This window comes from Edaphobacter dinghuensis (genome assembly GCF_014640335.1).
Taxonomy (GTDB): Bacteria; Acidobacteriota; Terriglobia; order Terriglobales; family Acidobacteriaceae; genus Edaphobacter; species Edaphobacter dinghuensis.
Genome location: NZ_BMGT01000002.1, coordinates 1,152,343 through 1,267,685 on the forward strand (window position 1 = coordinate 1,152,343; position 115,343 = coordinate 1,267,685).

General features: G+C 58.0%; 93 protein-coding genes and 1 pseudogene (2 of these 94 only partly in view). 37 read left to right on the plus strand and 57 right to left on the minus strand.

The genetic code is table 11. The features are described 5' to 3' along the window. The 6 genes from IEW09_RS10475 to IEW09_RS10500 all read right to left on the minus strand — a co-directional run. Positions 1–1,771: the 5' portion of a GH92 family glycosyl hydrolase gene (locus tag IEW09_RS10475; RefSeq protein WP_188554076.1), read on the minus strand. The gene continues 449 nt to the left of window position 1, outside the view; only the first 1,771 of its 2,220 coding nucleotides appear in the window; its start codon is at positions 1,769–1,771; the stop codon falls past the left edge of the window. A 59-nt stretch (positions 1,772–1,830) separates the two neighbouring features. After that, entirely contained in the window at positions 1,831–2,496 is a 666-nt protein-coding gene (locus IEW09_RS10480; protein ID WP_188554077.1) for an HAD-IA family hydrolase, read from the minus strand. Then, on the minus strand, positions 2,493–3,929 hold the full coding sequence (locus tag IEW09_RS10485; protein ID WP_188554078.1) for a phosphoglucomutase/phosphomannomutase family protein: 1,437 nt from the start codon (positions 3,927–3,929) through the stop codon (positions 2,493–2,495). Before IEW09_RS10485 ends, IEW09_RS10480 begins: the two co-directional genes overlap by 4 nt. 17 nt (positions 3,930–3,946) lie before the next feature. Next, complete coding sequence (locus IEW09_RS10490; RefSeq protein ID WP_188554079.1) at positions 3,947–5,107, minus strand: mannose-1-phosphate guanylyltransferase; 1,161 nt, start codon at positions 5,105–5,107, stop codon at positions 3,947–3,949. A gap of 62 nt (positions 5,108–5,169) precedes the next feature. Next, positions 5,170–6,363 carry a pyridoxal phosphate-dependent aminotransferase gene (locus tag IEW09_RS10495; RefSeq protein WP_188554080.1) on the minus strand — a complete coding sequence of 398 codons (1,194 nt, stop codon included), beginning with the start codon at positions 6,361–6,363 and terminating at the stop codon, positions 5,170–5,172. A gap of 76 nt (positions 6,364–6,439) precedes the next feature. Next, positions 6,440–7,891 carry a sensor histidine kinase gene (locus IEW09_RS10500; RefSeq protein ID WP_188554081.1) on the minus strand — a complete coding sequence of 484 codons (1,452 nt, stop codon included), beginning with the start codon at positions 7,889–7,891 and terminating at the stop codon, positions 6,440–6,442. 68 nt (positions 7,892–7,959) lie between these two features. On the opposite strand from IEW09_RS10500, the gene IEW09_RS10505 reads away from it, so the two are divergent. The 6 genes from IEW09_RS10505 to kdpC all read left to right on the plus strand — a co-directional run bounded on the left by IEW09_RS10505 (position 7,960) and on the right by kdpC (position 14,773). Next, a complete protein-coding gene (locus tag IEW09_RS10505) occupies positions 7,960–9,057 on the plus strand; it encodes a histidine kinase (protein WP_229739234.1) in 1,098 nt (365 codons plus the stop codon). After that, on the plus strand, positions 9,054–9,770 hold the full coding sequence (locus IEW09_RS10510) for a response regulator transcription factor (protein ID WP_188554083.1): 717 nt from the start codon (positions 9,054–9,056) through the stop codon (positions 9,768–9,770). The genes IEW09_RS10505 and IEW09_RS10510 overlap by 4 nt, the downstream gene beginning before the upstream one ends. 462 nt (positions 9,771–10,232) lie before the next feature. Further along, complete coding sequence (kdpF, locus tag IEW09_RS18875) at positions 10,233–10,319, plus strand: K(+)-transporting ATPase subunit F (RefSeq protein ID WP_188554420.1); 87 nt, start codon at positions 10,233–10,235, stop codon at positions 10,317–10,319. A gap of 15 nt (positions 10,320–10,334) precedes the next feature. Further along, the gene (gene kdpA, locus IEW09_RS10520) at positions 10,335–12,122 is read left to right on the plus strand and encodes a potassium-transporting ATPase subunit KdpA (protein ID WP_188554084.1); all 1,788 of its coding nucleotides are present in this window, start codon (positions 10,335–10,337) and stop codon (positions 12,120–12,122) included. Between the two features lie 21 nt (positions 12,123–12,143). After that, entirely contained in the window at positions 12,144–14,183 is a 2,040-nt protein-coding gene (gene kdpB, locus IEW09_RS10525) for a potassium-transporting ATPase subunit KdpB (RefSeq protein ID WP_188554085.1), read from the plus strand. 11 nt (positions 14,184–14,194) lie between these two features. Next, positions 14,195–14,773, plus strand: a complete 579-nt coding sequence (gene kdpC / locus IEW09_RS10530; protein WP_188554086.1) for a potassium-transporting ATPase subunit KdpC — start codon at positions 14,195–14,197, stop codon at positions 14,771–14,773. Positions 14,774–14,819: 46 nt separating this feature from the next. Here kdpC and IEW09_RS10535 read toward each other — a convergent pair whose 3' ends face one another. The 5 genes from IEW09_RS10535 to IEW09_RS10555 form a co-directional block, all read right to left on the minus strand. Beyond that, on the minus strand, positions 14,820–15,434 hold the full coding sequence (locus IEW09_RS10535) for a class I SAM-dependent methyltransferase (protein WP_188554087.1): 615 nt from the start codon (positions 15,432–15,434) through the stop codon (positions 14,820–14,822). Positions 15,435–15,451: 17 nt separating this feature from the next. Then, the gene (coaD, locus tag IEW09_RS10540; RefSeq protein ID WP_188554421.1) at positions 15,452–15,946 is read right to left on the minus strand and encodes a pantetheine-phosphate adenylyltransferase; all 495 of its coding nucleotides are present in this window, start codon (positions 15,944–15,946) and stop codon (positions 15,452–15,454) included. A 251-nt stretch (positions 15,947–16,197) separates the two neighbouring features. Beyond that, positions 16,198–17,268, minus strand: a complete 1,071-nt coding sequence (gene recA / locus IEW09_RS10545; RefSeq protein WP_188554088.1) for a recombinase RecA — start codon at positions 17,266–17,268, stop codon at positions 16,198–16,200. 111 nt (positions 17,269–17,379) lie between these two features. Then, entirely contained in the window at positions 17,380–18,198 is an 819-nt protein-coding gene (locus IEW09_RS10550) for a TIGR03435 family protein (protein WP_188554089.1), read from the minus strand. A 19-nt stretch (positions 18,199–18,217) separates the two neighbouring features. Beyond that, positions 18,218–19,774, minus strand: a complete 1,557-nt coding sequence (locus IEW09_RS10555; protein ID WP_188554090.1) for an FAD-dependent thymidylate synthase — start codon at positions 19,772–19,774, stop codon at positions 18,218–18,220. Positions 19,775–19,859: 85 nt separating this feature from the next. On the opposite strand from IEW09_RS10555, the gene fabG reads away from it, so the two are divergent. Further along, on the plus strand, positions 19,860–20,606 hold the full coding sequence (fabG, locus tag IEW09_RS10560; protein WP_188554091.1) for a 3-oxoacyl-[acyl-carrier-protein] reductase: 747 nt from the start codon (positions 19,860–19,862) through the stop codon (positions 20,604–20,606). A 354-nt stretch (positions 20,607–20,960) separates the two neighbouring features. Here fabG and IEW09_RS18880 read toward each other — a convergent pair whose 3' ends face one another. Both IEW09_RS18880 and IEW09_RS10570 read right to left on the minus strand, forming a co-directional pair. Continuing rightward, positions 20,961–21,329 carry a LacI family DNA-binding transcriptional regulator gene (locus IEW09_RS18880; RefSeq protein ID WP_373282807.1) on the minus strand — a complete coding sequence of 123 codons (369 nt, stop codon included), beginning with the start codon at positions 21,327–21,329 and terminating at the stop codon, positions 20,961–20,963. A 107-nt stretch (positions 21,330–21,436) separates the two neighbouring features. Further along, the gene (locus tag IEW09_RS10570; protein ID WP_229739235.1) at positions 21,437–23,869 is read right to left on the minus strand and encodes an ABC transporter permease; all 2,433 of its coding nucleotides are present in this window, start codon (positions 23,867–23,869) and stop codon (positions 21,437–21,439) included. Between the two features lie 391 nt (positions 23,870–24,260). Between IEW09_RS10570 and IEW09_RS10575 the strand changes: the two genes are divergently transcribed. Next, a complete protein-coding gene (locus IEW09_RS10575; protein ID WP_373282815.1) occupies positions 24,261–24,665 on the plus strand; it encodes a helix-turn-helix domain-containing protein in 405 nt (134 codons plus the stop codon). Positions 24,666–24,798: 133 nt separating this feature from the next. Continuing rightward, positions 24,799–25,995, plus strand: coding sequence for an amidohydrolase family protein (locus tag IEW09_RS10580; RefSeq protein ID WP_188554092.1), 1,197 nt, complete (start codon positions 24,799–24,801; stop codon positions 25,993–25,995). A gap of 9 nt (positions 25,996–26,004) precedes the next feature. On the opposite strand, the gene IEW09_RS10585 is transcribed toward IEW09_RS10580, so the two are convergent. From IEW09_RS10585 to IEW09_RS10615, 7 genes are all read right to left on the minus strand, one after another. Further along, positions 26,005–26,838, minus strand: coding sequence for a rhomboid family intramembrane serine protease (locus tag IEW09_RS10585; protein WP_188554093.1), 834 nt, complete (start codon positions 26,836–26,838; stop codon positions 26,005–26,007). Between the two features lie 173 nt (positions 26,839–27,011). After that, the gene (locus tag IEW09_RS10590; protein WP_188554094.1) at positions 27,012–27,503 is read right to left on the minus strand and encodes a hypothetical protein; all 492 of its coding nucleotides are present in this window, start codon (positions 27,501–27,503) and stop codon (positions 27,012–27,014) included. Positions 27,504–27,662: 159 nt separating this feature from the next. Continuing rightward, positions 27,663–28,673, minus strand: a complete 1,011-nt coding sequence (locus IEW09_RS10595; protein ID WP_188554095.1) for an MBL fold metallo-hydrolase — start codon at positions 28,671–28,673, stop codon at positions 27,663–27,665. Between the two features lie 118 nt (positions 28,674–28,791). Further along, positions 28,792–29,244 carry a MaoC family dehydratase gene (locus IEW09_RS10600; RefSeq protein ID WP_188554096.1) on the minus strand — a complete coding sequence of 151 codons (453 nt, stop codon included), beginning with the start codon at positions 29,242–29,244 and terminating at the stop codon, positions 28,792–28,794. A 197-nt stretch (positions 29,245–29,441) separates the two neighbouring features. Further along, the gene (locus IEW09_RS10605; protein WP_188554097.1) at positions 29,442–29,963 is read right to left on the minus strand and encodes a HEAT repeat domain-containing protein; all 522 of its coding nucleotides are present in this window, start codon (positions 29,961–29,963) and stop codon (positions 29,442–29,444) included. A gap of 54 nt (positions 29,964–30,017) precedes the next feature. After that, positions 30,018–30,869 (minus strand): 3-hydroxybutyryl-CoA dehydrogenase, encoded by an 852-nt coding sequence (locus IEW09_RS10610; RefSeq protein ID WP_188554098.1) that lies wholly within the window; start codon positions 30,867–30,869, stop codon positions 30,018–30,020. A 96-nt stretch (positions 30,870–30,965) separates the two neighbouring features. Further along, positions 30,966–31,778, minus strand: coding sequence for a protein phosphatase 2C domain-containing protein (locus IEW09_RS10615; RefSeq protein WP_188554099.1), 813 nt, complete (start codon positions 31,776–31,778; stop codon positions 30,966–30,968). A 104-nt stretch (positions 31,779–31,882) separates the two neighbouring features. Here IEW09_RS10615 and IEW09_RS10620 point away from each other — a divergent pair, with 104 nt between their 5' ends. From IEW09_RS10620 to IEW09_RS10635, 4 genes are read left to right on the plus strand one after another with little or no spacing between them, the layout of a single operon-like run. Then, positions 31,883–32,707, plus strand: coding sequence for a DNA-methyltransferase (locus IEW09_RS10620; RefSeq protein WP_188554100.1), 825 nt, complete (start codon positions 31,883–31,885; stop codon positions 32,705–32,707). Between the two features lie 17 nt (positions 32,708–32,724). After that, a complete protein-coding gene (locus tag IEW09_RS10625) occupies positions 32,725–33,180 on the plus strand; it encodes a vitamin K epoxide reductase family protein (RefSeq protein WP_188554101.1) in 456 nt (151 codons plus the stop codon). 9 nt (positions 33,181–33,189) lie between these two features. Continuing rightward, entirely contained in the window at positions 33,190–33,567 is a 378-nt protein-coding gene (locus tag IEW09_RS10630; protein WP_188554102.1) for a hypothetical protein, read from the plus strand. Between the two features lie 46 nt (positions 33,568–33,613). Continuing rightward, a complete protein-coding gene (locus tag IEW09_RS10635; protein ID WP_188554103.1) occupies positions 33,614–34,555 on the plus strand; it encodes a radical SAM protein in 942 nt (313 codons plus the stop codon). Between the two features lie 21 nt (positions 34,556–34,576). On the opposite strand, the gene IEW09_RS10640 is transcribed toward IEW09_RS10635, so the two are convergent. Continuing rightward, entirely contained in the window at positions 34,577–34,960 is a 384-nt protein-coding gene (locus IEW09_RS10640) for a tautomerase family protein (RefSeq protein WP_188554104.1), read from the minus strand. Between the two features lie 279 nt (positions 34,961–35,239). On the opposite strand from IEW09_RS10640, the gene IEW09_RS10645 reads away from it, so the two are divergent. Further along, the gene (locus tag IEW09_RS10645; RefSeq protein ID WP_229739266.1) at positions 35,240–36,742 is read left to right on the plus strand and encodes a cellulose synthase family protein; all 1,503 of its coding nucleotides are present in this window, start codon (positions 35,240–35,242) and stop codon (positions 36,740–36,742) included. A 318-nt stretch (positions 36,743–37,060) separates the two neighbouring features. Here the strand turns inward: IEW09_RS10645 and IEW09_RS10650 are convergent, their stop codons facing one another. The 8 genes from IEW09_RS10650 to IEW09_RS10685 all read right to left on the minus strand — a co-directional run bounded on the left by IEW09_RS10650 (position 37,061) and on the right by IEW09_RS10685 (position 51,380). Further along, positions 37,061–38,050, minus strand: a complete 990-nt coding sequence (locus IEW09_RS10650; protein ID WP_188554105.1) for a hypothetical protein — start codon at positions 38,048–38,050, stop codon at positions 37,061–37,063. A 181-nt stretch (positions 38,051–38,231) separates the two neighbouring features. Continuing rightward, complete coding sequence (locus IEW09_RS10655) at positions 38,232–41,648, minus strand: Rne/Rng family ribonuclease (protein ID WP_188554106.1); 3,417 nt, start codon at positions 41,646–41,648, stop codon at positions 38,232–38,234. A 594-nt stretch (positions 41,649–42,242) separates the two neighbouring features. Further along, a complete protein-coding gene (rodA, locus tag IEW09_RS10660) occupies positions 42,243–43,343 on the minus strand; it encodes a rod shape-determining protein RodA (RefSeq protein ID WP_188554107.1) in 1,101 nt (366 codons plus the stop codon). A gap of 66 nt (positions 43,344–43,409) precedes the next feature. Then, complete coding sequence (locus IEW09_RS10665; protein WP_188554108.1) at positions 43,410–45,476, minus strand: glutaminase family protein; 2,067 nt, start codon at positions 45,474–45,476, stop codon at positions 43,410–43,412. Between the two features lie 83 nt (positions 45,477–45,559). Further along, complete coding sequence (mrdA, locus tag IEW09_RS10670; RefSeq protein ID WP_188554109.1) at positions 45,560–47,503, minus strand: penicillin-binding protein 2; 1,944 nt, start codon at positions 47,501–47,503, stop codon at positions 45,560–45,562. Positions 47,504–47,572: 69 nt separating this feature from the next. Continuing rightward, positions 47,573–48,097 (minus strand): rod shape-determining protein MreD, encoded by a 525-nt coding sequence (mreD, locus tag IEW09_RS10675; protein ID WP_188554110.1) that lies wholly within the window; start codon positions 48,095–48,097, stop codon positions 47,573–47,575. A gap of 4 nt (positions 48,098–48,101) precedes the next feature. After that, on the minus strand, positions 48,102–49,430 hold the full coding sequence (gene mreC / locus IEW09_RS10680; RefSeq protein WP_188554111.1) for a rod shape-determining protein MreC: 1,329 nt from the start codon (positions 49,428–49,430) through the stop codon (positions 48,102–48,104). A gap of 240 nt (positions 49,431–49,670) precedes the next feature. After that, complete coding sequence (locus IEW09_RS10685; RefSeq protein WP_188554112.1) at positions 49,671–51,380, minus strand: alpha/beta hydrolase-fold protein; 1,710 nt, start codon at positions 51,378–51,380, stop codon at positions 49,671–49,673. A 233-nt stretch (positions 51,381–51,613) separates the two neighbouring features. Here IEW09_RS10685 and era point away from each other — a divergent pair, with 233 nt between their 5' ends. Further along, a complete protein-coding gene (gene era / locus IEW09_RS10690) occupies positions 51,614–52,651 on the plus strand; it encodes a GTPase Era (RefSeq protein WP_188554113.1) in 1,038 nt (345 codons plus the stop codon). A 10-nt stretch (positions 52,652–52,661) separates the two neighbouring features. Here the strand turns inward: era and IEW09_RS10695 are convergent, their stop codons facing one another. Genes IEW09_RS10695 through ald form a run of 3 tightly spaced genes read right to left on the minus strand, consistent with a single transcriptional unit; the run spans position 52,662 to position 57,712 of the window. After that, positions 52,662–54,050: a sigma-54-dependent transcriptional regulator gene (locus IEW09_RS10695; protein ID WP_188554114.1), complete on the minus strand. Its 1,389-nt coding sequence runs from the start codon at positions 54,048–54,050 to the stop codon at positions 52,662–52,664. Continuing rightward, entirely contained in the window at positions 54,047–56,536 is a 2,490-nt protein-coding gene (locus tag IEW09_RS10700) for a sensor histidine kinase (protein WP_188554115.1), read from the minus strand. The genes IEW09_RS10695 and IEW09_RS10700 overlap by 4 nt, the downstream gene beginning before the upstream one ends. A gap of 60 nt (positions 56,537–56,596) precedes the next feature. Then, a complete protein-coding gene (ald, locus tag IEW09_RS10705) occupies positions 56,597–57,712 on the minus strand; it encodes an alanine dehydrogenase (RefSeq protein WP_188554426.1) in 1,116 nt (371 codons plus the stop codon). Between the two features lie 137 nt (positions 57,713–57,849). Between ald and IEW09_RS10710 the strand changes: the two genes are divergently transcribed. After that, entirely contained in the window at positions 57,850–59,031 is a 1,182-nt protein-coding gene (locus IEW09_RS10710) for an acyltransferase family protein (protein WP_188554116.1), read from the plus strand. Positions 59,032–59,117: 86 nt separating this feature from the next. Next, positions 59,118–60,182: a rod shape-determining protein gene (locus IEW09_RS10715; RefSeq protein WP_308420546.1), complete on the plus strand. Its 1,065-nt coding sequence runs from the start codon at positions 59,118–59,120 to the stop codon at positions 60,180–60,182. Positions 60,183–60,245: 63 nt separating this feature from the next. Here the strand turns inward: IEW09_RS10715 and IEW09_RS10720 are convergent, their stop codons facing one another. The 5 genes and pseudogenes from IEW09_RS10720 to IEW09_RS10740 form a co-directional block, all read right to left on the minus strand. Continuing rightward, on the minus strand, positions 60,246–61,619 hold the full coding sequence (locus IEW09_RS10720; protein ID WP_188554118.1) for a hemolysin family protein: 1,374 nt from the start codon (positions 61,617–61,619) through the stop codon (positions 60,246–60,248). Next, positions 61,616–62,083 carry an rRNA maturation RNase YbeY gene (gene ybeY, locus IEW09_RS10725; RefSeq protein WP_188554119.1) on the minus strand — a complete coding sequence of 156 codons (468 nt, stop codon included), beginning with the start codon at positions 62,081–62,083 and terminating at the stop codon, positions 61,616–61,618. The genes IEW09_RS10720 and ybeY overlap by 4 nt, the downstream gene beginning before the upstream one ends. Beyond that, complete coding sequence (locus IEW09_RS10730) at positions 62,080–63,054, minus strand: glycoside hydrolase family 16 protein (protein WP_229739236.1); 975 nt, start codon at positions 63,052–63,054, stop codon at positions 62,080–62,082. The genes ybeY and IEW09_RS10730 overlap by 4 nt, the downstream gene beginning before the upstream one ends. 38 nt (positions 63,055–63,092) lie before the next feature. Beyond that, positions 63,093–63,827: pseudogene (locus IEW09_RS10735) on the minus strand (YoaK family protein); the annotation flags it as partial. A 53-nt stretch (positions 63,828–63,880) separates the two neighbouring features. Beyond that, the gene (locus tag IEW09_RS10740; RefSeq protein WP_229739237.1) at positions 63,881–64,924 is read right to left on the minus strand and encodes a PhoH family protein; all 1,044 of its coding nucleotides are present in this window, start codon (positions 64,922–64,924) and stop codon (positions 63,881–63,883) included. A gap of 464 nt (positions 64,925–65,388) precedes the next feature. On the opposite strand from IEW09_RS10740, the gene rpsT reads away from it, so the two are divergent. Continuing rightward, a complete protein-coding gene (rpsT, locus tag IEW09_RS10745) occupies positions 65,389–65,667 on the plus strand; it encodes a 30S ribosomal protein S20 (protein WP_188554121.1) in 279 nt (92 codons plus the stop codon). 65 nt (positions 65,668–65,732) lie between these two features. Here the strand turns inward: rpsT and IEW09_RS10750 are convergent, their stop codons facing one another. Then, a complete protein-coding gene (locus IEW09_RS10750; RefSeq protein ID WP_188554122.1) occupies positions 65,733–67,352 on the minus strand; it encodes a hypothetical protein in 1,620 nt (539 codons plus the stop codon). A 171-nt stretch (positions 67,353–67,523) separates the two neighbouring features. On the opposite strand from IEW09_RS10750, the gene IEW09_RS10755 reads away from it, so the two are divergent. After that, on the plus strand, positions 67,524–69,623 hold the full coding sequence (locus tag IEW09_RS10755; protein ID WP_188554123.1) for a M13 family metallopeptidase: 2,100 nt from the start codon (positions 67,524–67,526) through the stop codon (positions 69,621–69,623). A 70-nt stretch (positions 69,624–69,693) separates the two neighbouring features. Here the strand turns inward: IEW09_RS10755 and IEW09_RS10760 are convergent, their stop codons facing one another. Next, the gene (locus tag IEW09_RS10760) at positions 69,694–70,581 is read right to left on the minus strand and encodes an aldo/keto reductase (protein ID WP_229739238.1); all 888 of its coding nucleotides are present in this window, start codon (positions 70,579–70,581) and stop codon (positions 69,694–69,696) included. Positions 70,582–70,650: 69 nt separating this feature from the next. On the opposite strand from IEW09_RS10760, the gene IEW09_RS10765 reads away from it, so the two are divergent. From IEW09_RS10765 to IEW09_RS10780, 4 genes are all read left to right on the plus strand, one after another. Next, positions 70,651–71,928: a hypothetical protein gene (locus IEW09_RS10765; protein WP_188554125.1), complete on the plus strand. Its 1,278-nt coding sequence runs from the start codon at positions 70,651–70,653 to the stop codon at positions 71,926–71,928. 305 nt (positions 71,929–72,233) lie between these two features. Then, a complete protein-coding gene (locus tag IEW09_RS10770; protein WP_188554126.1) occupies positions 72,234–75,596 on the plus strand; it encodes a TonB-dependent receptor in 3,363 nt (1,120 codons plus the stop codon). A gap of 102 nt (positions 75,597–75,698) precedes the next feature. Next, the gene (locus IEW09_RS10775; RefSeq protein WP_188554127.1) at positions 75,699–76,958 is read left to right on the plus strand and encodes an endo-1,4-beta-xylanase; all 1,260 of its coding nucleotides are present in this window, start codon (positions 75,699–75,701) and stop codon (positions 76,956–76,958) included. A 62-nt stretch (positions 76,959–77,020) separates the two neighbouring features. Continuing rightward, positions 77,021–79,672, plus strand: coding sequence for a glycoside hydrolase family 3 C-terminal domain-containing protein (locus tag IEW09_RS10780; RefSeq protein WP_188554128.1), 2,652 nt, complete (start codon positions 77,021–77,023; stop codon positions 79,670–79,672). Between the two features lie 171 nt (positions 79,673–79,843). On the opposite strand, the gene IEW09_RS10785 is transcribed toward IEW09_RS10780, so the two are convergent. The 4 genes from IEW09_RS10785 to IEW09_RS10800 form a co-directional block, all read right to left on the minus strand. Then, a complete protein-coding gene (locus IEW09_RS10785) occupies positions 79,844–80,257 on the minus strand; it encodes an ester cyclase (protein ID WP_188554129.1) in 414 nt (137 codons plus the stop codon). Between the two features lie 142 nt (positions 80,258–80,399). Beyond that, positions 80,400–80,864 (minus strand): REP-associated tyrosine transposase, encoded by a 465-nt coding sequence (locus tag IEW09_RS10790; RefSeq protein ID WP_188554130.1) that lies wholly within the window; start codon positions 80,862–80,864, stop codon positions 80,400–80,402. A 126-nt stretch (positions 80,865–80,990) separates the two neighbouring features. Continuing rightward, positions 80,991–82,310 carry a hypothetical protein gene (locus tag IEW09_RS10795; protein WP_188554131.1) on the minus strand — a complete coding sequence of 440 codons (1,320 nt, stop codon included), beginning with the start codon at positions 82,308–82,310 and terminating at the stop codon, positions 80,991–80,993. Positions 82,311–82,710: 400 nt separating this feature from the next. Next, positions 82,711–86,019 carry a vitamin B12-dependent ribonucleotide reductase gene (locus tag IEW09_RS10800; RefSeq protein ID WP_188554132.1) on the minus strand — a complete coding sequence of 1,103 codons (3,309 nt, stop codon included), beginning with the start codon at positions 86,017–86,019 and terminating at the stop codon, positions 82,711–82,713. A gap of 27 nt (positions 86,020–86,046) precedes the next feature. Between IEW09_RS10800 and IEW09_RS10805 the strand changes: the two genes are divergently transcribed. The 3 genes from IEW09_RS10805 to IEW09_RS10815 all read left to right on the plus strand — a co-directional run bounded on the left by IEW09_RS10805 (position 86,047) and on the right by IEW09_RS10815 (position 87,837). Further along, positions 86,047–86,376, plus strand: a complete 330-nt coding sequence (locus tag IEW09_RS10805; protein WP_188554133.1) for a hypothetical protein — start codon at positions 86,047–86,049, stop codon at positions 86,374–86,376. A 244-nt stretch (positions 86,377–86,620) separates the two neighbouring features. Next, the gene (locus IEW09_RS10810; RefSeq protein ID WP_188554134.1) at positions 86,621–87,190 is read left to right on the plus strand and encodes a thioredoxin family protein; all 570 of its coding nucleotides are present in this window, start codon (positions 86,621–86,623) and stop codon (positions 87,188–87,190) included. A gap of 17 nt (positions 87,191–87,207) precedes the next feature. Next, positions 87,208–87,837 carry a carbonic anhydrase gene (locus tag IEW09_RS10815; protein ID WP_188554135.1) on the plus strand — a complete coding sequence of 210 codons (630 nt, stop codon included), beginning with the start codon at positions 87,208–87,210 and terminating at the stop codon, positions 87,835–87,837. Between the two features lie 96 nt (positions 87,838–87,933). Here IEW09_RS10815 and IEW09_RS10820 read toward each other — a convergent pair whose 3' ends face one another. Both IEW09_RS10820 and IEW09_RS10825 read right to left on the minus strand, forming a co-directional pair. Further along, positions 87,934–88,803, minus strand: coding sequence for a magnesium transporter CorA family protein (locus IEW09_RS10820; protein WP_188554136.1), 870 nt, complete (start codon positions 88,801–88,803; stop codon positions 87,934–87,936). Between the two features lie 67 nt (positions 88,804–88,870). Beyond that, positions 88,871–89,572: an ABC transporter ATP-binding protein gene (locus tag IEW09_RS10825; RefSeq protein WP_188554137.1), complete on the minus strand. Its 702-nt coding sequence runs from the start codon at positions 89,570–89,572 to the stop codon at positions 88,871–88,873. 38 nt (positions 89,573–89,610) lie between these two features. On the opposite strand from IEW09_RS10825, the gene IEW09_RS10830 reads away from it, so the two are divergent. After that, positions 89,611–90,207, plus strand: coding sequence for a hypothetical protein (locus IEW09_RS10830; RefSeq protein ID WP_188554138.1), 597 nt, complete (start codon positions 89,611–89,613; stop codon positions 90,205–90,207). Positions 90,208–90,272: 65 nt separating this feature from the next. Here the strand turns inward: IEW09_RS10830 and IEW09_RS10835 are convergent, their stop codons facing one another. After that, positions 90,273–90,638, minus strand: coding sequence for a hypothetical protein (locus IEW09_RS10835; protein WP_188554139.1), 366 nt, complete (start codon positions 90,636–90,638; stop codon positions 90,273–90,275). A 211-nt stretch (positions 90,639–90,849) separates the two neighbouring features. Here IEW09_RS10835 and IEW09_RS10840 point away from each other — a divergent pair, with 211 nt between their 5' ends. From IEW09_RS10840 to IEW09_RS10860, 5 genes are all read left to right on the plus strand, one after another. After that, positions 90,850–91,227, plus strand: coding sequence for a holo-ACP synthase (locus tag IEW09_RS10840; protein ID WP_188554140.1), 378 nt, complete (start codon positions 90,850–90,852; stop codon positions 91,225–91,227). 162 nt (positions 91,228–91,389) lie between these two features. Continuing rightward, on the plus strand, positions 91,390–92,475 hold the full coding sequence (locus IEW09_RS10845) for an MlaD family protein (protein WP_188554141.1): 1,086 nt from the start codon (positions 91,390–91,392) through the stop codon (positions 92,473–92,475). A gap of 181 nt (positions 92,476–92,656) precedes the next feature. Further along, positions 92,657–94,741 (plus strand): M13 family metallopeptidase, encoded by a 2,085-nt coding sequence (locus IEW09_RS10850; protein ID WP_188554142.1) that lies wholly within the window; start codon positions 92,657–92,659, stop codon positions 94,739–94,741. Positions 94,742–95,004: 263 nt separating this feature from the next. Continuing rightward, entirely contained in the window at positions 95,005–96,258 is a 1,254-nt protein-coding gene (locus tag IEW09_RS10855; protein ID WP_188554143.1) for a lactonase family protein, read from the plus strand. Positions 96,259–96,367: 109 nt separating this feature from the next. After that, a complete protein-coding gene (locus IEW09_RS10860) occupies positions 96,368–97,630 on the plus strand; it encodes a lactonase family protein (RefSeq protein WP_188554144.1) in 1,263 nt (420 codons plus the stop codon). A gap of 547 nt (positions 97,631–98,177) precedes the next feature. Here the strand turns inward: IEW09_RS10860 and IEW09_RS10865 are convergent. From IEW09_RS10865 to IEW09_RS10910, 10 genes are all read right to left on the minus strand, one after another. Next, on the minus strand, positions 98,178–99,326 hold the full coding sequence (locus tag IEW09_RS10865) for an acyltransferase family protein (RefSeq protein ID WP_188554145.1): 1,149 nt from the start codon (positions 99,324–99,326) through the stop codon (positions 98,178–98,180). A 130-nt stretch (positions 99,327–99,456) separates the two neighbouring features. Beyond that, positions 99,457–100,161: a UMP kinase gene (gene pyrH, locus IEW09_RS10870; RefSeq protein ID WP_188554146.1), complete on the minus strand. Its 705-nt coding sequence runs from the start codon at positions 100,159–100,161 to the stop codon at positions 99,457–99,459. Positions 100,162–100,213: 52 nt separating this feature from the next. Further along, positions 100,214–100,855: an NAD(P)-dependent oxidoreductase gene (locus IEW09_RS10875; RefSeq protein WP_188554147.1), complete on the minus strand. Its 642-nt coding sequence runs from the start codon at positions 100,853–100,855 to the stop codon at positions 100,214–100,216. 204 nt (positions 100,856–101,059) lie between these two features. Beyond that, a complete protein-coding gene (gene tsf, locus IEW09_RS10880; RefSeq protein WP_188554148.1) occupies positions 101,060–101,722 on the minus strand; it encodes a translation elongation factor Ts in 663 nt (220 codons plus the stop codon). 120 nt (positions 101,723–101,842) lie between these two features. Then, positions 101,843–102,754 (minus strand): 30S ribosomal protein S2, encoded by a 912-nt coding sequence (gene rpsB, locus IEW09_RS10885; protein ID WP_188554149.1) that lies wholly within the window; start codon positions 102,752–102,754, stop codon positions 101,843–101,845. Between the two features lie 313 nt (positions 102,755–103,067). Then, the gene (gene rpsI, locus IEW09_RS10890; protein ID WP_188554150.1) at positions 103,068–103,463 is read right to left on the minus strand and encodes a 30S ribosomal protein S9; all 396 of its coding nucleotides are present in this window, start codon (positions 103,461–103,463) and stop codon (positions 103,068–103,070) included. A 99-nt stretch (positions 103,464–103,562) separates the two neighbouring features. Beyond that, positions 103,563–103,997 (minus strand): 50S ribosomal protein L13, encoded by a 435-nt coding sequence (gene rplM / locus IEW09_RS10895; protein ID WP_188554151.1) that lies wholly within the window; start codon positions 103,995–103,997, stop codon positions 103,563–103,565. Positions 103,998–104,458: 461 nt separating this feature from the next. Further along, the gene (locus IEW09_RS10900; RefSeq protein ID WP_188554152.1) at positions 104,459–106,000 is read right to left on the minus strand and encodes a hypothetical protein; all 1,542 of its coding nucleotides are present in this window, start codon (positions 105,998–106,000) and stop codon (positions 104,459–104,461) included. Positions 106,001–106,069: 69 nt separating this feature from the next. Then, the gene (locus IEW09_RS10905; RefSeq protein WP_188554153.1) at positions 106,070–107,176 is read right to left on the minus strand and encodes an ABC transporter permease; all 1,107 of its coding nucleotides are present in this window, start codon (positions 107,174–107,176) and stop codon (positions 106,070–106,072) included. A gap of 38 nt (positions 107,177–107,214) precedes the next feature. Continuing rightward, positions 107,215–108,780, minus strand: coding sequence for a hypothetical protein (locus tag IEW09_RS10910; protein WP_188554154.1), 1,566 nt, complete (start codon positions 108,778–108,780; stop codon positions 107,215–107,217). A gap of 259 nt (positions 108,781–109,039) precedes the next feature. Here IEW09_RS10910 and IEW09_RS10915 point away from each other — a divergent pair, with 259 nt between their 5' ends. Further along, the gene (locus IEW09_RS10915) at positions 109,040–110,182 is read left to right on the plus strand and encodes an acyltransferase family protein (protein ID WP_188554155.1); all 1,143 of its coding nucleotides are present in this window, start codon (positions 109,040–109,042) and stop codon (positions 110,180–110,182) included. A gap of 56 nt (positions 110,183–110,238) precedes the next feature. Here the strand turns inward: IEW09_RS10915 and IEW09_RS10920 are convergent, their stop codons facing one another. Further along, positions 110,239–111,351, minus strand: a complete 1,113-nt coding sequence (locus tag IEW09_RS10920) for an acyltransferase family protein (RefSeq protein WP_188554156.1) — start codon at positions 111,349–111,351, stop codon at positions 110,239–110,241. A 185-nt stretch (positions 111,352–111,536) separates the two neighbouring features. Between IEW09_RS10920 and IEW09_RS10925 the strand changes: the two genes are divergently transcribed. The 4 genes from IEW09_RS10925 to ahcY form a co-directional block, all read left to right on the plus strand. Then, positions 111,537–111,953 (plus strand): helix-turn-helix domain-containing protein, encoded by a 417-nt coding sequence (locus tag IEW09_RS10925; RefSeq protein ID WP_188554157.1) that lies wholly within the window; start codon positions 111,537–111,539, stop codon positions 111,951–111,953. 177 nt (positions 111,954–112,130) lie between these two features. Then, complete coding sequence (gene metK / locus IEW09_RS10930; protein WP_229739239.1) at positions 112,131–113,297, plus strand: methionine adenosyltransferase; 1,167 nt, start codon at positions 112,131–112,133, stop codon at positions 113,295–113,297. Positions 113,298–113,427: 130 nt separating this feature from the next. Then, entirely contained in the window at positions 113,428–114,525 is a 1,098-nt protein-coding gene (locus tag IEW09_RS18830; RefSeq protein ID WP_188554159.1) for a bifunctional transcriptional activator/DNA repair enzyme AdaA, read from the plus strand. Between the two features lie 94 nt (positions 114,526–114,619). Next, positions 114,620–115,343 carry the 5' portion of an adenosylhomocysteinase gene (ahcY, locus tag IEW09_RS10940; RefSeq protein WP_188554160.1) on the plus strand. 713 nt of this gene lie beyond the right edge of the window, so 724 of the gene's 1,437 nt are visible here — the first part of the coding sequence; the start codon lies at positions 114,620–114,622; its stop codon lies beyond the right edge, outside the window.

Genomic DNA, 115,343 nt, shown 5'->3' on the forward strand with positions numbered 1-115,343 from the left:
CGTTGTTATGAACATTATGGCCTCCGGCAAAGTGCTGATCGAGCTTGGCGTTATAGGCACTCGCTCCGCCCATCAGATTCAGAATGCCGGCCTCGTCATGCAGAGGAGCCCACGTGTATACCCAGGCATTGCCTTCGGTCCACCCAGCGTCCTCACTGGCCCACTTCCCGTCCGAAGTCTTGCCTCGCATAAGGCCGTCGGCTGGATTGTACAAATTGCGGTAGTTCAGCGAGCGATGCAGGAAGAATTCATAGTCCTTCTCCTTGCCCAGCGCCTTGGCAACCTGCGCTACGCACCAGTCATCGTAGCTGTCTTCCAGCGTGCTCGATGCGGCTTCCGCAGTTTTATCGGTGGGAATATAGCCGAGCTCCTTATAGTAGGTGAGACCAGCGCGTGCTTCATAAGGAGTATGCGGCTCGCGGTCGGCCCATCGACGCGTCGTGTCGCCATCGGGCGGCGTCATGGCATCCTTGTAGACAGCCTTCCATGCCAACTCACGATCGAAGCCGTGAAAGCCTTTGCGAAAGGCCTCGGCTACCAACGAATCGGCGTGCGTGGCGATCATGATGTTCGTGTAGCCGGGATTCGGCCACTTCGGCATCCAGCCGCCCTCGCGATAGTCCTGCAGCAACGCAGTGATCATGCCGTCGACTCGCTCCGGAGCAAGCAGCGTCAGCATGCTGTTCTCCGCGCGGAACGTATCCCATATCGAGTAAGACGTATACGATTCGCCGTTATGGATGGTGTCATCGAATGCACTGTAGTAGCGTCCATATTCGGAGAAGACTCGCGGATACAGCAGCGCATGATAGGCAGCGGTATAGACCGTTCGGCGCGCTTCGTCCGAGGCTCCCTGCACTTCAATCCGGTCAAGCTTTGCGTTCCACGTCTGCCGTAGCGCTAACCGAACCTTCTCGAAGTTCCACTCCGGAATTTCTTCCTTCAGATTTGCCCTGGCCTGATCCACGCTGATGAAGGAGGTGCCAACTCGAACTTCAACTGTGAGCTTTCCTTTAGACGGGGCAAACGACGCATACGCTCCGCGAGCATGACCAGCCTGTGCATCATCCATCCCATAAGTGTCGGCCTTTTGAAAGGCCTGACGGAACTGCACCACAAAATATCCCTTGAAGTTCTTAAGCGCAGCCGGCCCAAGATGCGCGTCCATTCGGTCAGGGTTATAGCCTGTAATCTCGTGGCTGGCTTCATCCACGCTCACATACCCTGCATGCCCAGGCCTTGAGGCCTCAATCAGGATTCGCCCGGCCGTATCCGCCGGAAAGGTGAAGCGCATATAGCCGCAACGCTCGGTCGCCGTCATCTCTGAGAAAATCTGTTTGCCATCTCCGGCATCGAGCACTACTGAATAGAAATCCGGATGCGAAACTTCATGCGCATGATTGAAGGGCAGCTTCCGTTCTTCGGGCGTGGTCTTTACATCGCCGATCTCCGGCATCAACGTGACGTAGCCGTAATCGCCCATCCAGATCGCAGGCTGGTGAGTTCCCATAAATCCAGAAACAGTCTTGTCGTCGTAGTTGTATGAGACCACGCTGATCTTGTTCTGACGCGTCTGCGGCGTCCAGTCCGTCATGCCAAAGGGCGGAGTGACAAAGGGCATCGTCCCGCCATAGCCGATCTTGCCTTTGGCAGTACCGATCAGCGGATTGACCCAGTCAATCGACTCCGCAGGTGACGCAGCCAGCATGGATGCGGTTGAGCCAAGGATTACAAGCGACGCCAGAACACGAAGAATAGATGGACGATGCATAGAACCAAATTTATATCGAAATCGATCTGCTTCGCTTGTTCGAAGAATTTATTTCGGCTTCAGTTTGCAGGTCTGAAGCAAAAATCCATACTGTCGGCGTGCACTGTCACAGCTACACCCTCAAGAGACTCCGCAACCCACTCAGCCCGCCGCAACTCCTTCAGCGAGTGCGTTCCAAGCACTCCAAGAACGCGGCATCCTGCGGCGATACCAGCCCCCACTCCCGACGGCGCATCTTCCACCACAACGCAATCCTCCGGACGAAATCCCAGCAGTTCGGCACCACGCCGATACGGCTCGGGATCGGGCTTGCCCCGCTCCACCATATCTCCGCTGATAATTCGTGTCGGAATCGGCAATCCTGCCGCCTGCAATCGCCCCAGCATCAATCGCCGTGTAGCCGAGGTGACAATCGCCCACCTCTCGGTCGGAAGGCTCTCCAGCAGCTTCTTCACGCCGGGAAGCACCTTAAGATCGGCCATGTCATCGATCTCCATGTCCTCGATCACGCGCAATCCTTCTTGCGGATCGATGTCCGGACGCAGCGACTTCACGATGTCGATAGCGCGTACACCATGCGGCACAGTGTAGGTCTCTGCATTCGGCACGTTATAAATCTCTGCCCACCGCCGCCAGCAACGCACCACCGAACCAATGGAGCTGATCAAAACTCCATCCATATCGAACAACAGGCCTTTTGCCTCAACACAAATCTGCTCGCTCAAACAGCGCTCCCCTGCAACACAAACTTCTGCGCCGCCTCAAGTACCTTGTTGACCAATTCAACCGAACAGCTCTCGCAATACACGCGCAGTAGCGGCTCCGTACCCGATGCACGCAACAACAACCACGTCTCTGCGGCATTCGGCTTACCTGCACAATCCTTGTTATCGAGAAAGAACTTAATGCCGTCCATCGTCTCGACGCGAAGCACCTTCATGCCTGCGATCTCCGTCACTCCAGCCTTCGCGCGTGCAATTGCCGACTGCTTGATGGACTCATCGATATGCATATCCACGCGGCCATACTGGTGTTCTCCGAACTCTTCCTGCAAAGCAGCGACGAGTTCTCCAAGCGTCTTCTTCTCGTCGGCCATTACATTGGCCAGCAGCAGAGAGTTCAGCATTCCGTCCCGCTCCGGCAGGTGCCGGCTAATGCCTACGCCTCCTGATTCCTCGCCGCCGATCAGGATTTCCTTGTCGAGCATCAATTCACAGACATATTTAAAGCCGATGCCATGCTCGTGCAACCGCCGTCCGTACTTCGCAGCGATGCGATCGATCATCTTGGTCGTGTTGAAAGCGCGTGTTACATCGCCCGGCCATTTCTTCCGCTCCAGCAGCCACTTCAACAATACCGAAAAGATCTTGTGGGCATCGACGACATTTCCATGCTCATCCACAGCACCGATACGGTCCGCATCACCATCCGTAATCAAGCCGGCATCACAGTGTTCCGCTACCACCGCCGCCTGCGTCTCTCGGATATTCGGAAGGATAGGCTCGGGGTTGATCCCCGGAAACGCCGGATTCACTTCACTGCGAATCTCCACAAACGGAATCTGCGCCTGCGTAAAGATGCCCGCAAGCACACCGCGCCCAGCACCATACATTACATCGATCAGGAACCGATAGCCCGACGCGCGAATTGCATCGAGGTTCACGAATCGCGCAATGGCCGCGATGTAGTCCGTGTTGAAGTCCACCTCTTCAATAGCTGCTTCAGTCTCGACCTTTACCAGCGGCTTATCCAGATAACTTTCAATCGATGTCATGATGGACGGCAAGCCCGATCCGCCATAGCTCGCCTTATACTTCACGCCATTCCACTCGGCAGGATTATGGCTCGACGTAATCATCACGCCACCCGCCGCCTTACGCTCGCGCACGGCATAAGAGAGCGCAGGCGTCGGCGTAATCTCCGCCGCCAGAGCCATGGGAATTCCAGCACCTGCCAGAACCTCCGCAACCACCTTTGCGAAGGAACGAGAGCCGAACCGCGTGTCATAAGCAATGCAAACCCCGGCCGCACTCTCTTCATGGGCCAGTACATAGTTCGCAATCGCCGCCGCTGCCACACGCACATTGGCATAGGTAAAGTCATCGGCAATAATGCCGCGCCAGCCATCCGTTCCAAACTTCACCACTGTCTCTGCCATCACTCTCGCCGTCTCTGCTAAATTAGGTCTTCCCGTCCAGCTTTTTTCAACTCTGCAACCACTTTGCCAACATCCTGCGATCGGTCGCGTGTCGTAATCAGCAACGCATCTTTCGTCTGTACCACGACAAGATTATTCACTCCAACCAGTGCAATCACCTTGCCCGGCGCATAGACATAGTTGCCGTTCGAATCGATGGAGACATTCAGCGGATCAGTCTCGTCGAACACATTCGCAAAGGCCAGCTTCTCGGGCGAGCAATCCGCCATATTTTCATGCAGCGTCGCCCAGCATCCAAGATCGTTCCATTCAAAATCGCCCGGCAAGCAGTAAATCTCCGCTCCCGCTTCGCCCTTCCGCGATCTCGGCTCCAGCACGGCATAGTCGATGCTGATGTTCTCGCACTGAGGATAGAGCTCGGCAAACACACTCTCAAATTTGTCCGTGCCATATGCTGTCGCGATCTTTTCAAGGAGCGGCACCATCGCAGGGCAATACTCTCGAATTGCTCCGGCCAGCGTCCGTGCACTCCACAGAAATATTCCGCTGTTCCAGGCATAATTGCCCGTCGCCACAAACTGTTCAGCGTGTGCTTTGTCCGGCTTCTCGGTAAACCGCTTTACCCTGCGAGCTTCGATCCCACCAGCAAGCTTGGTTGCATCATCGGCAACGGCACCTTGCTCGATATAACCATAGCCCGTCTCAGCACGCGTCGGCGGCACACCGAGAACTACAATCTTGTCACCGCTTGCCGCCAGCGCCGCACCTGCACGAATCACCTGCGCGAAACGCGGACTGTCTTTCACCACCTGATCCGATGGAAACACGCCGATGACCGTGTCAGGCTCGGTCTTCTCCAGCAAAAATGCAGCCAGAGCACATGCAGGAGCCGTATTTCTCGCAGCAGGTTCGCTCAGAATGTGCTCTCGTGGAACCTCGGGCAACTGCTCCGCAATCACATCGTGAAGAAGCTCGTTGGTAATGACCCAGACCTTGGCAGCATCGGCCACAGGGCTCAAACGCTGCACCGTCTGTTGAATCATGGTCTCGTCGCCATCGAGAGCCAGCACCTGCTTCGCCCTCGATTTTCGGCTCCGCGGCCAAAAGCGGGTTCCACTGCCGCCTGCAAGAATCACTGGAGCGAACTGCAACTCCGATTGACTAACTTCTTTAGACATACAGCTCCGTCTCAAAGGAAAGACCGCACATTATCAGTGCGGCCTTTCCTTCTATTCAATATTTAGCTCAACGATGCAAAATACTCTCGCATCCGTTTCACGCCTTCATCAATGACATCGTGCGAAACCGCATAAGACAAACGAATGTGCGCGTCGGTGCCAAACGCCTCACCAGGAACCACAACAACGTGCGCTTCGCTGAGAAGCTTTGCGGCAAGATCAGAAGCCGATTGAATACCGCCCTTGCCGATAAAGTTCTTCACGTTGGGATAAACATAAAACGCTCCCTGAGGCACCGTACACGTCAATCCGGGAATCGTCTTAAAGCCTTCGAGCACCTGATCGCGCAGCTTGATGTAGTCCGCACGCATCTCCTGTACGCATTGCTGCGAGCCGCTAACGGCCGCAATGGAAGCACGCTGCACCATGCTCGCAGTATTGGATGTGCTCTGCGACTGCAGCTTGCTCATCGCTGCAATGACAGGCTTCGGGCCAAGTGCAAAGCCAGCGCGCCAACCGGTCATCGCATAGGTCTTCGAGAGCGATCCTAAAACCACAACATGCTCTTTGCAATCGGTGAACGATCCGCCGCTCACAATCTCGCCGGTAAAGTTCAGGTAGACATAGCACTCGTCCAACAAAACATAGATGTCATTCTTATGCGCCAGCCGAACAATCGCTTCGAGATCTTCCGGCGATACCACCGCACCTGAAGGGTTCGAAGGCGTATTCAAAATAATCGCCTTCGTCTTCGGTGTAATCGCATCCTCGATCATCTTGGCCGTGACGCGAAAGTTCTCCGCCTCATCGGTCTCAACAAAGACGACCTTGCCGCCCGCATATTGAATGATGTCTTTAAAGGAGACCCAGTAAGGCACAGGCAGAATGACTTCATCCCCATGATCGACGAGCGCCTGAACCGCATTGAACAGGGCCAGCTTGCCGCCGGTCGTGAACACGCACTCGTCAGGCGCATAATTCGAGCCAAAATCAGCGGCGTGACGATCTACGATCGCCTTTCGAACCTCAGGAATGCCGGCAACATTCGTATAGCGGGTAAAGTTTTTCTCGATCGCATCAATAGCCGCGTCCTTGATGTGCCGCGGCGTCGCAAAGTGCGGTTCTCCCGCGCCAAAATCCGCTAGATTGACACCCTCGGACTTCAATTTGAGCGCCGCTGCCGTAATCGCCATTGTCGCAGAGACTTCGATGCGGTCAATCCGATCCGCGAATATCTTCGTTGCCGTTAAGCTCATACCTCTAGTTTGTCAGATTTACCTTGCAAGATAAAGTATTCCCCGCATTTTGCCGCATTTCGGCCTCAGCACCGGTCTAAAAATCGTCGACGCTGATCGGTAAATAGAACGAAAAAACCGATCCCTGCGACGGCTGACTTGTAACTTCAATCGAGCCCCCATGAGCCTCCACAATCGCCTTTGCGATGGCCAGCCCCATCCCCGTCCCCTGCACACGATAGCGTTGCCCCTGTCCCCGGTAAAACTTGTCGAAGACCATCATGCGCTCAAAATCATCAATCCCTGCACCGCGATCCGCAATGCTGGTCATAAGCTGATTCTTCGATATCTCAGCACTGATAAAGATAGGACTGCCCTCCGCAGAATACTTCGCTGCATTTTCAAGCAGGTGCTGAATGACCTTGGCAATCCGCTCCAGGTCCATCTCTACCTTGGGAAGCGAATCCGGCAACCGAATATCGACGGCGTGCGTTCGAAGCTGGGGTTGTATCGCCTGTAACGCGAGATCCACGGCCTCTCGTATCGAATGCATCTGCATATCCAGCTTGATGTCGTGTGCATCCAGCGCAGCCATCTCCATCGCCTGACCGACCAACCGGTTCAGCCGCTCGGCCTCCTCTTCAATGACCTGCATCATCTCTCCGCGCTGCTCCTGGTCAAGCAGCGCATTGGAACGCAGCGTCGTAATCGCAGCTGTAATCGAGGTCAGCGGCGTCCGCAACTCGTGCGCCACGGCGTCCAGCAGCGCATTTCGCAGCCGCTCGCTCTCGCGCGAAGCTTCAACTCGAGTAAGCGTCTCCATAGCCCCGGCACGTTCAATCGCAATAGCAGCAAGGCCGCAAACTGCGTCTAAAGCCTGCGGCGATGGCCCAGCGCCAGTGATCCCCACCGATCCGATCGGCTGCGTCCCCAGTAAAATCGGCGCCAGGGTCACTCCACGCGCATCATCCACCCGATGATCGCGTGTGAAGGCCGTATCCCGAAGTTCCGCCGCGGTTACGTCCATGTAATTCGGATGCGACCTGTAGACTCGGTCCTTCTCGCGAAGATATACCGCAGCGCCCGCAAGGTTGAAGGTCGCTGCAATCATCTGCGGCAGCATGTTCAGCAGGTCGATCACGTTGCCGGTCACCAGCATCTGCTGACTGAACTCATAGAGCCTCTCCGCCTCCAATTGACGAAAGCGCGACATCTTCGCCTCGCGTCGCGCACGCTCCGCCAATTGGCTGGCGACGATCCCGGTCAGCAGAAACGCGAAGAGCGCAACCCAATTACGCGAGTCGCCAATCGTAAATGCACCGATTGGTGGCAAGAAGAAGAAATTCAGCACAGCCGATGACAGGATCGAAAGATAGACCGCATGGCGAAGTCCCCAATTTGCGGCTACGAGTAAGATGACCATGAGAAAGGTCAACGCCACGGTCATCTCGTTTGCGTGCACCCATCGGAAGTACACGGCTACAATGGCAGCAATCACTGCGGTTGAGATGCTGTAACGCAGCGCTCTAGTGATAATCGATCGTCGCACTCCCATATGTTAGACCTATGACCACTCGCGAGCCATCAAGCAGTAACACAAAGAGCCCGGAAGAATGGTTGGAAAAGATTGCGCCCGAAAAGACCCGCGGCACCTTCAAACTCTTTCTCGGTTACGCACCCGGCGTTGGCAAAACTTATAACATGCTCAGCGAAGCGATTCGCCGCCGCCAGCGTGGTGAAGATATCGTCGTCGGCGTCGTGGAAACTCACGGACGCCCCCGCACCGCCGAGCTTGCGGCTCAACTTGAGCAGGTTCCTCGAAAAAAGATCGAGTATCGTGGGGTTGTCTTCGAGGAGATGGATCTCGATGGAGTTCTCGCTCGCAAGCCGCAGATTGCCCTCATCGACGAGTTAGCCCACACCAATATCGAAGGCAGCAAACACCGCAAGCGTTACGAAGATGTCCTCGATATTCTGGCAGCAAATATCGATGTGCTCGCCACAATGAACGTCCAACACATCGAGAGCGTTGCACCCACAGTACAGAGCGTCACCGGCATCCAGATTCGCGAGACCGTCCCCGACTGGCTTGTTCAGCGCGCCGATGAGATCGTCATGGCCGATCTCACCCCCGAGGCCCTGCAAACCAGGATGCGACGCGGCGATATTTACGGAGTCGACCGCGCCGAAAAGGCCCTCGCCAACTTCTTCCGCCGTGGCAACCTCATCGCCCTTCGCGAACTGGCGCTGCAACATGTCACCAAAGCCGTAGACCGCACCCTCACAGCCTATATGGATGCAAAACGCATCCAGGAACACTGGGCCGTTCGAGAGCGAGTGGCCGTCTGCATCAGCTCCAACAGCGCCTCTCAGATACTGATTACCCGCGGCGCAAGGATCGCCGAAGGCGTCGGCGGCGAACTCTTCGTCCTTCACATCGACACGGGCAGCAGCGACGAAGAACAGAGCACGCTCGCCACCAACATGCAGTTCGCTCGCAACCTCGGTGCACAGGTAACCACCATCAAGGGCACAAGCGTCGCACATGCAGCGGCAGAGTTCGTCCGCGAAAAACGCATTACCCATATCATTTTCGGCAGAACCGCAGTCAGCGGCTTTCGCAAGTATCTTTACTACTGGGCAATTCAGCACTTCCTCTCAGAGGCACCAAACGTGGACGTCCACATCGTTACACAGCATCGGGAGCGTGAATGAAGTCGATCGAACCAGGCCAGCAGGCAAAGATACTCATCGTAGACGATGAGCCGCAAATTATCAGAGTGCTCCGCACGGCACTCTCCACGCAGGGTTACGCTGTGCGTATCGCAGGCAATGGCGTTGAGGGCGCGGACATCGCTCTTGAGTGGAAGCCGGACCTTGTCATCACCGATGTTTCTATGCCGGAGATGAATGGGATAGAGCTCTGCCGCGAGCTTCGCGCCAGATCCGATGTAGCGATCATCGTCCTCTCGGTCCGCAATAACGAGCGCATGAAGATCGAAGCCCTCGATGCAGGTGCCGACGATTATGTGACCAAGCCCTTCAGCATTCAAGAGCTGCAGGCTCGTGTTCGCGCCCAGCTCAGGCGTAACCTAAACGAAACCCGTGAAGTGCAGACCATCATCAGCCTTGGTGATTTTCGCATCGACATCCCGCAACATCGCGTCGCCGTCCGCGATAGCGACATTCATCTCACACCAAAGCAGTTCGATCTTCTTGTCTACTTTGCACAACATGCGGGAAAGGTGCTGACGCATCGCGCTCTCCTGCAGGCCGTATGGGGCGCCAACGCCGACCAGCCGGAGTATCTGCGCGTTAGTATTGGCCAATTGCGAAAGAAAATCGAGACAACCGAGGAACCACGGTACATCCTTACCGAACCCTGGGTTGGCTATCGCTTTCGCCCAACCGGTAGCGACGACCTCTAGTCGCCTTTACGAATTCTTTATAAGTTCGCTACGGACTCTTTACGACAAACTCGATGAAATAGCTCTGGGGCATCAGTCATAGGCCCCAGGAGCTTTTATGCTGAGCGTCTTGTGTGGCGTGGCTGTTTACATCGTGACATTTGCTCTCTTGACGTTCTGCTACCGCCGCCTGAAAGCGCGTCTGGACGCTAAAAGAGGTTACTCCTCAGAGCGCGAGCAAAAGGAAAAGTCCAGGTTCAATTCAAAGGAATTCTGCTTCCTCCTGTTATGTGTCGCACTTGCATTCGGGCGGGCGGCAGCACGTTTGTAGAAGTGTCATAGGTCGCTCAATGCGGCATGCAGTACAGAAAGGAATTACCCATGTGGGATCTCGGATGCATTGCAATTAGCGTAGCTTTCTTTGCCATCGCCATACTCTACATCTTCGGTTGCGGACGTCTCGACTTCACGGAGCGTAAATAAATGCTTGAAACGATCACACTCTCTCTCGTCACTCTCGCTCTCTTCGTCTATCTCGTCTATGCGCTTCTGCGCCCCGAAAAATTTTAAAAGGGAAGTGCTTCAATGACCGCTAACGGCTGGCTACAAATATTTTTCTTCTTTGCTATCGTCCTCGTCTGTGCGAAGCCTCTCGGCGTCTATATGGCCCGGGTCTTTGGACGCGAACGCACCTTTGCAGATCCGATCTTCCGCCCCATCGAGCGTCTCATCTATCGTCTTACAGGCGTCGACGAAACGCACGAGATGGGCTGGAAAGAGTACGGCATCGTCATGCTTCTTTTCAGCCTGGTGACGCTGCTGGTCACCTACGCAGTTGAGCGCCTGCAGCATATGCTTCCGCTGAACCCTCAACACTTCTCCGCAGTAGCACCCGATCTCGCTTTCAATACCGCGGTCTCTTTCACAACGAATACCAACTGGCAGTCCTACGTCCCTGAAGTAACGATGAGTTACCTCACCCAGATGGCGACCTTGGCTTACCATAACTTTTTCTCAGGGGCTGTCGGCATTGCACTGGCGATTGCCTTTATTCGTGGCATCTCACGTCGCGAGTCGAAGTCGCTTGGAAACTTCTGGGTCGACATGACGCGCGCATCGCTATGGGTGCTTCTGCCTGCTAGCTTCATCTTGGCAATCCTTCTGGTCTCTCAAGGCGTCGTCCAGAACTTTCGACCTTACGATCAGGCAAAGCTAGTCCAGACGCAGACTGTAACCGCCACAGGCACAGATGGAAAGCCGACCACGACAACAGTGACAACGCAGAATATCGCACAAGGTCCAGTCGCATCGCAGGAAGCCATCAAGATGCTTGGCACCAATGGCGGCGGTTTCTTCAACACCAACAGCGCTCATCCGTTTGAGAACCCCACGCCCTTCTCAAACTTGCTCGAGATGCTCGCGATCTTTCTCATCCCTGCCGGACTGACCGTCACTCTGGGCAGAATGGTCCGGTCTCCCGCGCACGGATGGGCCGTATTCGCAGCGATGTCTGTGCTGTTTTTTGCTGGCGTTGCCGTTGCCTACCATGCTGAGGCAGCGCCGAATCCGTTGCTGCACACCGCAACTATGCATATTGACCAGCACACAACAGCAATGCAGCCCGGCGGCAATATGGAAGGCAAGGAGGTCCGGTTCGGCATTGCAAACTCCGCTCTCTTCGCCACGGTCACTACCGATGCCAGTTGCGGAGCTGTCAATGCCATGCACGACTCCTTCATGCCTCTCGGCGGTCTCGTCCCTCTGGTGAACATCATGCTTGGCGAGATCATCTTCGGAGGTGTTGGATCGGGCATGTATGGCATGTTGATCTTCGTCATCCTCGCCGTCTTTATTGCAGGTCTCATGGTAGGACGCACTCCGGAGTACCTCGGCAAAAAGATCGAATCCTTCGACGTCAAGATGGCCATGCTGTATGTACTTATCTTCCCGCTCTCTATTCTCGGATTTACAGCCGTGGCTCTGATGATGCCGAACCTCGGACTCTCCGCGCTCGCCAACACTGGCCCGCACGGTCTCTCCGAGATCTTGTATGCCTATACCTCTGCCACCGGAAACAACGGCTCTGCATTCGCTGGCCTTAGCGCGAACACGCACTGGTACAACTTTTCTCTGGGCATGGCCATGCTGATCGGCCGGTTCCTGATGATCGTCCCAATGCTGGCTGTCGCAGGAAATCTCGCGAAGAAGAAACTGGTGCCACCATCTGCCGGAACGTTTCCGGTGCATACACCTCTCTTCACCGTCCTTCTGGTGGGAGTCATCCTGATTGTCGGCGCCCTTACCTTCTTCCCGGCACTCTCACTCGGACCTCTCCTCGAGCACTTGCTCCTGCAAGTCGGAAAAACCTTCTAAGCGAGAAAGAAAGAGATCACCATGGCAAATACACGTAAACGCTCTCTATGGGATATAAAAATCGTTCGTCGCGCTTTGATTGATGCAATCGTCAAGCTCAATCCGCGAACCATGATGAAGAATCCCGTCATGTTCGTGGTCGAGATCGGCAGCGTTATTACATCGATCTATCTCTTCCGCGACATTGCCGCTCACCATCACACCCTGAGCTTCGATCTGCAGATCACTCTCTGGCTGTGGTTCACAGTGCTCTTCGCCAACTTTGCCGAAGCAATGGCGGAAGGCCGCGGCAAAGCCCAGGCCGATGCTCTGCGCCGCGCCAAATCAGAGACCACGGCGATGCGCCTTCTGCCAAACGGTAAGAGCGAAGAGATTGCCAGTTCGCAGCTTCGCGCGGGTGACCTCGTCTTCATCGTCGCTGGCGGTATGATCCCCGGCGATGGTGAAGTCATCGAAGGCGTTGCCTCCGTTGACGAGTCCGCCATCACCGGAGAATCTGCTCCCGTCATCCGCGAGGCTGGTGGCGACCGCTCTGCCGTCACCGGCGGCACGCGCGTCCTCTCCGATCAGATCAAAGTCCGCATCACCTCCAACCCTGGAGAAACTTTCCTCGATCGCATGATCGCTCTCGTCGAAGGCGCCGAGCGTCAGAAGACACCCAACGAGATCGCGCTCAACATTCTTCTTGCCGGTCTTACGATCATCTTCCTGCTCGCAGTCTTCACACTACAACCCATCGCGATCTACTCCAGCGCGCCACAGACTGTCTTTGTCCTCATCTCGCTGCTTGTCTGCCTTATTCCAACGACAATCGGCGGCCTGCTCTCTGCCATCGGCATCGCAGGCATGGACCGCCTCGTTCAACACAACGTTCTTGCCATGTCCGGCCGCGCCGTAGAGGCAGCAGGCGACGTCAACACCTTGCTGCTCGACAAGACCGGAACCATCACGCTGGGTAACCGCCAGGCCGCAGAATTCATTCCCGCACCCGGCGTCAGCAAAGATCAGCTCGCAGACGCAGCACAGCTCTCCTCGCTTCCAGATGAAACCCCGGAAGGCCGTTCCATCGTCGTCCTCGCCAAAGAGCTCTATGGCCTGCGCGGCCGCGAGTTCAGCGATTTGCAGGCAGAGTTTGTTCCCTTCTCTGCGGTCACCCGCATGTCAGGCATCAACCTCGATGGACGCATCATTCGCAAGGGTTCCACCGACGCGATTGCAGCCTTCGTCAAGGAAAACGGCGGCACACTGCCGGACGAAGTCCGGGCAACCGTCGAAGTGGTCGCTCGCAGCGGAGGCACACCGCTCGTCGTCGCGGAAAACCGTCAAGCCCTCGGCGTTATCCACCTGAAGGACATCGTCAAAGGCGGCATGAAGGAGCGCTTCACCCAGCTTCGCTCCATGGGTATCCGCACCGTCATGATCACCGGCGACAACCCTCTCACGGCAGCTGCCATCGCGCGAGAGGCAGGCGTCGACGACTTTCTCGCCGAAGCGAAGCCGAAAGACAAGATGGACCTCATTCGCCGCGAACAGGCAGAAGGCAAGCTCGTCGCCATGACCGGAGACGGCACCAACGACGCGCCCGCACTGGCTCAAGCAGACGTGGGCGTCGCCATGAACACCGGAACACAAGCCGCCAAAGAAGCAGGCAACATGGTCGATCTCGACTCCAACCCGACCAAGCTCATCGAGATCGTAGAGATCGGCAAGCAGCTACTCATGACGCGTGGAGCACTTACAACCTTCTCCATCGCCAACGACGTCGCCAAGTACTTCGCCATTATTCCGGCGATGTTCGCCGCGACCTTCCCTGTGCTCAGCGCGCTCAACATCATGCACCTCAAGACGCCGCAGTCGGCCATCCTCTCAGCTGTCATCTTCAACGCGATCATCATCATCGGCCTCATTCCGCTCGCACTGCGCGGCGTAGGCTACAAAGCCATGTCGGCTGAGGCACTTCTCCGCCGCAACCTGATCATCTATGGAATCGGCGGCATCATCGCTCCGTTCCTTGGCATCAAGCTCATCGACATCATCATCACCGCCATTCACCTGGCTTAGAAGAGGTTTCTATGCGTCGCAATCTAATTATCGCGATTCTCTATACCGTCGTAACTACCATCATCTTTGGCGTGATCTATCCATACGCCGTAACCGGTGTCTCGCAGCTCTTCTTCAAAGACAAGGCAAACGGTCAACTCATCTACCGCGACGGTCAGCTTGTCGGCTCTCGCATCATCGGGCAGCCCTTCTCCGCTCCCGGCTACTTCCACTCTCGCCCCTCGGCCGCCGGCAACGGTTACGATGCAGCTAACTCCAGCGGCTCAAACTATGCTCCCACCAACAAAAAGCTGATCGATCGCATCACCGGTGATGCCGCGACGGCGCAAACGGATCATCCCGGGGCCGAGATTCCCGTCGATCTCGTCACCGCATCCGGTTCAGGCCTAGATTCTGACATCACCCCCGCTGCCGCCGAGTTTCAGGTAGACCGCGTCGCCCGCGAACGTCGCCTCGACGCGAGCACCGTGCGGCAGCTCGTCGCAAAGCATACTCTCGGACGGCAGTTCGGCTTTCTCGGCGAGCCACGCGTCAACGTTCTCGAGCTCAACCTCGATCTCGACACAATGGCGCCTATCGCAACGAAATAACAACATGAAATATTAAGCATGCGTAATTCGCACACATCACAGCGAATTACGCATGCTTACGTAGCACCCAGGTAGTCATGCAGCGAACGCCCTGCACCACCGTCGTCTTCAACGGGTCCACCAGTTCCGCCCCGAGCTCTTTCGTAAGCTGCATCAACAACGCCTCGTCCGCCAGATACCACTCCATCCCACTCGGCATCAGGAAGCGCCGACCGGCTATCGGCTGAATCAAGTGGTTGTGTTCAAGTCCAATAGTTGAAGACAAACGGCAGAAGAACAACCCTCCGGGCCGCAGCCTGCGCCACATCGCATGCAGCATCGCCTCGAAATGATCGTCATTGCGCGCAAAGTGCATCACCGCGTTCGAGATGACCACATCGACAAACTCATCAGGGAACGACATTCCCTCAACCGTCTCCACACGAAAATTTTCCTGCGGAAGATTCGGCGCAAGCCTCGACGCCACCGATCTCAGATGATCTACCGCTTCGGCGCTCGCATCCGCGGCAAACACCTCGTAGCCTTCGCGCAAAAGGTAGACCAGGTTGCGGCCGCCGCCACAGCCAGCATCGAGCACCTTCATTCCAGGCGCGATGTTCCCTCGCAGCAACTGATCGAAAACATAGATATCAATGCTGCCAAACTGCTCTACCAGATTCATCCTTGCCCCTTCATCGGCTAATCCCTCGCAGGAACCTTCGCCTTCAACCGCTCCACCACCATCGGGGGTACAAGCGCCGTGACGTCGCCTCCCAGCTGAAAGACCCCCTTGATCAGCCGTGAGCTGACATAGGTGTACTTCTCGGCCGGCATCATAAACAGCGTCTCCAGCTCAGGGTCGAGCTTGCGGTTCATCATCGCCATCTGAAACTCATACTCGTAGTCGGAGATAGCGCGAATCCCCCTCAGCACGGCCTTGGCTCCCTGCTGCCGCGCAAAGTCCACCAGGAGGCCATCGAAGGTCATCACCGAGACATTCTTGAAACCCGCGACCGCTTCGGTAATCATCTCTTCGCGCTCGGGAACGGTAAACAGCGGCGTGCCCTTCTCCGAGTTGCGCAGGATCGCTACGACCAGATGGTCCACAATCTTCGCTCCACGCGCAATCAGGTCAAGGTGCCCATTCGTGAGCGGATCAAACGTTCCGGGGTAAATCGCCTTTACGGTGTGCATCACATTTCAAAGCATACGTTGCCTTCGTCTTTCAGGCCAACCAGCTCCGGCACAAAAAATAGGTCAGCAACCAATTAAAATGAAGCAGAAGATAAGCACGTCATCTCGACCGAAGGCGCGCTTTTGCGCCGTAGCGGAGAGATCCCTGTATTTCGCCGTTGCTGTTGCCTGGTATTCACGTCACCCAACAGCCCCAAAAGATATCGGCAGCCCAAAGGCTGCCGATATCTTTCCCGCAAAATTCACACCACCTATTTTTTGCCGCGAACAATATCCTTCGCTTGAGCCTCGCCATTCGCCGGGGCCGCAGGAACATCCACATCAGAGCTGGCACCGGCAATCCCCAGCTTCTGCCGCAGTTCCGCATCCACGCGCCCAAAGACTTCCTTGTTCTCCTTCAGGAAGTTGCGAACATTCTCACGACCCTGCCCGATGCGTTCGCCCTGATAGCTGTACCACGCGCCGCTCTTGTCGACGATGTTGTGCAGCACTGCCAGGTCGAGCACGTCGCCCTCGCGCGAGATGCCTTCGCCATACAGAATGTCGAACTCGGCATCGCGGAAGGGTGCGGCCACCTTGTTCTTGACTACTTTAACCTTGGTCCGCGAGCCAACCACGCTGTCGCCGTCCTTCACTGCACCGATGCGGCGGATATCGATACGGACCGAAGAGTAAAACTTCAACGCCTTACCGCCCGTCGTCGTCTCAGGGTTGCCAAACATCACGCCGATCTTGTCGCGAATCTGGTTAATAAAAATTAGACAAGTTCTGGATTTGGAAACCGTTCCCGTAAGCTTTCGCAGCGCCTGGCTCATCAGCCGTGCCTGCAGGCCCATGTGCGAGTCGCCCATCTCGCCGTCGAGTTCGGCCTTTGGCACCAGCGCCGCCACCGAGTCGACTACCAGCACGTCAATCGCATTGCTGCGCACCAATGCCTCCACAATCTCCAGCGCCTGCTCGCCGTAGTCGGGCTGGCTGACCAGCAGGTTGTCGATGTCCACACCCAGCTTGCCCGCATAAGCAGGGTCAAGCGCATGCTCGGCGTCGACAAACGCCGCCAGACCGCCCGCCTTCTGCGCCTCTGCAATAATTTGCAGCGTAATCGTCGTCTTACCCGAAGACTCCGGCCCAAAGATCTCGATGACGCGCCCGCGCGGCACGCCGCCTACCCCCAATGCAGCGTCAAAGGAGATCGATCCGGTAGAGATGACCGAGATCGGCACAACATCCTTCGATCCCAGCCGCATGATCGAGCCCTTGCCAAACTGCTTTTCCAGCCCCGAAAGGGCCAACTCTATTGCCTTGCTGCGGTCATCTGCCACGTAATTCTCCTCGGGTAAAGTTCAAGCCGGATTCTAGCATCTAAATTAGAAAAAGCAAATAAAAGGCGAATGCCGATAATTCCAACCAATCCTGCCAAAGCCACCTGCGCGCTAATTTTCCGACGGCATCTCGACGTGATCGACGACCAAAGTCTCGACCGGCCCTTTCGTAGCCTTAAGTTTCAGGCCAAGCTGCTCCTGCAAGGCCGTGTAAATCGACGGCCCGCCGTTGGTCTCTGAGCTGGGAACCGTATCGGAGGACCATTTCATCGCAACATCGTACTTGCCCGTGAGGCCGGTTTTGTCGATCACGGGGCGATGCACCTGGCCTTCCAGAGAACTCGCCAAAGACGCCATGGTGATGCCATGCGCCGTAAGCTGAACGCCACGATCGCTGGCTTGAATGCTGGTACCCGTATCGTTGCCCTTTTGATCTGCCGAGTGTTTGAACTTCAGGCCGCTCGAGATGACGAGCAGCTCGAAGACAGGCAGAATTCTGGTTTCGGTGTGCGCCTTCAACTGAAAGCGCTCGGCAAGAATAGGCAGCATCATCGAGCCCCGTTGCCGACCGGTCAGCTTTCTGATCGCGGCTGAGTCGGGTTCGACGATCTTCGCCATCACATCGAAATGCGCGGCGTCGATCGGTCCCGGCACTCCGGAGATCAGGTCTCTCCTGATGCCATAAACCTCTTCGAGAAGGCCTTTTACCGTGATGTTCTTGGCATTGTAGGTATCAATATTGCTCTCGATATCTAACGAGCCGCTGCCGGACTTATTCGGCTTGATGGCGACTACATCATACGCAGGCAGCTTTGCAACCGGTACCAGCGATCCGCTCTGCGCCCACACATTCGGCACAGCAAATATGGTGAGCGCACAGAGCAAGAGCTCTCTGATGCTGCCCGGCTTGTATGCAAGACGTTCTCTCATTCTCTTGAATCGGCATCCATTATCGTTTGAGGAGATCAATTGGCTCGTTCACATCTTCGATCCTGAAGTGCCCGGCGAGCGCTGGATGGCGCTTTTCCACCGCCTTGTACATCTCCCAGGCGATGCGGCGATAGCTGAAGTGGCCGGCCACGCCGGAGCGCAGCTCCGCAATGTAGACGACCTCGGAGAAGTCCATCTTGAACATCGAGCGGCAACGAGTGCCCAGCGGCAGAACGTACTGCGCCGATTGTGCCGCCTCAGGCACACCGGAGTCGCGAAGCTGGCGATAGGCAGCGAAAGCAGCATCCATAGCAGAGGTGTAATCAGCTTCGAGGCCGGCTTCGGCGAGGCTGGGCTGACCGGGGCAAGTCGGCTCTTCGTAGCCGTGGAGATCGGTGAAGGACTGGAGGAGCTGGACGCAACGGCGATGGCGGTGCATGTCGCGGAAGCCGCCGATGTCCATGAGGATGTCGAAGCGGAAGCTGTGGCCGGAGCTGAAGGCGCGCAGCAGCTCGTCGTGAGCGCCGCGATGCTTTGTGCCGAGGTCCAATAACTCGGCACGGCGAGCCTCGGACAGCGCGGCGACGTTGCTGCGGAGCTGGCGATAAGAGTAGTGGCAGTGCGGATAGAGCAGCGAGGTTGCCAGCTCGACCTCGAGCGGCTCAGCGTCATCGAGCAGGTCGACGACTGGCGCGGGATCGATGGGCTGGTTCGCCATCAGCTCGGCAGCGGCAGCAGCGAGTTCGGTTCGGCTGGCTGACTGATACTTGTTCGCTGTGGCGTATTTGACCAGCGTTGGTGCGGTTTTGATGGGGCGCAGCAGAGCTTCGGTGAGGCGGTCGCCGCAGGTGGCGTCGACCGAGCCGATCTCGTTGCAGAGCACCTGAGCGGCGCTGTGCTGCACGTTCCACGCTGGCTCGGTCGCGGCCACGCGGAGCTTCTCGGCGATCTGGCGAATCTCGGCGTGCTCGCTGGTGAGCAGGCGCGAGACCTGCGTCTCGAGCGTGCGGGCGTTGACGATCTGGCCCAGCGAAGTATTCGTCGCAAGTGGCAGCAGATAACGGGCGACGTCGAAGGCGCGGGCCTTGAGCGTGCGCTCATAGGCTTCGGGCTTCATCTCTTCGGGCCGAGCGATGACGGACTTCAGGGCTTCGAGCATTCCCGCGCCAATGTGATCGTAAGCGAGGAAGAGGGCCTCGACAGCGGCGGTAAACTTCGGTGTTTCGGCACCGAGATCGGGAGTGAACCAGCCGGAGCGGCGGAAGTTCTGGTAGCGCGTCGAGCGTTCTTGTCCGTCCCAGCGCTGCTCGTCGACCAGCGCAATCGCGGCAAGCAGCGAGAGGCGCTCGATGGCGAACGGGATGTGCGCGAGGTCGGCGATGGAGCGATGACCGTATTGAAAGTAGAAGGTGTTGAGAAACTGTTCGGCGCGCTGCGAGCTGATCTCGGCCAGCGACTCGCGCATGGTGAGCGAGGAGCGCGAGTATTTGGCCATCGCGTAGGCGAGGACTTCGGGGTCTGCTCCGTGAATGGCGTAGACGTCGGTTTCGGTCGGCTTGGTCGCGTTCTCTGACATGGTGGAACTCAGGATACGTCATGCGCGGCGGAGGATGTTTTGCACCGCTTTCGTATAATGCGATAGCACCGACATATGGAGGTTCATGAGCATTCTCGCTGGTCGCATCGCACTGATTACAGGAGCATCCCAAGGAATTGGACGCGCCTGCGCGCTGGAGTTGGCCAAGGCCGGAGCAACAGTCGCGCTGGCCGCACGAAACGTCGACAAGCTGGCCGAGGTTGCGGCTGAGATTGCTGCGGCAGGCGGAACGGCTCAGGCTTTTGCGCTCGATGTCGCCAGCGAAGAGTCGATCAAGGAGTGCGCCAAGGCAGTGATCGCTCAATTCGGCGCAGTTCATATTCTTGTGAACAATGCGGGCATTACTCGCGACATTCTTTCGATGCGAATGAAGCGAAAAGACTGGGACGATGTTCTGTCCACCAATTTGACCGGCTCATTTTTAATGACGCAGGCGGTGATGCAGTCGATGGTGAAAAACCGCTGGGGCCGCATCATCAACGTCGCCTCGGTGGTCGGCGAGATGGGACAGGCCGGACAGGCCAACTATGCCGCGTCCAAGGCCGGGTTGATCGGGCTAACCAAGTCGCTGGCGCGCGAGCTGGCCAGCCGCACAATTACCGTGAACGCCGTCGCTCCGGGATACATCGAGACCGCGATGACCGCCGTTCTGACCGACGATCAGAAAGCTGCCATGACACAGCACATACCTCTGGGGCGGGTAGGAACCGATGTCGAGATCGCCCATGCGGTCGCGTTTCTGGCCTCGGAAGAGGCTGCCTATATCACCGGGCATACGCTGGATGTAAACGGCGGGATGCACATGGGGTAGGTACCCCCTCCCCTGGTGTACTTTAGTCCCAAAGTCTTGATTCCAGAGACTTTAAAATTCAAAGTCTTGATTGTAAAAGGCTTACGTGCAAAGTATTCTATCTAAATGTGTTAGACCCAGCGATGTCCCGCTGGGCCTTTCTTTTGCACTACTTCTATTTTAGCAAGTAGCACGGAGCTGTTTTGCAATCACTATTTGGTTTGTTTTGTTTGAGTTAGGCGTTTTGGGGGCTTGACAGGTCTTTTGTTCGGAATTTGGGAAAGATATCGTTGCTGTTTTGCTTGCGCTTCGACTACGTTTATGAACAAACCTATACTCTCGAATGCGTTCTTCGTGCCGGTTGCGCAGAATCGATCAACGCGCAACACCGGGACGGAGTTCTACCTTTCGCTTTTTACTTTGCTTATTGGCTCCTGGAGCAGGATGCAGTTTTGTTCCCCTGCCGGCTAAAGCGGGCAAACGACTTTTACTCTTCCTTGAGATACCGCGATTTGCCTGGGCCAATTGAACCGCATGCGCGTTGGGGGAATACTTCAATCTTGAAATAGCAGACAATACCTTCGTTCTTATTTCGTATGACACATGTTTGGCGCCATTTGCGACACGCGACACTGTCGCTGTCGAGACTCCTGCGAGCCTGGCAATGTCTCTTATCGTAGACGGCATGACGCTTTCGCAGACAGGTGCGTTCCGATCGTATTGTCGCCCATCAATCGATGGCATCCGATATTCCTTCCTTCTTCGTTGACCTCAAAAGTGGTGTCTCCCGTTGCGGCCGCAGAGTAGTGTTGACAGGCCCTCGATGGATTTGGGGCTTGACCGTGCTTTCGCTATTCGGCGCGCAGTACTACCGCGGGATCGACGCTGGCGGATTTGCGGGCCGGTAGAGCTACGGCCAGCGATGCGGCTGCCAATAATCCGGCTGCCGCGATAATCAGCGAGGGCAGGATGCCTCCGCCTACCCCGGCAAAGGTATGAGCCAGCAGCTTCTGCATCAGCACCACGACGACGATGCCGACTCCCAGCCCGGCTCCGACCATGGCGAGCATGTCTTTCACGATGAGGCGGGCGATCTGCCAGCGCTGGGCACCCATGGCCATGCGAATGCCGATCTCGGCGGAGCGCTGCGAGGTGGTGTAGCTAAGCAGTCCGTAGATTCCGATGGCGGCGAGCAACAGCGCCAGTCCACCAAAGAGCGAGAGCAGCCATACCAGCAACTGCCGCGCGCCGAGTGACTGGCTTACGAGGCTGCTGAGCGGCTCCACGTTGAAGATCGCTACGGTGGAATCTACCGACCGGACCGTGTTGATCAACGAGCTTTGAAATACCTGCGGATTGCCCTTGGTGCGCACTACAAAGGTTGCCATAGGGGTGGGTTGTTGCTCGAACGGCATGTAGACGACGCCTTTGTTCTCGTCCACCTCGAGCGAGTCGCGGCGCACGTGTCCAACCACACCCACAATCTCTCTGAATACCGGCTTCGGTCCCATTGCCCAGCGCAGATGAGAACCGATTGGGTTCTGTCCGGGAAAGTAAGCGCGGGCGAACACATCATCGATCACAGCGACCGGCGGGGTGTCGGCTCGATCTGCTTCGGTAAACCAGCGGCCTCTCATTAATGGAATCTGCATCGTAGCCAGATAGCCGGGCGAGGCGGTCTGGTTGTCGGCATGAGGTCCGGCTTCTCCTACCTGGAGCGGCTTTTCCTGAATCATGAAGCTGCTTGACCAGCAACACAGGCCGGAGAAGGGTACGAACGACGATGCAGCGGCAGAGGCCACGCCGGGCTGATGCTGGATGCGCGAGAGTACATCTCTGACGAAGGCTGCCTGCTTTACGCTGTTGTCGCGATAGTCAGTTGCGGTGAGAGTGACCGATCCAGCAAGAACGTTTTCTGGGCGGAATCCGGGATCGACGTGTTGAAGTTGCCGCAGGCTCATGAGGAACATCCCGGTGCCGGTGAGAAGGATGAAGGCGAGCGCGATCTCGGTGCTGACCAATATGGTGCGCAGTCGCTGCCGCGATGCGCTGTCGGTCACGCTTCTGCCAAACTCGCCAATGCGCTGTATCCGCGCCACCTGGATCGCAGGAATAATGCCCGCGAGAAGCGCGGCCAGCAGGCTGAAGCCGATGGTTGCGGCCACCAGACGAGGATTGCTTTGGACGACGAAGCCATCCGCCAAGTGATCCGGGATCGCGAGCAGAAGGAGCCTGCCGATCAGAGGCCCGGTGAGTACGGCGATGATCGCCGCACCGGCTGCCAGCAACAGGGTTTCGATTAGAAACTGCGAGGTGATCTGGAACATGGAGGCGCCAAGCGCGGTACGGATCGCAAGCTCACGCATTCTTGTCGCGGTGCGAGCGAGCAGCAGTCCAGCTACGTTGGCGCAGGCGATGAGGAGGATGGCAGCCACAACGATGAACAAGGCGAGGAGCGGCTTGCGCAGATCGCCTGCGGCGTCTTTGGTCCAGGGCTGGGCGAACATGCTCCAGCCGCCGGTCTCTGCGAATCCGTGAGAGCCCTCACGACGTACCTCCTCCATCCGCTTCTGCGCGAGCGCGGCGTTGAATTGTGCCACGCTGACACCGGGCTTCAGGCGAACTGCGCTGTCGTAGCCCTCGCTGAAGCGATTGCTTGGTGCGTAGTCCTCGGGCGCGAGGCCAACGGGAACCCAGACGTCACGGCCGCGTGGCCAATCGAAGTCGCTACGCATGACACCGACGACGCGGTAGGTCTGGCCATCCATCATCATCGATTTGCCGATGGCGTCGGGCTGGCCGCCGAAGATTCGCTGCCACGCCGCGTAGCTGAGGATGGCGACGTAGTTCGCGCCCTTCTGGTCCTCTTCGGGCGAGAACGTACGGCCGAGGATGGGTTGCGCGCCGAAGACACGGAACCAGTCGCGGCTGACGGCGGTTGACTGGAGATGCTCGGTTCCGCTGCTCGTGGTCATGTTGAAGCTTCCCGGCTGGCTGATTGCAGCCGAATCCACCAATCCTGTCAGCGACTGGGCGTCCTCGAAGTCGGGGACGGAGACGCCGATGCTGGGCAGGTTCAGCTGCGTGTAGCGGGCGTGGAGGGAGACGACGCGCTCGGGCTGGGAGATGCCTGCCGGGTGCAGCAGGACGGCCTGAACGACGCTGAAGATCGCCGTATTTGCACCGACTCCGAGAGCCAACGTCAGTACCGCGACCACCGTAAACGTGGGAGCATTTCTCAGTTGGCGCAACCCGTAACGAATGTTCCCCAGTATTGATTGCATCCCGATACCCTCCCAGCCCGATCTCAGCGTTTAGATACGTAAAAGAAAGCGCGTTAGGTTCCAAAGCTGGTGGCCGCTATCTCCTTTTATTGCAATGTTGCGCTGTGGAGGTGCGGCGTGGGCCTGTCCGGCTTTGAACAACCCTGGCCGGATTTGGACAGGAGCACCTTGGGACAAGTTGCCGCTGGTGGGGCTGGTTTACTGAAATAGTAATAGTGTTTTGGGTAATATTCTCTGTGGTTCAAAGAGGCGATGGGGTTCAAGTAAAAGTTAAGGTTTGGCAGGGTAAATCTCTGTGAGTGAACCTGAGCAGGTACGGGAATCTTGCCGCGAGCGAAGATAGCCATTGACCTATTGGTTTCAGGTGTTTACTTTGTGGCTAATGGCTGACATGCAAACTATTTCGAGCGACATGGAGAGCGGGTCCGCAGAGGACCTCTCAATTGCAATGAACATCGGTACGACGATCCGTGGCTACCGTTTGCAGAAGGGTATGTCGCAGGGCGATATCGAAAAACGGACAGGATTGCTGCGCTGTTATCTGTCCCGGGTAGAGAACGGGCATACGGTTCCCTCGCTCGAGACGCTGCAGAAGATCGCGCGGGCGCTCGACCTTCAACTTTCCGAGTTCTTTGCCGAAGAGATTATTAGCCGGGAGATGTCGTCGTTGAACCTGGGCGAGGATGAGATACGGTTTCTGACCCAGGTGCAGCGGTACTCGGCCCATTTGAGCGAGAGCGATCGGAGATTGCTGCTGGCGATGGTGCGGAAGTTCGCGCAGACCACTTTGAGCTAAGGCTTAGGAGTTTGGTGTAACCCATGCCGGGGCGATGGCTACCTCTAAATAATCGCCGTCCTGAAGCTCGAAGAGATCGCGCAGCCTTACGTCGGGTGGAACCACGCTATGTCTTCGCTCGTAGTAGGCAGGTATGAAAATTTTTCTTCTTGCCCTGATGTTGGTTGTTTCCTGCTGCGGTGTTCGGGCCCAGGACCTGGCGGTTGTGAATGCGAAGGTCTATACCTCGCCTGATTCCCCACCTGTAAACAAAGCTTCCGTTCTCATCCAGGCAGGAAAGATCACTGCCGTGGGCAGACATCTAACGATTCCGCCGGGCGTGAAGACGTTGCCGTGCGATGGCTGCGTGGTGCTTGCGGGATTTTGGAACACCCATGTCCATTTCATGGAGCCGAAGTGGGCTGACGCAGCTCATCTTCCTGCCGAGCAGTTGACGCGGCAGTTGCAGGAGATGCTGACCCACTCCGGCTTCACGACGGTCGTGGATCTCGGATCGGACCCGAGCAACACGATAGCGCTGCGCCGCCGCATCGAGAGCGGCGAGGTTGCGGGCCCGCATATCTATACTGCGGGAATTCCGCTCTATCCCAAAGATGCCATACCGTTCTATCTGAAAGACGCTCCACCTTCGGTCGTTGCCATGCTGGGGCAACCTGCTACGCCCGCGGAGGCAGACACTCTCGTTAAACGCAACATCGCGCTGGGCACGGACGTTGTCAAGCTATTTACCGGATCGATTTTGACCCCAAGCCATGTTGTTCCCATGCGATTGGACATCGTCCGTGCAGCGGTGGAGGAAGGACATCGGCACGGCCAGCTCGTCTTCGCCCATCCGACGAACCTCGAAGGTACTCGCGTTGCGATGGAGGGCGGCGTGGATGTGCTGGCTCATGCCCCGGAAAATCTGGCGGGTATCGATGACGCCTTCATCGCGCAACTGGTTGCTCACCACATGGTGATGATACCGACGTTGAAGTTGTTTTCCCAGGATGCGGATATTGCAAACATCCGGGCGGCTGTGAAGAGATTTCATCAACTTGGAGGACCGCTAATGTTTGGCACGGATACCGGGTTTCTGGCCGACTATGACATGGGGGAGGAGTATCGGCAGCTTTCTCTTGCCGGTCTCAACTACCGCGAGGTGCTGGCCATGTTGACTACCTCTCCGGCCCAGCGATTTCGTGTTTCGGAACACAAAGGGCGTGTTGCAGTGGGAATGAACGGCGATCTCACTATTCTGTCAGCCGATCCTGCGTCAGGGGATCCGTCTGCTTTTACGCAAGTACGGTATACCGTCCGCAATGGCCGGGTGATCTATCGTTCTCATTGAGCGTGTGATCTAGCGGAGGTTGGCGATCCAGTAGCCGAAGAGGGCTAAGCCGAAGGCGGCGGCGGCGAAGGTGTATTTTTGCCGCCGCAGGTAGCGGGTACGGCCCGAGGTCATGCGCGGGATGAGGGGAACTCCGAGGGCGAGGCCGGAGAGGAAGCCCCCGAGGTGTGCGAAGTTATCGATGCGGATGACGGGGACAAAGAGGGTTGCGCCGCCGATGAGCAGGTTGATCGCGGCAAACCAGATGACTGACTTGCGCAGCCGCTTGAGCTCGGACCAGGGGATGGGGAGCTTTTTGTTGCTGAGCAGGACGATCAGGATGCCGGCGATGCCGAAGACTGCTCCTGAGGCACCGGCTCCGACCGAGTTGTCGCGGGTGACGACGTTGATGAAGAGGCTAAGCAGATTCCCCGCAATACCGGTGAGGAAGTAGACGGCGACCAAACCGAAAGGGCCGAGGAGCGGCTCGCCGAGGAGGCCGAGGTTCCAAAGGCACCACATGTTGGTGGCGATGTGGATCAGGCCGACGTGGACGAAGGTGGCGGTGATGAGGCGGTACCACTGTCCATGCAGGATGAGCGAGGCCTGAGCGGCGCCGAAGTGGATCAGGTCGCGCACAGTGGGCTCGCTGGGGGAGACGCCGTGCAGGACCATCCAGAGGTAGACGGCGCAATTGATGCCGAGCAGGAGATAGGTTCCGGGGGTGACGAGGATGTTCCAGCCACGCTCGCGGGAGTTGGGGCGGGAGCGCTCGCGCTCGTAGTCGGGGATGGGCGCGCGCTCGGGCGGGCCTCCGTAGGAGGGAGGGAGAAGTTCGCCTTCTGGATGGTGGGTCGATGGCATGAGTTGTCTGTTCTACGCTATCGCGGCCAAGGGTGGATTACAAATCGGAGTTGGCGGGAAGACTTGTACGGATTTGGGGACGGGCACCGGCAAATGCGACCGCAGGTTTTTCGGCTCGTGCTTCGCGCTCAGTCGGAATGACAGGATTGGATGGACGGAACAGACTACGCCGCCTAGGCCGCGTTCTTGTGTACATCCTCGCGCCGTTCGATGGGAAGGCGCTTTTGCACCAGTTCTCCGAGAAAGCCGGGCAGCGGCGTGGCAATAGCCACCAGGATCCAGATAAGGGTAGAAAAAACCATACCGGCTATGGCGACGGCCTCAAGCGAGATGGCGACAGCGTGGGTCTGAGTCAGGCGCACGTGAAGCGAGAAGATATGGGTAATCAGCTCGACCCGGTGGATGACGACGGCAGCCAGAAGGAAGGCCACGATCGAGAGGGTGCTAACGACGATCAGAAGCACGTCGATGGAGCGAGCGATCGTCTGGCGGCGGCGGCAGTGAGCGCACTCGATGAAGTGCTGCTCATAGTCCGTGCGCATAGCCGGAGAAAGGGCCGAGATGTCATAACGCCAACCGGAGAGAATATCGCCAACCACCTGATCGGTGCAGGAGGACGGATGACGGCGGCGATTATTGGGGAAGGCGATCGCGGGTTTTTCCATTTGCTTTATTAACTTCATTCTAACTTGTTAGACAACGAATGCTATTAGAAAGATTTATTTAGAGTTGATCGATTTGAGGCTATTTTTAGGCGAATAAAAGGAGAAATTCGATGCAACGCTCTCCACTGTAGCGGCAAAAAGCGGATCGAACTGACTTGTTTAGATCGTGATGGGCTCGAGTGGAGTCGATTGCATGGCGAGGAGGATGCGGTTGCCGAGCAGCTTGGGATGGTTGGCCAGTGCCTGTTCGGCAGCGATCCGGGCCAGCTCGGGGGCGTTATTGGACTCGGAGAGGTGGCCGAGGACGATGTAGGAGGCGCCGCCGTCGTAGTCGTTGGAGAGGAACTCCGCCGTGGCGTGGTTCGACAGGTGGCCAACACGGGAGAGGACACGCTGCTTGACCGACCAGGGGTAGGGGCCGTCGCGGAGCATCTCTAGGTCGTGGTTGGATTCGAGCAGAAGGGCGTCGATGCGCTTGAGCGCCGCCTTGACGTTGGGGGGCATGTAGCCGAGGTCGGTGGCGACGGCCATACGGATGCCTTCGGCGGAGAAGACAAAGCCGCAAGGGTCGACTGCATCGTGGGGGATGGTAAAGGGAGTGATGTCGAGGTCGCCGATGGAGAAGCTGGTGCCGGAATGGAAGTACTCGACCGCGGGGAGGTGAGCGGGATTGGACTTCGTCGCGGGAGCTGGGTCGCAGGCGGCTTCGAGGGAGATTGGGGCTTGAGTCGTATCCGCTGCTGTGGAACCCACGTCCTCAAAAGCCGGACGTGGGGCATCCGGATTTGTGTCGTTCTCTACGCCTGAGGTGCCTTGAGCTACGGCTGCGGCGCGGGCTTCTTTTTCCTGCTGGATGTGATCGAGCCACTTGGCGTAGGTCATGGTGGTGCGAGGGGTGACCATGCGGACCCAGGCGCGGTGGGTCGGCTCGGTGAAGTAAACCGGGATGTTGAGACGACGGGCGAGGACGGCGAGACCGGATACGTGGTCGATGTGCTCGTGGGTGATGAGGATGGCGTCGAGGGTCGCGGGGTCTTCTCCGGCGAGAGCCATGCGCTTGAGGATCTCGCGGCAAGAGAGCCCGGCATCGACGAGGACGCGGGTGCGGGAGGAAGAGATGACGGTGCTGTTGCCTTTGGAGCCGGAGGCGAGCACTGTCATACGCATCATTTGTCTACGATACGCCTGTTGCCTGTGATTTTTATGAGTGGAGTGACGGGGATGGTTCGGGTTGGGAAGAACCCACGTCCCAGAAGAGGGACGCGGGATACCCGTTTTTGTTTGAGTGCTATTTTTCGCGCAGAGGCGCGAGGAAGTTGACGGTGCTGCGCAGGACGACCTCGTTGTTCTGGTTGTAGGCGAGGGTGCGAGTGCGGACGACACCGTAGTTTTTGCGCGAGTTCGATTGGCGGACGCCGATGACCTCGATCTCGGTGTGAATGGTGTCGCCGGGACGAACGGGGAGGGTCCAGCGCATCTCTTCGACGCCAGCGCCGATCATGCCTCCGGCTACGGTGATGTTCTGCACGCGCAGGCGCATGACGATGGCGGCGGTGAGCCAGCCGGAGGCAGCGAGTCCTTTGAAGAAGGAACCTTCACCGGCGGCTTCATCGAGATGAAAGGGCTGGGGGTCGTACTTCTGGCCAAACTCTTTGATCTCTTCTGCGGTTACCTTGGCTCCGCCGATGGAATGGAATTTCTGACCGACGTAAAAGTCTTCGAAGTAAAGCTCTTGCGGCATGTGTTCTCCCTGCTGGCTATTTCCGGCTGGCTACGAGTTTACGGGATGAGCGCGGAGGCTGGCTATGAGAACTCTGACAGAGTGTTCTATTACCGGATACTTGGAGACTCTTCGATAAACAACTAGAGGAAGTTCTCCGCATAGCGGCAAAACACTGTCCTCGGTCGAGACGACATGCTTTGCGCGGCTACCAGCCTCTAACTGCTTTTAATCTTTTTCATCAACTTGCGGGCACGAGCGCGGATGGAGGCCTTGGGATCGGTGAGGGCCAGGCTAAGGATGGGATGGATGCGCTTGCGGAGCGGAGGGTCGTCTTGCGCGTAGTTTGCAAGCGCGGTAAGGGCGAAGGCTCGTTGCAAAGTGCTGGGGCTGGAGAGGAACTCGAACATTAGGTCGGTCGCGAGCGCCTTGTCTCGACCACGAAGGGGAAGCTCGCCGAGGATGATGGTCAGGTTCCAGAGCGTATGCACATGGTCCGTCGCTAGTGCGCGTTGCAGGATGCGTTTTGCGAAGGGTTCGAGCAGAGCGGGATCACTGCGCTGAATTTTCTTGAGTGCGTTGGAGGCCCGGTGTTGGACGACGATGTTTCTGTCATTGAGGGCGTCGACGAGTTCGCGAACGAGCGCGGTGTTATGGAGGGCTTCGTGGACGACTTCGTTGGTGCAGCCCAGGTCGCGTGTGGTGCCGATGGCGAAGCGGTCGCGGAGGATAGCAGGCATGGGAGTTGTTCGATGTTAATTCTTGGTGGTGAGTAAAGATATCTTGGCAGCTAACTAGTAGGTATAGAAGCCGCGGCCGGATTTGCGGCCCAGCCAGCCTGCGTCGACCATGCGGATGAGTAGCGGGCAGGGGCGATATTTGGTGTCGCCGAGGGCTTCGTGGAGGACGCGCATGATGTCGAGGCAGACGTCGAGGCCGATGAAGTCGGCCAGCGTAAGCGGCCCCATCGGATGCGCCATGCCGAGGACGAAGACCTGATCGACGGCTTCGGCGGTGGCTACGCCTTCCATGACGGTGAAGATGGCCTCATTAATCAAAGGCATCAACACGCGGTTGGAGACGAAGCCTGCGGCGTCGTTGACCTCGATGGGAGTTTTGCCGAGGGCTTCGGCGAGCGCCTTCACGGTGTCGAAGGTCTGCTGCGAGGTCTGGAGTCCACGGATGACCTCGACCAGCGGCATCACGGGGACGGGATTGAAGAAGTGTATCCCGATGACCTGCGTGGGGCGCTGGGTTTGCGCGGCCAGTTTCGTGATGGAGATGGAGCTGGTGTTCGAGGCGAGGATGGCTTCGGCGGGAAGGATGCGGTCGAGGTCGCGGAAGAGAGCGGATTTGACCTCGAACTTCTCGGTGGCTGCTTCGATGGCGAAGGTGCAGGCGCTGAGGGCTTCGCGGTCGGTTGTAGTAGCGATGCGGGCGCGGGCTTCATCTGCCTGTTGCCGGGTAAGCTTCTCTTTGCTGACTTCGCGGGAGAGATTTTTTTCGACGGTGGCGAGACCGCGGTCGAGGAATTCCTGTTGGAGATCACAGAGAAGAACGTTGAAACCGGAGCGGGCACAGACGTGGGCGATGCCGTTGCCCATGGTTCCTGCGCCGAGGACTGCGATGGTTTGCGTTTTGGACATAGGCGGATCTACCAGACCTAGCAGTGTAGCAGTCCATCCGCGACAGGCTATGAAGCTTTTCTATGGGAAGCACTCAGGACCAGAGAAGAGTGCTATTCAGTCAGAAACGAGAGCCGCCAGCAGGACAGTGGTGTTGTCGTGGCCGCCATTGCGGTTGGCCGCGGCAATAAGGGCCTCACAGGCCTGGCTGAGGTCGGCTGGGGTGGCGGGCGATGGGATGGCGGTGAGAATCGACTCGATCTCGCTGTCGGCCACGTCGTGGGTGAGGCCATCGGAGGCGAGCAGATAGAGGTCGCGGGGCTGGAGATGGTGCCTCTGGATCTCGGGCTCGACGCTGGGGCGGGAGCCGATGGCGCGGGTGATGAGGTTGCGCATGGGAGAGATGGCTGCCTGCGCGGGCGTAATCTGACCTGCGCGGAGTTGCTCCTCTACCAGAGAATGGTCGTGGGTGAGTTGCTGCAGGTGGCCATAGCGGAGACGGTAGCAGCGACTGTCGCCCACATGGGCGAGCCAGACGGAGGCGGCAACATCCGCCACAGGAGCAAGCATCGCGACCAGCGTCGTCCCCATGCCGGAAAACTTTGAAGACTGGCGAGAGTGCTGGTAGACAGCTTGGTTTGCAGCGAGGATCGCCGTACAGAGACGCTCCTGCGGAGTGAGGGCGTGGTGGCCGTTCCCATTGCCGTTTCCGTTGGCGTTGGCGCTGTCTTCGTTGCGAGACAAACGGAGATGACTGAGGAAGGTCTCGGCGGCGAGTTGGCTGGCGACCTCTCCGGCGGCGGCTCCGCCCATGCCGTCGCAGACGACGAAGGCCCCGGCCTCGGCACAGGCGGAGCATGCGTCCTCGTTGCCACGGCGGACGAGACCTCGGTGAGACGACATCGCGTGGATGAGTTGATTAGCCGACATAGATTCAGTTGAAAATCTTTTGCACAAAAAGATACACGGAGAGGCGGCGAAGGCAAAGGCTGGGTTAGTTTAGGTGCTGAGGCAAGGAAGAGGTAGAGAAACGGATGAACCGGATTGTGCAGGGGGATAACCTCGAAGTTTTGCGGGAGATGGAGACGGAATCGGTGGAGTTGATCTATATTGACCCACCCTTTAATACAGGCAAGCGGCAGGCGCGAACCCAGATGAAGACCGTGCAGGATGCGATGGGCGACCGCGTGGGCTTTGGCGGGCGACGATACAGGACCGAGGTGCTGAAGGTGCAGGCCGGCGGCTCGGGCTATGGCGACCAGTTTGACGATTTTCTGGGGTTTCTGCGGCCTCGGCTGGAGGAAGCCTACCGTGTGCTCTCGGCTGCGGGGTCCCTCTTTTTCCACATCGACTATCGTGAGGTTCATTACTGCAAGGTGATGCTGGACGAGATCTTTGGCCGTCCGTGCTTCCAGAACGAGATCATCTGGGCCTACGACTACGGCGCTCGTGCGAAGAAGCGCTGGCCCGCCAAGCACGACAACATTCTTTGGTATACCAAGGACCCCGAGCAATACACCTTCAATCTGGACGAGTGCGACCGGATTCCTTATATGGCCCCCGATCTTGTGGGCGCGGAGAAGGCGGCGAAGGGAAAGACGCCGACCGACGTGTGGTGGCACACGATCGTCTCGCCGACCGGCAAGGAGAAGACCGGCTATGCGACGCAGAAGCCGATGGGAGTGCTGGAACGGATTGTCAAGGTTCACTCGAATCCGGGAGAGCGGGTGCTGGATTTTTTTGCCGGAAGCGGGACGACGGGCGAGGCCGCGGCGAAGCATGGGCGAGAGTTCCTGATGGTGGACCAAAGCGATGATGCAATCCGTGTCATGAAGCAGAGGCTGGCAAATTGGCTGTGAGGTCGTAGAATCAAGCGATGAAATATCTGGTGGCGTTACTGGCGTTAGCAGGCTTGGCGGTAAGTGTGATGGGACTGCGGATCCATAATATGGACCCGGCGAAGGCACCTCCGTGTGCGGTGAGCGAGCATTGGGACTGCGGTTCGGTGAACCATAGCCGCTTTGCGGTATTTCCTGCCAAGACATTCGACGAGGCTCCGGGAAAGATTCATATTCCGGTGGCGACAATTGGGATCGTGGGCTATGGCGTGATCGCCGTGCTGGCGCTGATGGAGCTGTGGTGGTGGGTGTTTGAGACCGCACAGATCGGGTTCATGTGCGCCTCGTTTCTGAGCTATCTCGAAGCGTTTGTAATGGAGAAATGGTGCATCTACTGTGTATGGTCGTGGGGCATCATGGCCACGATTCTGGTGCTGACGATTGGGTGGCTGATCTTTCGGCGACGCGGCAGAAGAGTGGCCTGGAATAAATAGAGGAGTTCTATGTGGCCTAAATTGCTTGCGCAGTTGTTCGAGCTGCTGCCGCACATTACGCGGCTGGTGCCGATGGCGGATAAATACTTTTCGTCGCGGACAGCCTCGGAGAAGGCCACCGAGGCGGCCATGGCAGCCATGGCCGAAGGAGTGCGCGGCGATCTGGGGCAGGTGACGAAGGCCCATGCCGGGCTTTATCAGAAGTTGCAGGAGCAGAGTGGGCAGATCGGCGAAATCTCCGCCGAGGTGAAGCGGATGGGCGCTGCGCTGGAACGAGTGACGGCGCTGGAGCTGCAGGTTGTGGCTCTGAAGCGGTGGATGACGATTGGGATTCCTCTGATTGTGGCTTTGCTGATTGCCGTGATTGTTTTGCTGGCGCGTCGGTAGAGAGTGCAACCAGCTTGATTGTGTGTCAACCGGATAGAATCTGAGTATGGGAATTAGCCGGGAACAAGCTCTGGATTGCTTCAACAGCGACGATTTAATTGGGATTGGAATGGAAGCCGATGCGGTGCGACGAGCGCTGCATCCTGAAGGCGTGGTGAGCTATGCCATCGATCGCAGAATCGACTGTGCCTCGACGCCATTCGAGACGATCTGCGAACAGATTCGCGAGACGGTCGAACGAGGTGGGACGGGCGTTACTCTGCGTGGGGCGGTTGACGCAGAGAGGAAAATTGACTGGTACGAGCGGCTGCTTGCCGGAGTACGCGAGCAGTTCCCTGCCGTGTGGCTGCACTGCTTTTCTGCAAGCGAGATTCTGACGATTGCCGAAGACGCTGGATTATCGGTGAAGGATACGATCTTGCGGCTGCAGGATGCTGGGCTGGGGTCGATTCCCGGGGACGATGCCGGGATTCTGGATGATGCGGTGAAGCAGGAGAACGCCAGGGGCAAGTGGTCAGTGGCAGGTTGGGTCGCAGTGCATCGTGCGGCGCACGAGCTGGGAATACGAACGACTGCCGCGATGACGTTTGGCGCGGGAGAGAGCTTTGAGCAGCGGTTGAACCATCTTGAGGTCGTGCGGCAACTACAGGAAGAGACGGGCGGGTTTACTGCGTTTGCTCCGGTAAGCTTTCAGCCGCGCAAGGCAGGAGTAAGCGGCTTCGAAGAGGCCACAGCGGTTGAATCGATGAAGACGCTGGCCGTGGCACGGATGGTACTGGACAACGTGGAGAACGTGCAGACTGATCTCGAGACGCAGGGGTTGAAGGTCTTGCAGATGGGACTGCGGTTTGGCGCGAACGACGTAGGATCGGTGTTACTGGACGGAACTGACGACACCACCGAAGAGGACCTGCGCCGGGTCATCCGCGGTGCAGGCTTCAGGCCAGTTCAGCGGGACACACTCTACCGGACGATGTTCCTGAGCTAATTGACGTAGCCGAGCCAGACTCTAACTGACGTACTGGGCGATTCCGTTGCCGAAGGACCAGTCGGGCAGATCATTTTCACTCAGCGTGATGAAGACGTCTTCCATCCGTTGGCCGACACGCTGATGGAGCAGTTCGGCGGTTCGGCGGTAGAAGGCCTGCTTCATCTCCGTGGTTCGGCCCTTGCGCAGAAAGACCTGGATGAAGAGAACCTGGTCTGTACGCTCGATGCCGAGATAGTGCGGGTCGCAGACGAGACCGTCCCCCGCATGTTCGGTGAGGATCTGGAAACGGTCGTTCTCGGGCACATTCAGGGTCTCGCGCATGGCATCGTAGATGGCATCGCCGATCAGGCTCTTCTGCTCGGAGCTTCGTCCGATCTTCATGGAAACACGTACCAGAGGCATCTTTGGGTCCCTTCTAAATCATTCGATGCGGGGAAATTACCAAGGACGCCATTCTTTCCGGGGACCGGATTCGCGTAGAATCGAGTGAATAGAGTAACCCTTTTCTGGAGCAGCCTCCTGTTTTCTTTTTTTCAAGCGATTCCGTCTACGCTCGCCCTGCTGGTAGCCCCGCATGGATTTGGGCACTATTGGAAGACGCACTACGCCGACAAGACGTTCGAGCACCTGTACCGGTGGAACACGTTCGATACGTGCATGCTGATTCCCTACTTTATCGTGATGGTAATCCTGGCTTTCTATGGGATTCACCGGTATCAGCTGGTCTGGCTCTATTACAAGAACAGGAAGAACGCTGCCAAGTGGGACGAACCGCCGGCGCGATTTACCGAAGAGGAACTGCCGTTTGTCACCGTACAGTTGCCCATCTTCAATGAACAATTTGTGGTCGACCGGCTGTGCGAGGCAGTGTGTCAGCTCGACTATCCGCGCGACCGGTTCGAGATTCAGGTGCTTGACGATTCGACCGACGAGACCCAGAACGTCGCCCGCGAGATCGTCGAGCGGTATGCATCGGGTGCGATGGGGATGCCGCCGCAGCCCATCGTCTATCTGCACCGGACCAACCGGCACGGCTACAAGGCTGGAGCTTTGGACAAGGGGCTCGACGTCGCTAAAGGCGAGTTGGTCGCGATCTTCGATGCAGACTTTGTGCCGCCGCCGCAGTGGGTCAGGCAGGTGGTGCATCACTTTGCCGAGCCGGGAATCGGCATGGTGCAGACGCGGTGGACACACCTGAACCGGAACTACAGCTTTCTAACGCAGGTTGAGGCGATTCTGCTGGACGGGCACTTTGTGCTGGAGCATGGCGGGCGCAGCCGCGCGGGCGTGTTCTTCAACTTCAACGGCACGGCGGGCATGTGGCGACGGCAGACCATCAGCGAAGCAGGTGGATGGCAGCACGACACGCTGACCGAGGACACCGACCTGAGCTATCGGGCGCAGCTGGTCGGATGGAAGTTCAAATATTTACAGGATGTCGAGTGCCCAGCCGAGTTGCCGATCGAGATGACCGCCTTCAAGACGCAGCAGGCACGATGGGCGAAGGGCCTGATTCAGACGGCGAAGAAAGTTCTGCCGCGCGTGCTGAAAAGCGATGCACCATGGCATACGAAGTTGGAGGCGTGGTATCACCTGACAGCGAACATCAGCTATCCGCTGATGATTGTGCTGAGCGTGCTGCTGATGCCGGCGATGATTATCCGCAGCTGGCAGGGCTATCTGCAGATGCTGCTGATCGACTTTCCGCTGTTTATGGCAAGCACGATGTCGGTCTCGACCTTTTACCTGGTGAGCCAGAAGGAGCTATTCCCCAAGGCGTGGCACAAGCGCATCTTCTATGTGCCGTTTCTGCTGGCGCTCGGAGGCATCGGGCTGACGATCACCAACACCAAGGCCGTGATGGAGGCTCTGTTCGGAGTGAAGAGCGCATTTGCGCGCACACCGAAGTACAGAGTCAACAAAAAGGGCGAGAAGTCGCAGGCCAAGGTCTATCGAAAACGGCTGGGAATTGTGCCGTGGATCGAGCTGGGGCTGGGAGCTTACTTTGCGTGGACGGTCTGGTATGCCGTATCCACGGAGAACTTCTTTACTGTGCCGTTTTTGCTGCTGTTCGTGTTCGGGTACTGGTACACCGGGCTGCTGAGCCTGCTGCAAGGGCGGTTTGAACGCAGTAGCAACGCCGGGCAGGAGATGCACGAGAAGCCTTATCCAATCGGCATTTAGCACCCTTCCACAACTGCCACGTCATCTCGACCGGAGCCGCGCAGTCTTATGGCGCGGCGGGGTGGAGAGATCTCTGTATTTCGTCTTGTCTTCTGCCTATTGAAGGATCGGTCGTGGCATATTCCAGACGAGGCAAGGCCTAATTCGATGAAGATAAGCAACAGCAAATACAGGGCTCTCTCCACTACGGCGGCAAAAGCGCCGCCTTCGGTCGAGATGACGTGGTTAATATGATCGCGGTTATAAGATTGCAGGAGCAACGCAGAAAGGCCCGGCTTATCGCCGGGCCTTTGCTGTGTTTTTGGTATTGTCCGCCAGTTAGAAACGAATACCGAAGGTGACCGGAATGTACGTCGTCCTCGCGCTGGCTTGCGGGAAGGCGTTGAAGTAGCTCGTGGTGCCGCTGACATCGAAGTGCCTGGGCTGATTATCGGTCCAGACGTAACGTGCCTCACCATAGAGCCGCGTGCCGGACCAACGGGAGAGCTTATAGGTAAAGCCGAAGCCGCCGTTCACGCCGAAGGCATTGCTGTTGTAGGTGTCGATAGCCTGATTGGCCTGATACTGATAGCAGCCATAGTATGGATCGCAGTATTCGCCGATGGCCGGAGTCGTAAAGACTGTGGCCTTGTGGTAGAAGCCAATACCGCCGGTGACGTAGGCTCCCCAGGTATCAGAGGTGTAGTAGTTGACGATGGGATCGAGCGAAAAAGACCAATCGTGAATGTAGCCGCCGAGCTGGCTCAGAGAGCTTCCAGTCTGGTCAGTAGCACCAAGGCTGTTGTAGAGGGCGAGTTGGCTATTGAGGGTGTGGGTCTGGATGCCCATCTTGTCGTAGTCGAACTGGAGCAGCACGCCGAGGGTCTTGTTGAAGTTACGGCCGCCGCCTACCTGGAACTTCCAGCCAGGAGAGGCATAGTTATGCGTACCGCCGGTGGGAACGATAAATCCGCCGCCGATCATGAAGGTGTACTTGTTGGAGCCGTCGGGGTTGGTGTGGCTGTCGCTGTAGTTGGGACGGCGGTAGCGGCGGCGCGGGGGAGGCTGCATCGCTGCCTCGGGGCTCATGTCGAAGCGCTCCGAGGCAGCGGCGTCGGTATCCGACGAGCTGGAACTGGAACTTGCTGAGGAGAGATCGAGCGGCGCCATCAGGCTGGCCTGAAGGTTGAGCGCAGGCTGGGCCGGTGCGGCTGCGGCGGCCGGCTGCTCGGCCTGAAGACCGAGCGTGGCAGCGGCGGTGAAGACGCCGAGGGCTGCTGTACGAAGGAAAAGGGTAGAAAGGCGATTTTTACTGCTCGTCGTGTGCATCTTTAAGGCTCCCTTAGTTCTGCGAATGCTGGTAGTTCTGCGAGTTCTTCGTAAATACTTCAACCCGGCTGATGTGCGCTTGTTGTGTAGGACGCTTAAAATTTGGTTTTGGATGACAAAAGATGGAGACGGGCATCCCGTTAGTACAGGATGCCCGTAGAGTTAGGGACAACCGAGCGCGCTAGTGGATGTCAAACTGCTCGGGGTGAAGGCTCGGGTCCGACTTGATGAGGATCGTCTTGCCGACCATCTCTTCCATCTCCTGCAGCCACTTGGAGCTGGACTTGAGCTGCTTGACCACGTCGGGGTGGACGCGGAGCATGACATCGCCGCGGTCGAGGTGCTTCTGCATCTTGCGCATCTCGACGTAGATGTCGTTGCAGACGGTGACCGGCGATTTGACCATGCCGGTGCCCACGCAGACGTTGCAGGTTGTGGAAAGCGTGCGCTCGAGCGACTGCTTGACGCGCTTGCGGGTGATGGCGACCAGGCCGAAGTCATTGAATTGAAGGACTTTGGATGGAGCACGGTCGTTTTTCAACTCTTCTTCGAGGGCGGCCATGACCTTGTTGCGGTTCTTGCGCTCGTCCATGTCGATGAAGTCGATGATGATGATGCCGCCAAGATCGCGCAGACGAATCTGACGGACAATCTCGGGGATGGCATCGAGATTGGTCTTGACGATGGTGTCTTCGAGGCGGGCGGTCTTGCCGACGAACTTGCCGGTGTTGATGTCGATCGCGACGAGGGCCTCGGTCTGGTTGATGACGATGCTGCCGCCGGACTTGAGCCACACCTTCGAGCGGAGAGCCTTGTTGATCTCTTCGGTGATGCCGAACTGCTCGAAGAGCGGGGTCTCCTTGGTATAGAGCTTGACGCGCCGGATGAGCGACGGTTGGAAGCGCTGGAGGAAGCGCAGGACGCGCTCGTACTCGCTCTCCGTGTCGACCCAGATGGCGGAGAAGTTGTCGGTGACCTGGTCGCGGAGGATGCGCTCGACCAGATTGAGGTCGTGGTAGATCAGGGCCGGAGATTTGCTGGACTCCGAGCGTTGCTTGATGTCGGCCCAGAGGTTGAGCAGGAAGCGGAGGTCGCTGCGCAGCTCTTCTTCGCTGGCTCCGGCTGCGGCGGTACGGACGATGAAGCCACCGGATGCCTCGCCCTTTTCGCTGAGCAGAATTTCTTTCAGGCGGCGGCGCTCGCCGTCGGACTCGATCTTGCGGGAGACGCCGGTGTGGTTGACCGTCGGCATAAAGACAAGGAAGCGGCCAGGTAGGGCGATGTGCGAGGTGATGCGCGCGCCCTTCTTGGCGATGGGCTCCTTGGCGATCTGAACGAGGACTTCCTGCCCCGGCTTCAGCAGCTCGCTGATGGCGGGAAGATTGGTCGCCTGCATGGAGTTGCGGCCTCCACGACGATCGCGTCCACCGTTGCGCTCGCGGTCGCCCGAGCCGCCGGTATAGCGGGAACGGTCGCCACGGCCACGGTCGCCACGGCGTCCGTCACGACGGCCTCCCTCGCGGCGGCTGCTGCGACGCTCACCGTCGCGGGGACGCTCGTAGCCAGGCGTTGCCGACTGCGAGTGTTCGGAGCCATTGGCAGAGACTTCGCCGTCTTCAGTGGATTCTTCGTGGAAGTCTTCGTCTTCCGACTCCTCTTCAGAATCGGAGTCCGAATCTTCGAGATCTTCTTCGTACTCGTGCGTGCCGTCATCGAAGGAGTCCTCTTCTTCGAGATCGTCTTCCTCTTCAAGCTCTTCGACGTTGTTGCCGGAGTTGGTGATCTCGTCGATGGACATCTCGCGGATCATGGTGCCGAGGTCGGCTGCGCCCTCCAGCGTCTCCTCTTCGCCGAGATCGTCGAGCTCTTCGACCGAGCTGGCTCGCAGTGTGGTTGCGTAGTCCTCCTCTTCGAGGACCTCTTCTTCGAGATCGCCTACGCCGGGAGCGAAGTGATGATGGACAGGCTCAATGCCATCTTCGGCGACGTTTTCGACAGGGTTGGCGATAACGGTCTCATGCTGGATCGGAGAGGCCGGCTCAATTGCCTGCTCGGGAGTAAAGGCGGCAACCGGAGCTTCGGTCTCCATCTCGCCGGTGGCGTGGATGGAGGTGAACTCATGCGCTGCTGCGGGCTCTTCAGCGGACTCGGCGATCTGGTCGGCAACCTCTACGGTTTCTTCAATGGACTCCTCGACCGTTGGTGCGCTCTGGCGAAACTCGCTGGGAGCGACCGGATCAACACGGTAGGAGGCGGAGGCCTCAACAGGCTCGTACTCGGTTGGGACAGCTTCATGCGCCGGTGCGGCTATAGCCTGTTCGGTCTGCTCGATCTGCTCTGCCTGTTCAACGACTGGCTGAGCCTCTGCTGCTTCGAGCGCTACGGCTTGCGGCTCCTGCCGTGGTTCAGTGCGGCGATGGCGGGAGAGCGATTCACCGGGTAGCGTAGCTCCTCCATCCCAACCTGCAGGAATCTCGTAGCCGGGAGTAGAAGTCAGAATGATGGTTGGTTCGGCTGGCTTGGGTGTAGCCAGTTGGGGTTCGTCGCCACCCTTGCGATACTTCGAGAGCGACTCGCCGGGAAGAACGATCGGCTCGGGAGCGGGGCCGTCTGCATCGGCAGAGGCGGAATCGTTGTATGGCGTGTCCTCAACACCATAGAGAGAGGTCCGGGGGGCAAACCCGCGTGGGGCACGACGGCCACGGTCGCGTCCACCACGGTCATTGCGGCCGCGATCATTTCGGCCACCACGGTCGCGACGGTCGGTCCGGTCATTGCGGTCACTGCGTTCGTTGTTCTCCACTGCGGATTCGCGTGGGGGGTGCGCCTCAGCGCTCGGCGAAGACAGCTCGGCTTCGCCTTCAAGATCGACATTGGATTCGTACTGATCCTCGTCCTGGTCATCGGAAGCGGTGAACTCTGGCTGCGCGTCGGTATTGGCCGGCTGTGCGGCGGCGTCACGCTGGCCGGGACGGCTGCGACGACGGCCACGACGGCCACGCCAGCGGCGGCTTCCATCCGCACCGGGAGCGCCTTCGCCGATCTCGCCTTCCTCACGGGGTTCGGCAGAGAGCGTGTCGGGATGCGGACCGAAGTCGCTCTCCTGATTGAGGTCCATCGGGGCCTCGGTCTCTTCCGAAGTGTTTTCCGGGCTGGGGTGACGATCGCGATTGCCTCGGCGGCGGTCGTTGCGGCCACGGCCACGATCGCGGCCACGGTCTCCGCGTTCGGAGCGATTGCCGGACTCTTCACCGGACGCAACTGGAGCGCCCTCGAGCGTAACCGGCTCGCGGTTGCCATTGCGGCGGTTGTCGTTGCGGGAGCCGTGGGAGTGGTCGCCGTTGGTGTCGAAGTCGGCAGAGTCGCCTGCTTCTTCCATGAAGTCGGTGATGTAAAGGAAGGCGTCGCGTTCGAGGCCGATGTCCACAAAGCTGGACTGCATGCCCGGCAGGACGCGGGTGACGCGTCCGTTATAGATGGAACCGGCGAGGGTGTACTCGTTCTCGCGCTCGTAATAGATTTCGGTGAGGTCGTCGTTTTCGACGATGGCGAGCCGCGTCTCGTGCGGCGTGCTGGAGATATAAATTTCTTTCGACATGCTCTTACTCTTTCTGCCCGCCCTGGTTGAGGCGCGAGCGGCAGACGAGGCAGAGAGCGGAGATCGGGAGTGCTCCTAAATCTTAGGGGCGGCTCACCGTGGGTGCGGACAGGATGCGGGATGCAGAAGCGCGTGCACGACGATCAAATGCGGGTGCGAGATGAATAAACAACTCTGCCGCAACCGCGCTTTTAAACGACGCGGGTGGGGCGGCACGATGGAGATCGATGACACGAGGGGATGCTTCGAACGCGAATAGACATGCGGACTTTGTGACCGAAACAACCTCTAAGCCTAAAGCCTGAGGCGGGGCCGTTTGCCATCCGGATGCAATCATTTCCCTGAAACCTGTCCGGCCAACGGACTGATCGTCTCTCGCCTGGCCGGCCTTTTCTTCTAAAAATTCTCTAAAGATCTTTAAACAACTTCTAAAAATCCTGTTGCCGCTGCCGGCGCCTTGCGCCAAAGGGAGCGGGTTGTCGTGCTGTCCGGCATCTGACCGAACAGGTACTGCCAATAGTATTGCACCAAATCTGCTGCAAGTGCGGAGATGGGTGCTTCTTTAAGTCCGGGAAATTGTAACCGATCCCCGAACTAGTTCACGAACCGGCGCATGCGAATGTTCATGACAATTCCGAGCGCAAGGAAGGTGAAGAGAATCGACGATCCACCATAACTCATGAGCGGAAGGGGGATTCCCGTGACTGGCATCAGACCGACGACCATGCCTATGTTGACCGCAATCTGAAAGATGATGACGGCGACGACCCCCATAATGATGAAGGTGCCGGGCAGATCTGAAGCTGTTTGAGCGTTCTGAATCAAACGCATCAATATAAGAAAGTATAACAGCAGGACGCCGAGAGCGCCGATGAAGCCATGTTCCTCGCAGAAGGCGGCGAAGATGAAGTCGGTGTAAGGAATAGGGAGAAAGTCGCCCTGCGTCTGTGTGCCCTTGTTAGCACCCTTGCCCCAGATGCCGCCGGAGCCGACGGCGATGAGCGACTGGCGGATCTGATAACCGGAGCCGCGAGGGTCGGTATCGGGATTGAGGAAGGCGTTGATGCGGGCCTGCTGATACGGCTTGAGATGCTTTCCGCTCTTCCACGCGCCTACGCCCAGCAGCGCAAAGACAAGCAGTATGATGGCTGCCTGCTTGAGGCGCATGCCGCCGAGGAAGAGTCCGCAGATGAGAATAGGCAAATAGGTGAGCGATGTGCCCAGGTCCGGCTGCTTGAGCACCATGAGCATGGGAATGCACACCATCGCAAAGGCCTTGGCGATATCGGTCCAGGTCAGTTCCCTGCCCGCAAGCCCCCAAAAATAACGAGCGATGGCGACGATCAGGACGAGCTTGACCCACTCGGACGGTTGAAAGTGAATGCCGCCGGGAAGCTTGATCCAGCGGCGGCCGCCGAGGACTTTGGTGCCGAAGGCGAGCACAGCCAATAGCGACACGATGCTGATGCCGTAAGCCCAGTGAACAATATCGATTAGCCGGTGATAGTCGATCAGCGAGATCAGAAACATCAGCACAAGGCCGGTAGCAAGAAAGCCGATCTGCTTGTGATCGAAGCCGTGAAATTTGGTATGCAGGGTCGCCGATTTAATCTCGAGGACGGAGATGACCGAGAGGACAAGGACGAAGCCGAGCAGCACCCAGTCGAAGTCGCGGTAAGAAGAGAGGCGGCGCATGTGCTGGCTATTATCTTAGCCGGACAAATGCGCCGCCGTGATGCCACGTTGGGGGTGCCTACTGAATTACTGGTGAGCCGCTGCCTTGGCGCGCCACTTCTCTGTCAGCGACTTGTCAGCCAGCGCCTTGATGAAGACGCCACCAACGACGCTGCGGGCCTGGAAGCCGACCTGCTTGCCAGTCTTGGTGTCGTACCAGTCGGTGAGCGGAACGCGGCTCGGAGTCTCGTTCGTCCACTTGTAGATGGGGTCTACGATGGCGTTGAACGCGGCCGGATTGTCAGCGAGCGTTGCTGTCCACAGCTCCCAATCGAGCTTGGTGTAGTCGGCGCGGCTGTCGAGAGGCAGACCGTAGAGATTGATCTTGGTCTGGTAGTAGGCGATCTCGCTGTCGCGTACCGATTTGGGAAAGAGGTTGTAGCCGAGCAGGTCATCCCATACCAGGTTGTACTTCTGACTCCAGGTGTTGGGGCTGTTGAAGGCCAGCTTGTAGTGATCACCCTCCTTGGCCATCGTGATCCACTTGCCTGCGTAGTCTTTGGCGGTGGCCTGATACTCGTGGGCTACCGACTCCTTCTTGAGCAAGCGAGCGAGGTCGGCGTAAGCAGCGAGGCCGTCGATCGCCTTGATGGAGAGGTTCGAGTTGTGGGCTACGTGGCCGGCGAAGTCGTCGGTGGTGAGCTGATTTTCAGGATCGAGGCCATTTGCCTTGAGGTACTCCGCCCACTTGGTGAGCTGAGGCCAGTACTGCTCGGCAAGCGCGGTATTGCCTTCGGCGCGGGAGAGAGCGTCGACGAGGATGAGCAGGTTGCCGCTCTCTTCGACTGGCATCTGGTTCTCTTCGGTCTTCTCTCCGCCGCCATACTCCTGCCCATTGGCCAATGGATACTGGCCGAGGTCATGCGGAGCGAAGGGGAACTTCCAGCGATTCGGCAACGCGGCATATTTCAGCACGGGCGAGATCTGGGCTTCGAGCAGCTTCGGATTGAAGAAGAGGAAGAACGGCGCGGAGGGATAGAGAACATCGACGGTGGCGATGTCTCCGTTAGAGAAGTTCTCCTTGGCGAAGAGGTAAGGCGAGCCGTCGACGTCAGCCACCAGACCGTGGGCAGCCATCGCCTGCCGATAGGCGAGGATCGCGATGGCTGCGTAGTGTTCGCCACCGGCCTTGGTGAGGTCGGCGGTCAGCTCCTTGTCGAGGGCGGTGCCGCGGGCTTCGAGCGAGGCGTACTGCTGCTCGGCCTCATCGAGCATCTGCGAGACGGGCTCGTTGTTGCGCTGCCAGTAGGGGCGAAGATTGCGTCCGAGGTACTGGATCTCGTAGTTCTGCGTGTAGGAGACAAGAACGTGGCGGCTGATCGGCTCAGCTGCGACCTTGCCGAAGGTGAGAACAGCGTCGAGGTGAGCACCTTTACGGTCTGCCCGCATGGGCATATCCATGTCGTCGGCTGCGGGAAGCTGTCCGGTGGTGGCGAAGTCGTGGCGGGCACGCGCGGCGATGGCGGTGGTGGCCTGCTCGTCCTTGGGGACGACCAGATGGAAGTAGCCCCAGTCGATGCGAACGTTGTCACCGGAGCGATTGAGATAGTCCTGGTCGCGTGAACCTACGGAGAGGACGTTGCCAGTCGCAGTCTGGTTGCGGGTGTAGACGACCTGCTCAGAGGGATCGTTGACGGCGATGATGGGATCGACGTCGAGAAGAACCGAGACGTCATGCGATGCGCCGTCGGTCGATTGCGCCGTCCAGGTGAGATAGGTGACCGGGCGGGAGAGGATATCGAGATCGCTGAGGATGGTGGGCGTGAAGAAGGTGAGGTGCAGATCAACGCCAGCTTGCTTGAACTCGTAAAAAGTGTGGGTCGGCGTGATCGAACGCGCAACCTGCTCCATCGCAGGGACGTCGCGAGGATCGCGGCCCATGAAGCGGTAGGCCTTGCCGTCGATGCGCGCCATGCCGCTGATGGGCTGGGGAGCGCCGGTCCAGTGCGTAGTGTTGGAGTCAGTGAGATTATCGGTGTTCGACCAGATACTGAAATAGGGATTGTGGGTAATCAGCGGTGTGTCCGGAGCGCGCTGCTGGGCGAAGACAAAGGACGGCAGAAGGATAAGAGCGAGGGACAACTTCAGTTTCATCGGGAACCTCAGGAAATGTAAGCCATTACATGACCTAATAACCATACCTTCATGGGATATCGATTGGAAATGGTTCAAACGAACTATTCTGCAGATGGGACTGGCTTAGCAGCCGGAACCGGGGCAGGGGTCGCGTCGGAAGTGGTTGCGGCTGGAACGGTCGCAACCTCGCGCACGTTTCCCGCACGCTTGCGCTGCTTATTGACGAAGGCGTCGATTACCTGCGCGGCCAGCCGAGCCGAATTGTTGCCCCAGTTTCCGTGCTCCCACAGCACGGCGACGACGATATCGGGGTTGCGCCGCGGGGTCATGCCGACGAACCAGGCATTCGGCTGGGTCTTATGGCCGCCGCCCGAACGCGCCAGCGCGTCGTGGCTCATGACCTGCGCGGTGCCGGTCTTTCCAGCGAAGTCGATACCGTCCAGATGCGCCGCATAGGCCGTGCCGATCGGGCTTCCGGTTACGTTGGCCATGGCATCGGTGATAATCTCCCAGTTCTCCTTGGAGAGAGGGATCGTCGTCTCGCCGGAGCCGGGAAAGCTCTCGTGGATGGCCTCAAGGTCCTGCGAGGAGACTTCGTCGGGAAAGACCACATGGGGACGATGGAAGACGCCGCCGGAAGCGATACCGCCAAGGGCACGGGCTAGCTGGACCGGTGTGACCGTGACCGCTCCCTGCCCGATGCCGACCGAGATCGTCTCACCGGCGTACCAAGGCTGATGGAGGGTGCGCAGCTTCCACTCCGTAGAAGGCATGGTTCCGGTGGCCTCGTCGGGCAGGTCGATTCCGGTGCGCTGCCCCAGGCCCACTGATCTGGCGTACCGCGCGATGGTATCGATACCCAGACGGTTCGCCAGCGTGTAGAAGAACGTGTCGCAGGAGTACGGAATGGCGTTATTGATGTTGACCATTCCATGATGCTGGTCGCAAGCGTAGAAGTGTCCGTAGAAGGTGGCTCCGCCCTGACAATCGACATGCATGTCCTGGGCGATGCCCTCCTGAAGACCCGCCACCGACATGATGATCTTGAAGGTGCTGCCCGGCGCAAGCTGGGCCTGAGTCGCCTTGTCGAGCAGCGGATGGTCAGGGTTATTGAGGATCTGGTCCCAGTAGCTCTTGGTCAGGCGGCCCGAGAACTGGTTGGGATCGAAAGTAGGACGCGAAGCCAGGGCGAGCACTTCGCCAGTGTGCGGATCGAGCGCGACGATTGCTCCCACCTTGCCTTCGAGGGCCTTTTCGGCGGCCATCTGTATATCGAGGTCGATGGTGAGGCGAAGATCTTTGCCGGGGATGGCGAGGGTCTCGCCGAGATGGCCGAGTTCCTTGCCATGGCTGTTGACGATGACGTCTTTATATCCATCGGTACCGCGCAGGACGGAGTCATAGGTCTCCTCTACGCCGGAGCGGCCAACGACATCGCCGGGATCGTAGAAGGCGTAGCGGGGGTTGTCGAGCATCTCCTCGGAGACCTCGCCGACGTAGCCTATAAGGTGAGCGGCGAAGCCGTCGCGGGGATAGAGGCGTCGTTGCACGTCGAGGGTTTCCAGTTCGGGCAGCTCGTTGCGATGGGCCTCGATGAAGGCCTGTTCGTCGGGTGTAATGTCCTGCTTCAGCGGAATGGGCTGGTACTTGGGAGCGGCCTGGTAGTGGCGAAGGATCGCCTGAATCTGATCGATGGGAATGTTCAGACCGCGGGAGATGAGCGGCAGATCGAGGTTGATGTCCTTGACCTGCTCGCGCAGCAGATAGCAGGAGACCGAGGGATAGTTATCGACGAGAAGGCGGCCTTCGCGATCGAAGATGCGGCCTCGGGGCGCAAGGATAGGGACCTTGCGAATGCGATTGGCATCGGCGAGCGCGCGGAAGTTATCTGCACCGAGAACTTGAAGCCGCCATAGCCCGGTGATGAGGATGGCAAGAATGAGCGCGATGATATATTGCGCGGAATGGAGCTTGCCTGCGGGAAGCTTTTCAGCTTTGCCGTTGAGACCCAGCGTGGAATGTTCGGGATTTTGTGCTGGTTCCATGGTGGCTCGGCTTTCAGTTTACGGCTTGCAAATTAGACGGTGAAGAGCGGTGATTCAGTACTTTGGTGGCTATTCCGTACGTTTGGTGTAGTCGAGCAGGAAAAAGATGGGGATAGCAACGACCGTGTTGGCACAGGCGCGGATCAACTCGTGTCCCCAAAAGAGATGGTAGTCAGGCAGACCGAGGAGGCGATGGTCGATGAGAAAGAGCAGAACGCTGTTGATCAGAGAAAAGATAAAGGTGATGAGGATGCGGGTGAGCGGGCTTTCCACATCGACCTGTAGCCCAATGCTTGCAGCGACATAGCCGATGGCGGACTTGGCCATTCCATTGACGCCGATGGGCTGGTTGGTCAGCGCGTCCTGCAAGAGGCCGATGACTGCGCCGGTTAAGGTTCCGGCAATGGGGCTGCGGCGGCTGACTGCGAAGAAAAGGACGACAATCAGTGGCAGATCGAGCAGCGAGAAGCGCGGAAGCAGCTTGGGAACAAAGGCCTGCAAAAAGATCGCCAGCAGCGGCACAAACAGCGTGACGAGCGGCGAGAAGGTGTGCTGCTCGAGTTCCTGACGGGATGTGTAGCTGCGGTTGAGCATTCTTTTACTGGTTTTGTGGTGCGGTCTGGGTGCCGGGCTGTGTATTGGCCGGGTTACTGGTTTGGGGAGCCTTACGCGGCTTCTGCTGTCCGCTGCTCGGCGCATTGCCTGGTGAAGTCGGTGATGGAGCTGATGGAACAGCCGTATTTTGGTAGGTGCTTCTCGCTCCGGGGGTCAGATCGGTAGCCGGAGGTGTGTCACCCGGGGTATAGCGGTCGGGATGAATTGTAGGCAGCGGATGCGGGATCGGCGGAGTGGTAGCCGCCGCCGGGGCTGTCGTGCCCGGAGCACCCGGAGTGGTGGGAGCTGCCGGTGGAAGGCTGGGCAAGCGGTCGGCCATGACCTCTGCGGCGGAGCGGGCGGAGGCTTCAGCGGCAGCCTCGGCATCGGCGGCAGCCTTGGCTTTGATGGCAGCGGCAGCAGCGGCTTGGGCCTCAGCGGTGGAGGCTCCAATGGCCAGGTCTTTTTGAGCCGCGGCGGGCAGCGTGGACTGTGTCCCGGTAATCACGAGCACTTCTTCGAGTTGGGAGAGGTTCGCCGCGGGTTTGATGGTGATGGCCGTGTAGGGCTGGTGGTCTGGGTCGGGCGCGATGGACTGGATGGTGCCGACGGGAAGGCCGCGGGGAAAGATCTGGTCGCCGCCCGAGGTCAAGACCGTCTCGCCGGGCTTGATGCGCGAGTCGGCGGTGAGATTGTTGATCTGAACCTGGCCATTGGGGGTGCCATGAAGGATGGCGAGGATGCGTGTGCTGCTGAGCAGGACTCCCGCGCCGGAGGTGGGGTCGCTGATGAGCAGCACCTGGGCGGTATGGGGAAATACATCCCGGATTTTCCCGACGATGCCGTCAGGGGTGATGACGGCCATGTCGGGGCGAAGGTGGAAGTCCGCTCCCTTGTCGATATAGAGGATGTGGGAGAGGTCGGTTCCGCTGGTACCGATGACCTGGGCAGCAACCGTCGAGGCAATGTAGTGCTGTTGGAAGGCGAGCAGCGCCTGCAGGCGATGGCCCTGAATGGCGTCTTCGGCGAAGGCGGCCTGTTCGAGGCGAAGACGGGCGATCTGCTTCTGAAGGTCCTGGTTCTGTTGGCGAACATTGCGCAGGTTCACGTAATTCGACCAGGCGGTGCGGGTGTCGAAGCCGATGAAGTGGAAGAATCGCTCGAAGGGGGTGACGCCGGCCACGACCCAGTAGCGCATGAGTGTGACGTCGTGGCTGTCGGGCGCGCCCGATTCGACGGGGCGGCGCACCTGGATAGCGAGGCCGATGGTCTGCGCGAGCAGCACCGCCACCAGGACGAGAACGTTCTTGAAACGTGTAAAGAAAGATTCCATGCGCTGCAACTATTATGTGCGAGATGACAGAGATCGTGGGGAGATACGGGGTAACTCCTTTGGGTAAGAGCTGCTGCTTTGGAACAGATTGATCATGCGATGTGAGGAGCATACCCCAGGGGCTAAAGCCCCAATTGTCGAAGTCTTTGAGAGGGCCAAGGCTGAAGCCTTGGCGTACCCAGAGGCAACAGCAAGCGCACTAAAAAAATACGAGGAAGACAAGAACGCAAGGCCGGGGTGTTAGTAGCGCCAGCTTTTGGTGTCAGCTCCGGACGGTGCAGTCTTTAACATGTGCTCGACCATCTGCGGGATGACACGCTGCGCCCAGTTGTCGCGGTTCTGCTCCATGGTGTACTCGGACGGACCTCCGCTATAGCAGTGGGGCATGCCGGGGCCGTATTGGAAGGTCGCATCGGAGTGGGGGTTGCGGGTGTCGCTGAGCGCGGACTGGAGAAGGTGGACGGCGTTGTTGAGGAAATAGGTGTCGCCATCGCCGACTGTCAGATGCAGTTTGCCCTCGAGCTTCGGACCGAGCGTTGGCCAGTCGCGCTGCATGATGGCGGTGAGGTCATAGTGATCGTGCCAGTAGGCCACAGTGGACTTGTCGATGTCGCCGGTGAGGGGGTCGATGACCTCTTTGGGGTAGCCGTCGGGGCCTGCGGGAGAGAAGACGGCCTGCCAGATACCCCACTGGTCGGTGGAGCGGCCGTGAGTGCCGAGGACGTACTCGTAGCGGTAACTGCCTCCGGTGTCGGCGATGACGGAGCCGTCAGGCTTGCGGTCGGCGGCGATGGGAACTTCACCGAAGTCGCCGCGACGGACGAAGGCGTTGGTGTCAGTGTAGAGATCGACGTTCTGGTAGGCGTGGAAGTCTATCGGGTCGGGGCAGGCGGTGTAGGTGCCGTTGTACATGTCCGGATAGAAGACCTGGGTAGCGAGTGACTCCCATCCGCCGGTGCTTCCGCCGAAGGTGGCGCGCGCCCAGCCCTGTCCGATGCCGCGGTATTTTTGCTCGATAGCGGGAATCAGCTCTTCGTTAATGGCCGAGCCATAGGGGCCAACGTTAGCCGAGTCTACGTCATAGGAGTCGTCGTAGTAAGGATTGGCGCTCTGAACATAGATGAGGATGACACGAGGAAGACGTCCCGAGGTCCAATCCTGAAAAAACTTGTAGCCGGCGGCGAGATGCGCCAGGTGAGCTTCGCCAGATGGCGGAGGTGTGGTGATGAACGGGACAGGAGCAGCGAAGCCGGGGTGGTAGTGGTCCTGATAGACGACCAGAGGGTAGTGGGCGTCGGGGTGAGAGTCGAAGCCATCGGGAAGGAGTACCCATACGCCAAGGTACATGTCCCGCCCCCAGAACCGGCTCAGCTTTTCGCTGCGGAAATGGATGTACTTGAGCCACTTTGCGGCAGGATCGTGGGCAGCGATGAAGGCGGGGTCACGGTCGGTGCCCTCAATGGGAGCAATCACTTTATCGAGGGTGAGCTTGAGCGTCTGCTTCGACTCTGGGTCGATGTGGAGCTTGACCGGCGTGTTGTACGGGTTGCCGGGCTTACGGTTCCAGTGCTGCCCCTCGCCCTTGTCCGGCGGCAGCCAGAGGGTCTTGCCCGAGGCAAGGTGGAACTGCTCGTAAACGTTGAAGACGGCCTGTACATTGTAGTCGCCGGGTTCGAGGTCGGCGAGCGATCTGCGCGGATAGCCAATGGTCTTATCGTCTACGACGATGGGGTGGTTGGGGGCAAGGTCGGCCACGTCCACACCGAACGCCTGTGCGGAGACGTAGGTCTCTTCGAGCTGCATTCGAGGCTCGGGGCTGTTCTTCTTCGCTATCACCAGGATGAGATGGCCGGTGAGAGGTGCGTTGGCCGGGATGGTGACTTCAATGCGCTGCGCGAACGACGGTGAAGCAATCAGGAAGGCGGCGACTAGGACAAGAACAGAGCGCATGGATTGCCTCGGATAGGCGTTGCATTTCGAAGGGTAAGGATAACAGGTGAAAATCATTCGAAACAGTAGCGCAAGTCCGCATCCCCGGCGAGAACGCGCCAGAGATGCAGATATCTCCCGCTCTACTTCGGCTGGAAGACGAGCGGCGTGAAATGGACGAGGTTATCGCGCCACACCAGCCAACTATGCAAGCCCGGCGTCTCGACGCAGCCGCGACAGCGCATAATTGAGTGATGCCCTTTCGTTCTGGTTTTGTCTCCATCATTGGCCGGCCTAATGCCGGTAAGTCCACCTTGCTGAATGCCCTGCTGGGGCAGAAGCTCGCGATTGTGACGCACAAGCCGCAGACGACGCGGACGCGGATTCATGGCGTGCTTGAGGTCCCACTGAAAAAGAAGGGCAAGGGAGAGCCGGGACATCCAGCAGCGCAGGTGGTGCTGGTGGATACGCCGGGGGTGCATAAGCCAGAGACTCAGCTCGACAAACGCATGATGCAAGAGGTGCATGATGCGCTGGAGTCGCGTGACGCCGTGCTGTTTATTGTGGATGTGACCCATCGACTGGCGAAGACCGGATCGGAAAAGACTACCGGGCGCATGGCGATGAGCGCCGCCGAGGATGACTTTGCGCTGTCTCTGGTAAAGAAGCTGGAGTGCCCGGTGATTTTGGTGCTAAATAAGATCGACGCCGTGCGTAAGGAAGAACTGCTGCCGCTGATTGCGCACTGGAGTTCGCTGCACGATTTTGCCGAGGTCGTGCCGATCTCAGCACGAAAGAAGGAAGGGCTGGAGCTACTGCTGGAGAAGATCGTCGGGCAGTTGAAGGAGGGGCAACGGTATTTTCCGAAGCATCAGTTAACCGACCAGCCGGAGCGGTTTCTTGTGGCAGAGCTGATTCGCGAGAAGATTCTGATGCTGACGGGAGAAGAGGTTCCCTATGCGACCGCTGTAGTGATTGAGCGGTACGAAGAACCTGCCTCGCTGAAGAAGATGAAGGATGGAAAGTTGCCGGTGACCAAGATCGCGGCTGCGATTTACTGCGAGCGGACGGGGCAGAAGGCAATCCTGATTGGCAAGCAGGGAGAGATGCTCAAACGGATTGGCACAACGGCTCGCAAGGATATCGAAGGCCTGCTGGGTACGCGGGTGTTCTTAGAACTCTTTGTGAAGGTGCAGGAGGAGTGGCGCAGCTCGCGCGGCTTTGTCGAAGATTTGGATTGGCGGCGGCAGTTAGAGGAGATCGCCGAGAAACAGATGGGCGAAGAGAAGTAATCCTGCTGTGTTATTCCTTGACACTGACGCCGAGGGTCTTCATCTTGCGGTAGAGATGGCTGCGTTCGAGGCCGAGGGATTCGGCGGTACGGCTTACGTTGCCGTGGTTTTCGTCGAGCTTCTTCAAAATGTAATCGCGCTCGTAGGCTTCGCGTGCTTCGAGCAGCGAGGCGAACTCTTCGCCACGGTTGAGGCGGCCTGATTCGGTGATCTTGCCGGGGCCGCGGTAGACGAGCATGGGCAGATGTTTCCGCTCGATGCGCTGCGTCTTGGGGTTGAGGATGAGGACGCGCTCAACGAGATTGCGCAGCTCGCGAACGTTGCCGGGCCAGTGGTATTGGCGAAGTGCGGTGAGGGCATCTTCGGTCATCTCGACGTGAGGCCGACCATACTGCTGGCCGAACTCCTGTAGAAATTCTTTGGCAAGCAATGGAATGTCTTCCTTGCGGTCGCGAAGTGGCGGAACGAAGAATGGGATGACGTTGAGGCGATAGAAGAGATCTTCGCGAAAGTTGCCACGGGCGATCTCCTCCTCGAGGTCCTTATTGGTCGCGGCTATGACACGGACGTCGACGTGGATCGGGTGCGAGGCTCCGACGGGGAGGAAGCGCTGCTCGTCCAGCGCGCGAAGCACCTTGGCCTGCGTCTTGAGGCTCATGTCACCTACTTCATCGAGAAAGAGGGTTCCGCCATCGGCGCGTTCAAAGGTGCCCTTCTTTTCCTGCGGGCCGCTGGTTCCGGCAGGAACGGCTCCGTGACGGTAGCCGAAGAGTTCGCTTTCGATGTAGTCCTCGGGGATGGCGGCGCAGTTAAGCTCAACGAAAGGACGGTCTTTGCGCAGGCTTTCGGCGTGCATGGCCCGGCCGATGAGTTCCTTGCCGGTGCCGGATTCGCCGAAGATGAGGACGCGGCCGTTCGTGGGAGCCATTAACTTGATCTGCTGACGCAACGCCTTCATAGGCACGCTCTGGCCGGTGACAGTTCCCTTCACCGCGAGCTGACGCGAAAACTCCTCGTTGTCTTCGCGCATCTGGCGGGCCTTCATCGCATTCTTCAGAACGATGAGCGTGCGGTCGAGCGAGAGCGGCTTTTCGAGGAAGTCGTAGGCTCCAAGCTTGGTCGCGCGCACGGCAGCCTCAATCGTTCCGTGGCCGCTGATGATGACGACCTCGGGAACATTGGCGCGATCGAGCGTGCGGATCTCGGCTAGGGTTTCGAGGCCGTCGCGGTCGGGCAGCCAGATGTCGAGCAGAACGACATCGTAGGCAGCGTCGCGCAGCAGCTCGAGCGCCTCAGTCGCGGTGGCGCTGGTGGTGACGAGGTAGCCCTCTTCGCGCAGGATGCTCTCGAGCGATTCGCGGATCTCAGCTTCATCATCAACGATAAGAACGTGGTTCAAGCAGGGCCTCCATGGCCGTTGGTGATGGTGCTTGGGAGTTCGAGCTCGCTGTCGGTGCTGACTGCCGCTCTTAGTTCGATGGTGAATTTGGCACCGGCGGGAAAGTTCTTTTCGGCGCGAATCGTTCCCTGGTGCTCCTGAATAATTTTGGCGGCGATAGCGAGGCCGAGGCCGGTGCCGCGCTGCTTGGTAGAGAAGTAGGGAAGGAAAAGGCGCTCGCGCATCTCGTCGGTGAGGCCAGTGCCGGTGTCAGCGATGGAGAGCTCCACCATTCCGTTCTCGAGTTGCGCAGTACTGATGCGAAGTTCGCGGAGAAGGCTCTGCTGCATGGCCTCTGCAGCATTGTCGATGAGGTTGCCAAGGGCGCGCTTAAGTGCCTCAGGATCGGCCATCACCAGTGGCAGGCCGGAGGGCATTTTTTTGATGATCGCGATGTTCTGCATGCGCCCGGCAAACAGCGCCAGCGCGTTTTCGACGATGGTGTTGAGATCGGCAGGACGAGGTCGTGCCGTGGGAAACTCAGCCAGCGCGGCAAACTGATCAACGAGCGACCGCATGCTCTCAACCGACGAGCTAATGACTTCGCTGCAACGGCGGATGACGGCGGGCGACGGCGACTCGATGTTGTGGTCAGCGAGCGTGGTAGAGACGCGGTCGATGTGGCGGTGAATCTGCTCGGCGCTGAGGCTGATGGGGGTGAGCGGATTTTTAATCTCATGCGCGACGCGGCGAGCTACCTCCTTCCACGCAGATTGCTTCTGAGCGCGAAGGAGTTCGGTCGCGTTTTCAAGGACGAGGACGTAGCCGCGATGTTCGCGGCTCATGCGATCGTGCTTACCCGGAGTCTCAAGCAGAGCGACGGTGGCGAGCAGGTTGAGGCTGCCGCCGAACCTGTCGTTGAGGCGCGCGACCTCGATCTCACTAGAGGCAGACCCCATGCGGTGGCTGCGCTTGATGAGGTGATCGATGACGTCAGCGACCTCAGGCGGGAAGACCTCTTCGATGACGCGGCCAAGGAAGGGGCGTTGACCGCCGGGGTCCATCATCTCGCTGAGGGCGCGGTTGGTGAGGACGATGCGGCGGTCGGCATCGAGCGTGGCGACCCCGTTGGGGATGGTTTCGAGCATCGTCTCAAGCTCGCTGCGGCGGGCTTCGAGCGCGGCGTTGGCTGCACTGAGCTGAACGGTGGAGTGCTCAACAGCGCGGCGGCTGCCTTCAAGATCGGCGGCCATGTGGTTGAAGCTGCGAACGAGCTCGCCCAACTCTTCGGTGGCGCCTTCGTCCACGCGATGGGCGTAGTCTCCGGCGGCGATGGCCTCCATCGCATCGCCCAGGGCTTCAACGGGCCGCGTGACCTGTTTAGCGATGTGGAGCGCCAGCCAACTGGAGGCGAAGAGCGCGAGGATCGTCATCATGAGCAGAAGGCTCATGTAAAGATTTCTGATCTGGCGGCGCTCGCGAAAGAGCACCCAGTAGGCTGCTGCCTCTTTGCGCAGGTGGGCCATGGTCGTGGCCATACCAAAGGGCATGGGCAGGCCGACGACGACGATGTTGCCGCGCTGAATGGTTGTAGCGGCGAGCGCGTAATCGGTCTGGCCGAGCGAAAAGATAGGAGCATCGCTGCGCTGCGCGGCGGCGAGAATCGCAGCGTCGGTGGGGGTGGTGCGCGGTGCATGCGCGCCCGATGCAGCCCCGGCTTCATCTGCGGGCGACTCCGGCAGCCATGGCTTTACCTCGGCGGTCGCCCCGTCTCGCTGAGGCATCTGGAAGCTGGCGATAGCGCGCCCATCGTGATAGACGATGGCGAATCCGTTCTGCAACGTGATCTCATGCTGACGCAGAATGGTGTCGATCGCCTCATGATCTTGCCGCGACGTTGGCTTCGTTGTGGAGTCTGCCTCCTGATGTGGAGCAAGCCGTGAGGCTCCCCGGCCCCGGCGCGGCCTGCGCACCTGCCGGCGGGCAGGCTGGATGACCGGCTTTTGTTCGGGAGCAGCACCTGCGGCGAGGATGCTCGATGCGATGGAATCAGCCTCGACGCGCGCGTTCGCCGTGGAGTATTGGGCGAGCGCGAGTGCCATGTGGTTACTATCGTCGCGCATCTGCGTCACCGGCTGCGAGAACCAGCGGTCGACGGCACGGTTCATCAGCAGATAGCTGAACGCGAACATGAAGACGATGGGCAAAAAGCTCACCAGCACCGCACCCCAGAGCATTCGCGTGCGCAGGCGCGATCCCATGACGCGGCTGCGCTGGTCCGCGTAGAGCTTGAGCATGTTGCGGACCAGCAATACAAGAATGATGACGAAGAGCAGGAACACCACAATCGACAGTCCGGTGAACAGGAAGATCTGCTCGAGATTGACGGGATGTGGAAGCCGCGGCGAATTAAATGCGTTGAGCGTGATGAGCACTATCAACAGCACAAGAAAGCACACGCCGAGGGCGATGATCAGAAGCTTTCGCCGGTTTGGGTTGGTGGGCATGGCCGTGCTCCTCGCTCCCCTGATTATAGGCAGCGAACGCTCCCGCTTTCTGCGTATGCTTCAGTTCACCAGGTTAATGACGGGCTGCCAGTCACGTCCCTGGGCAGTCGCGACCGCAGCGTAGGTAAGCACACCGTTGTAGGTGTTGACCCCCTCCGCAATTCCCTTATCTTCGCCGATAGCGGCCCTGGCTCCCAGGCGAGCCAGCTTTAATACGTAGGGAAAGGTCGCATTGGTAAGCGCAAGGGTTGAGGTATTCGGCACCGCCGCCGGCATATTGGTGACGCAATAGTGGACGACACCATTGACCTCGTAAGACGGATCGCTGTGTGTGGTGGGGTGCGCGGTCGCGATGCAACCGCCCTGGTCGATGGCCACATCGACGATCACCGCGCCCTTCTTCATTCGCTCAACCATCGTCCGGGTGACGATCTTGGGCGCTGCCGCGCCCGGAATGAGAACACCTCCGATGACCAGGTCGGCCTCACAGACGGCGCGCTCGATGTTGTAACTGTTGGAAGCCACGGTAAAGACACGGCCGTTGAATATATCGTCCAGTTCGCGCAGGCGATTCAGGTTCAGGTCGATCAGCGTAACCTTTGCGCCCATGCCGAGCGCAATCTTGGCCGCGTTAGTTCCGACGATGCCGCCGCCGATGATGCAGACGTTGCCGGGAGCGACACCGGGGACTCCGCCCAGCAGAACACCCCGACCGCCATGCTCCTTTTCAAGATAGGCTGCCCCGACCTGTATGCTCATGCGCCCGGCCACCTCGCTCATAGGCGTAAGCAGGGGGAGACCTCCGGTGCGGTCGCGCACAGTTTCATAAGCAATACCGATGACTTCGCTGTTCAGCAGCGCTTCGGTAAGAACGGGAACTGGCGCGAGGTGAAGGTAAGTGAATAAGACAAGCCCCTCGCGGAAGTGGCGATACTCCTTTTCGACAGGCTCCTTGACCTTGACGATCATCTCGGCGAGTCGCCACACGTCGTGTGCAGAGCCGACGATCTCCGCCCCTGCAGACTGGTACTCGTCATCGGGCATCGCGGAGAGCGCACCGGCGTCATGCTCAACCAGCACTTCGTGGCCAGCCTCGACCAGCGCCTTCACGCCGGCAGGCGTGACACCCACACGGCTCTCGTGATCCTTGACCTCTTTGGGAACGCCGACGATCATATTGCCTCTCAATATATCTTCGTTCGATGAACAACCTTTAACTAACTTTTCACTGTGTTGGATGCACTAAAGCCCGGTGTCGCACCACCTATCTACCGATTCCCGTACACTGGATAGAGGCATCCTTAACTCCCCGCATGATTGCCACTACCGAAAAACTCGCGTTCAAGGACACGACTGCCTCTGTCCTTCTCGATCTGCTCCGCGGAATCGCTGCGTTGCTTGTCCTGCTGGAGCATTGGCGCAACCTCCTGTTCCGCGATTATCCGCAGTTGACCGCACACAAGACACTGCTGCTTTTGCCGTATGCGCTGAGCGCTGCAGGGCATCAGGCAGTCGTCATCTTTTTCGTGCTGAGCGGGTATCTGATCAGCGGCAGTGTCTTCCGCATGTTCGAGCGAAACCAGTGGAGCTGGCGCGGATATCTGACCCATCGCCTTGTACGTCTGTGGGTCGTTCTGATCCCCGGTCTGCTGCTATGCACACTCTGGGACAACCTTGGCATTCATCTGCACATGGCACCCGATCTTTATCAGGGACTGGTTGCCAATCACCTTACGGGCGACATTCACCGCTCGCTGACGACACGTGCCTTCTTCGGCAACCTGTTCTTTCTCCAGTCCCTGCTGGTTCCTGTGTTCGGATCGAACGGCCCGCTATGGTCTCTGGCCAACGAGTTCTGGTATTACCTGCTCTTTCCCCTGGGACTGATCACGTTGCGGCGGCAGACCGCGCTACCGCAGCGGATTCTCTCGGGAGTGCTATTTCTGGCAATTGCCTGGTTCGTACGCCACGGCATTCTTCTGCTCTTTCCTGTGTGGCTGGCCGGAACCGTACTTGCACTGCTTCGTGCGCCTCGTCTCAGCATGCGTACCCGCATCATTACGGCAGTCCTTTACTCTCCCTTGGCGTTTCTCTTCGCCAAGGCACATGGCATCCCGAACCTGCTATCGGACTACCTGTTTGGTGTCGCCACATTCGTCTTTCTCTGGGTCCTGCTCTCGGCGACAGGGCGTGCTCACCCGGACACGTTGTTCGCCAGAGTCTCCCGTGCCCTGGCCCGGTCCTCTTACACGCTCTATGTCGTGCACGTCCCCTTTGTCCTGTTCCTGACAGCCGTATTTTTGGGCAACCAGCGTTGGGTGCCCGATGGACCGCATATCCTGAAGGGGCTGGCTGTCCTCGCAGTCACGCTGATCTATGCCAACCTGGTGGCGGCGGCAACCGAGTTCCGCACCGACAGCATTCGCCGCTGGATCGAGATCAAAATGGGACTGGCGAAAAAACCAAATCGGAACAAGCAGGCCTCAACCACCTAAAGCCCGTCTACACTTCCGCCGATTGCTCTAACACGGTGGATTACACTACTGATAGTCTCTTTTCAGGAAACGAACTCCGAAAATCTATGTCTTCAAACAGCTTTCAGATGCGATATTCGCGCATACACAATATGCGGTCTCTCTTCAGCCTCTTTTCGAGCGACCTGGCCATCGACCTCGGCACCGCAAATACGCTGGTTTTTGCCCACGGCAAGGGCATTATCGTCAACGAGCCATCGATCATCGCGGTCAACAAAATCACCAATGAAGTCGAGGCCGTTGGTAAGGAAGCCAAGGAGATGCTGGGCCGCACACCCGGCAACATCGTCGCGATCAAGCCGATGAAAGACGGCGTGATCGCCGACTTCCGCCATACGGAAAAGATGCTGAACTACTTTATCCAGAAGGCGCACAACCGCAAGATGATGGTGCATCCGCGCATCGTCATCGGCGTCCCCAGCGAGATTACGCAGGTGGAAAAGCGCGCCGTTATGGACTCGGCCTATCGCGCCAAGGCCAGCGAGGTTCATCTGGTGGAACAGGCCATGGTCGCCGCGATCGGCGCTGGTCTTCCCATTACGGAGCCGGGCGGAAACATGGTCGTCGACATCGGCGGCGGGACGACGGACATCGCAGTGATCTCGCTGGCGGGCATCGTCTACTCGCGCTCGGTACGCATGGCCGGCAACCAGATGGACGAAGCGGTCATGACCTACCTCAAGCGCAAGTACAACCTGCTGATCGGTGAACGTACCGCCGAGCAGATCAAGATCTCGCTGGGCTCGGCGTTTCCGCTGGACAAGCCGATTGAGATGGAGGTCAAGGGGCGCAACCTCATCGAAGGCGTGCCCAAGACGATCACGATTGAGGACTCCGAGATTCGCGAGGCACTCAGCGAGTCGATCTCGACTATTATCAACGCCATTCGCGTGGCGTTGGAACGGACCCCTCCTGAGCTCTCTGCCGATATCTCCGACCGCGGTATCGTGCTGACCGGCGGCGGCGCGCTGATTAAGAATCTCGACAAGCGCATCCGCGAAGAGACGGGCCTGCCTGTCTCGATTGCAGACGATCCGCTGGCTTCGGTTGTGCTTGGAACCGGAAAGATGCTCTCCGACTTCAAACTGCTGCGTAAGATCTCAATCGACTAATTCCCTACTGAAAAGCGGAGGCAGAGATTATTCCCTGCCTCCGCTTTTTTGCTGGCTTAGGCTTTAAGCCGTCGCTGGCGGATGCGTCAGGCTGACGCGGATGCGGTCGATGCGGCGGTCAGTACTGGCAAGAACCTCCAGCCGCAGGCCGTCTTCTTCGACCACCTCGCCCGGCAGTGGAATGTGGCCTGCCATCTCCGAGACCAGGCCACCCACCGTTGTGGATTCATAGTGCTCCGGCAAGTGCAGCTCGGGGGCCTCTCCCTTGTCCTCCGCGTCTGCGGATTCAATATCTTCGGCAGGCCGCGTCGATTCACTCAGATCTTCGGCAAAGAGGTCGCGCAGCCGCGAGATCTCGAAGCTGCCCGAGACAATATAGGAGCCCCCCTCTTCGCGGACTGGAGTATCGTCGTCCTCGGCGGTATCGTGCTCGTCGGCGATGTCACCCACGATAGCTTCGATCAGGTCTTCGATCGTGACCAGCCCTGCGACCCCGCCGTACTCGTCGATGACGATGCTCATATGCTGCTTCTCACGCTGCATCTCGCGCAGCAGCTCGGCAACCCTCTTCGTCTCCGGCACAAAGGCCGCCGGACGCTGTAACTGGGCTACGCTGCGTGCGCTCGCCTCGCTGTCGGCAATCTGCAGCAGGTCGTGCGCGAAGATGATGCCTGTGATGTTATCGAGCGAGTTGGAGTAAACCGGAACGCGAGAGAAGACGTGCTTCGCAATCTCTTCAGTAAAGCGTTGGAGGCTCATGCTGCCAGGGACGGCAAAGACCTCAGGCCGCGGTGTCATGACCTCATGCACCACCTTGTCTCCGAACTCGACTACGGAGCGCACCAGATCGCGGTCGGACTCTTCGAGGATGCCCTCTTCCTCACCAGCTTCGAGCAGCGCCTCCATCGCCTCCGATGGATGCTCCTCTTCCTGAGCGTCCTCCGGCTCGGCGAGCGCCGCAATCGAGAGCAGCAGTCCCAACAGAAGTGTGACCGGCAAAATGAGATAAAAAAGCGCCTGCAGCAGATATCGGATACGCGCGATCCACACGCCGCGCGTGCGGGTAAAGAGGATCTGCGGCACGAGACGGTCGAAGATAAGGATAAGCAGGATGATCTCGAAGACCGCGAGAGCAATCTCAGAGCCGCTGGGGCTGCGCGCAAGCGTTGGCCGCAGAGGCGTAGTGGTATAGAGCCGCAGCCCCATCAGCAGCGCAATCGCAGCCACACTGAGCTGGCGCAGGACCGAAGCCGACAGCGCGACCGACTCGCGTCCCAGCCCCAGCTTCGGCTCGACGAACTGCTCCCATATGTCGATGTTGTCCTGATACTCCCGGGCAAGGAACTTGCCCATCTCCGAGTAGACGCGGTCAACATACGCGGCGAGCGTCAGGATGACCAGCAGCACGGCAAAGATGAGGAAGTAAAGAGGAGTCATGCTCTCCTCCTGCGTTTTGTGCCAGATTTTGCCGAAGACACGCGCCCAATCAACGTGACGGGCAACCGCAGCTTACGTCGAAGCTCGGCTTCGCGTGAGGCCATCTCACCGTTGTCTGTCTCATGGTCTAACCCCGAGAGATGCAGTAGCCCATGCAGCAGCAGAATACGGACCTCGTCGCACAATGTATGGCCAAAGGCCGCAGCCTGACGAGCAGCGGTATCGAGTGAGATCGCCAGATCGCCTGCATGGCCATAGGGATTTTCGGCCGCGGGAAAGCTCAGCACATCGGTGGCCTTGTTCTTATGGCGAAAGGTCTTGTTCAGACTGCGCAGCGTCGCATCGTCGGCCAGCAGAACATCGACGTCGCCACGCAGGCCAACTGCCTCGCGAGCGCGGTTGAGAAAGCGCGTCAAGCCCGATTTTGAAAGCTCAGAGGCCTCGGGATGGTCGATGTTGATCATCGCGCCTGACTCTCCCCGGAACGTGTGTAGACGCGAACGTAGTCGACTAGCATCTTCTGCGGAAACTTCGTCGTCGCGTCGGGATTTCCCGGCCACGCGCCACCCACAGCGACGTTCAAAATAATGAAGAATGGATGGTCGTAGACCCACTTCGTTCCCGGCGGCAGATCGGCCGGCGTACGCTCGGCGACGAGCTTGTCATCGAGGAAGAACTTGATATCGTTCGGTGCCCACTCTACCGCGTAAAGATGGAAGCCGGTATTGACGGCCTCTCCCGCAGGCAGAAAGTATTTTTTCGAGATGCCGTGTGAGCCACTGTAGCCCGGCCCATGCAGCGTGCTGTAGCTGATGGAAGGCTCGCCGATGTTCTCGAAGATGTCGATCTCGCCACACTTCGGCCAACCGACCGAATCGATGTCATCGCCCAGCATCCAGAAGGCAGGCCAGATGCCTTTGCCCAGCGGCAGCTTAATGCGAGCCTCAAAGCGCCCATATGCCTGCGAGAACAGGCCCTTCGTCCGAATACGGGCCGAAGTGTATTGACGCGCAACGCCGTCATCCCCGGTATAGTTCTCTTTTCGCGCAGTAATGATGAGGTCGCCGTTCTTCTGCTGCACATTTGCCGGACGGCTAGTGTAACTCTCCAGTTCGTTATTTGGGTTTTTTCCGCCGATGTCGAACGACCACTTCGCCGGATCGGGAGCCGAGCCCTTCGAGCCGTTGAACTCGTCGCTCCATGTGAGCTTCCATTGGGGAGAGACAGAAGAGGCTGACTGCGTCAGTCCAGCACTTGCAAACAGCAGAATCACACAGCTCAAAAAAACGAGGCGCAGGAATTGCTTCGAGCCGGACTTCCGCTTCGAGGGCGCGGCAGCGGAGATGGAGAGTCTACTTGGGGGTTCGATGTCGATCATCGCAGAAAAAGGAACCAGCAAGGCTGGCGATAGTCTCTGCTGTTGATGGTATCGCATCTGTCAGCGCTCAATTGCAAAAATGCTCAGTGGGCTTTGCGAAGATCGTCCACTGTGGGAACCCCAACTAGGATGAGCAGCGAAAAAGCCAAGGGCAGAAAGAACAGAAATCCCACATGCCGAAAGCTCAGCGCTCCCGACAGGCCACCAAAAAAGAACAGCCCAATCAACGACAGTAACAGCCGCAGCTTCTGCCGGTCAGCCAGTACCTTTGGTGTTTGCGGATTACCTTTGAAGCCGTTCCAGTAAAAGAGCTTTCCCAATTCGATGCCGATATCAGTCACGATACCGGTCATGTGCGTTGTGCGAATCTCTGCATGCGAAATCTTAGTGATGATTGCATTTTGTAGCCCCATAGTGAAACAGAGCAGAAGCGTAATCATCGACACCAATACCCATTTCGGATGTTCCAGAGACCTTCCGATGCAACAGAAAGAGATCAGGAGAGCGGCCTCTACGAGCAGGGGGAGTGTATATTCGCTGCGCAGATTTCGCCGCCGCCCCCAGTTGACGAGGATGGCAGTGCAGGCAGCGCCGATCAAAAATGCCAATAGAGCGCTAAAGCCGGACAGCCACAACCCCACATCGCCCATGGCAAGGTTGCCTGCCATCGACGAAACGACTCCCGACATGTGCGAGCTGTAATGCCTGACGGCGAGATAGCCTCCCGCATCCGTGGCTCCGGCGACAAAAGCCAGAACGAGGGCGAGATGGCGGTTAGCGCGCTGGCTACGTTCTTTTCCCGTCAAACTGCGCAGATATTGGATCGGCATGCGTGCACAATTATCTTCGCATGCCGATATAAATCCCACTCACGATGGTTTCCTCACTGTGGCTTGGCAACAGGCTGCGCAGGTTCAATGGCGGTGAGGTTGGCATCAGGCAAAACGCCATCGCCAATGGGCAGCGGAAGTTGCTGTTGCGCGCGTCCATAGCTGTCGTAAGCACGAACAATGCGCTGCACGAGCTGGTGGCGCACGACGTCTACATCCTCAAAGTGGCAGAAGCGGATGCCTTCCACGCCGTCTAGAACATTCAGCGCTTCAAGCAGTCCCGATTTCTTTGGATTGGGCAGGTCAGTCTGCGTCAGGTCGCCGGTAATGACGGCCTTCGAGTTGTTGCCCATGCGCGTGAGGAACATCTTCATCTGTTCCATGGTCGTGTTCTGTGCCTCATCCATGATGATGAAAGCGTCATTGAGAGTGCGGCCGCGCATAAACGCCAGCGGAGCCACCTCGATGACATTGGTCTCCAGCATCTTGTCGACCTTCATGGGATCGAGCAGATCGTAGAGCGCGTCGTAGAGCGGGCGCAGGTAAGGGTCGACCTTCTCCTGCAACGATCCGGGCAGAAAGCCCAATCGCTCGCCAGCTTCGACCGCAGGACGAACAAGAATGATGCGGCTGACTTTCTTCGACATCAGCGCCGAAGCGGCCATCGCAACTGCCAGATAAGTTTTGCCCGTACCGGCAGGTCCCAGTCCGAAGACCATGTCGCTTTGCTCGATGGCCTCGATGTACTTTCGTTGATTGGGCGAGCGCGGCTGCACCATGCGCTTTACCCCGGCGGAGCGCTGCTTGCCGGAGTCGACCAGCGAGCGCAGCGTAATTGAAGGATCGGCCACCACGAGCCTTAACATACCGTTGAGCTCGCCGTTGGAGAGATTGACACCTGATTTACGGAGAGAATCAAAATCCGTGAAAACACGTTCGACCCGGTCGATACTGGCGGCGTCTCCGGTCACCTGGATAGCGTCGGAACGAAGGTCAATCGTGACATGAAGACCATCTTCGAGCAGCTTGAGGTTTTCGTCGTGGGTCCCGTACAGGGGCTCAATGCCGGGAGTGATTTCCAGGGATTTTTTCATCAATGAGGGCGCTGACCTCCGTCAGGGAATGCTTGGTTATTGGATGCTTTGGTTTTGGATTGGTTGTGGGAGCGAAAAAGGCACGCAACACGGAAGGTGAATTCTCTGGGTGCTACGACCGGGATGGCTGAAGTTGCCAATCGTGTGCCGAAGATGGGCACAGACTAGAACGCGACGCGGATCGCGTCAAGTGGCAAATGATGAATTGACTAACATCAGGAACCATCTATTCAACTCAACGTCTTACTTTTTAGGGTGTTCCATTGCACCAGAGCGAGTCGATAGAAAACAGGAAAAGTAGGGTTCCCGTCGATTTGCTGCCCCACCAGACAATTCTTGACCATCCTGCCCAAGTTCCGTAAACTTAGAGATTGCAGGGGATGGGTCGGGCTGTGTCTATAGCCAGCCTCCGGCCTGCATCCTAAAAATCTCCCGACAGATGACGGGTTAGAGAAAAGAGTTCAGTAATGGCAAATCATGTTTCCTCGTTGAAGCGCGCACGTCAGACCGAAACCAAGACCGCGGTCAACCGCGCCAACAAGAGCAAGCTGCGCGGCACCCTGCGCACCCTGCGTGAGGCCATCGCCGCCGGCGACGCCAAGACGCTCGGTGAAGTCTACCGCTCGACCGTGTCGGTGCTCGACAAGAGCGTCCAGAAGGGCGTTCTGCACAAGAACACCGCCAACCGCTACAAGAGCCGCCTCAACGCCCGCGTCAAGGCCGTGGCGACCAACAAGGCTGCATAAACCTTTCTATCTACAAGAGATCGTCAGAGGGGCTGGCTTCCGGGATCGACCGGTGCCAGCCCTTTCTACTTTGGCCCGTCTCCATCGTTGCCCGGCGGGGTCTCTCCTGGCAACGTATACAGTGTTGGCCGTTTGCGGTGTTGCTCTGGAGCGGCATCCCCGACAGCCGTAGTTGTGACCGCTGCCGCCGGTTGAGTTGGTGGAGGTGGAGACAACGACGGAGGAGCCACCGGAGCAGTCGCCGCACTTTGTGTCGCAGGCGAGGTCGCTTTGACTGCCGAAGCAGTTTCAGCCGAAGCCGGACTCGCTGGAGCAGGCGCAGGCGTTGGCCCGGCAAATTCGATCGGCAGCTCACTTCCCTGCGGAATCATCGCCCGCGCCTCTTTCAGGTCAGACTGATCTTTCTTGCTAAGCGGGGGCAGGGGAAAGATCTCAACCGAATTCTCTCGTATGGCCGCCAGGCTCATGCCATCTGGCGACAGAGCAAAGTTTTGCCCGGCGCGCACTACCGGAGAGCAATCGACATGCAGAATCTGCTTGCCGCTATCCATCTGGTAGACGACGACGCTCTGTCCGGTGAGTCCCGCTCCCTGATCCAGGTTATCGCTGGCCGCTTCGCCCATCACGCGCCCCAGGGCAAACCGCCCGCTCGTCGGAGCGAAGGTCATAAACGTCGCCACATAGTCGCCAAAGAGGTTCTGCTCCCACATCTCTTCGCCGCGCAGATTGAACCCGCCAATTACCTGCGGCAAATCGCCGGTATGGCAGCCGAACGCGACAAACTCGCTGCTGCTGACGAACCGCGGCATCGGATTGCAAGTCGAAGCAAACGGCGCCAGCTCCTTGACTTTGCCGTTGAAAGGGTGAAAATCGAAGCCCCACTCCTGCCGTCCCTCGTCGACTATAGCGATATGTCCGGCCCCCATCGCAGCAACGCCGCCAAAGTGAGCAGCATGGGCTATACCTGCCAGTGTGGCTTCCACCACGTCGCCCGTATCCGGCAACGCCAAGCGATAGAAATTCAACGCCACCGGATCAGGATCCCCGGGCTTTCCCAGAGGCTCGGGAGCCGGTTTCGGATCGGGTCCGAACAGCGATGCCGGAGCGGCAGGTGCTGGCGGCGTCCGTTCTACTGACTCAACGATCATTAGGTCGGACTCCGGCGAGAGCAGCACCACGCCAATCCGTCGATCTGTCGTCAGAAAGTCCCGCTGCCGAAAGGGCTGTCCCGAGGTCAGGTTCGCCATCGGCGCAAACGTCGTCAACGTATCGTGAGTACGCAGCAGAAACCGCCCATGTCCCAGGCTCCACAGATACTGGCCGTTATCGTGAAGACGCCAATCCGTCCGCGCCAGCACGTGGCCCGAGGGCAACTCCACCAGCACTGCCTCGACCGTGCGGTCTTCGTCGTCTGGAGGATCGTTGGGGATGCGCTCCATCAACCGGTGAACGCCAAAGGTAAACAGCAGGTGATTGCTGTCCACATAGTTCACGGTCAGCATAGAGCTGCCCGCAGCCAAAAACTGCGGCGATTGCGGCTCGAAGCCGAGTGAATCCAAGGGGATACGAACTGCAGGCCCGCTGCCGCCGGCAAACAGCGGCGGCGCGGTCAGCAAGACCAGAAGAGCCAGCCATAAAAGCTGGCTGAGCCGTAAAGTCGCGTAAGTCCTGACGGGAACCGGCATGGCAGAGTCCGCGTATCCATCTTCATACAGCGCGCGTAGGTCTACTCTTTCACAGACGCATCCGAGCCGCCAAGGTCTGCCTTCCGCAGCCGAATTTATGGTGGTTTCGCACGTGCTGATGATACAAAGACTGAACAACGTTGAGGCATTGAGGCCTGGAGGAAAAACTGCATGTTGCAAGGATGGAAGATAGGATTTGTACGCAAGACAGCCTTTGTAGCAACTGCCGCCATCGTCGCGGCAGGTTCATGGGCTACGGCACAGACACCAACGCCAGCCCCGGCAAGCAGCCAGCCGACCAAGGTCTATTTGCCCATCCCTGCCTTTGATACCTCTTCCATCGATACCTCGGTCAACCCCTGCGACGACTTCTACAAGTTCGCTTGCGGCAAGTTCGCGGCCGACCATCCCATTCCACCCGATCAGGATGGCGTCGATAACTTCTACGCTCTCTTCAATGTCAACACGCAGCGGCTGAACGAGATCCTCACCAAGACTGCGGAGGGTGGAGCATCGCGCTCGCCCGAAGAGCAGAAGATCGGCGACTACTACAAAGCCTGCATGGATACCGATGCAATCGACGCCAAGAAGCTTGAGCCGATCGAGCCTCTGCTGAACGAGATCGATGCCATCACCAGCAAGCGAGAACTTCCTGCGCTGATCGGCAAGTTGCAGCGCATCGGCGTAGATGCATTCTTCGGCTATGGCGAGCAGCAGGACCTCAAGGACGCCACCAAGCAAATCGCATTTATTCAGCAGGACGGCCTCGGCCTGCCTGAAAAGGACTACTATCTCCGCACTGGCGCGAAGGACGAGACCATTCGTCAGCAGTACGTTGCCCACGTCGCAAAGATGCTGACTTTGGCAGGCAGTACGCCGGAGCAGGCGCAGAAAGATGCTGCGTCCATCATGGCGTTTGAGACTGCGCTGGCCAAAGGGTCCCTGAGCGTCACCGATATGCGCGATCCGGAGAAGACCTATCACCTTCAGCCGATTGCAACCTTCGAGGCCAATCTTCCCGGCGTCAACTTCGGCTCGTTTGAAGATGCCATTCACTCTCCGCACGTCAGCGAGATCAACAATGCTACGCCGCAGTTCTTCCCTGTTCTTATGCAGGAGATTCGGTCCACTGACCTTGAGACGCTCAAGGCCTACATGCGCTATCACCTGCTGACCGCGTTTGCTGGACGCCTCCCCAACCAGTTCGATCAGGAGAACTTCGACTTCTACGGACGCAAGCTGCGAGGTCAGCCCGAGCAGGCTCCTCGCTGGAAACGCTGCTCGAACTCAGTCGACGGCGCACTCGGCGAGGCGCTGGGCAAGGTCTACGTCCAGCACTACTTTGCCGGCGACAGCAAAGCCCGCACCCTTCAGATGGTTCACGACATCGAGGCCGCCATGGATAAGGACATCGACCAGCTCACATGGATGTCTCCTGCGACCAAGACTCGCGCCAAGCAGAAGCTGCAACTTGTAGCCAATAAGATCGGCTATCCGGAGAAGTGGCGCGACTACAGCAAGCTCGAAGTCAAACCCGACGATGCTCTTGGCAACTCGCAGCGCGCAATCGCATTTGAAAACGACCGCCAGCTCAACAAGATCGGCCAGCCCGTCGATCTCAACGAGTGGCAGATGACGCCGCCCACGGTGAACGCCTACTACGATCCCAGCATGAACAACATCAACTTTCCCGCAGGCATTCTGCAGCCCGCCTTCTACGATCCGAAGGAGGACGATGCCGTCAACTACGGCCACATCGGTGCCGTCATTGGCCACGAGCTTACCCACGGCTTCGACGATCAGGGACGCAAGTTCGACGGCAAGGGTAACCTCACCGACTGGTGGACTGCTGAAGATGCGAAGAACTTCGAGACGCGCACCGACTGCCTCGTCAATGAATACGGCGGCTTCACCGCGGTCGATGATGTGAAGATCAACGGCAAGCTCACGCTCGGCGAAAACACCGCAGACAATGGCGGTCTGGTGCTGGCGTACATGGCCTACCTCGAACGCGCCAAGAAGGAAGGCATCGACCTCGAAGCGAAGAAAGACGGATACACCTCACCTCAACGCTTCTACATCGCCTTCGCGCAGAACTGGTGTGAGAACTCGCGCCCCGAGAGCGTTCGCGCCCAGGTGCTCAGCGATCCGCACTCGCCCGATCACTTCCGTGCCAATGGAGCTATCGTCAACCAACCCGGCTTCGCCGAAGCCTTCGGCTGCAAGAAGGGTACGCCCATGGTTCCGGTCAACAGTTGCCGCGTCTGGTAACAACGAGCTGTATCCGTTGCAGAAAGGGCATCGCGTCGCGATGCCCTTTCTGCGTAAACCGTTGATCGTCCTAACCGCGCAGACTCATGGGCCGATGACTGACAGCCGACAGTTTGTCATAGAGCGCCTGCGGCAGCTTAAGATCAGCGGCAGCGACATTCTCTTCCAGATGCTTGACCGAAGACGTTCCCGGAATCGGCAGAGTGACCGGCGAGCGTTTGAGCAGCCACGCCAGCGCGACCTGTAGCGGAGTCGCGTCGAGTTCGCCTGCCACTTCTTTTATGACCTCATGCGCTTCCTTTGCGTGGCCGAGCGGAGCCCAGGGAAAGAATGCGATGCCATGCTGTTCGCAATAGTCGACGACATAGTCGTACTCGCGGTCAGCAAAGCTGAAGCGGTTCTGCACCGAGACAATCGGAACGATCTTACGCGCACGTTCGATGTGTTCGCGGGTAACGTTCGAGAGGCCGACGTGGCGAATCTTTCCTTGCTCGCGCAGCTTTGCCAGCGTCTCCACCGAAGCCTCGAAGGAAACCGCGTTATCGGGAGCGTGGAGCTGGTGAATATCGATGCGCTCCAGCCGCAGGCGCTTCAGGCTGCCCTCAAGCGCTTCCGTCAGATGTTTGGGGCTTGCATTGTGTGTCCACTGATTAGGGCCGGGACGCTGCCAGCCGCCCTTGGTGGCAATCACGAGACCTTTGGGGTAGGGATAGAGCGCTTCGGCGATCAGCTCTTCGGAGGTTCCCGGGCCGTAGGAATCGGCCGTGTCGATCACATTGATGCCAAGCTCGGTCGTTCGGCGCAGAGTGGCAAGGCACGCAGCCTTATCGACAGGCGGGCCCCATATTCCAGCGCCCGTGATACGCATGGCTCCGTATCCGAGCCGATTGACAGTAAGATCGCCGCCGATGGTAAACGTACCCGCGGCTGCAACGGAGAGAGATTGGTCTTTGTTCACAGAACAGCTCCTGTTTATCTTTGCGGTTAGGGGGTGAGCGGGTGCTAGTAAAATTCTTACCATCAGCTTATGCCCAGAAGTGCGGTTGCCGAAAGTCCAGGCGAAAAATTGAACCCAGAAGCAATTCGTGAGCAACTCGAGTCGATCGTTCAGGACCCTGCCTTTCGATCCAGCAAACGCTCCATTCAATTCCTGAGATATGTCGTAGAGAAGACCCTGAGTGGAGACGCCGACCAGATTAAGGAGCGGACCATCGGGGTGGAGGTCTTTGGGCGGCCTCCTTCGTACGACACCAACGAAGACCATATCGTGCGAACGGCTGCCAGCGAGCTTCGCAAGCGGCTGGCAATCTACTACGGCGAGGAGAAGCATCGCTCCGAGTTGCGCATGAGTCTTGTGCCGGGATCGTATATCCCTCAGTTCAAACTTCCGGAACCGGCAGGGGCCGTAGCTGAGACTGACGCCGGGATGGATGGAGTCGGCGGACTGGCAACCATTACCGCCGCCGAACTGGAATTGAAAGAACCTCTGGTCGTCAGCGCCGCAACAGAACGAAGCTGGAAGAACTGGTACACCGTTTCTACCGTGGCTGTGGTTTTGCTGGTGGCGGTCTTCGGGTATCTGTGGTTTCGCCCACAAAGCGCCCAGGCCCTATTTTGGAAACCGGTAGTGGAGACACCGGGAGCAGTTCTTTTGGCGGTGGGTGATGTTCCCAACGGACCACCCTCATCGACTCCGGGAGAGACAGCCTCTTCGCTCCCCATCATTCATAAGACCTCGTCGACAACCGTTCCTTTTGCCGATGCGGTGACGACGGCGCGAGTTCTGGGCGTCCTGCAGTTGCAGGGCAAGAGAGTCATGATCCGACGGGAAGAGGCCAGCTCCTTCACAGACCTGCGAGAAGGGCCGGTGGTACTCATCGGCGCCTTCAATAACGAGTGGAGCCTGAGGCTGACGCAACAACTGCGCTACAGCCTGGCGCTCGATGCGGAGAAGCACCTTATCTACATTAAAGACGCCAAGAATCCATCGCTTCGAACCTGGAGCTGGGCAACGGACAAGTCGACCGACGATCAAGGAGCTGCAGGCGGCCCAGTGCTGATGGACTATGCGCTTATCTCCCGCATATGGAACTCAGAGACGGGGCATGTCGTAATCGTCGTCGGCGGTCTTTATACCTATGGGACGGAGACCGCTGGGGAATTTCTCTCCGACCCTCAGTTGATGCAAACGATCGCAAAGCAGATACCGAAGAACTCGCATACCAACCTGCAGATTGTGCTGGGAACGACAGTGACCGATGCCGTAGCCGGCCCTCCCAAAGTGCTTGCAGTCTCGGCCGAGTAGTGGCGAAGTGGTTCGACCAAATCTAAAAGCTGCAAAATCAAGTAGCTGAAAATAAGTCACTTATTTAATTCCTGACAGTCAGGAACCGTATCTGTCTATCTTTATGTCGCTTGCGCTCGATAGAAATCGGCTTCGAATTAGCCACCCTCCTTTTCGAGCGATGAAAGCGGAGATAACGGAGAGCTAAATCGGGAGAGATTGGCGCGATAGGTCATTTTGCCGGGCAGATTGAAGCCTGCCGAAGCTGATTCCTGACCTGCGCCTGAAGATCTCTCCCTACCGAGGCAATTTTGAGGAGACCTTTGATGAAACATCTTTTACGCACAATCCAGTGGTTCACCGTCTTTTGCGTTCTCAGCCTTGTGACGCCTCACTCCCTCTTCGGACAGGGACTCGCTCGCATCTCGGGAACGGTAACGGACTCTTCGGGTGCGGCGATTCCGAATGCCACAGTAGTAGCCACGCGGCTCAGCACGGGAGACAAGACCACGGTAACCTCCAACGGTACAGGCGATTATGTCTTTCCGTCGCTGGCACCAGCCGAGTACAGCATCGGTGTTACTTCGGCCGGCTTTGCCGGGTTTCTGCAGAAAAGTGTTGTCCTTCAGGCCGACCAATCGGTGACGGTCAATGCGACGATGACGGTGGGCAGCAATACTCAGGTCATTAACGTCGATTCCGCTCCGCCACAGGTAGACACCACCACCGGCACGCTATCCCAGGTCATCGACGAAAAGCGGGTGAACGACCTTCCCCTGAATGGCCGTAATGCCGCCGCGCTGACGACGCTGGTTCCGGGTGTCGTCGTTGCACCGTCGGCCAACATCGACCAGGGTCAGACCAAGACCTTTCCGGTAGTGGCTGCGGTGACCATCAATGGAACCCGTGCCAACCAGGTGAACTACATGCTGGATGGCGGTAATAACGTCGACGAGTACACCAACGTCAACGCTCCCTTCCCTATGCCCGATGCGCTGCAGGAGTTCAGCGTGCAGACCAGCAACTACAACGCCGAGTATGGCCAGAACGCCGGTGGCGTGGTAAACATCATCACCCGCAGCGGCTCGAATAAATTTCACGGCGATGCCTTTGAATACCTGCGAAACCGGGTCTTCAACGCAGCAAACTACTTCAGCTACGTCGGTACCAAGAAGACGGTCGATCCACTCAAACGCAATCAGTTTGGAGGCACCATCGGGGGCCCGGTCGTCATTCCACACCTCTACAACGGTGCGGACAAGACCTTCTTCTTCTTTGGCGTGCAATCGACGCGGCTCCGCACCAATGGCGTAGGCGGAACGGCATTTCTTCCGACTCCAGCCCAGCTTGCGGGAACCTTTGCCGGGGTGTCGAGCCCGATCCTGAATCCCAAGACGCTGCTTCCCTACCCATGCACTCCGACAGGCAACACATTTACCTGCCAGGTCAATCCGAACGACTACAACCAGTCGTCACTGGCTCTGCTGAAGTATCTGCCGACGATCAACGGAACCGATGGAACGTACCAGTTTTTCCGTCCGAGCATACAGAATTACATCGAATACACGGGCCGCGTCGATCAGGCGCTGGGAGCCAATGACCATCTCACCCTGCGCTACTTCTACGACAGCTTCGACAATGCCGGTGTGCTCGATACGACAGACCTTCTGAGCTACTCCGATCAGGCTGCGATTCGCTATCACAATGCGCTGATCTCAGAGACGCACACCTTCAACGATCACCTGTTGAACAACTTCAGCCTGAGTTACCAGATCGAAGACGCTTCGCGCGGACCGCTGGCGGGAGCACCAAATGTGAATGACCTGGGCGTGAATGTCTGGCAGCCCGCCTTCAAACAGATTAATCAGATCCAGGTGACCAACTTCTTTACGATTGGCGACAACCCGGCGGCGAGCTTCCGCCGCAACAACTACACACTGGCCGACGATCTCCACTGGGTATTGGGAAATCACACACTGAGCTTCGGATTTCACGGCGAGTTAGCCAAGGTCGATGTCGACAATCAGTATCAACAGCCCGGCATCTTCCAGTTCAACAGCAACGCCTCCATCTCAAATCCTTTGGCCGACTATCTGCTGGGAGGTCTGACGAACTTTCAGCAAGCCTCGGGACAATACTTCAACAACCGCTATCATGTGACCGGTTACTACGCACAGGATAGTTGGAAGGTGAACCGGCGGCTCACATTGAACTATGGAATTCGCTATGAGCCTTTCGCCCCGCAGCACGAGAGCCATGAGCGCGAGGGAATGTTTAGCCCAGCCGCGCGCGCTGCCGGTACTGTTTCGACGACGCATCCCAATGCGCTTGCCGGTCTGCTCTTTCCCGGCGATGCAGGATTCGTCGAGAACATGGTCCACCCCATCTACTCTCACTTCATGCCTCGTGTTGGATTCGCGCTGGATGTCTTCGGCGATGGAAAGACCAGCATTCGCGGCGGTGCCGGGCAGTTTTATGACACGCGCCTGCCGGGAGTCTTCGATAACATCTTTGCCAACTCCGTTCCGTTTGTCGCCTCCGTCAACGTGCAGTTTCTGCCGACGGCACTGGCCAATTTCTCAGACCCCTACGCGAGCGTAGCGGGCGGCAATCCGTTCCCTGCGCCGCAACCTCCGCCCGCAAGCTTCTTCACAACGGCGAACTATCAGTCGTCCAGCTACAGCACGTTCGATCCAACGACGTTCCGTCTGCCCGTGACCTATTCCTGGAACCTCGCGGTTGAGCAACAACTGACTGACAAGCTCTCCAGTCGCATCGCCTATGTCGGATCGCGCAGCAATCACCAGTACGTGCCGTCGGACATCAATCCGACTTATAACCAGGGGCCGAACGTAGGCAAGCGCGTCTACTATTCGCCCAACCTGTTGCAGAACTACACGCAGCCCATCGCGCTGGTGGATACGGGCGGAAACGCAATTTATCACTCGATGCAGGCCTCCTTGCAAAACCGAGTGAGCACAGGACTGACACTCTTTCTGAACTACACATGGTCGAAGGCAATTGATAACTTCCCGTTCGGCGCATCGGCCACCGCGGTCGTGCCAGGATCGGGATACTCGCTTCCGGTCTACGAGCCTAACTTCAAGCGTCTGGACTATGGCCCTTCGGACTACGACCATCGCAACGTGGTATCTCTCTCGTACGTTTGGATCTTGCCAAAACTCAGCAAAGGTAATCCCGTAGTTCGATACGCTGCCAACGGCTGGCAGACCAATGGCATCCTCGCCTTCCGCAGCGGCGATCCACTCACGATCACCGGCGCAGGCAACAGCGGAACCAACCTGAATCGCGAGCGCGGCGTGTGGAACGGTCAGAATCCTTATGGCGGAAACGCCTGCGGAGGAGTCAGCACTGCATGCAAGTCATATCTGAATACTGCTAACTTCTCGACCAATCCGAGCTATAAGGTAAACCTGCCATTGTCATACGGAAACATCGTGAAGGGTAGCTTCGTCGGACCGCAGTACACCGATTGGGACGTCAGCGTTGTGCGCTACTTCCCCGTGCACGAGGCCACACAGTTACAGTTCCGCGCGGAGTACTTCAACGTGCTGAACCATACCAACTTCGGCGACCCGAATGCCTCGGTGACCAACGGAGCCTTTGGCCGCGTCACATCGGCCAGCGATCCGCGCATCGCTCAGATGTCGCTGAAGCTATCGTTCTAATCGCTTGAGCACAAGCATCGGCATGTGGTGTAAAGAAGATCTCTTTGCACCACATGCCTTCACTTTCTTCGACTTCGCTGGCGATGGCATAGAGGATCAATAATGGCAACACGAAGAGAGATGTTGGCTGGAGGATTAAAGACCGCAGCTTCACTCGCACTTGCTCGAACGACAATCAACAGCACATTACTCGCGCAGGTTGCGCAGCATCCTGACGATATGACGCTAAATAGTGCGCCGCGGCAGCAGACCTTTCCGCCACCAGACTTTGGGCTGATACCGGCGATGCTTCCGAAGGAGGCGAAAGCGGTTGCAGGCGTAGAATCGTTGAAAGCTCACGCGGCGCAGCATCAACTCATTTCGGGAGCCGCAGTTGTTGTTCACCTGCTCGAGAATGATCCAGCGCTGGCAGAGTTGATTGTTGATCAGTGCGGCATCCTTGTGCCTGAGAGCGAGTTGAAGTGGTGTGCACTTCGTCCCACGCAGTACGCGTTCGACTTCTCGCAGGCCGATGCACTCTTCGCCTTTGCAGAGAAGCATCAAATGCTGGTTCGCGGACACACGCTGGTCTGGCACAATAGCGTTCCCGATTGGCTCATCGCTGCACCGGCAACTCTGGATGTGCGCGGCCTGCTCGTCGGACACATTAATACCGTGATGGGACGATATCGAGTACGAGTTCACTCGTGGGATGTCGTGAATGAAGCCATCCTGCCGAAGGATGCAATCCCCGGTGGGCTGAGAAAGTCTTTCTGGTACGAGCGTGTCGGCGCAGACTACATCGACCTTGCGTATAACACGGCGCGCGAAGCAGACCCAAAAGCGAAGCTAACCTATAACGACTACGGCGTCGAGTACGACAACGTAGAGGACGAAGAACGTCGGCGCGCGATCCTCGAACTATTGCGTGGGATGCAGTCGCGCAGAGTTCCGCTCGATGCGGTTGGGATTCAGTCGCATATTAAGGCAGCTTCGCCTTCAACAATCGGCAAGGGATTGGCAGATTACATTGAGGCCATCCGCGCAATGAAGCTCGAAGTCTATCTGACCGAGCTTGATGTCAATGAGGACGATATTGCGTCGAATGAAGTCGCGGAACGGGACCGCTTAGTCGCGCAGACTTATAAAGATTTTCTCGGCGTCGCACTGAACAATGCCGCGGTAAAGCTGGTGTTGACGTGGGGCATCAGCGATCGTAGAACGTGGCTGAACGACGGCCCGACACACCATCGCAAGCAGCCGAATCGGCCCCAGCGTTCTCTTCCCTTCGATCCGGAGTATCGGCCAACGCCAGCGTTTTTTGCCATGCGTAGCAGCTTCGATAGGCGGAGCGTGAAGAAACAAACAGACGGCAACGTTTAGCAGACTCATCTTTAACCGGGCCCGCCGCATGCGGGCTCTCTACCTACAAGGAACTCTTCTGCATGGCCTTCGTCGTCGCCGTCTTTCTATTATTAGTCGTCTCTCCTGCTTGCCTGTTTGCTGCTACACCGTCTTCGCACAGCCAGGACAAGACTCCTCTCTATCTTGATCCAAACGCTCCTCTGCAACAGCGTGTCGATGATCTGGTTGGGCGAATGACGCTCGAAGAAAAAGTCTCACAGATGCAGAACGAAGCACCGGCCATTCCTCGCCTGCATGTACCTTCGTACGACTGGTGGAATGAAGGTCTGCACGGCATGGCGCGTTCCGGCTATGCAACCGTATTTCCGCAGGCAATCGGGCTGGCTGCAACCTGGGACACAAGCTTGATCGAGCGAATCGGCGACGTCGTCTCGACCGAGGCACGTGCAAAGTACAACGAAGCGCAGCGCGAGGGAAATCACTCGATCTTTTACGGCCTCACCATCTGGTCGCCTAACATCAACATCGATCGTGATCCTCGCTGGGGACGTGGCCAGGAGACGTATGGCGAAGATCCGTTTCTGACCGGACAGATCGGTAGCGCCTTTGTTCGCGGACTTCAGGGCGACAATCCTAAATATCTGAAGACTGTAGCCACGGCAAAACACTTTGCCGTGCATAGCGGACCCGAGTCGGAACGACACAGCTTCGATGCCGTGATCTCTCCTCACGACCTTGAAGACACCTACCTTCCCGCGTTTCGCGAGCTGGTGACTCAAGCACACGCGGACAGCGTGATGTGCGCCTATAACGCGGTCGATGGCGCACCCGCATGTGCCAACACCATGCTGTTGCAACAGAAGCTGAAGCACGACTGGGGATTTTCTGGCTTTGTCGTCTCCGATTGCGCTGCGATCTCCGACGTCAGCATTGGCCACAAGTATGCTCCTGATCTGGAACACGCAGCTGCTGTCTCCGTAAAGGCAGGTACCGACCTTAGTTGCGGCAAGGAGTATGCCGCCTTAGTTGGTGCTGTGCAGCATCACCTCATTGCAGAGTCAGACATTAACGCCGCCGTGCGCCGCCTGTTTACGGCACGATTTCGACTCGGCATGTTTGATCCAGTCGCGGCGGTTCCCTTCAATCAGATTCCGTTTTCGCAGAATGATTCTCCGCAACACGGACAGCTCTCGCTCGAAGCTGCTCGTGCTTCGATGGTGCTCCTGAAAGATGAACATGAGGCGTTGCCACTGCATTCTGGCTTGAAAAGTATTGCTGTGATCGGGCCAAATGCCGACACACTGCCAGCGCTCGAAGGAAACTATAACGGCGTGGCCTCTCATCCGGTGACTCCGCTCGAAGCATTGCAAAAGCAAATGCCTGGACACGTGCGATACGCGCAGGGATCGCCGTACGTCGATGGTGCTTCGTTGCCTGTACCTGAAACCTTGTTGCCTCACGGTTTGCGTGGGGAGTATTTCTCGGGCACAGATTTCAAGGGTGCTCCAGTAATGACCCGCATCGACCGCAGGATCGACTTCGACTGGAATGGCGCTTCACCGGCGCCAGGCGTCTCAGCCAAAGCGTTTGCCGTTCGCTGGACGGGCATGATAACCGCGCCTGCGCCCGGCACGCTCGACATGGGATTTGCCTTCGCGCACTGCAGCACTTGCGAGGATGCGGAGACGATCAAGGTATGGCTCGACGGCAAGCAGGTCTACGACTTCAGCCATGCGGCAACGCATGGCAGGCGTGCTCCGACGACGCCTTTCCAACTGGTGTTTGCCGATACAAATCCGCATCGGCTGCGCATTGAGTACACACATCAGGCGCCTCACTTTGGAGCTGGACTTACTTTGAACTGGAAGCCGCCGATAGATGTGCTGCGTCAACAAGCGGTCGCGGCGGCGGATCAATCGGATGCGGTTTTGCTGTTTCTGGGATTGAGTCCTGAACTCGAGGGCGAGGAGATGCCGATTGCTGTGACAGGGTTTCGCGGAGGAGATCGCACATCGATTGAGCTACCGGACGCGCAGCAGCAACTGGTCTCTGCAATCGCAGCCACAGGCAAGCCGATTGTCATCGTGCTCATGAATGGAAGTGCGATCGCGCTTGGCGACTCGGCCAAGAAGGCGGCGGCCATTCTTGAAGCTTGGTATCCAGGCGAAGCTGGCGGAACGGCAATTGCGGAGACGCTCTTTGGAGAGAACAATCCATCGGGACGATTGCCGATTACGTTCTATGCGAGCACGGCGCAGCTTCCACAGTTTGATGACTACAGCATGAGCGGTCGAACTTATCGCCACTTCAGCGGCGAACCGCTTTACGGTTTTGGATATGGATTGAGTTACACGCGTTTTGGATATTCGGCGGGCAAGCTTTCGGCTTCGACGGTGCGAGCGGGACAACCGCTGAATGTGCAGGTCGAGGTGAAGAATGAGGGTGATCGCGACGGCGCGGAGACGGTTGAAGCTTATCTGATTCCGAAACATACGGAAGGAGCGCCGCTGCGCGAGTTGGTTGGATTTCAGAAGGTGCAGCTTTGCCGCGGAGAGAGCAAGACGGTGCAGATGACGTTGACGCCGCGCGAGTTGAGTCTTGTCGCCGAGGACGGCACGAGAAGCGTGCAGCAGGGCGAATACGAGCTTTATGTTGGCGGCGGACAGCCGGAAAAATCCAGCGGTGTGATGATGAGATTTCGAGTTCAGGGTCACTTCGATTTGCAGCCCTAAACTCGGACTTTTTGGCTGAAAAACCGGGGTACCCCTCCCCCCGGACTAAAGTATCCAAAGTCTTCGAAAGAAAGGACATAAGTCCAAACCTAGTCTGGACCTGGTCCAGACCGTTATCGACTATTCCTTCTCGCGAAGGGGGTTTGGGAGAGCGGGGTTTGTCAAGCTCGACTACTTGTTCTGGAGGTCGAGGGTCATTTTGGTGAGGTCCATGAAGTTTCGGCCCTCGGTCAGTTGGCCGTTGTGACAGGTGATGAAGGAGGAGCCGAGGAGGCTGGTCTTTTTGCCGGTGGCGGGAAAGCCGAGACCGTCGCCGTTGTGGAGGGCGGTGCAGGTCCAGCGGATGGCGACGCGGTCTCCCTCGGCGAGGAGCTCGTCGATGTTGATGTGGAGGTTCGTGAAGGCGTTGAGGAACTGTCGGTGGACAGCTTTGAAGCCTTCCGGGCCGACGAGGACGGAATCCGGGTCGGGAAAGCCGTAGACTTTGCCCTGCGGGTGGAAGAGTTCGTCGATGGTTGCTTCGCTGCCTTGATTCCAGACTTCTTCAAACCAGCGTCTTGCGAGGGCCTTGTTTTGATCTGACATAGCGACACCTCATGCGGGAAAGATTAGCACGCGGCGCAGCCGGTGGTATCGGCGTTGTTTGACCTTCGGCGTTGTCTGTTTCTTGTCTTGCTTAAGGGCACGGCTTTAGCCGTGCCATAGGTGCGTCAGGATTCGTGGGGCTTTAGCCCCTGAGGTACGATTCTTCGTCAGCGAAGTACGGATCGAGTTGCAGCGCCGGATGGGCGGAGGAAAAGATATAGGATTCGGGAATTTCGCAAAGGCGAGCGGTGACAGGATTTTGATGAATGTAGCGGTAGCGGATGCTGTAGTCTGCTGCGTCGCGGATGCGGTGGTCGGTGAAGCCTCGTTGCCAGACGGGGAGCTTGGAGGCGAGGCGATGGGAGAAGCCTCCCTTGATGAGTCCGACGGCTCGTTCGAGAGTCTCTTGTGGAGTGAGAAGAAGGTGGATGTGGTCGGGCATGACGACGAAGGCGTGGAGTTTGTAGTGTCCTTCGGTGCGGTAGTGCTGGAGGGTTTCGATGAGGAGTTCGGCGTTGCGTTCGACTTGAAAGAGGCGTCGGCGGTTGTAGGTTCCGCTGGTGACGAAGAAGGTGCCGGGGCGGGATGTGCGGGCGGGGATCGCCATTCGGCGATTGTAACTGCGCGTACCTCAGGGGCTAAAGCCCCTTGACTCGGGGAGGGTGGTGGCACGGCTGAAGCCGTGCCCTTAAGCAAGGCGGTTCGCGTTTTTGGGGAGGATTTATATTCAAACTCAACTTGCGTCTGTTCGTCTGTGCGCAGGCATTGATCCTATAACAGCCTGCTGCGACTGCTCATCCCAAAAGTAATAAATGCGGAGACATCTTGCCGGATCGCGCGTATTACCGCCATTCTTGATATGCCAATTTACATCGCATAATTTACCTTGCCAATCTATCTCGAACGAATCACTACCACAATGCGCATTTATAACTCCTTGCTCAATAGTCCTATCGCGAAGTGATCCTTCACTCTCGTGTAATTTTTCTGAGCGAAACTCGTTTGCTAGCCACAAAAGACACCTTGCAGCAAGAGCAGTGTCTTCAAATTCAGGATTTCTAACTCCTCGTCTCGCCTGCGGGCTTAAAGTCACGCGACCTGCAAGATTTGTATCGCACCAATCTTCAAAGGAATCCCACTTAGTGGGGATCTCGATATTCGCATCGGGTGCTCTCCCTAAATCTTTAATTTGTTCCAAAAGTTGCTGAATTCTAAATCCAGCTGCGTTTAGCTGAGTCTCCGCAATTTCAGCCCGCTCCTCAGCAGCATCATGAAGATCAGAGAATTGTTGCTGAAATCTTTCCGCTTCTTGCACTTGCAGTTCTAGCGTCTTCAGTGCTTCTCTTGTAGCATCCAGTTGTTCTCTCTCTGTTGCACCAGATTCTCTAAGTTCTAATTGTTTTTTCTCGAGAGTCCTCAGGCGCAACGAAGCAAAAGGAACAATATCTTTTCCGAGTACAAGTCTGCGCACACTCGCATTTGCTGCAATCCAACGTAATCGCGTCAATGCTTTGCTTGCTGCATCGGGGTTTGATATTTGATTGGGGAGAATTAGTTCATGTCCTCCAAAAGGATTTGCATCTTCCGTAAAACCCGGAAGATAAATTCTCACAGCCCCCTCATATACGGATAGACGCTTACCGAATCTCTCAGTTAAAGCCCAAGTAAAATTTGCTGGCAGGATGATGACGATTGCTAAGCCAGCACATGCTTCTGCCAACAATTTCGTATTTAGTAAAGGGAGTTCGGGATCAGCAGTACTCGAAGGCACCGACAGAACAATAATTGGTAGCTTTCTTGCCCCACTTACGAGTGCCTCCGTTAAAAGAGCCGCACCTTTTTCTGATCGAATCGTGTGTGCCTTATCAGTGATCTTGAATGAGCCGGAGTGTAGGCCTGGGGAACTGATAACTTGACGAACTACTCCCGGGACGTGAGGTTCGATATCGAGGGTTTGTTCAGAAGAACCAACGAGAAGGCGTGTAGTAAAAACAGCAGGACCACTTTCAGCAACTGAAATCGTAACTTCTGTTGTCCATATTCGACCTGCCACAGACTTATCTGGGTCCTCCACGCGTATTGACCAATAGTCGGCCCCGTTGACAGATAAACGAACAGCTACTCGGCTCCGGCCGCTAGATAGATGCTCAAAGGATTGCTGAGCCCACGCTTCGCTGGAGAACCTACTTGGAGCCCTGTTCTCAGCCCACCGAAGAACTTGGGCACGAGCCGCATACGCAGCATGTTGGAAGTCGTCCTCAGCAAGAACCCCAGAAACACGTAGTACTTCGCGCTCACGGATAGGAAGGGAACTCTTCGTATAAACGGATCTTACTGGCCTCTGAACTTGCGAGTCGTACATTGCTTCCTTTTCCGCCGATTCGGCCATATTGAAGGGTGGAGCAGGAGCAATCGTACAAAATAGCAGGCTCCCGCTCTCATCGATCAAAACCTTAGCTGCAGCCGCTGGTGCTGCCGCAGCTCATGCAGCGGTAGCAGGAGCCGCTTCTGGTCATGATGGCTCCGCAGGTGGCGCAGGAGGGTGCGTCGCCCATGTCGTACATCGACTTCATGGCGTCGGCTGCGTGGTAGATGCCGCGGTCTTCTGTGTTGGGGAAGGCAGACGCCGAACCTTCGACTCCGGCTGCGCCTCCGCTCTGGATGACGGAGTTTGAATAAGCGTCGGGGGCGATTCCCTGCTGAGGTGGCGTGGTGGTGTAGAAGTCGTCGCTGCCGCTGCCGACCGCAGGTCCTTCGACTCCGGCTGCGCCTGCGCTCAGGATGACACCTCTGTCACTTGAAGCCGCGAGCGACTGGATGACGTTGCCGGGGCTGTTGACGGTTCCTTCGACGGGGACGCTGGCGTCGGCGTGCGGGGCGAGGCCGGCGAAGAGGTCGAACTGGTGGCCCGAGAGGAAGCGGATCTGCATCCAGCGGAAGAGGTAGTCCATGATGGACTTGGCGTAGCCGATCTCGGGGTTGCCGGTCCAGCCGCTGGGCTCGAAGCGGGTGTGGGCGAACTTCTCGCAGAGCACCTTGAGCGGGACGCCGTGCTGGAGAGCGAGCGAGATGGCGGTGGCGAAGCTGTCCATCAGGCCGGAGACGGTGCTTCCCTCTTTGGCCATGCGGATGAAGATTTCGCCGGGCTGGCCGTTGGGGTAGAGGCCGACGGTGATGTAGCCCTCGTGTCCGGAGAGGCCGAACTTGTGCGTGACCGAGGCGCGCTCGGCGGGCAGGCGATGACGGACGGCGCGCGGCGGCGACTGCGCGTCGATGGAGTCGGAGTTTTGCAGCGAGGCTTCGGTGATGGTCTTGAGCTGGGTCTCGAGGGCAGTGATGCGTGCCTGCGCGGCGGCCTTGGCGGCGACGACGGCCTCTTCGATCTCGACGGTACCTGCGGCGGCAGGGGCGATCGCTGTTTGCTTCTGTGCCTTGCCGTCGCTGGCGGAGACGTTGAGCGGCTGCGAGCCCTTGGAGTTGTCGCGGTAGATGGCTACGGCCTTGAGGCCCTGACGCCAGGCTTCGAGGTAGGCTTCGGCGATGTCATCGACGGACGCGTCCTGCGGGAGGTTGACGGTCTTCGAGATGGCTCCCGAGAGGAAGGGCTGGGTGGCGGCCATCATCTTGATGTGGCCCATGTAATGGATGCTGCGCGTGCCCTTCGATGGCTTGAAGGAGCAGTCGAAGCAGGCGAGGTGCTCGGGCTTGATGGCGGGAGCGCCTTCGATGGTGCCGGTAGCGTCGATGTAGCTGACGATGGCGTTCACTTCGGCCTCGTTGTAGCCGAGCTTGATGAGCGCCGAGGGCACGGTGTTGTTGACGATCTTGATCATGCCGCCGCCGACGAGCTTCTTGTATTTGACGAGGGCGAGGTCGGGCTCGATGCCGGTGGTGTCGCAGTCCATCATGAAGCCGATGGTGCCGGTGGGGGCGAGGACGGTGACCTGCGAGTTGCGGTAGCCGTGCTTTTCGCCGTGAGCGAGCGCGCCGTCCCAGGCGTGGCGGCTGGCGTCGATGAGCTGGTCGAGCTGAGGGACGCTGAAGGGCTCGGCGGAGTTCTTCGACTTGCCGATGTTGTTGACCTCGGCGCGGTGCATGCGGATGACGTCGAGGAAGGGCTCGCGGTTGACGTAGAAGCCGGGGCAGGCTCCTCCGGCGATCTCTGCCTGCTGCGTGAGCGGAGTGGCTGCACCGAGGGCGGGGCAGGTCTCGGCGATACGCGATGACTGCCAGTAGGCATCGCCGCAGAGGATCGCGGTGAGCACGGCGGCGAAGTCGCGGCCGGCGTCGGAGTCGTAGGGGAGGCCGAAGGCCATCAGCAGCGCGCCGAGGTTGGCATATCCGAGGCCGAGCGGGCGATAGTCGTGTGAGTTCTTCGAGATCTGCTCGGTGGGGTAGCCAGCGGCGTCGACTATGATCTCCATCGCGGTGGTGAGGATGCCGATGGCGTGGCGGTAGGCGGGGATATCGAACTGGCCGCCGGGGGTGAGGAACTTCAGCAGGTTGAAGCTGGCGAGGTTGCAGGCGGAGTCGTCGAGGAACATGTACTCGCTGCAAGGATTGCTGGCGTTGATGCGAGCGGTGTTCTTGCTGGTGTGCCAGCGGTTGATGGTCGTGTCGTACTGCATGCCGGGGTCGCCGCACTGCCAGGTGGCTTCGGCGATGGAGTGCATGATGTCGCGGGCGCGGTACTCCTTGACCGGCTTGCGCTCTTTGACGGTCTTGGTGCTGAAGGTGCCGTCGGCTTCGACTGCCTGCATGAACTCGTCGTTGACGCGGACAGAGTTGTTGGCGTTCTGGAAGAAGATGCTGCTGTACGCCTCGGAGTCGGGGCCGCTGCCGTCGTAGCCAGCCTGCACCAGCGTCCAGGCCTTCTTCTCTTCAGAGACCTTGCACTGGATGAAGTCGTTGATGTCGGGATGGTCGACGTTGAGGATGACCATCTTGGCGGCGCGGCGGGTCTTGCCACCGGACTTGATGACACCGGCGAAGGCGTCGAAGCCGCGCATGAAGCTAAGCGGGCCGCTCGCGGTTCCGCCGCCCGACAGCGTCTCCATGCTGCCGCGGATGCTGCTGAGATTGGAGCCTGCGCCCGAGCCCCACTTGAAGAGCATGCCCTCGGTCTTGGCCAGCGTGAGGATGCTATCGAGCGAGTCATTCACCGAGTTGATGAAGCAGGCGGAGCACTGCGGGCGGGTGTATCCGGTGACAGAGAACTCTACCTTGCCGGTGGCTTGGTTCCAGTGCCAGTTCTGCGCGTCGGAGTTCGGCTCCAGCCGGTCGCAGCCTACGTTGAACCAGACGGGCGAGTTGAAGGCCACTTTCTGGTTGAGCAGCAAATGGGCAAGCTCGGCGAAGAAGGTGTCGGCGTCCTCGGCGGTGGCGAAGTAGCCGTCGCGGATGCCCCAGTCGCGGATAGACTCGGCGACGCGGGTGATGAGGGCGCGGACGCCGGACTCACGCTCGTCGGTGCCGTTGAGGCCGTGGAGGTACTTCGATGCCACGATGTTGGTGGCAGTCATCGACCAGTCGGCGGGAACCTCGACGTTCTTCTGCTCGAAGATGATCTTGCCCTTGAAGTCCTGAATGATGGCGTCACGAAACTCCCATGTGATCTCGTCAAAAGGAGAGAGGCCGGGCTTGGTGAAGTGGCGGCTGAAGGACAATCCCGGGGCCTTGGAGTTTGACTTGGCAGACGCCTGAGACGGAGCAGGGACGGTGTTCTTGGAGGTCTTGGCGGGCTGGGTGGGGATAGTGGCCATGGGGATATTGCTCCTTCTAATTTGATGATGAAACTAAGCTTCTGGCTCGCGGCACGTACTCCTCACGAGCGGGTAAATAAGGCCCTGTCGGCACTGAATATGAATCCGGGGCAACTGGCTCCGGCGGCGTCGAAGCAGAGCGAAAACTGGAACCCGAACCGAATGTTCTGGAGCGGCGCAGTGGCAAAAGTACCGCCGCCTATAGGGTGTGTCAAGTATAAAACACTACCTATTGTGTTACCTGTGCAAATACCCCTGTTTACGGGTCATTCACAAAAAGAGGGTGCAGAAATCAGGGATTTGGCTGTGGAAGTTGCCGCAGAAGCGCGTCGGATGCGGATATTACGAGATGGTTAATAGGCACTTTTTGAAGGTATGCGCGTGCGATCGGAAGGACAAGGGGCAGTAGTGGTGCATTGGCTGTGGACAGGCGTGGAAAAGAGGGAAAACCCGGGCAGAAATATCCGTCCAGAGTCCGCTGTAGTGTGGCCAATAAGCTGCGAACAGGTTCGGCGCTCGTTTTAAAGGGGCGGCGAGCAAGGACAGACCGGCAGGGAGATCGAGGTAGATATGATAGACAGGAGAGTTTGGGAGGATTTCGATGTCCAGAACGCAGTCGGCGATGGTTGAGCTGGGAACGGTGGCCCCGGCATTTGAGCTGGAAGATGTGGTGACAGGAAAGGCCGTAGGGCGAGACGATGCCGCCAAAAACGGCCTCCTGGTGATGTTTATCTGCGTGCACTGCCCCTATGTGAAGCATGTTGAAGCAGAACTGGCCCGTATCGGGGTCGACTATGAAGGAAAGATCGGCATCGTGGCCATCTCGTCGAACGATGTGGTCGCCTATCCGCAGGACGGGCCGGACGAGATGAAGGCACAGGCGCAGCGGTTGGGCTTCCGCTTCCCTTACCTCTTCGACGAGTCGCAGGAGGTAGCACGCTCATACGACGCGGCTTGCACCCCGGACTTCTTCCTCTTCGACGCGGAGATGAAGCTCGTCTATCGTGGACAGTTGGACGAGAGCCGTCCGCGCCGGGGAGACTTCGGCAACGATATTCCGGTTACGGGCAAGGATCTGCGCCAGGCACTGAACGACGTGATCGCCGGCAAGCGTCCCGACACCAATCAGCGGACCAGCCTCGGCTGCAACATCAAATGGCGTGAAGCTTAACCTAAAGAGGAGAACCGATGCAGGATGTGCTTGAGCAATTGAAGGCGGGGATTCGCCGGTTTCAAACCACGGTATACCCCGAACAGGCGGAGATGTTCCGCCGCGCCGTGGCCCAGCCGCAGGAGCCGCACACGCTCTTCATAGCGTGCGCCGACTCGCGGATTGATCCTGAGATGATTACGCAGTCCACGCCCGGCGAGATGTTTGTGCTGCGCAACATCGGCAATCTGATTCCCGCCTATGGCGAGATGATGGGCGGCGTCAGCGCGGTCGTCGAATACGCGGTCAGCCTGTTGAAGGTGAAGCACGTGGTGGTCTGCGGCCATGCCGATTGCGGGGCCATGAAGGGCCTGCTCAACCCCGACAGCGTAACGACGATGCCCGCGGTCGAAAACTGGCTGAAGAACGCAACAGCGGCGAGGAGCATCGCAGAAGCGCTGGGAGCCAAAAATGAGGAACCGGGCATCTTGATGCGGCGCGTCACCGAGCAGAATGTTCTGCTGCAGATTCAGCATCTGCGAACACATCCTTCGGTCGCCGCGGCCATTGCGCGCAAGGAGCTGACCATCTCCGCATGGGTGTATGAGATCGGCACAGGCGAGGTACGCATCTGCGAAGACGGCATTGAATTCGTACCGGTTGTTTAAGCGACGGCAACATCTCCCAAAGGCCCCGGTTCGCTGGGGCCTTTGCTCTTTCTGCAAGCCAGTTATCCCGCTGTTTGTGTTTTTGTGATGTGCAGCTTAGAACCACTTCAGCTTGCGCAATACGACCAGCAGCACGGTTGTACACAATACAGTAATGCCGCCGACATAAAACGCTCCGTGAGCGGAGTCTTCAAAGGGCAAGCCCTTGAGGTTCATGCCGTAGATGCCCGAGATGGCGAGAACGGGCAGCGCGAAGGTGCCCAGTACGGTGAGTACCTTCATCACCTCGTTGGTGCGGTTGGCGACGCTCGACAGGTAGATGTCGAGCGTGTTGTTGAGCAGGTCTCGCTGCGTCTCGACGGAATCGAGCAGGCGCGCCAGATGATCGTAGATGTCGCGCACATAGGACTGGTGCTCGGCGTCGATGATCGAGCCTGAATCGCGCTGAAGGTGCAGCGTAGCATCGCGAGTATTGACCAGCACACGGCGCAGCTCGATCAGCTCGCGCTTAATGGCGAAGATATTCTGCAGCACCTCGGGCGAGGGCGAATCGACGACGATGTCTTCGAGATCGTCGATGCGATCGTCGAAGTGGTCGATAGCAGGAAAGTACAGATCGACGATGGTGTCGAGGATGAGATAGAGCAGTCTGCCCGGGTTGTCGTCGGAGCCGTCACGCCGCGCGCGGGACAACGCCTCGGCAGTGGAGGAGCATTTGGGATCGGCGATGGTGATGAGAAAGTCTTTGCCCGCAAACAGGTCGATAGTCGCGAAGGTCGGCATCTCCGGGTCGCCTTCGAGATGGACAGGCTTGAAGACAGCAAAGGTGTAGTGGGGAGCGGTGTCGACCTTGACGCTCTCGTTTTCGCTACGGCAGTCCTCAATGTGCAGAGGATGCAGGTTATATTGCTTGGCCAATTCGTCCAGGCGATGATCGGCGGCGGATTCGAGTTCGTACCAGGGCATCGGTCAAACACCTTCGACTACACGCTAGGATGACAGACTTTATCCGCGCTGAAAGAGTACAAAAGGCTTAGCCTCTGCCCTTCTCAATCTGCGTGATCTCACCGTCGCGCATGTGCAGGATGCGGTCGGCGATCTGCGCGGCCTCGAGATTATGCGTAATCATCAGGACAGTCTGCTTGAGATCGCGGCTCGACTTGCGCAGCATCCCCAGCACAGCGTCGGAGTTTTTAGTATCGAGGTTGCCGGTAGGCTCGTCGGCAAGCACGATGGCAGGCCGGGTAATCAGTGCACGCGCAATCGCCACACGCTGCTGCTCGCCGCCGGAGAGCTCGTTGGGACGATGATCGAGACGGCCATCGATGCTGAGCATGTGGGTCAACTGATCGAGAAGCGGCCTGTCGATCTCTTTCTTCGGCGAGCCGAGATTGGCGATGTCGTGGGCGATCTCGATATTGCCCATGGCCGACAGCGTCGGCAGCAGGTTGAAGCGCTGGAAGACGAAGCCGATCTTGGCGCGGCGCATCTTGGTGCGCTCGGCGTCGTCGAGTGTGGCGAAATCCACGCCGTCGATGCAGACCGAGCCGCTGGTCGCGTGGGTAAGGCCGCCGAGGATGTAAAAGAGCGTCGATTTACCGGAGCCCGAGGGACCTACGATAGCTACAAATTCGCCCGGATCGATGGCAAAGCTGACTTTGCGAAGTGCCGTAACGGCGAGTTTTCCGGAGCGATAGGTTTTGCTGAGGTCCTGCGCGAGAATGATGGGTGCCATGTAGTTACTATGAAGTTTATCGCGAGTGAGGGGTTGGCATGAATTTTCGAGAGTTGCTGCTGCTTGTGCTGGTGGGCTGGACAGCAATCGGCGTGATCGGAGTTACGATCTCGCTGCTGCGGCACGAGCGCGCCAAAGCGGTGCGGCACTCGCTGTGGGTCGTCGCTGTCTGGGCAGTCTACATGGTTATTCTGGTGACAACCTCGCTGACCCAGCCACAGAAGGTCGTGGCCATCGGGCAGGACCAGTGCTTCGACGAGATGTGCTTTGCAGTGACCGGCGTGCAGGAGCTGCCGGGCTACTTGATTCAGGATGGCAGCCGGTTGATTCGCGTCTCTGTTCGCATCTCCAACCACGGCAAGCAGAAGATGCAGAGTGAAAAGCTGATTCAGGCTTATCTGATCGACAAGCAGGGACGGCGATGGGAAGAGTCGACCGCAGTCTCAGGCGTGCGCCTGACTGCGCGGGTTGCAGCCGGAGACTCTGTGGAGAGCCAGCCGGTGTTCAAAGTGGCAGGCGATGCCACAGGGCTGGTCCTCATCCTGACCCACGGCCAACGCCAGCCGGGAGTGCTCGTCATCGGAGATTCCGACAGCCTGTTTCATAAACGGACAGTGGTCTGGCTGGGGCGATAAAGATTCATAAGCCTTATCTATTTAAATAAGTATCGTCGCTATCTCCATTGATCGAGATGAGCCCCTCAAGCTGGCGTGGAACCGATCATAAGCAGTGAATGCAGCGTCACATCTTCAAGGAAGCTGATTTCGAGACGAATGGTGACCACCTGTCCCAGCTCTGCGGAAGTAGCGATATTTCTGCGACAGGTACAAAGATCGGTCAGTGCGAGATGGCCAGCGCGGGTCAGTTCCAGACCAGACGATACGATGGAGGCGTAGAGATCGACGATGGAGCGAAGCTGGATCTCGAGTCGAATCTCGATCATGCTGGGTGAGAGCGTCTTGCGACAAAGGACCCAGCCTCCGCAGTCAGCCAGCGCCGCCGTCAAATGGGGGAGCAGGCCTTGCCGCTCTTCGTAGCTGAAGCTCTGTATATCAAGAAGTTGCATCGTATCCTGTAGCCACCGGGCGAGAAATTTCTGCCGTTAGGCTGTTCATCGGAATAGATCGCGGGAAGCGTGATAGGTTACACCGCACCGTAGTCATGTGACGGCAGAGAGTATCGAGCGGGCTCGAAAAGGACGCGCACAGTTACTACAGTTACCTTGATTGGAAGGCAGAACCAGTCGTGAGGTTGGACGGGCCACAGGAGATATCGGGATGGTGCTTGGAGTTGGAACAGATTTAATCGAGATCGATCGGGTGCAGCAAAGCCTGACCCGTTTTGGAGAGCGCTTTATGCATAAGGTCTTTACCGCGGGCGAGATCTTCTACTGTCAGCAGAAGAAGCACGCCACCGAGAGCTTTGCCGCCCGGTTTGCAGCCAAGGAGGCAGCAGCCAAAGCGCTTGGAACCGGCATTGCACGCGGCATCGGATGGCAGGAGATCGAGGTGCGCCGCAGTCCCGGCGAGCGGCCTACGCTGCACCTGACCGGCCGCGCCGCAGACCGCGCCCAGGCAATGGGAGTGCAGCAGTTACACTTGAGCCTCACCCATAACCGCAATGTTGCCATGGCCGTTGTCATTGCAGAGAGTTGAAACCATTGACACAATTCGTGCATCCATTGAAAGCAAGCACTTTACGCAATTGAGCAATGGAAGAAGATGTGCCGAACAGCAGACCGGCTGATGTATTCTCTCACTTACCGGGTACCCTGCTGCCTGTGTCGCATTTCGTTGAAAGAGATTTGAAGGAGAGTTATGCCCAGCCAGCAGGAGGTCAGATGGTCACAGTTGAAAGTGGGCGTGATTGTACTGGTTGCGTCGATCGTATTAGTGACACTGCTGTTCCTGATGACGAGCGCCTCGGGCTTAGGAGTCTTTTCGCATAAGCTGACAATCCCCGTTTATTTTGAAAACTCAGCCGGCCTGAAGGAAGGCGCCGCCGTCAATCTCGAAGGTGTCACCATCGGCACGGTAAAGAGCGTTACGGTCGTCAATGATCCTAATCGCAAGCTGACTCCGGTCAGGGTCATCCTGAAGATCGATGAGAAGTTTACATCGAGTCTTAAAAAGGATTCCAAAGCATCCCTGACTACGGTGGGCGTCCTGGGCGATACGGTTGTCGATATCAACAGCCAGTTTGCCGTCGGTCCTCCGTTGAAAGACGGCGATGAGTTGAAGACGTCGGAGACCCCGAGCCTCACCGATGTCGTCAAAGCCAGCCAGGGAACCATCGAGAGCCTGAACGTAATTCTGGCGAAGATGAATGTGATCGTCGATAACCTTCAGTCGGGCAAAGGCTCTGTCGGCCAGTTGATCAATAATCCCGAGCTGTACAACAAAGCCAATGAAACGGTGAACGAGCTGCTGACGCTCGAGAAGAACCTGAACAACGGCCGCGGCTCCATCGGCAAGCTGATGACCGACGACACCATGTATAACCGGCTGAACGATGCCGCCGGAAAGCTCGAAAATATTGCCAACGACCTCAACAGCGGTAAGGGCTCGGCGGGAATGTTGCTAAAGGATGACTCGCTTTATAAGAACCTGAACTCGACGCTCGTTCATGCCAACTCGATCATGGCGGATGCGGACGCGGGCAAGGGCGGTCTTGGGCTGATGCTGAAAGATCCAAAGTTCCGGCGTGACCTAAGCAACACGCTGGCGCAGGTCAATACTCTGGTGAGCGGCATCAACGACGGCAAGGGAACGCTCGGCAAGCTGACGACCGACGACCAGGCTTACACCAACCTCAACAAGTTGTTGACCGCGAGCACCGATCTGGTAACGACGATCCGGTCGAACCCGAAGAAGTATCTGACCATTCATCTGAAGATCTTCTAGACACCTTTAGTAGATCCAGAGTAGATCCAGAGGTCCAGGCTACGGCCTGGACTTTTCTTTGCCTGTTCGGTTAATTCGGATCGGTGTATCCCTACTGTTGATCCACCGCGCTTTGTGCTGCCGAAAGCGCGGTTTATGCTGAATCTACCAATATTGCTTCTTCGGCATTTTGAGGAGACCCATGACCTATAAATCTTTCGCTGCATTCCTGGTGTTAAGCAGTGGCCTATGTCTCGGCCAGTCTTCGACCCCGGCAAATAAAGCAGATACAGGGCTGGCGCCCACATCCGTTCCGAAGAAGCCTATCAGCTTCGATCTGTCGGGAATCGACAAGACCGCCGATCCCTGCACCGACTTCTATCAATACGCTTGCGGCAACTGGAAGAAGGAGAATCCCATTCCTGCCGACCAGACGCGGTGGGGCCGCTTCAACGAGCTGGCCGAGCGCAACAACTATCTCCTCTATCAGGACCTGAAATCAGCAGCCGATGCTCCGAAGACTCCGCTGCAAAAGAAGTATGGCGACTTCTTTGCAGCCTGCATGAACGTGGATCTCGCCAATCAGCTTGGCGCCAAGCCGATAGAACCGGCGCTCAAGACCATCGCCAACTGGAACGACAAAAAAACGCTGGCCACGCTGCTGGGCACGATGGAGGACAAGTACGCGATTGGCTTCTTCTTCAACTTCGGCTCCGAGCAGGACCAGAAAGACTCGACCCGGCAGATTGGCGCGCTGGATCAGGGTGGTCTTGGCCTGCCCGATCGTGACTACTATCTCAATCAGGACGAGCGCTCCAAGACTCTACGCGAGCAATACGTCGCGCATGTGACGAAGATGTTCGTTCTGCTTGGCGACACTCCCGCCCAGGCCGCTACCGAGGCGCAGAACGTGATGACGGTTGAGACCGCGCTGGCGCAGGGCTCGATGGCCCGCGTCGAACGTCGCAATCCTGCCAATGTCTATCACGTCATGACCATTGCCGAGTTGCAGACCATGACTCCCGACTTTAACTGGAAGGTCTACCTCGACGCTAAAAAAGAGGGCAGCCTTGAGACCGCCAACATCGTCTCGCCCGGCTTCTTCAAGGCAATGCAGCAGCAGATCGACAACACCAGCATCGACGCCCTGAAGAGCTACATGCGCTGGCATACAGTCCATCGCTTAGCGGCCAACCTCAGCGCGCCTTTTGTTGAAGAGAACTTCAACTTTTACGGAGCAACTCTGACCGGTCAGAAAGAGATCACGCCGCGCTGGAAGCGCTGCACCGCTGCCACTGATCGCGCCATGGGCGAGGCCGTTGGGCAGGACTGGGTAGCTAGAAACTTTCCTCCAGCAGCCAAGGACAATATGGACAAGTTGGTCCATGCGCTTGAGGCATCGCTCGGACAGGACATCCAGCATCTTGACTGGATGAGCGATGCCACCAAGGCGCAGGCGCAGAAAAAACTTGAGGCATTCCGTCAGAAGATCGGCTATCCCGACAAGTGGCGCGACTATTCATCACTGACCGTCAAGCGTGACGATCCCGTCGGCAACGCCGAGCGTGCCAGCGCCTTTGCCGATCGCCACGACCTGAACAAGATCGGCAAGCCCGTCGACGAGAAGGAGTGGGACATGACGCCACCAACGGTCAACGCCTATTACAACCCGGCGATGAACGACATCAACTTCCCTGCCGGAATCCTGCAGCCGCCGTTCTACGACTTCAAGATTGATCCGGCGGTAAACTTTGGAGGCATCGGCATCGTCATCGGCCACGAGATGACGCATGGCTTTGACGATCAGGGCAGCCAGTACGATGCACAGGGCAACGTGCGTAGCTGGTGGACGCCCGAGGACAAGAAGAAGTTCGACGAGCGCACCGATTGCGAGGTGAAGGAGTACGACAACTTCGAGGTCGCTCCTGGCCAGAAGCTGAACGGACGCCTGACCCTGGGCGAGAACACCGCTGACAACGGCGGTCTCCGCATCGCCTACGCCGCTCTGATGAGCACTCTGGCTGAAGAGAACAAGTCGACCGGCAAGTCGGTGAATGACAAGATCGACGGCTACACTCCGGCGCAACGTTACTTCATCTCCTGGGGACAGGTCTGGTGCGAAAACACCCGCGAACAGGCCGCTCGTCTGCGCGCCAAGACCGATCCGCACTCGAGCGGCCAGTGGCGCGTCAACGGAAGTGTGCAGAACTTCGACGAGTTCGGCAAGGCGTTTGGCTGCAAGGTCGGCCAACCGATGATGCCGGTGAATAGCTGCCGCGTCTGGTAAATCCCATCAGCCCCGACACAGGCCCGGACTTCGGTCCGGGCCTTTTTACGCCGCAAAACGGGTCTAGTGGTCTAACCGGTGGCTGGCGGCCAGAAACTTCGGCAAGGAATGCGTTGCGGGAAGTGGCATAAAGTCGCAACAGCTTCTACAATTGGCGAAGGAATCGTATCCCTACAGAGTTGCTCGCGGCAGAAGGTGATCGAACAAGATTACTGGCGAGGTTAAGGAAGCGCATGAAGTTGAGCAGGATTGGCCGGGTTTCAATGGCCTTGGTAGTGTCCGTAGCGATGGGTTTGGGCATGACGGCGTGCGGTGGCGGCACCGTCGGTTTCATGTGGGTTCTTGGCACGCAGTATAACCAGATCGCCGGTTTCAAGATCGACGACTACACGGGCAACCTGACGGATGTTCCGCATGAGCCCTTCACCTCGGGCGGCTCCAATCCCGTCTCTCTCGTCGTAAGGCCCGGTGGACGATATCTCTATGTCGTCAACGAGGGCGTTACCGCGACGTCGGGCAATAACTCAGGAACGCAACAGTGCGGCACCAACGGCAGCGGCATCGCTGAGTTCAGCGTCGGCGGCGACGGCGTGTTGACCTTCCAGCAGTGCTTCGCCAGCCAGGGCTCGACTCCTGTGTGGGCGCAGATGGACAGCACCGGCTCCTACCTTTATGTTCTCGACCAGGTCGCACCCACTGCGGATTGCAGCACGGGCGCACCGGCTTCGGGCTGCTTCGGCGACATCACCGTATTCTCGGTCGCCAACGATACTGGCCGTCTGACGCTGGTACCGAACAAGCAGGTCAAGAACGCGGACGGCACTCAGCTCACCTACTTCCCGGTCGGCAACACCCCCATCATGATGAAGGTTGCGGGCGGCGGATGCTTGTTCACGGTGGACTCGGGCGACCAGACGGTCTTCCCGTACAGCATCGGCACGGCTGGCCAGCTGACCCTGCCCACCAACACCACCATTCAAACCGGCGCAGGCAAGCTGACCTCGATCAATGCCGGCTCCACCTATGTCTACCTGACGGACGCGGCTGCTACCTCCGACAGCCCCGGCGGCTACATCCTGCCTTACACGGTCGGCACTGGTTGCGCTCTGAACACGCTGACCGGCGGCAAGGTGGCAAACCTGCCCCAGACGGCAAATCCCGTTTACACGCTGGTCGACAGCACCAACAAGTACCTCTATGTTGCCAACCAGTCGTCAAGCAACTCGAACGCGCCGGCCTACAGCACGATCTCGGCGTACACCATCGACGGAACGACCGGCAAGCTGCAGGAGATTCCTGATACCGGCAACAATCCCTACCAGGTTGGCGCTGGCCCGGTGTGCATGGTCGAAGATCCTTCGAACCAGTACCTGTACACATCGAACAACGTCGACGGCACGGTTACCGGGTTCAATCTCGACAAGAGCACCGGCGAACTCTCGAACCTGAGACGAGGCTCGAAGTTCACCGCGACAGGGCTTTCGACCTGTCTCGCAGTCAGCGGAAATGTTAACTAGCTGGCAGTATTGCAGCTAAAGACACAGGACAGGGTGTCTGTACGAGCCCTGAATTGTTTTTGAATCAGCAGAAGCGGGCGGAAACGATTTGCCCCGGAGCCAGGTAAGCATGAAGTTGAATAACATAGGCCGTGGTGCACTGGCCTCGATTTTGTCTCTTGCAGTTGGTCTTGGCGTAACGGCGTGCAGCCGCGACTACACATTGGCCTACGTCTATGTGACCACCTCAGCCCCCCTCTCGGCGTCGTCTTCGACCGACGGCGGCGTCAGCGCTTTTGCCGTCGATTACCAGTCCGGTGCCCTGACACCGCTGGCTGACTCCCCGATTCCGGCGGGCAAGAAGCCGATAACCCTGGTTGCCGGCCCTGCCAGCGCAAACGGCCAGTTCATTTACGTAGTCAACCATGACGACTCGACTGTCATGGAGTTCGCGATTGGAACCGACGGCAAGCTGTACCTGAAGAACACCTACAACACGACTGGCAGCCTGCCCACGGCAGCGGCCATCGATGCGGGCGGCAAGTACCTGTTTGTAGCCAACACCTACCAGAACGGCCCCAACAACACGCAGCTCTACACGCCTGCGTCGCCTGGGCCGGGCAGCGTAACCATCTTCCCCATCAACTCGGACGGCAGCCTCGGTACAGCGACGACGCAGAACGTCGGCAACCTTCCGGTCGGTATCGTAGCCAGCCAGACCAACAGCTACATCTACGTACTGGATCAGGAGAATGCCTCCACCGCCAGCCCGCTGGGCGTCGTTCTTGGCTACTCTGAGAACACCTCCACTGGCGCTCTGACTCCGACCACCGGCGGCACCGTCGTTCTGAACGGCGTTACCATCGGGAACGGCTATCCTGCCGGTACGACCCCCAGCGCGATTGCCGAGGACCCCTCGGCCCGCTTCGTCTATGTCACCGACAAGGCCACCAACCAGCTCTACGGCTACCTGACCGGTACCGCCGGACAGCTTTCCACGATGACCAATGGACCGTTCACTACGGGCACCTTCCCGGTCGCCGTAACGGTCGACCCACGCGGCAAGTACCTCTATGTCTCCAACTACAACGACAACACCGTGAGCGCCTATGCGATCGACATCGCCACCGGAGCCCCGGTGGCCTCAGTAGGTTCGTCCTCGACGGCAGTTGGAACCACCCCCACCTGCATCGCCATCGAGCCGGCACTGGGCAAGTACCTGTACGTCTCCAACTACCTGGATGGAACAGTCTCGGGCGAAGCGCTCAACTCGCATAACGGCGGCCTGACCGCAGTCCAGAACACGCCCTTCCCCACCTCCGGTCTCCCGACCTGTGCGGTGGCTGTGGCGAATGGAACATACGGCCATCCCAACCAGATCATCAACCCCTAAAGAACACGCAGTTGTATTGCAAAAAAGCCCCGCGAGTGCGGGGCTTTTTGCTGGCCGCAATGGCCGTTCTTTCCGCAGGAGTGGCGGAAACCCTAATGACGCTGTAAGGTATCCCTCCCCCCATACTTAAGTACCAAAGTCTTCAAAGTAAATGGCTTATCTGATGACCTTCTCGCGGACTTCGAGGTGCGTCTGCCTCAATTGCAAAGGCCCGGCGCAATGGCCGGGCCTTGCTATTTTTGTTTGCTGATATTAACTATAACAACTGGAAGGAAACTCGTTTGCAATCTTATGTCATTGATTCATTGCGGGTTGTGCGATTTATCGCTTGACAGGCTTTTCGCTCAGAGGTTTTGAGAAACGAGGCGAACTGGGCTGAGCGGCGAGAGATAGCGGCACCGCGAGCAAACCGCAGGTCCCTTCGACTCCGCCTTACGCGGTGAGGCTACACTACGCTACGCTCAGGATGACAATTTCTTTCTTATCTTCTATTTGACACGCCGGTACGCTTTGACGCCACATGACCTAGCAGCCGTAAGACGATGCTTTAGGAAGAGGCGGTTTGGGCAACACGCGGTCGGGTGGAGAGGTGGGTAAGAATCAGTCTGCGGGCTGGGTTCTCGACGAAACGGAAGGCCGCCAGCGAGAAGAGGACGACGAAGATATAGGAGAACCACGGATCGAGAGCAGCCAGGTGTAGGTGCTGCGACAGGTGGTACTTGCGCACGAGCATCAGTACATTGAAGTGCAGCAGGTAAAGGCAATAGCTGCTCTCGCCGACGATCAGCAAGGGGCGACAGGCAAAGACGGCGGCCACTGGGTTGACTCCGCTGAGACCAAGGACAAGAGCGGCAAAGAGCGGGATGAGCAAGCCGCCGTGCATCAGCAGGTAGGGCAGGTGCTCAACCAGACCGTAGAAGACGACCATAAGAGCTGCTACGCTGGCGGCGGCGATGGCATAGCGCTGGCGCGCGGTGATCGAAAGTACATGCTGAAGCTTGCCCAGGACCACACCCACCAGAAAGGTGCAGGTGTAAGGGAGTGGGGTGTACTTGAGGAAGCGGACGAGGTAGGTCGAGGTGTAGCGCGTGACCGGACCGCTGAGGTGATCGGGGTTGAGCAGCAGATAGAGGCTGTGCGGCACCATTCCGATCGCCCAGATCGCCATCAGGAGCGCGATGAGACGGCCTGCGGTCTTAGGCCAGGGAATACGGATCAACCAGGGGAAGGCTGCGTAGAGCATGACCTCGCAGGAGAGCGTCCAGGCAACGGTGTTCCAGAAGGTGGCGAGGTTGGGGCTCCAGCCCTGAAGCAGAAAGGGCGTAAGGACGATTCCCTTCCAGAACTCGGCGTGGCTGCGGACGGCCCACTCGTCTTCGAGCATCTTGACGGAGACGATGAGGGCAAGCAGGTAGATGGGGTAGAGCCGGGCGAAGCGAGCTACCCAGAAGTTGCGCTTGTTGAAGCTGGCGCCGCGGTCGGCGTAGTTGTAAGTGAGGATATAGCCCGAGATCAGGAAGAAGACGCCGACGAAGATGTAACCGTTATCGACGAAGGGGTAGAGCGGCCCGAGATGCGAGGGCGTGAAGTGGAAGAGAACGATGCTGAGTGCCAGCAGGGTGCGGATGCCGGTCAGGGCGGGCAACGGTGGCTTGCGGGTGGTGGCAGGAGCAGCGACGGTGGCGGTGGTTGGCAAAGTGCAGGTTTCCTGTCAGTAACTGGTCTTTAACGTAGATGCTTGGATGATGCGCCAGGCAGAGGTCAAGACGACAGGAAAATGACGCAGCTTTCTGCGGTCGATGCCGGGAGCTTCGGAAACGGTGTTTTCAAGCAGTAACGAGCGAGCCGAGCTTTTCGCCGCCGACGACACGGACGATATTTCCCTGCTCCTTCATGCTGAACACCATCATGGGCATATTGTTGTCCTTGCACAGGGAGACAGCGGTGGTGTCCATGACGCGGAGGTTGAGGCGGAGGATGTCGTTGTAGGTAATCTGGTCGAACTTGGTGGCGTCGGGGTTCGATTTGGGATCGGCGGTGTAGATGCCATCGACCGAGGTGGCCTTAAGCAGGATGTCGGCCTTGATCTCCATGGCGCGGAGGCTTGCTGCCGTGTCCGTCGAGAAGAAGGGGTTGCCGGTGCCGGCGGCGAAGATGACGATGCGGCCTTTTTCGAGGTGGCGCATGGCGCGGCGGCGGATGTAGGGCTCGGCGACCTGGTGCATCTCGATGGCGGACATGACGCGGCAGGTGAGGCCACGCTTTTCGATGGCGTCTTGCAGCGCGATGGAGTTAATGACGGTCGAGAGCATGCCCATGTGGTCGGCGGCGACGCGATCCATGTCGATGGCCTGCTGGGCTACGCCACGGAAGAAGTTGCCTCCGCCGACGACGATGCCGATCTGACAGCCAAGCGCGTGAGCGGCTGCGATCTCTTCGGCTATTTTGTGAATAAAGATGGCGTCGATGCCGAAGCCGCTGCCCGCGGCAAGGGCTTCTCCGGAGAGCTTGAGGAGGACTCGCTTATACATGTCAGATTCAAGTATCGCATGGCAGCGGCTTGGGGCATCGACCCATTGGTAGCTAATACCCGATGGTGAAACGCTGGCGCTCGTGCTGCGGCTTTTCGAGCTCGTCGACGAGGGCGATGGCGTAGTCTTCCATGGAGATTTTGCTGTTGCCCTGGGCATCGCTGATGAGCTGGTCTTTGCCGAGACGGAACTTGCCGGTGCGCTGGCCGGGCTCGAAGAAGGCGGCTGGGCTGAAGCTGGTCCAATTGATATCGGACTTTTTGATGAGGGCGAGCGCGTCGCTGTGAGATTTGGCGATGGCCTGCCACTGGGCGGGGAGATGGCCGCTCGCGAGCAGAGTGACTCCGGGAGCGATTTCGAGGCTGGCCGCTCCGCCGACGTATATGAAGCGGGGAGCTTTGCCCGACGCGCCTACCTGCTTGATGGCTTCGATGAAGTTTTGCGTCACGGGAAGGATCTGGTCGGTGTCGTCGGCGGGTGGAGCGTAGGCGCTGACGACGGCATCGGCTCCCTTGATGTTGGCGGCGATGGCGGCGGCGGAGTCTACGTCTCCCTGCTTGATGGTGAGGTTGGGCTTGGGAGCGAGCTTGGCGGGGTTGCGAGTGATCGCGGTGACCTGGTGGCCGCGGCTGAGGAGTTCGGTGAGGATGCGGCTGCCGGAATGGCCGGTGGCTCCGTAGAGGACGATGTGCATGTGGTTTCTCCCGTAGAAGATGAGATGTTGGGATAGATGAAAAGGATTTTGCGGGAAGAGTCGTAGCTAAAAATACAGGGGTCTCTCCACTGCGGCGGCAAAAGCGCCGCCTTCGGCCGAGATGACGTGAGTCTGTACAAGGGGTCGTGGCATGAGAAAGCCCGGACTGGTGTCCGGGCTTTCTTTGCTGCTTGAAGCTGAGGGTTATGCCTCTTCGGTGGCTGCGATCTGAGCGGTGGTGGCTACCGTCCAGTTGGGATCGCCTACCTTGAAGCGGGCGAAGCGGCGGACGCTGATGTTCTCTCCGAGCTTGGCTACCTTGCTGGCAATGATCTGCGAGATGGTCTGAGTCTGCTCCTTGATGAAGGGCTGGTCGAGAAGGCAGACTTCCTCGTAGAACTTGCTCATCTTGCCTTCGAGCATCTTCTCGATGATGTTCGCGGGCTTGCCGGTTGCGGCGGCCTGGGCGCGGTAGACATCCTTCTCGCGGGCGATGTCTTCTTCGGTGACATCTTCGCGGCGAACGTAGCGCGGGTCGGTGGCGGCGATGTGCATGGCGATGTCGCGGAGCAGCTCCTGGAAGTCAGGGGTGCGGGCGACGAAGTCGGACTCGCAGTTGAGCTCAAGCAGAACGCCGATCTTGCCGCCGGCGTGGATGTAGGTTCCGACTGCACCCTCGTTGGTGGAGCGGGAGGCCTTCTTGGCAGCCGAGGCCATGCCGCGCTTACGCAGGACGACGAAGGCATCTTCGATCTCGCCCTTAGCTTCCTGGAGGGCCTTGAGGCAGTCGCCCATGGGGGCGCCGGACTTTTCGCGGAGTTCTTTGACGAGTTTTGCGTCGATCTTTACTGGGGTTTCCGTGGACATTCGAGTTTCCTTAGGTACGGTTTCTGCGAAAAGGGGCGCAGGCTTCGGCCCGCGCCCCCAATCAAGGTAATAAAACACTGTTACGGGCTGGATAATGCGCGCTCGTAACGCAGGGGTTGCTTAGGCTCCGGTCTCGGCAGCGATGGACTCGGGCTCGTCGATGGTCGCGGTAGATGGCGCCTTGCGGATGCCACCACCGAGGACGGCCTCGAGGTCGACATTATCGTCGTCCTCTGCTGGAGTCTCGGCGGCCTGCACCTCAACCACTTCGCCGTCTTCACCGATGTGCTCGGGGGCGACTTCAGTCTGCTGAACGTCGGCGACTTCGGTGGCGAAGGCACGCTCGGAGACCATCTGAACGCCTTCGTAGGCCGAGTCAGCGATCTTGGTGGTGAAGAGGCGGATGGCACGGAGGGCGTCATCGTTGCCAGGGATCACGTAATCGACAACCGTGGGGTCGCAGTTCGTGTCGACGACGGCGACGACCGGGATGCCCAGTTTGCGGGCTTCGGCGACGGCGATGGCTTCGTTGTTGGAGTCAACGACGAAGATCGCGTCGGGGAGCCGCTTCATGTTCTTGATACCGGCAAGGTTGGTCGAGAGGTGCTTGCGCTCGCGCTCGAGCTTGATGACTTCCTTCTTGGTGAGCAGCTCGTAGCGGCCATCGGTCGACATCTCGTCGAGCTCCTGCAAGCGCTTGACCGACTTCTGCACGGTGACCCAGTTGGTGAGCAGACCGCCCAGCCAGCGGCTGTTGATGTAGGGCATTCCCGCGCGGGTGGCCTCTTCGGCGATGGCGTCCTGCGCCTGGCGCTTGGTGCCGACGAAGAGAACGAGCTTGCCGGTGGCGGTGAGATCGGTGACGAACTTCGACGCGTCTTTGAACATCTTCAGCGTCTTCTGCAGGTCGATGATGTAAATTCCGTTGCGCTCGCCGAAGATATATTCCTTCATCTTGGGGTTCCAGCGCTTGGTCTGATGCCCGAAGTGGACGCCAGCTTCGAGCAGTTCCTTCATTGTGATACTTGCCATAGAGGCTCCTTGGTTAAGACAGCCGGACCGAATTGTTTCCGGTGCCTGGATTGATCCCGCTTTTCATGCAAGAGCGCGGGAGATTTAACTCCTTGCCTTCCGATGCGCTGGAAGGGTGGTGCTAACGGCGATACCTTTTCGCCGGATGCTTCTTTTGATCCGGACCGGAAGAACATCGAGGCCGAATCGAAAACTGTACCTCGGCGGCTAAAGCCGCGACCGCCGAGGTGAGAAGTAGCGGCACGGCTGAAGCCGTGCCCTTAACACTGCAAGAACAAAAGCAACTGCAAAAGACCTTGCTGAAAGGCTCTTTTTATCGCTTCGAGAACTGGAAGCGAGCGCGAGCGCCCTTCTGGCCGTACTTCTTACGCTCCTTACCACGCGAGTCGCGGGTAACGAGGCCTTCTGCCTTGAGCGCCTTACGCAGCTCAGGGTTGAACTCCATGAGCGCACGGGCGATACCGAGCTTGACGGCGTCGGCCTGTCCCATGACGCCGCCACCGCGAACCGTGGTGATAACGTCGAAGGTTTCGCCGATATCGGCGATGCCGAGCGAGCGGCGAGCGGCAGCGCGCTGCTGGGCGGTGACGAAATAGACATCGACATCCTTCTTGTTGACGGTGAAGTTGCCGCTGCCGGGACGCAGGAAGACGCGCGCAATCGAAGACTTGCGACGGCCGGTTCCGTAGTATTGGATCAGATCTGCCATGGTGCTCCTTGAACTCTTGAAGGGCCCGGGGCTAAAGCCCCACATTGCCCCATTTTGTTCAGCAGGCTAAAGCCTGCTGCTAATCCCTTGAAAACAAACTTAGGCGACGACTTCCAGCGGCTCGGGCTGCTGGGCGAGGTGCGGATGCTGGCTGCCCTTGTAGACCTTGAGCTTGGTGGCCATCTGGCGGCCCAGCTTGGACTTGGGAAGCATGCCCTTGACGGCCTGCTCGACGATCGCCTCAGGACGGCGGGCGAGCAGCTTGACGAAGGACTCTTCACGCAGACCGCCGGGGAATCCGGTGTAACGGCGATAGAGCTTGGTGTCCGACTTGAGACCCGTGAGGACGATCTTTTCGGCATTGATGATGATGACGTGATCGCCCATATCGATATAGGGGGTGTACAGCGGGTTGAGCTTGCCTGCGAGAAGGCTGGCGGCATGGGTGGCAAGGCGGCCTAGCGTCTTACCGCTGGCATCGATGACAAACCACTTGCGCTTGATGTCTTTGCCGCTGGGGATGATGGTGGACATTGCTCTGTTACTCCTTGGTTCTGCCGTCTTCATTGTTCGGCGTGCTTCTGAAGAATGGTCGATCGAATGTGTGTTACAGCTTCTAATGCTTAATTCCGTACAACTTCTTTGTTTCTCAGACTTTACCGATGACAGCACGAAAGACCGGACATCCGAGAGCATCCTCGAACGCAAAAGAGGCCATTCGCATGGGGCGTCGCGCAAAGCCTTGAAAGATCAGCCTGGGAAGTGGGTGCTTCGGGAGCGGCCTTGCTGCGCTGACTGCCCCAAGTGAGTCCACCACGGTATCTCTTTCATCCGCCTTATCTATGAGGACAGGCCTTCATAGACGCACGGATGCGAGACTGCACGAGATTCAAGATTAGCTAAAAGCCGGGAAAGAGTCAATGAAAATGCGACAGGGGGCGGCCCGGTCAATGGGCCGCCTCTGAGCTTCGGAGCCGCTCCGCTTCGCTTGATGACTATTCGTGTTGCTGCGTGTAGAGAGCGGTCAAGGGGTATGGGGTGGCACCAGCGACCGCCTGGCAGGTCTGAGCCGCTGTTGCTCCAGGCAATACAAGGTAGTGTCTATCGGGAGTGCGGACATTGCCGAAGTCATAGTGCGCGCAGACCTGCCAGTCGTACCCTTGTGCGGCGTTGGTGATCAACTTGACCTGGCCGAGGTTGCCGAAGACGAAGTCGGGGTGGCTGGCGGCGCAGTCGGCAAGACGTTGGCTTGCGGTGAGGCGGGCGAAGTCTCTTCCATCGACCAGGCCGGCAATGTCGCAGATGTTGGCCTTCGAGAAGTAACCGATGTAGCCGACGTCCGAGGCGATTCCCTGCTTGCCCTCAAGCACGTCGAGGTGTTGGCCTGTGAAGATCTTCATCGTATGGGCGCGCGTGTTGAGGACCTGGCCCATAATCTTGCACTCGAACGGGAGCGCAATGAGAAGAAGCAGGATAAAGGCATAGACGAGCGGATAAGATTGGCGCTTCACATTGGAGCGATCATGATTGATCGAGCCAAGCTCGAGAAGATTCCAGAGGACGGAAAAAAAGTAAGTCCACACAAGATAACGTGCTCCCTGAATCTCTTGTCCGCGAGTTGCCGCCAGAATAAGGACCGTGGGAAAGACCAGGTTCGCGAAGAGCGTCGGCATAGAGAAGCGTCCAGCGCGAAACAGAAAGAAAACCGTAAGCAGCCACAAGACCAAGAGGCCAAGGCCGAAGGTAAGTGCGCCTACGATAACGGTCGCTGCATTGTGAAAGGCCGCCCACGAAGCTGTCCCGGACTTGGCGAGCGCGGTATCCGGCAACAGCGAGTGCATGGTCACAACGATGAACAGAAGGGCGAAGAGGCAGCCTACCAGAACGTGGCTCGATCGAAGAACGGCACCAACCCATTGCGAGGAACGTTTGCCGCCATCGAAGATCTGCCGCCAGGCAAGCATTGCGAAGATGACACCGCAGAGCAGAGCCAGCTCTGTGCGCAAGAGGACGGTGAAGAAGGCCAATACCGCGAACACAACATATTGAAGAGGCGTTGTGGTGCTGCGACGAGACTGCTGGAAGGTGAGGATGCAGAGAAGCGCGACGAAGCAGAGCGCAAAGCCGGTCTCCATGCCGTCGTCGAGCCAGCGGACCGCAGATGGCGCCACCAGAATAAAGAGCAGGACGAGGCCAAGGAGGCGCGTGCGGAGAGACTCTCGCGGGATAAAGCGAACAAGGATGACGCTCGTGATCAGAAAGAGCGAGATGTGCATGAAGCTGGAGACGCCACGAGGAAGATTGGGCGATGAGATAAAGCCGGAGAGGAAGGCAACGACATGAACGTAGAGGAGGCTGGAGGCTCCATAGCTGGGATGAATGCCGTCGTAGGTGATCAAATGCGTACGAAAGAGATTGTCCGCATAGCGCAGGTGGATGAGAGCATCATCCTGAATGGCCGCCCAGGAGAAGACGATCCAGGCGGCGAGCCAGAGCCCGAGAAGCGGCAGAATGAACTTGTACGCTCTATTGATCAAGCAACTATCCCCTTGTCCTTTTTTTGAGACTGCGCAGAACAAAAATTCAAGATGGAGAGCAATGAAGCATTACTCGTACGAGAGGGCATCGATAGGATCTTTGCGCGAGGCCTTGATCGCTGGATAAAAGGCTCCCAGGATAGCGCCGCTGAAGGCGATGATGACGGCAGCCAGAACCCACTCCGGTGTAACGGCAAAGGCCAGCGTCGGAAATTTGTAGTGAAAGATGGTTCGCATGAGATAGGTGAGGCCAACCCCGAGGGCGATGCCCGAGATGGCCAGCAACCCGGTCTCTCGCAGCACTACCGTGATGATGTAAAAACGCGACGCGCCGAGCGATTTGAGGATGCCGATCTCTCGAGTGCGTTCCATGACGGCGGTGTACATGGACTGAAAGATGACGAGGAAGCCGATGAGCACAGCGATGCCGATGACGACACGGAGGCCGATGTTGAAGCCGGGCAACTTCTCGGGGGAGAGGTTCGCGAGCAGTTCATCGAGGGTTTCGATGTTGTACTGCTGCATACCGGGAGTGGCAAATATCTCTTTGCGAACGGCGTCCTGAAACTGGGGATGATTCTCAGTTCGAAGATAGAACATGCTCGCCTTGCCGGGAGTTCCGCCAATTTCGTTCATCGTTGTAATGGGGATGAACTTGCGTCCGCCTTTGCCGTGCTCGACGATGCCGCAGATATGGAAGGGGTGGTGAAGGATTTCGATGGTATCACCGACCTTGAAACCCTTTCCCCTCGCCGCCTCGAGGTCATCAATGATGGCGTCGTCCGGATGTTGAAAAGGCCCTCCAGTTACGAAGACGAACGGACGAAGAGCGTTGTAGCTGGCGTAGTCGATGCCATAGATATTTTCGAGTGTCTTACCAGCAACGAGCTGGATATTGACTGGCGCAGCGACCTCGACATGCGGCAGACCGCGCAGAACATCGGCAACCTGAATCGATGCAGCGGCACCGGACATGCCGATAAGGTTTGTGGCAGCTCCGGGGTGCACGATCATGTCCATGCCAATACCGCTCTGATTAACGCGCTGACCATTGAGCTGACCGAGCATGATGGCAGCGATGGAGAGAATCATGATGACTTCGATGGCTACAGCGAAGGCACTGATAATAGAGCGCAGCGGGCGATGGACGAGATTACCGACAACCAGTTTATTCATACCAGTACCAGTGTATGGGAAGCGATACCAACAGAGCTTTACAGACTGGCGTTCTCAGAAGACTGAATCACAGGAGGGCGGCGCGCAATGCTGCGCACTGCGACGTTACGACGGGATCTGGTCTCCCGAGAACCCGTCGCGATATATCCGAGAAGCGGCATGACATAGACAGCCGCCAGCGCAGCCAGACTTACATTGATGGCACCGAACCATAGCATATAGATCACACCGTTCATGCCGCCTTCCGGAGCTAAATGGCCAAAGATGACAAGAGCCAGCAACCCCCACGGAGAGGTTCGAATATCGCCGCAAAGTGAATCGAACAAGATAAAGAGCGCAATCCACAAGAGGGGCAGAATGAGAAAGATGCTTGTCCAGCGCAGGAGATGAAAACCTTCTCCGATAGGGCTGAAGGAGATACCGGTCGTTGTATCATCCGGGTCCAGCATGCCAATTTCGTGGGCGTACATGTTTCCCAGCTTGAGTTCCGGTTTTCCCGGCCAGAGAAAGTGAGGGACCAGGTTTTCGAAGGACCAGAAGATCGGCGCAGGGCCAAAGGCGCCTCGTTGTTCCGTCACATTAATGATGGCATCGTCGACGGCAATCATTTGAAGACGGTCAAACATGCCCTGCTCAGTATTGTAATAAGCCGGCATCCCCTCAACTCGCATTGGCACTTCCACCTGCTTATCCAGTTGGCGAACATGTTCCAACTGGGTAAGTAAGGAGAAGGATGTATCTATATTTTGTAAAAAAGCGCCCATTGGAGAGAGCGGAGGGCCGGATTCCGGGTCGGCGGCGGTAGTAGCGTAGACCTTGGAATTTCTTCCATATTGGGAATAAGGGGCAAGATAATATCCGGTAAATACCACGAATCCCATAAAAAGGAGGAGCTTGTAAGGAGCAAGCCGATAGCGCTGAGAGGCGGCAGCTACAGCCCAGCACAACAGAGGAGTAAACATCCCCTGCTTGGAGAAGCCAATGACCCCGATAAAGAAGATGGTGAAGCCGGAGATAAGAACTGGGATATTAATGCTGCGAGTTCCACCGCTCCTGCGAATCTCGTAGATGACTCCAAGAATCATAGCCAGCGGCAGAAAACCGTTGAGCTGGGTCAATGCACCAAGGGCTGACCCACTTTCGTGAGGTACGAAAAGAATGATCGCCTCTATGATAAGACCGGTAATTAAACTTCCGATCGAGGCCTGCAATAACCGCTCATTCGTCAGGGCAGGCAGGATTGGAATCTTTCTTCTGAACCGGCGGCTTACCAATACCGCGAGACACATCGAGACCATGCCGCCCAAAATTGCTTCCATGGTCAAAAGAGGCTGAGTCAGATTGGAATCAGCCGGTTCCCCCATAACAACCTTCCAGCAAACACCGGCGATTACGGCGAGGACGGAGTAGAAGAAGACATATCCTCCCGAGGGACGGGTCAACCCGCCAGCCAGATTGAACGTAACTGCTGTTATGACGACAAAAAGAAAAAAGCACAGAGAAAACGCAGGGTCAGTCCCCTGAATCAATTGAATAACAGCTATCAGCGCGGCAAAGGCGACCGCGTACTGAAGGGGTATCTTCTCTGGAAATGGAAGGCGCACTCTTCCTCTTTCTATACAGATGACCGGCAATGACCGAAGTCAGCCGGAGAGATCGTGCCGCGAGTCCACATGTCGGCAGTTCAACCTCTCCCATAACCGTACGGAGAGACTATAGCGATGATACCAGCGTAGAAATATTTGTTCGCCAAAAGGTTCTATCGAGGTCTGGAAACAATAATTTATGAAAACAGAAAAGAAGATAGACCTTGAATCAACGATCAACCATTTATTCTAAAGTTGGAGAATTGTGGCGAATCATATGGGATCAGTTGCGCAGACGTTGACAGAGAGAAAGCGCAATCCTGAACTTTCGGCAAGTGTCCTGAAGCCTCACATGCCGGGAATCGACGTCCTGCGCGGTGTCGCGATTCTGATGGTGATCGTCTTCCATGGCTTCTACTACAGTGCATCCCAATTTCCATGGCATAACAGCTTTGCGAAGGCCCTCTTTCAGGTAACGAGCGGCGGGTGGGCCGGCGTCAATCTCTTCTTTGCTCTCTCAGGCTTTCTTATCACGGGAAATCTGATGGATTCAGAGGCAAAGAAAAACTACTACGCCCGCTTTTATGCTCGGCGTGCGCTGCGTATTCTTCCGATCTATTTCCTCATCCTGCTGACGCTCGGCCTTCTGCACCTGGCAAGTCCGCTCTATCTTCTTCTATGCGGCTTCTTTCTAGCGAATATGCCGGGAATCTTTCTTCATGGTGCCTATATGTCTTATGGGCCTTTGTGGTCGCTGGCGGTGGAAGAGCAGTTCTACCTTGTGTGGCCGTGGCTTTACCGACGCCTGAAGATGAAGGGGCTTCTTGGCCTCTGCCTGGCGATGATCGTCGTCTGTCCTCTGCTGCGTGCCGCAGCGCTCGACCACGTTCTGAAGACCGGCGAAGTCTTCAGCAAAACCTGGATGATCGCAGACAATCTCGCCATGGGAGCAGTTATCGCCATTCTGCTGCGGATGACGAAGATGAAGCTGCGGACATTTCTTCGATTCGGAGTTGCGACGGTCGCGATTAGCGCAGCCGGTCTGGCATTGCTTGCCGCAACTCACCATCTCGTAAAAGAGGACGTCATTGGCGGCAGCTTCGGATATTCCATGATTGAGCTGATGGGTGCGGGATGGGTGATCATTATGCTGTACGCCTATCGGCAAAGGCCGCTGCAAAGCTGGCTGAAGATCTTCATCTTCTTCGGCGACATCAGCTATGGTCTCTACCTGATCCATATGCTTTGCCTCGAGATCTACGATCGCTACGCAGGCCAGGGATTTCGTACAGACGCGGGAGCACTATGGACACGTTTCCTGATTTGCAATGGAATCGCCATCCTGCTGGCGTACCTGTCGAAGCGCTTCTTCGAGAACCCCATCCTGAAGCTGAAAAACCGTATTCCCGCTGCGATGTAGCTAGCGACCACTCAATCGAACAACAGACAATCGCCGGCTCTCCAACCAATTCTGCACTAGCGTTCTATCGCCTGCGCCGGCTTTGGCTCGGCTGAAGAAAAATAGTGCATGAGACGGGTACGGAGACGAAGCGAGGGCTGTTCGATCACGTAGTAGGAGAACTCTGCCACAAGCAACACCGCAAGCCAGTTTCCTGGAAAGGTGCTGATGAGCTTCAACGATGAGCCGAGGATGGCCCCATTGCCATGGTGCAGGAATAACGTCTGCCAGATGTAGATGCTGTACGACAAGACGCCGATATGCACGACAAACCGGGCGTTGAGGATGCGTCCGACGACAGAGGATGGATTGCGAACGCACCAGAGCAGAAAGAAAGCGATAGCGATCCCGGTAATGGTAAAGCCAATGGGAAATTGCCAGTAGTTCTGAAAGCGAACGGCGAGGCAATCGCACAAAAAGATAACCACCGGTGGAATCCACCATATCTTCGTAGCGAAAGCATAGACTCGCTCGAAGGCCGGTGTGCCTTGCAGCAAGGCGACGACACAGCCAAACATCAGCGAGTCGGCACGCATGTGAAACATGCCGGGATGATGGAGGTAGGGCACCGGCGAAAGATAGGCGGCAACCCGGATGATGGGCGAGACGAGAATGACAGCGATAGCTACTTTAGCGGCGATCATACGGCCCGTAATACCGGGGCGATGCCGCAGACAGAAGTAGAGGACAAAGGGCCATATGAGGTAAAACTGCTCCTCGACGCTGAGCGTCCAGAAGTGCTCGAGTGACCACATGGAACTAGTGGTTGCATAGTTCCGAAAGAAGAAGAGCGCGCTGAAGATGTCGATCTTCGTGACAGCCACGCGACCGAGCCAGGCCATCAGCAGAATGAACGCGACATAAAAGTAGATCGGCGGCAGGATACGCATGGCACGGCGAAAGTAGAAGCTGCGCATGCTGATGGTGCCTTTCTTCTGCTGCTCGTGCAGAAGAAGGCTGGTGATGAGATAGCCGCTGATGACAAAGAAGATGTACACACCGGTATCGCCGTTGAAGATGGCATACCAGAGAGGAGAAAGGTGGTACGGCATCCTCTGCATGGTGTGGAGCGCCATGACAAGAAAGATCGACAGGGCCCGCAAGCCATCGAGACTAGGGATACGAGACATCGATGCAGCTCGGGTGGGGAGGGGCTGGGACATAGTAAAAAGGGCCTCTGTAGGGGCTAATTATATAGTGACCAGTTTACGGAAGTGCTTTGACTTGATAAGGATGCAGGTCTATGCTTCGAGAAACTGGAATAAATCCAGCAGAAATCTGGGGTTCCAGTAAGGCTAACGGCTGAGCGGAGCGAATGGAAAGATTCTGCGACGAGCTGCGATGGGCGCGTGAGCAGCGCAAGATTTCGATTGAAGCGATCTGCGAGGAGACGAAGGTCTCGCCGCGGCATCTGCGTGCGCTCGAAGCTGGAGAGTACAGCGAGTTGCCCGGCGGAGTCTTTCGCAAGGGCATCGTGCGCAGCTATCTTGCCGCGCTGGGGCTCGAGGAAGCATCGTGGCTCGACCGATTTGAGGCAAGCCTGCGCGAGAGCGGCGCTCAAGATACCGAGGTCGAGGACTGGTCTGAGTTTGCCGAGAATGTGCGCAGAAACAGAGGCGCCAGTGAGACCGGAACCAACCTGCAATGGATGGGCGTAGCGATGATGATCGCCGCGTTGCTGGTTGTGGCATGGTGCGTATGGAAGTTTGTCCTGCATGGACGATTGCCTTAGATGATTGCCTGAGCAACAGCACAAGACCCTCCCATTCGATGCAAAATATCGCCATTGAACAGAAAATAGGCACGGATAAGTGCGCTTCTTTGTCGAGGGGACCGGGCGGCAGGTAAAATGGAAGGGTTGCAAACTGATCAGGCTAAGTGTCTGTTCGGGCACCTAAAAGGAGTTGTTTTGGCGACACGCGATAAGTTTTTGTTTACGAGTGAGTCTGTAACCGAAGGTCATCCTGACAAGATTGCTGACCAGATCTCTGATGCGATTCTGGATGCCTGCCTCGAGCAGGATCCGTACAGCCGCGTGGCTTGCGAGACGCTGACCTGCACTGGCCTGGTAGTGGTCGCCGGTGAGATCACGACCAAGGCCTATGTTGACTTTCAGAGCATCGTTCGTGGAACCGTAGCGGCGATTGGATACGACAATGCCCTCTATGGCTTTGATTCCAATACCTGCTCGGTGATCTCGACGATCAACAAGCAGTCCGGCGATATCGCCATGGGCGTCGACACAGGCGGAGCCGGCGACCAGGGCATGATGTTCGGCTATGCGACCAACGAGACCCCCGAACTGATGCCGACCCCGATCTCCTTGGCCCACCGGCTGGTGCAGAAGCTGAGCGAGGTCCGCAAGTCGGGCCTGATGGCTTATCTGCGTCCCGACGGCAAGAGCCAGGTGACCGTAGAGTACGACGCCAACAACAAGCCGGTGCGCGTAGATGCAGTCGTCATTTCGACGCAGCATGCAGACAATATCGGCAACGACGAGCTTCGCGCAGACATTTTGAAGCATGTCATTCAGGCTGTCATCCCTGCTGAACTGCTGGATCAGGACACGAAGTACCACATCAATCCGACCGGCCGCTTTGTCGTCGGCGGACCGATGGGCGACACCGGATTGACCGGCCGCAAGATCATCGTCGACACCTACGGCGGCATGGGCCGTCATGGCGGCGGAGCCTTCAGCGGCAAGGACGCGACCAAGGTGGACCGTTCGGCTGCCTACATGGCTCGCTATGTGGCGAAGAACATCGTCGCTGCTGGCCTGGCCGACCGTTGCGAGGTGCAGCTTGCCTATGCCATCGGCGTGGCTGAGCCGGTGAGCGTGCTGGTCGAGACCTTCGGCACAAGCAAGATCGATGAGTCCAAGCTCGAAGCACTGGTGCGGAAGAACTTCTCCCTGACCCCGAAGGGGATCATCGAGAGCCTGAACCTGCGTCGGCCAATCTTCAAGGCGACCGCAGCCTATGGTCACTTCGGACGCAAAGGCGAGGGCTTCGCCTGGGAGGCAACCGACAAGGCTGCCGCTCTCAAGGAGCAGGCCGGTCAGCTGGCTGCCAAGTAAGTCTTTCTGCAAGATTGAAGAAGAGGCGGGCCTTCGGGCCTGCCTCTTCTTTTTTTGGCACGACCTAAGTTTGCATGAACGAATCGGAGTGTAGCGCAGTGCATCAGTAGAGGAAGATACTGAAATGACGATGGCTGATAGAACTTCCAGAGCGAGTGCAGTTCCGAGTGTGTTTGCAGGCAAGCAGTGGCAACAGGTGCTGGAGCGGGATGCCAGCGCGGATGGACAATTTTTCTATGCGGTGAAGTCGACGAAGATCTACTGCAAGCCCAGTTGCCCGAGCCGCAGGCCTACGCGGAAGCAGGTAACGTTCTTCCCTACCACGGCTGCTGCCGAGGCTGCAGGGTATAGGCCCTGCATGCGCTGCGAACCGGAGCGGACCAGGCCGAAGGACGATCCTCAGGCTGGAGCAATCACTGCCGTCACGGAGTACCTGAAGGAGCACGCAGACGAGCGCACCAAACTCGCCGATGTTGCCAAAGCTACCGGCGTGGGGCGGCTGACGATTCTGCGCGGGTTCAAGCGCGTATTGGGTGTCACTCCGGGGCAGTACGCCAAGGAGCAGCGACTGGCGAAGTTCAAAAACAAGATGCGCGAGCCGAAGACGCGGATTACGGACGCGATCTACGAGGCTGGATTCGGATCGAGCAGCAGGCTCTATGAAAAGAGCGAAGCTTCATTGGGAATGACTCCGCGAACGATGCGCGCAGGTGGGGCTGGGTTGTTGATTCGCTACTGCACAGCGGCTAGCCCGCTGGGGCGAATGCTCGTAGCGGCAACCGACGTAGGCGTCTGCTCGATTGCGTTTGGCAAGGACGATGCCGAGCTTGTGGCCAATCTGCGCGAGCAGTTCAACAAGGCGCAACTGGTGCAGGCAAAGGGCAACACCGGATGGCTGGCGGACGCGGTTGCATTTGTGACGAGCCAGTTGGGCGAGCATCCGTTGGCGGCTTCCTTTCCACTGGATGTAAGAGCAACGGCATTTCAGCAGCGCGTCTGGAAGGCATTGCAGCAAATTCCGCGAGGAGAGACGCGCAGCTATGGAAGCATCGCAAAAGAGCTGGGCAGGCCAACTGCCGCTCGTGCAGTAGGAACAGCGATTGGGTCGAATCCAGTGGCCGTTGTTGTGCCCTGTCATCGGGCGATACACAGCGATGGCAGTCTGTCGGGATATCGCTGGGGTGTCGAGAGGAAGAAGAAATTGCTACAGGCAGAAGGTGCTTACTGACAGTGAAGTTCCACTCCGAGACCGCTTGTTGATTGCTCAGAATGATATCCTGAGAGGACTTGCAAGAACATCTGGAGAGTCTTAAGGAGCAGCGATGGCGACAGCAGTTGTGGATAGAGCAGGGGTGGCTTCCGAGTATAAGGTAGCGGATCTTTCGCTGGCAGAGTTTGGGCGCAAGGAGATCGATATCGCCGAGCAGGAGATGCCCGGCCTGATGTCGATTCGCAACAAGTACGCCGCAGGCAAGCCGCTGGCAGGCGTTCGCGTGACCGGATCGCTGCACATGACCATCCAGACGGCCGTACTGATTGAGACGATGGTTGCTCTCGGTGCAGACGTTCGCTGGGCGAGCTGCAACATCTTCTCGACGCAGGACCACGCGGCGGCGGCAATTGCTGCAGCGGGCGTTCCGGTATTTGCGTGGAAGGGCGAGAGCCTCGAGGAGTACTGGTGGTGTACCGACCAGGCACTGCGGCACAAAGGCGGTCTTGGACCACAGATCGTCATCGACGACGGCGGCGACGTGACCCTGCTGATCCACAAGGGCGTGGAGTTGGAGAAGGGCGATGGCTGGGTCAACACTCCCTCCGGAAATCAGGAAGAGGGCGTCATCAAGGACCTGCTGAAGAAGATTCATAGCGAGGACGCCACCTACTTCCAGAAGCTGGCGAAGGAGTGGCGCGGTGTTGCCGAGGAGACAACGACCGGTGTTCACCGTCTGTACAAGATGATGGAGCAGGGCAAGCTGCTGGTGCCTGCCATCAACGTGAACGACTCTGTCACCAAGAGCAAGTTCGACAACCTCTATGGCTGCCGCG

What these genes read in the sequence shown, in the direction of transcription:
- IEW09_RS10700 (WP_188554115.1), bottom strand. Translation starts at nt 56,536, where the DNA reads ATGCCCACCAACCCAAACCGGCGAAAGCTTCTGATCATCGCCCTCGGC.
- IEW09_RS10780 (WP_188554128.1), top strand. Translation starts at nt 77,021, where the DNA reads ATGGCCTTCGTCGTCGCCGTCTTTCTATTATTAGTCGTCTCTCCTGCT.
- IEW09_RS10825 (WP_188554137.1), bottom strand. Translation starts at nt 89,572, where the DNA reads ATGGCACCCATCATTCTCGCGCAGGACCTCAGCAAAACCTATCGCTCC.
- IEW09_RS10615 (WP_188554099.1), bottom strand. Translation starts at nt 31,778, where the DNA reads ATGTCGGCTAATCAACTCATCCACGCGATGTCGTCTCACCGAGGTCTC.
- IEW09_RS10850 (WP_188554142.1), top strand. Translation starts at nt 92,657, where the DNA reads ATGACCTATAAATCTTTCGCTGCATTCCTGGTGTTAAGCAGTGGCCTA.
- IEW09_RS10635 (WP_188554103.1), top strand. Translation starts at nt 33,614, where the DNA reads ATGGGAATTAGCCGGGAACAAGCTCTGGATTGCTTCAACAGCGACGAT.
- IEW09_RS10785 (WP_188554129.1), bottom strand. Translation starts at nt 80,257, where the DNA reads ATGTCAGATCAAAACAAGGCCCTCGCAAGACGCTGGTTTGAAGAAGTC.
- IEW09_RS10570 (WP_229739235.1), bottom strand. Translation starts at nt 23,869, where the DNA reads ATGCAATCAATACTGGGGAACATTCGTTACGGGTTGCGCCAACTGAGA.
- IEW09_RS10860 (WP_188554144.1), top strand. Translation starts at nt 96,368, where the DNA reads ATGAAGTTGAATAACATAGGCCGTGGTGCACTGGCCTCGATTTTGTCT.
- IEW09_RS10490 (WP_188554079.1), bottom strand. Translation starts at nt 5,107, where the DNA reads ATGTCTAAAGAAGTTAGTCAATCGGAGTTGCAGTTCGCTCCAGTGATT.
- kdpB (WP_188554085.1), top strand. Translation starts at nt 12,144, where the DNA reads ATGGCAAATACACGTAAACGCTCTCTATGGGATATAAAAATCGTTCGT.
- IEW09_RS10730 (WP_229739236.1), bottom strand. Translation starts at nt 63,054, where the DNA reads ATGCGATACCATCAACAGCAGAGACTATCGCCAGCCTTGCTGGTTCCT.
- kdpF (WP_188554420.1), top strand. Translation starts at nt 10,233, where the DNA reads ATGCTTGAAACGATCACACTCTCTCTCGTCACTCTCGCTCTCTTCGTC.
- IEW09_RS10925 (WP_188554157.1), top strand. Translation starts at nt 111,537, where the DNA reads ATGGAAAGATTCTGCGACGAGCTGCGATGGGCGCGTGAGCAGCGCAAG.
- IEW09_RS10665 (WP_188554108.1), bottom strand. Translation starts at nt 45,476, where the DNA reads ATGAAACTGAAGTTGTCCCTCGCTCTTATCCTTCTGCCGTCCTTTGTC.
- IEW09_RS10640 (WP_188554104.1), bottom strand. Translation starts at nt 34,960, where the DNA reads ATGCCTCTGGTACGTGTTTCCATGAAGATCGGACGAAGCTCCGAGCAG.
- IEW09_RS10590 (WP_188554094.1), bottom strand. Translation starts at nt 27,503, where the DNA reads ATGGAAAAACCCGCGATCGCCTTCCCCAATAATCGCCGCCGTCATCCG.
- IEW09_RS10645 (WP_229739266.1), top strand. Translation starts at nt 35,240, where the DNA reads ATGGTAATCCTGGCTTTCTATGGGATTCACCGGTATCAGCTGGTCTGG.
- IEW09_RS10855 (WP_188554143.1), top strand. Translation starts at nt 95,005, where the DNA reads ATGGCCTTGGTAGTGTCCGTAGCGATGGGTTTGGGCATGACGGCGTGC.
- fabG (WP_188554091.1), top strand. Translation starts at nt 19,860, where the DNA reads ATGAGCATTCTCGCTGGTCGCATCGCACTGATTACAGGAGCATCCCAA.
- IEW09_RS10765 (WP_188554125.1), top strand. Translation starts at nt 70,651, where the DNA reads ATGCCCAGAAGTGCGGTTGCCGAAAGTCCAGGCGAAAAATTGAACCCA.
- pyrH (WP_188554146.1), bottom strand. Translation starts at nt 100,161, where the DNA reads ATGTATAAGCGAGTCCTCCTCAAGCTCTCCGGAGAAGCCCTTGCCGCG.
- IEW09_RS10495 (WP_188554080.1), bottom strand. Translation starts at nt 6,363, where the DNA reads ATGAGCTTAACGGCAACGAAGATATTCGCGGATCGGATTGACCGCATC.
- IEW09_RS10810 (WP_188554134.1), top strand. Translation starts at nt 86,621, where the DNA reads ATGTCCAGAACGCAGTCGGCGATGGTTGAGCTGGGAACGGTGGCCCCG.
- IEW09_RS10650 (WP_188554105.1), bottom strand. Translation starts at nt 38,050, where the DNA reads ATGCACACGACGAGCAGTAAAAATCGCCTTTCTACCCTTTTCCTTCGT.
- IEW09_RS10845 (WP_188554141.1), top strand. Translation starts at nt 91,390, where the DNA reads ATGCCCAGCCAGCAGGAGGTCAGATGGTCACAGTTGAAAGTGGGCGTG.
- IEW09_RS10920 (WP_188554156.1), bottom strand. Translation starts at nt 111,351, where the DNA reads ATGTCTCGTATCCCTAGTCTCGATGGCTTGCGGGCCCTGTCGATCTTT.
- IEW09_RS10600 (WP_188554096.1), bottom strand. Translation starts at nt 29,244, where the DNA reads ATGCCGCAAGAGCTTTACTTCGAAGACTTTTACGTCGGTCAGAAATTC.
- IEW09_RS10755 (WP_188554123.1), top strand. Translation starts at nt 67,524, where the DNA reads ATGTTGCAAGGATGGAAGATAGGATTTGTACGCAAGACAGCCTTTGTA.
- IEW09_RS10805 (WP_188554133.1), top strand. Translation starts at nt 86,047, where the DNA reads ATGAAACTAAGCTTCTGGCTCGCGGCACGTACTCCTCACGAGCGGGTA.
- rpsI (WP_188554150.1), bottom strand. Translation starts at nt 103,463, where the DNA reads ATGGCAGATCTGATCCAATACTACGGAACCGGCCGTCGCAAGTCTTCG.
- rpsB (WP_188554149.1), bottom strand. Translation starts at nt 102,754, where the DNA reads ATGGCAAGTATCACAATGAAGGAACTGCTCGAAGCTGGCGTCCACTTC.
- IEW09_RS10720 (WP_188554118.1), bottom strand. Translation starts at nt 61,619, where the DNA reads ATGACTCCTCTTTACTTCCTCATCTTTGCCGTGCTGCTGGTCATCCTG.
- IEW09_RS10595 (WP_188554095.1), bottom strand. Translation starts at nt 28,673, where the DNA reads ATGATGCGTATGACAGTGCTCGCCTCCGGCTCCAAAGGCAACAGCACC.
- IEW09_RS10620 (WP_188554100.1), top strand. Translation starts at nt 31,883, where the DNA reads ATGAACCGGATTGTGCAGGGGGATAACCTCGAAGTTTTGCGGGAGATG.
- rplM (WP_188554151.1), bottom strand. Translation starts at nt 103,997, where the DNA reads ATGTCCACCATCATCCCCAGCGGCAAAGACATCAAGCGCAAGTGGTTT.
- rpsT (WP_188554121.1), top strand. Translation starts at nt 65,389, where the DNA reads ATGGCAAATCATGTTTCCTCGTTGAAGCGCGCACGTCAGACCGAAACC.
- IEW09_RS10770 (WP_188554126.1), top strand. Translation starts at nt 72,234, where the DNA reads ATGAAACATCTTTTACGCACAATCCAGTGGTTCACCGTCTTTTGCGTT.
- IEW09_RS18880 (WP_373282807.1), bottom strand. Translation starts at nt 21,329, where the DNA reads ATGCCATCGATTGATGGGCGACAATACGATCGGAACGCACCTGTCTGC.
- kdpC (WP_188554086.1), top strand. Translation starts at nt 14,195, where the DNA reads ATGCGTCGCAATCTAATTATCGCGATTCTCTATACCGTCGTAACTACC.
- IEW09_RS10625 (WP_188554101.1), top strand. Translation starts at nt 32,725, where the DNA reads ATGAAATATCTGGTGGCGTTACTGGCGTTAGCAGGCTTGGCGGTAAGT.
- tsf (WP_188554148.1), bottom strand. Translation starts at nt 101,722, where the DNA reads ATGTCCACGGAAACCCCAGTAAAGATCGACGCAAAACTCGTCAAAGAA.
- mreD (WP_188554110.1), bottom strand. Translation starts at nt 48,097, where the DNA reads ATGCTCAACCGCAGCTACACATCCCGTCAGGAACTCGAGCAGCACACC.
- mreC (WP_188554111.1), bottom strand. Translation starts at nt 49,430, where the DNA reads ATGGAATCTTTCTTTACACGTTTCAAGAACGTTCTCGTCCTGGTGGCG.
- IEW09_RS10815 (WP_188554135.1), top strand. Translation starts at nt 87,208, where the DNA reads ATGCAGGATGTGCTTGAGCAATTGAAGGCGGGGATTCGCCGGTTTCAA.
- ald (WP_188554426.1), bottom strand. Translation starts at nt 57,712, where the DNA reads ATGATCGTCGGCGTTCCCAAAGAGGTCAAGGATCACGAGAGCCGTGTG.
- IEW09_RS10915 (WP_188554155.1), top strand. Translation starts at nt 109,040, where the DNA reads ATGGGATCAGTTGCGCAGACGTTGACAGAGAGAAAGCGCAATCCTGAA.
- IEW09_RS10800 (WP_188554132.1), bottom strand. Translation starts at nt 86,019, where the DNA reads ATGGCCACTATCCCCACCCAGCCCGCCAAGACCTCCAAGAACACCGTC.
- rodA (WP_188554107.1), bottom strand. Translation starts at nt 43,343, where the DNA reads ATGCGCCGCCTCTCTTCTTACCGCGACTTCGACTGGGTGCTGCTCGGC.
- ybeY (WP_188554119.1), bottom strand. Translation starts at nt 62,083, where the DNA reads ATGATCAACATCGACCATCCCGAGGCCTCTGAGCTTTCAAAATCGGGC.
- IEW09_RS18830 (WP_188554159.1), top strand. Translation starts at nt 113,428, where the DNA reads ATGGCTGATAGAACTTCCAGAGCGAGTGCAGTTCCGAGTGTGTTTGCA.
- IEW09_RS10905 (WP_188554153.1), bottom strand. Translation starts at nt 107,176, where the DNA reads ATGAATAAACTGGTTGTCGGTAATCTCGTCCATCGCCCGCTGCGCTCT.
- IEW09_RS10550 (WP_188554089.1), bottom strand. Translation starts at nt 18,198, where the DNA reads ATGAGAGAACGTCTTGCATACAAGCCGGGCAGCATCAGAGAGCTCTTG.
- IEW09_RS10685 (WP_188554112.1), bottom strand. Translation starts at nt 51,380, where the DNA reads ATGCGCTCTGTTCTTGTCCTAGTCGCCGCCTTCCTGATTGCTTCACCG.
- IEW09_RS10535 (WP_188554087.1), bottom strand. Translation starts at nt 15,434, where the DNA reads ATGAATCTGGTAGAGCAGTTTGGCAGCATTGATATCTATGTTTTCGAT.
- IEW09_RS10835 (WP_188554139.1), bottom strand. Translation starts at nt 90,638, where the DNA reads ATGCAACTTCTTGATATACAGAGCTTCAGCTACGAAGAGCGGCAAGGC.
- kdpA (WP_188554084.1), top strand. Translation starts at nt 10,335, where the DNA reads ATGACCGCTAACGGCTGGCTACAAATATTTTTCTTCTTTGCTATCGTC.
- mrdA (WP_188554109.1), bottom strand. Translation starts at nt 47,503, where the DNA reads ATGGAACCAGCACAAAATCCCGAACATTCCACGCTGGGTCTCAACGGC.
- IEW09_RS10790 (WP_188554130.1), bottom strand. Translation starts at nt 80,864, where the DNA reads ATGGCGATCCCCGCCCGCACATCCCGCCCCGGCACCTTCTTCGTCACC.
- IEW09_RS10585 (WP_188554093.1), bottom strand. Translation starts at nt 26,838, where the DNA reads ATGCCATCGACCCACCATCCAGAAGGCGAACTTCTCCCTCCCTCCTAC.
- IEW09_RS10830 (WP_188554138.1), top strand. Translation starts at nt 89,611, where the DNA reads ATGAATTTTCGAGAGTTGCTGCTGCTTGTGCTGGTGGGCTGGACAGCA.
- IEW09_RS10580 (WP_188554092.1), top strand. Translation starts at nt 24,799, where the DNA reads ATGAAAATTTTTCTTCTTGCCCTGATGTTGGTTGTTTCCTGCTGCGGT.
- IEW09_RS10875 (WP_188554147.1), bottom strand. Translation starts at nt 100,855, where the DNA reads ATGCACATCGTCCTCTACGGAGCCACCGGCCATTCCGGCAGCCGCATC.
- coaD (WP_188554421.1), bottom strand. Translation starts at nt 15,946, where the DNA reads ATGCACACCGTAAAGGCGATTTACCCCGGAACGTTTGATCCGCTCACG.
- IEW09_RS10510 (WP_188554083.1), top strand. Translation starts at nt 9,054, where the DNA reads ATGAAGTCGATCGAACCAGGCCAGCAGGCAAAGATACTCATCGTAGAC.
- IEW09_RS10715 (WP_308420546.1), top strand. Translation starts at nt 59,118, where the DNA reads ATGTCTTCAAACAGCTTTCAGATGCGATATTCGCGCATACACAATATG.
- IEW09_RS10605 (WP_188554097.1), bottom strand. Translation starts at nt 29,963, where the DNA reads ATGCCTGCTATCCTCCGCGACCGCTTCGCCATCGGCACCACACGCGAC.
- IEW09_RS10820 (WP_188554136.1), bottom strand. Translation starts at nt 88,803, where the DNA reads ATGCCCTGGTACGAACTCGAATCCGCCGCCGATCATCGCCTGGACGAA.
- IEW09_RS10840 (WP_188554140.1), top strand. Translation starts at nt 90,850, where the DNA reads ATGGTGCTTGGAGTTGGAACAGATTTAATCGAGATCGATCGGGTGCAG.
- IEW09_RS10555 (WP_188554090.1), bottom strand. Translation starts at nt 19,774, where the DNA reads ATGTCAGAGAACGCGACCAAGCCGACCGAAACCGACGTCTACGCCATT.
- IEW09_RS10610 (WP_188554098.1), bottom strand. Translation starts at nt 30,869, where the DNA reads ATGTCCAAAACGCAAACCATCGCAGTCCTCGGCGCAGGAACCATGGGC.
- era (WP_188554113.1), top strand. Translation starts at nt 51,614, where the DNA reads ATGCCCTTTCGTTCTGGTTTTGTCTCCATCATTGGCCGGCCTAATGCC.
- IEW09_RS10710 (WP_188554116.1), top strand. Translation starts at nt 57,850, where the DNA reads ATGATTGCCACTACCGAAAAACTCGCGTTCAAGGACACGACTGCCTCT.
- IEW09_RS10630 (WP_188554102.1), top strand. Translation starts at nt 33,190, where the DNA reads ATGTGGCCTAAATTGCTTGCGCAGTTGTTCGAGCTGCTGCCGCACATT.
- IEW09_RS10575 (WP_373282815.1), top strand. Translation starts at nt 24,261, where the DNA reads ATGCAAACTATTTCGAGCGACATGGAGAGCGGGTCCGCAGAGGACCTC.
- IEW09_RS10485 (WP_188554078.1), bottom strand. Translation starts at nt 3,929, where the DNA reads ATGGCAGAGACAGTGGTGAAGTTTGGAACGGATGGCTGGCGCGGCATT.
- IEW09_RS10775 (WP_188554127.1), top strand. Translation starts at nt 75,699, where the DNA reads ATGGCAACACGAAGAGAGATGTTGGCTGGAGGATTAAAGACCGCAGCT.
- IEW09_RS10750 (WP_188554122.1), bottom strand. Translation starts at nt 67,352, where the DNA reads ATGCCGGTTCCCGTCAGGACTTACGCGACTTTACGGCTCAGCCAGCTT.
- IEW09_RS10655 (WP_188554106.1), bottom strand. Translation starts at nt 41,648, where the DNA reads ATGTCGAAAGAAATTTATATCTCCAGCACGCCGCACGAGACGCGGCTC.